The 115,343-nt window shown below is 59.4% G+C and carries 104 protein-coding genes, 1 tRNA gene and 1 riboswitch (2 of these 106 cut by a window edge); of the genes, 56 read left to right on the forward strand and 49 right to left on the reverse strand.

Going from position 1 to position 115,343, the window contains the following annotated elements; genetic code table 11:
• On the forward strand, positions 1-133 hold the end of the coding sequence (locus tag HNQ72_RS01965; protein WP_183989329.1) for an apolipoprotein A-IV repeat region-like domain-containing protein. 5,978 nt of this gene lie to the left of the window's left edge; 133 of the gene's 6,111 nt are visible here — the last part of the coding sequence; its start codon lies off the left edge, out of view; the stop codon is at positions 131-133.
• Between the two features lie 78 nt (positions 134-211).
• On the opposite strand, the gene HNQ72_RS01970 is transcribed toward HNQ72_RS01965, so the two are convergent.
• From HNQ72_RS01970 to HNQ72_RS01990, 5 genes are all read right to left on the reverse strand, one after another.
• Positions 212-736 carry a P-loop nucleotide/nucleoside kinase family protein gene (locus HNQ72_RS01970; RefSeq protein WP_183989330.1) on the reverse strand — a complete coding sequence of 175 codons (525 nt, stop codon included), beginning with the start codon at positions 734-736 and terminating at the stop codon, positions 212-214.
• A gap of 66 nt (positions 737-802) precedes the next feature.
• Complete coding sequence (locus tag HNQ72_RS01975; protein WP_183989331.1) at positions 803-1,402, reverse strand: ABC-type transport auxiliary lipoprotein family protein; 600 nt, start codon at positions 1,400-1,402, stop codon at positions 803-805.
• Between the two features lie 26 nt (positions 1,403-1,428).
• Positions 1,429-2,799 (reverse strand): MlaD family protein, encoded by a 1,371-nt coding sequence (locus HNQ72_RS01980; protein WP_183989332.1) that lies wholly within the window; start codon positions 2,797-2,799, stop codon positions 1,429-1,431.
• Positions 2,800-2,807: 8 nt separating this feature from the next.
• Positions 2,808-3,656: an ABC transporter ATP-binding protein gene (locus HNQ72_RS01985; RefSeq protein ID WP_373289349.1), complete on the reverse strand. Its 849-nt coding sequence runs from the start codon at positions 3,654-3,656 to the stop codon at positions 2,808-2,810.
• An 11-nt stretch (positions 3,657-3,667) separates the two neighbouring features.
• The gene (locus HNQ72_RS01990) at positions 3,668-4,810 is read right to left on the reverse strand and encodes an ABC transporter permease (protein WP_183989334.1); all 1,143 of its coding nucleotides are present in this window, start codon (positions 4,808-4,810) and stop codon (positions 3,668-3,670) included.
• Positions 4,811-4,922: 112 nt separating this feature from the next.
• On the opposite strand from HNQ72_RS01990, the gene dgcA reads away from it, so the two are divergent.
• A complete protein-coding gene (gene dgcA, locus HNQ72_RS01995; RefSeq protein WP_183989335.1) occupies positions 4,923-5,906 on the forward strand; it encodes an N-acetyl-D-Glu racemase DgcA in 984 nt (327 codons plus the stop codon).
• On the opposite strand, the gene HNQ72_RS02000 is transcribed toward dgcA, so the two are convergent.
• Together HNQ72_RS02000 and HNQ72_RS02005 are read right to left on the reverse strand one after the other, a co-directional pair.
• Positions 5,876-7,066, reverse strand: coding sequence for an MFS transporter (locus tag HNQ72_RS02000; RefSeq protein ID WP_244654267.1), 1,191 nt, complete (start codon positions 7,064-7,066; stop codon positions 5,876-5,878). The genes dgcA and HNQ72_RS02000 overlap by 31 nt on opposite strands.
• A 115-nt stretch (positions 7,067-7,181) precedes the next feature.
• Positions 7,182-8,003 carry a UDP-2,3-diacylglucosamine diphosphatase gene (locus HNQ72_RS02005; RefSeq protein ID WP_373289401.1) on the reverse strand — a complete coding sequence of 274 codons (822 nt, stop codon included), beginning with the start codon at positions 8,001-8,003 and terminating at the stop codon, positions 7,182-7,184.
• Between the two features lie 205 nt (positions 8,004-8,208).
• On the opposite strand from HNQ72_RS02005, the gene HNQ72_RS02010 reads away from it, so the two are divergent.
• On the forward strand, positions 8,209-10,536 hold the full coding sequence (locus tag HNQ72_RS02010; protein WP_183989336.1) for an NADP-dependent malic enzyme: 2,328 nt from the start codon (positions 8,209-8,211) through the stop codon (positions 10,534-10,536).
• An 86-nt stretch (positions 10,537-10,622) separates the two neighbouring features.
• Positions 10,623-11,354, forward strand: a complete 732-nt coding sequence (locus HNQ72_RS02015; protein WP_183989337.1) for a hypothetical protein — start codon at positions 10,623-10,625, stop codon at positions 11,352-11,354.
• On the opposite strand, the gene bluB is transcribed toward HNQ72_RS02015, so the two are convergent.
• The 3 genes from bluB to HNQ72_RS02030 form a co-directional block, all read right to left on the reverse strand.
• A complete protein-coding gene (gene bluB, locus HNQ72_RS02020; RefSeq protein ID WP_183989338.1) occupies positions 11,355-12,041 on the reverse strand; it encodes a 5,6-dimethylbenzimidazole synthase in 687 nt (228 codons plus the stop codon).
• A gap of 83 nt (positions 12,042-12,124) precedes the next feature.
• Positions 12,125-12,306: riboswitch (cobalamin riboswitch) on the reverse strand.
• A 29-nt stretch (positions 12,307-12,335) separates the two neighbouring features.
• Positions 12,336-13,172 (reverse strand): TolB family protein, encoded by an 837-nt coding sequence (locus tag HNQ72_RS02025; RefSeq protein ID WP_183989339.1) that lies wholly within the window; start codon positions 13,170-13,172, stop codon positions 12,336-12,338.
• A gap of 10 nt (positions 13,173-13,182) precedes the next feature.
• Positions 13,183-14,856 (reverse strand): NAD+ synthase, encoded by a 1,674-nt coding sequence (locus HNQ72_RS02030; RefSeq protein WP_183989340.1) that lies wholly within the window; start codon positions 14,854-14,856, stop codon positions 13,183-13,185.
• A gap of 197 nt (positions 14,857-15,053) precedes the next feature.
• On the opposite strand from HNQ72_RS02030, the gene HNQ72_RS02035 reads away from it, so the two are divergent.
• Together HNQ72_RS02035 and HNQ72_RS02040 are read left to right on the forward strand one after the other, a co-directional pair.
• Positions 15,054-15,473, forward strand: coding sequence for a TadE/TadG family type IV pilus assembly protein (locus HNQ72_RS02035; protein ID WP_183989341.1), 420 nt, complete (start codon positions 15,054-15,056; stop codon positions 15,471-15,473).
• Complete coding sequence (locus HNQ72_RS02040) at positions 15,473-17,200, forward strand: pilus assembly protein TadG-related protein (RefSeq protein ID WP_183989342.1); 1,728 nt, start codon at positions 15,473-15,475, stop codon at positions 17,198-17,200. The genes HNQ72_RS02035 and HNQ72_RS02040 overlap by 1 nt, the downstream gene beginning before the upstream one ends.
• 15 nt (positions 17,201-17,215) lie before the next feature.
• Here HNQ72_RS02040 and HNQ72_RS02045 read toward each other — a convergent pair whose 3' ends face one another.
• The gene (locus HNQ72_RS02045; protein WP_183989343.1) at positions 17,216-17,623 is read right to left on the reverse strand and encodes a winged helix-turn-helix transcriptional regulator; all 408 of its coding nucleotides are present in this window, start codon (positions 17,621-17,623) and stop codon (positions 17,216-17,218) included.
• 142 nt (positions 17,624-17,765) lie between these two features.
• Here HNQ72_RS02045 and HNQ72_RS02050 point away from each other — a divergent pair, with 142 nt between their 5' ends.
• Positions 17,766-18,656: an SDR family oxidoreductase gene (locus tag HNQ72_RS02050; protein ID WP_183989344.1), complete on the forward strand. Its 891-nt coding sequence runs from the start codon at positions 17,766-17,768 to the stop codon at positions 18,654-18,656.
• Positions 18,657-18,740: 84 nt separating this feature from the next.
• Here the strand turns inward: HNQ72_RS02050 and HNQ72_RS02055 are convergent, their stop codons facing one another.
• From HNQ72_RS02055 to HNQ72_RS02065, 3 genes are all read right to left on the reverse strand, one after another.
• Positions 18,741-19,187, reverse strand: coding sequence for a GGDEF domain-containing protein (locus tag HNQ72_RS02055; RefSeq protein ID WP_183989345.1), 447 nt, complete (start codon positions 19,185-19,187; stop codon positions 18,741-18,743).
• A gap of 178 nt (positions 19,188-19,365) precedes the next feature.
• Positions 19,366-20,214, reverse strand: coding sequence for a response regulator (locus HNQ72_RS02060; protein WP_183989346.1), 849 nt, complete (start codon positions 20,212-20,214; stop codon positions 19,366-19,368).
• Positions 20,215-20,414: 200 nt separating this feature from the next.
• Positions 20,415-22,919: a mechanosensitive ion channel domain-containing protein gene (locus HNQ72_RS02065; protein WP_244654268.1), complete on the reverse strand. Its 2,505-nt coding sequence runs from the start codon at positions 22,917-22,919 to the stop codon at positions 20,415-20,417.
• A 160-nt stretch (positions 22,920-23,079) separates the two neighbouring features.
• Here HNQ72_RS02065 and HNQ72_RS02070 point away from each other — a divergent pair, with 160 nt between their 5' ends.
• Positions 23,080-23,331: a GlsB/YeaQ/YmgE family stress response membrane protein gene (locus HNQ72_RS02070; protein ID WP_183989347.1), complete on the forward strand. Its 252-nt coding sequence runs from the start codon at positions 23,080-23,082 to the stop codon at positions 23,329-23,331.
• 49 nt (positions 23,332-23,380) lie between these two features.
• On the opposite strand, the gene HNQ72_RS02075 is transcribed toward HNQ72_RS02070, so the two are convergent.
• Both HNQ72_RS02075 and msuE read right to left on the reverse strand, forming a co-directional pair.
• Positions 23,381-23,875, reverse strand: coding sequence for a heme-degrading domain-containing protein (locus HNQ72_RS02075; protein ID WP_183989348.1), 495 nt, complete (start codon positions 23,873-23,875; stop codon positions 23,381-23,383).
• Positions 23,876-23,931: 56 nt separating this feature from the next.
• Positions 23,932-24,486 carry an FMN reductase gene (msuE, locus tag HNQ72_RS02080; protein ID WP_183989349.1) on the reverse strand — a complete coding sequence of 185 codons (555 nt, stop codon included), beginning with the start codon at positions 24,484-24,486 and terminating at the stop codon, positions 23,932-23,934.
• A gap of 725 nt (positions 24,487-25,211) precedes the next feature.
• Here msuE and HNQ72_RS02085 point away from each other — a divergent pair.
• Positions 25,212-25,847, forward strand: coding sequence for a TerC family protein (locus tag HNQ72_RS02085; RefSeq protein WP_183991227.1), 636 nt, complete (start codon positions 25,212-25,214; stop codon positions 25,845-25,847).
• A gap of 50 nt (positions 25,848-25,897) precedes the next feature.
• On the opposite strand, the gene bcp is transcribed toward HNQ72_RS02085, so the two are convergent.
• Entirely contained in the window at positions 25,898-26,365 is a 468-nt protein-coding gene (bcp, locus tag HNQ72_RS02090) for a thioredoxin-dependent thiol peroxidase (RefSeq protein WP_183989350.1), read from the reverse strand.
• A gap of 112 nt (positions 26,366-26,477) precedes the next feature.
• Here bcp and HNQ72_RS02095 point away from each other — a divergent pair, with 112 nt between their 5' ends.
• Positions 26,478-29,879, forward strand: coding sequence for a YhdP family protein (locus HNQ72_RS02095; protein WP_183989351.1), 3,402 nt, complete (start codon positions 26,478-26,480; stop codon positions 29,877-29,879).
• A 53-nt stretch (positions 29,880-29,932) separates the two neighbouring features.
• Here HNQ72_RS02095 and tyrS read toward each other — a convergent pair whose 3' ends face one another.
• Positions 29,933-31,186 (reverse strand): tyrosine--tRNA ligase, encoded by a 1,254-nt coding sequence (gene tyrS / locus HNQ72_RS02100; protein WP_183989352.1) that lies wholly within the window; start codon positions 31,184-31,186, stop codon positions 29,933-29,935.
• A 201-nt stretch (positions 31,187-31,387) separates the two neighbouring features.
• Between tyrS and HNQ72_RS02105 the strand changes: the two genes are divergently transcribed.
• The 3 genes from HNQ72_RS02105 to HNQ72_RS02115 all read left to right on the forward strand — a co-directional run bounded on the left by HNQ72_RS02105 (position 31,388) and on the right by HNQ72_RS02115 (position 34,802).
• Positions 31,388-32,689 carry a M23 family metallopeptidase gene (locus HNQ72_RS02105; RefSeq protein ID WP_244654269.1) on the forward strand — a complete coding sequence of 434 codons (1,302 nt, stop codon included), beginning with the start codon at positions 31,388-31,390 and terminating at the stop codon, positions 32,687-32,689.
• A 182-nt stretch (positions 32,690-32,871) separates the two neighbouring features.
• Positions 32,872-34,377 (forward strand): DEAD/DEAH box helicase, encoded by a 1,506-nt coding sequence (locus HNQ72_RS02110; protein WP_183989353.1) that lies wholly within the window; start codon positions 32,872-32,874, stop codon positions 34,375-34,377.
• Positions 34,377-34,802 carry an NUDIX domain-containing protein gene (locus HNQ72_RS02115; RefSeq protein ID WP_183989354.1) on the forward strand — a complete coding sequence of 142 codons (426 nt, stop codon included), beginning with the start codon at positions 34,377-34,379 and terminating at the stop codon, positions 34,800-34,802. Before HNQ72_RS02110 ends, HNQ72_RS02115 begins: the two co-directional genes overlap by 1 nt.
• A 175-nt stretch (positions 34,803-34,977) precedes the next feature.
• Here the strand turns inward: HNQ72_RS02115 and HNQ72_RS02120 are convergent, their stop codons facing one another.
• The gene (locus tag HNQ72_RS02120; protein WP_183989355.1) at positions 34,978-35,304 is read right to left on the reverse strand and encodes a TfoX/Sxy family protein; all 327 of its coding nucleotides are present in this window, start codon (positions 35,302-35,304) and stop codon (positions 34,978-34,980) included.
• Between the two features lie 196 nt (positions 35,305-35,500).
• On the opposite strand from HNQ72_RS02120, the gene HNQ72_RS02125 reads away from it, so the two are divergent.
• The 5 genes from HNQ72_RS02125 to HNQ72_RS02145 all read left to right on the forward strand — a co-directional run bounded on the left by HNQ72_RS02125 (position 35,501) and on the right by HNQ72_RS02145 (position 41,185).
• Positions 35,501-36,595 carry a branched-chain amino acid ABC transporter substrate-binding protein gene (locus HNQ72_RS02125; RefSeq protein ID WP_183989356.1) on the forward strand — a complete coding sequence of 365 codons (1,095 nt, stop codon included), beginning with the start codon at positions 35,501-35,503 and terminating at the stop codon, positions 36,593-36,595.
• A 56-nt stretch (positions 36,596-36,651) separates the two neighbouring features.
• A complete protein-coding gene (gene rpe, locus HNQ72_RS02130; protein ID WP_183989357.1) occupies positions 36,652-37,320 on the forward strand; it encodes a ribulose-phosphate 3-epimerase in 669 nt (222 codons plus the stop codon).
• Between the two features lie 96 nt (positions 37,321-37,416).
• Positions 37,417-38,724: an adenylosuccinate lyase gene (purB, locus tag HNQ72_RS02135; RefSeq protein WP_183989358.1), complete on the forward strand. Its 1,308-nt coding sequence runs from the start codon at positions 37,417-37,419 to the stop codon at positions 38,722-38,724.
• Positions 38,725-38,755: 31 nt separating this feature from the next.
• Entirely contained in the window at positions 38,756-39,310 is a 555-nt protein-coding gene (locus HNQ72_RS02140) for an RBBP9/YdeN family alpha/beta hydrolase (protein WP_183989359.1), read from the forward strand.
• 120 nt (positions 39,311-39,430) lie between these two features.
• Entirely contained in the window at positions 39,431-41,185 is a 1,755-nt protein-coding gene (locus HNQ72_RS02145; RefSeq protein ID WP_183989360.1) for a sensor domain-containing protein, read from the forward strand.
• A gap of 4 nt (positions 41,186-41,189) precedes the next feature.
• On the opposite strand, the gene HNQ72_RS02150 is transcribed toward HNQ72_RS02145, so the two are convergent.
• Positions 41,190-41,504 (reverse strand): DUF1476 domain-containing protein, encoded by a 315-nt coding sequence (locus tag HNQ72_RS02150; RefSeq protein WP_183989361.1) that lies wholly within the window; start codon positions 41,502-41,504, stop codon positions 41,190-41,192.
• Between the two features lie 342 nt (positions 41,505-41,846).
• On the opposite strand from HNQ72_RS02150, the gene purC reads away from it, so the two are divergent.
• From purC to HNQ72_RS02175, 5 genes are all read left to right on the forward strand, one after another.
• Positions 41,847-42,611, forward strand: a complete 765-nt coding sequence (gene purC, locus HNQ72_RS02155; protein WP_148144299.1) for a phosphoribosylaminoimidazolesuccinocarboxamide synthase — start codon at positions 41,847-41,849, stop codon at positions 42,609-42,611.
• Positions 42,612-42,627: 16 nt separating this feature from the next.
• A complete protein-coding gene (gene purS, locus HNQ72_RS02160) occupies positions 42,628-42,870 on the forward strand; it encodes a phosphoribosylformylglycinamidine synthase subunit PurS (protein WP_112459135.1) in 243 nt (80 codons plus the stop codon).
• Positions 42,871-42,889: 19 nt separating this feature from the next.
• On the forward strand, positions 42,890-43,147 hold the full coding sequence (locus HNQ72_RS02165) for a hypothetical protein (RefSeq protein WP_183989362.1): 258 nt from the start codon (positions 42,890-42,892) through the stop codon (positions 43,145-43,147).
• A complete protein-coding gene (purQ, locus tag HNQ72_RS02170; RefSeq protein ID WP_183989363.1) occupies positions 43,144-43,818 on the forward strand; it encodes a phosphoribosylformylglycinamidine synthase subunit PurQ in 675 nt (224 codons plus the stop codon). The genes HNQ72_RS02165 and purQ overlap by 4 nt, the downstream gene beginning before the upstream one ends.
• Before the next feature lie 68 nt (positions 43,819-43,886).
• Positions 43,887-44,273, forward strand: coding sequence for a hypothetical protein (locus HNQ72_RS02175; RefSeq protein WP_183989364.1), 387 nt, complete (start codon positions 43,887-43,889; stop codon positions 44,271-44,273).
• 136 nt (positions 44,274-44,409) lie between these two features.
• Here the strand turns inward: HNQ72_RS02175 and HNQ72_RS02180 are convergent, their stop codons facing one another.
• The gene (locus HNQ72_RS02180) at positions 44,410-44,691 is read right to left on the reverse strand and encodes a DUF1127 domain-containing protein (RefSeq protein ID WP_183989365.1); all 282 of its coding nucleotides are present in this window, start codon (positions 44,689-44,691) and stop codon (positions 44,410-44,412) included.
• An 83-nt stretch (positions 44,692-44,774) separates the two neighbouring features.
• Between HNQ72_RS02180 and HNQ72_RS02185 the strand changes: the two genes are divergently transcribed.
• The 6 genes from HNQ72_RS02185 (at position 44,775) to HNQ72_RS02210 (ending at position 50,975) form a co-directional block, all read left to right on the forward strand.
• A complete protein-coding gene (locus HNQ72_RS02185) occupies positions 44,775-46,193 on the forward strand; it encodes an aminotransferase-like domain-containing protein (protein WP_183989366.1) in 1,419 nt (472 codons plus the stop codon).
• A gap of 145 nt (positions 46,194-46,338) precedes the next feature.
• Complete coding sequence (purL, locus tag HNQ72_RS02190) at positions 46,339-48,546, forward strand: phosphoribosylformylglycinamidine synthase subunit PurL (protein WP_183989367.1); 2,208 nt, start codon at positions 46,339-46,341, stop codon at positions 48,544-48,546.
• A 170-nt stretch (positions 48,547-48,716) separates the two neighbouring features.
• Positions 48,717-48,953, forward strand: coding sequence for a BolA/IbaG family iron-sulfur metabolism protein (locus tag HNQ72_RS02195; RefSeq protein ID WP_183989368.1), 237 nt, complete (start codon positions 48,717-48,719; stop codon positions 48,951-48,953).
• Between the two features lie 4 nt (positions 48,954-48,957).
• Positions 48,958-49,197, forward strand: a complete 240-nt coding sequence (locus HNQ72_RS02200) for a hypothetical protein (RefSeq protein WP_183989369.1) — start codon at positions 48,958-48,960, stop codon at positions 49,195-49,197.
• 119 nt (positions 49,198-49,316) lie between these two features.
• Positions 49,317-49,649, forward strand: coding sequence for a Grx4 family monothiol glutaredoxin (gene grxD / locus HNQ72_RS02205; RefSeq protein ID WP_183821628.1), 333 nt, complete (start codon positions 49,317-49,319; stop codon positions 49,647-49,649).
• 144 nt (positions 49,650-49,793) lie between these two features.
• The gene (locus tag HNQ72_RS02210; RefSeq protein WP_183991231.1) at positions 49,794-50,975 is read left to right on the forward strand and encodes a multidrug effflux MFS transporter; all 1,182 of its coding nucleotides are present in this window, start codon (positions 49,794-49,796) and stop codon (positions 50,973-50,975) included.
• A 194-nt stretch (positions 50,976-51,169) separates the two neighbouring features.
• Here the strand turns inward: HNQ72_RS02210 and HNQ72_RS02215 are convergent, their stop codons facing one another.
• Positions 51,170-51,817 (reverse strand): invasion associated locus B family protein, encoded by a 648-nt coding sequence (locus tag HNQ72_RS02215; RefSeq protein ID WP_183989370.1) that lies wholly within the window; start codon positions 51,815-51,817, stop codon positions 51,170-51,172.
• Positions 51,818-52,093: 276 nt separating this feature from the next.
• On the opposite strand from HNQ72_RS02215, the gene HNQ72_RS02220 reads away from it, so the two are divergent.
• Genes HNQ72_RS02220 through HNQ72_RS02230 form a run of 3 tightly spaced genes read left to right on the forward strand, consistent with a single transcriptional unit; the run spans position 52,094 to position 55,558 of the window.
• Positions 52,094-53,899, forward strand: a complete 1,806-nt coding sequence (locus tag HNQ72_RS02220) for an extracellular solute-binding protein (protein WP_183989371.1) — start codon at positions 52,094-52,096, stop codon at positions 53,897-53,899.
• Positions 53,900-53,924: 25 nt separating this feature from the next.
• Entirely contained in the window at positions 53,925-54,596 is a 672-nt protein-coding gene (locus HNQ72_RS02225) for a DsbA family oxidoreductase (protein WP_183989372.1), read from the forward strand.
• A 20-nt stretch (positions 54,597-54,616) separates the two neighbouring features.
• Positions 54,617-55,558: a DMT family transporter gene (locus tag HNQ72_RS02230; protein WP_183989373.1), complete on the forward strand. Its 942-nt coding sequence runs from the start codon at positions 54,617-54,619 to the stop codon at positions 55,556-55,558.
• A gap of 639 nt (positions 55,559-56,197) precedes the next feature.
• On the opposite strand, the gene mfd is transcribed toward HNQ72_RS02230, so the two are convergent.
• The gene (gene mfd, locus HNQ72_RS02235; protein WP_183989374.1) at positions 56,198-59,716 is read right to left on the reverse strand and encodes a transcription-repair coupling factor; all 3,519 of its coding nucleotides are present in this window, start codon (positions 59,714-59,716) and stop codon (positions 56,198-56,200) included.
• Positions 59,713-60,036, reverse strand: a complete 324-nt coding sequence (locus HNQ72_RS02240; RefSeq protein ID WP_183989375.1) for an FAD assembly factor SdhE — start codon at positions 60,034-60,036, stop codon at positions 59,713-59,715. The genes mfd and HNQ72_RS02240 overlap by 4 nt, the downstream gene beginning before the upstream one ends.
• Before the next feature lie 90 nt (positions 60,037-60,126).
• On the opposite strand from HNQ72_RS02240, the gene recG reads away from it, so the two are divergent.
• Positions 60,127-62,232: an ATP-dependent DNA helicase RecG gene (recG, locus tag HNQ72_RS02245; RefSeq protein ID WP_183989376.1), complete on the forward strand. Its 2,106-nt coding sequence runs from the start codon at positions 60,127-60,129 to the stop codon at positions 62,230-62,232.
• On the opposite strand, the gene HNQ72_RS02250 is transcribed toward recG, so the two are convergent.
• The 8 genes from HNQ72_RS02250 to pcsA all read right to left on the reverse strand — a co-directional run bounded on the left by HNQ72_RS02250 (position 62,210) and on the right by pcsA (position 72,208).
• Positions 62,210-62,959, reverse strand: coding sequence for a DUF502 domain-containing protein (locus HNQ72_RS02250; RefSeq protein WP_183989377.1), 750 nt, complete (start codon positions 62,957-62,959; stop codon positions 62,210-62,212). The genes recG and HNQ72_RS02250 overlap by 23 nt on opposite strands.
• Before the next feature lie 114 nt (positions 62,960-63,073).
• Positions 63,074-64,900, reverse strand: coding sequence for a glutamine--fructose-6-phosphate transaminase (isomerizing) (gene glmS / locus HNQ72_RS02255; RefSeq protein ID WP_183989378.1), 1,827 nt, complete (start codon positions 64,898-64,900; stop codon positions 63,074-63,076).
• Between the two features lie 123 nt (positions 64,901-65,023).
• Positions 65,024-66,385, reverse strand: a complete 1,362-nt coding sequence (gene glmU / locus HNQ72_RS02260; RefSeq protein WP_183989379.1) for a bifunctional UDP-N-acetylglucosamine diphosphorylase/glucosamine-1-phosphate N-acetyltransferase GlmU — start codon at positions 66,383-66,385, stop codon at positions 65,024-65,026.
• Between the two features lie 207 nt (positions 66,386-66,592).
• A complete protein-coding gene (locus tag HNQ72_RS02265) occupies positions 66,593-67,666 on the reverse strand; it encodes a BMP family ABC transporter substrate-binding protein (protein WP_183989380.1) in 1,074 nt (357 codons plus the stop codon).
• A gap of 41 nt (positions 67,667-67,707) precedes the next feature.
• Positions 67,708-68,634 (reverse strand): ABC transporter permease, encoded by a 927-nt coding sequence (locus tag HNQ72_RS02270; protein WP_183989381.1) that lies wholly within the window; start codon positions 68,632-68,634, stop codon positions 67,708-67,710.
• Complete coding sequence (locus HNQ72_RS02275; protein ID WP_183989382.1) at positions 68,634-69,722, reverse strand: ABC transporter permease; 1,089 nt, start codon at positions 69,720-69,722, stop codon at positions 68,634-68,636. The genes HNQ72_RS02270 and HNQ72_RS02275 overlap by 1 nt, the downstream gene beginning before the upstream one ends.
• The gene (locus HNQ72_RS02280) at positions 69,712-71,313 is read right to left on the reverse strand and encodes an ABC transporter ATP-binding protein (RefSeq protein ID WP_183989383.1); all 1,602 of its coding nucleotides are present in this window, start codon (positions 71,311-71,313) and stop codon (positions 69,712-69,714) included. The genes HNQ72_RS02275 and HNQ72_RS02280 overlap by 11 nt, the downstream gene beginning before the upstream one ends.
• Positions 71,314-71,479: 166 nt before the next feature.
• Positions 71,480-72,208 (reverse strand): phosphatidylcholine synthase, encoded by a 729-nt coding sequence (gene pcsA / locus HNQ72_RS02285; protein ID WP_148144782.1) that lies wholly within the window; start codon positions 72,206-72,208, stop codon positions 71,480-71,482.
• A 301-nt stretch (positions 72,209-72,509) separates the two neighbouring features.
• Here pcsA and HNQ72_RS02290 point away from each other — a divergent pair, with 301 nt between their 5' ends.
• Positions 72,510-73,712 carry a UbiH/UbiF family hydroxylase gene (locus tag HNQ72_RS02290; protein WP_183989384.1) on the forward strand — a complete coding sequence of 401 codons (1,203 nt, stop codon included), beginning with the start codon at positions 72,510-72,512 and terminating at the stop codon, positions 73,710-73,712.
• Here HNQ72_RS02290 and HNQ72_RS02295 read toward each other — a convergent pair.
• Both HNQ72_RS02295 and HNQ72_RS02300 read right to left on the reverse strand, forming a co-directional pair.
• Entirely contained in the window at positions 73,689-74,651 is a 963-nt protein-coding gene (locus tag HNQ72_RS02295) for an AEC family transporter (protein WP_183989385.1), read from the reverse strand. The genes HNQ72_RS02290 and HNQ72_RS02295 overlap by 24 nt on opposite strands.
• Before the next feature lie 27 nt (positions 74,652-74,678).
• Positions 74,679-75,425, reverse strand: a complete 747-nt coding sequence (locus HNQ72_RS02300) for a cytochrome c biogenesis CcdA family protein (protein WP_183989386.1) — start codon at positions 75,423-75,425, stop codon at positions 74,679-74,681.
• Between the two features lie 188 nt (positions 75,426-75,613).
• Between HNQ72_RS02300 and HNQ72_RS02305 the strand changes: the two genes are divergently transcribed.
• From HNQ72_RS02305 to HNQ72_RS02325, 6 genes are all read left to right on the forward strand, one after another.
• A tRNA-Lys gene (locus HNQ72_RS02305) sits at positions 75,614-75,689 on the forward strand.
• 142 nt (positions 75,690-75,831) lie between these two features.
• On the forward strand, positions 75,832-75,957 hold the full coding sequence (locus tag HNQ72_RS30915; protein ID WP_280518256.1) for a hypothetical protein: 126 nt from the start codon (positions 75,832-75,834) through the stop codon (positions 75,955-75,957).
• A 158-nt stretch (positions 75,958-76,115) separates the two neighbouring features.
• Positions 76,116-76,295 (forward strand): hypothetical protein, encoded by a 180-nt coding sequence (locus tag HNQ72_RS02310; RefSeq protein ID WP_183821613.1) that lies wholly within the window; start codon positions 76,116-76,118, stop codon positions 76,293-76,295.
• Positions 76,296-76,529: 234 nt separating this feature from the next.
• On the forward strand, positions 76,530-77,819 hold the full coding sequence (locus HNQ72_RS02315) for an efflux RND transporter periplasmic adaptor subunit (RefSeq protein WP_183989387.1): 1,290 nt from the start codon (positions 76,530-76,532) through the stop codon (positions 77,817-77,819).
• Between the two features lie 13 nt (positions 77,820-77,832).
• The gene (locus tag HNQ72_RS02320) at positions 77,833-78,546 is read left to right on the forward strand and encodes an ABC transporter ATP-binding protein (RefSeq protein ID WP_183989388.1); all 714 of its coding nucleotides are present in this window, start codon (positions 77,833-77,835) and stop codon (positions 78,544-78,546) included.
• On the forward strand, positions 78,536-79,741 hold the full coding sequence (locus tag HNQ72_RS02325) for an ABC transporter permease (protein ID WP_183989389.1): 1,206 nt from the start codon (positions 78,536-78,538) through the stop codon (positions 79,739-79,741). The genes HNQ72_RS02320 and HNQ72_RS02325 overlap by 11 nt, the downstream gene beginning before the upstream one ends.
• 33 nt (positions 79,742-79,774) lie before the next feature.
• On the opposite strand, the gene HNQ72_RS02330 is transcribed toward HNQ72_RS02325, so the two are convergent.
• Complete coding sequence (locus tag HNQ72_RS02330; protein WP_183821609.1) at positions 79,775-80,029, reverse strand: DUF6074 family protein; 255 nt, start codon at positions 80,027-80,029, stop codon at positions 79,775-79,777.
• A 263-nt stretch (positions 80,030-80,292) separates the two neighbouring features.
• On the opposite strand from HNQ72_RS02330, the gene HNQ72_RS02335 reads away from it, so the two are divergent.
• The gene (locus HNQ72_RS02335; RefSeq protein WP_183989390.1) at positions 80,293-80,457 is read left to right on the forward strand and encodes a hypothetical protein; all 165 of its coding nucleotides are present in this window, start codon (positions 80,293-80,295) and stop codon (positions 80,455-80,457) included.
• A gap of 53 nt (positions 80,458-80,510) precedes the next feature.
• Here HNQ72_RS02335 and HNQ72_RS02340 read toward each other — a convergent pair whose 3' ends face one another.
• Entirely contained in the window at positions 80,511-82,445 is a 1,935-nt protein-coding gene (locus HNQ72_RS02340) for a CHASE2 domain-containing protein (RefSeq protein WP_280518257.1), read from the reverse strand.
• A 38-nt stretch (positions 82,446-82,483) separates the two neighbouring features.
• A complete protein-coding gene (locus tag HNQ72_RS02345) occupies positions 82,484-86,116 on the reverse strand; it encodes a FecR domain-containing protein (protein WP_183991232.1) in 3,633 nt (1,210 codons plus the stop codon).
• Positions 86,117-86,231: 115 nt separating this feature from the next.
• Between HNQ72_RS02345 and HNQ72_RS02350 the strand changes: the two genes are divergently transcribed.
• From HNQ72_RS02350 to HNQ72_RS02390, 9 genes are all read left to right on the forward strand, one after another.
• Positions 86,232-86,774, forward strand: coding sequence for a Pycsar system effector family protein (locus HNQ72_RS02350; protein WP_183989392.1), 543 nt, complete (start codon positions 86,232-86,234; stop codon positions 86,772-86,774).
• 58 nt (positions 86,775-86,832) lie between these two features.
• Positions 86,833-87,180 carry a DMT family protein gene (locus tag HNQ72_RS02355; RefSeq protein WP_148144793.1) on the forward strand — a complete coding sequence of 116 codons (348 nt, stop codon included), beginning with the start codon at positions 86,833-86,835 and terminating at the stop codon, positions 87,178-87,180.
• Positions 87,181-87,667: 487 nt separating this feature from the next.
• Positions 87,668-89,557: a peptidylprolyl isomerase gene (locus HNQ72_RS02360; RefSeq protein WP_183989393.1), complete on the forward strand. Its 1,890-nt coding sequence runs from the start codon at positions 87,668-87,670 to the stop codon at positions 89,555-89,557.
• A gap of 18 nt (positions 89,558-89,575) precedes the next feature.
• Entirely contained in the window at positions 89,576-90,592 is a 1,017-nt protein-coding gene (gene trpD, locus HNQ72_RS02365; protein ID WP_183989394.1) for an anthranilate phosphoribosyltransferase, read from the forward strand.
• Between the two features lie 4 nt (positions 90,593-90,596).
• Positions 90,597-91,415 carry an indole-3-glycerol phosphate synthase TrpC gene (gene trpC / locus HNQ72_RS02370; RefSeq protein ID WP_183989395.1) on the forward strand — a complete coding sequence of 273 codons (819 nt, stop codon included), beginning with the start codon at positions 90,597-90,599 and terminating at the stop codon, positions 91,413-91,415.
• Entirely contained in the window at positions 91,415-91,894 is a 480-nt protein-coding gene (gene moaC, locus HNQ72_RS02375) for a cyclic pyranopterin monophosphate synthase MoaC (RefSeq protein WP_183989396.1), read from the forward strand. Before trpC ends, moaC begins: the two co-directional genes overlap by 1 nt.
• Before the next feature lie 19 nt (positions 91,895-91,913).
• Positions 91,914-93,134 carry a molybdopterin molybdotransferase MoeA gene (locus HNQ72_RS02380; RefSeq protein ID WP_183989397.1) on the forward strand — a complete coding sequence of 407 codons (1,221 nt, stop codon included), beginning with the start codon at positions 91,914-91,916 and terminating at the stop codon, positions 93,132-93,134.
• A 56-nt stretch (positions 93,135-93,190) separates the two neighbouring features.
• Positions 93,191-94,627, forward strand: coding sequence for a cryptochrome/photolyase family protein (locus HNQ72_RS02385; protein ID WP_183989398.1), 1,437 nt, complete (start codon positions 93,191-93,193; stop codon positions 94,625-94,627).
• An 84-nt stretch (positions 94,628-94,711) separates the two neighbouring features.
• Positions 94,712-95,617 (forward strand): 2-dehydropantoate 2-reductase, encoded by a 906-nt coding sequence (locus HNQ72_RS02390; RefSeq protein WP_183989399.1) that lies wholly within the window; start codon positions 94,712-94,714, stop codon positions 95,615-95,617.
• A 52-nt stretch (positions 95,618-95,669) separates the two neighbouring features.
• On the opposite strand, the gene HNQ72_RS02395 is transcribed toward HNQ72_RS02390, so the two are convergent.
• The 4 genes from HNQ72_RS02395 to HNQ72_RS02410 all read right to left on the reverse strand — a co-directional run bounded on the left by HNQ72_RS02395 (position 95,670) and on the right by HNQ72_RS02410 (position 99,864).
• The gene (locus HNQ72_RS02395; protein ID WP_373289352.1) at positions 95,670-97,307 is read right to left on the reverse strand and encodes a CTP synthase; all 1,638 of its coding nucleotides are present in this window, start codon (positions 97,305-97,307) and stop codon (positions 95,670-95,672) included.
• 127 nt (positions 97,308-97,434) lie between these two features.
• Positions 97,435-97,878 carry a preprotein translocase subunit SecG gene (secG, locus tag HNQ72_RS02400; RefSeq protein WP_183989401.1) on the reverse strand — a complete coding sequence of 148 codons (444 nt, stop codon included), beginning with the start codon at positions 97,876-97,878 and terminating at the stop codon, positions 97,435-97,437.
• A gap of 83 nt (positions 97,879-97,961) precedes the next feature.
• Positions 97,962-98,741, reverse strand: a complete 780-nt coding sequence (tpiA, locus tag HNQ72_RS02405; RefSeq protein ID WP_183989402.1) for a triose-phosphate isomerase — start codon at positions 98,739-98,741, stop codon at positions 97,962-97,964.
• 235 nt (positions 98,742-98,976) lie between these two features.
• On the reverse strand, positions 98,977-99,864 hold the full coding sequence (locus HNQ72_RS02410) for an alpha/beta hydrolase (protein ID WP_183989403.1): 888 nt from the start codon (positions 99,862-99,864) through the stop codon (positions 98,977-98,979).
• A gap of 195 nt (positions 99,865-100,059) precedes the next feature.
• Between HNQ72_RS02410 and parE the strand changes: the two genes are divergently transcribed.
• Together parE and pdxY are read left to right on the forward strand one after the other, a co-directional pair.
• Complete coding sequence (gene parE, locus HNQ72_RS02415) at positions 100,060-102,144, forward strand: DNA topoisomerase IV subunit B (protein ID WP_183991234.1); 2,085 nt, start codon at positions 100,060-100,062, stop codon at positions 102,142-102,144.
• A gap of 90 nt (positions 102,145-102,234) precedes the next feature.
• Positions 102,235-103,083: a pyridoxal kinase PdxY gene (gene pdxY / locus HNQ72_RS02420; RefSeq protein WP_183989404.1), complete on the forward strand. Its 849-nt coding sequence runs from the start codon at positions 102,235-102,237 to the stop codon at positions 103,081-103,083.
• On the opposite strand, the gene HNQ72_RS02425 is transcribed toward pdxY, so the two are convergent.
• Positions 103,080-105,626 (reverse strand): HWE histidine kinase domain-containing protein, encoded by a 2,547-nt coding sequence (locus HNQ72_RS02425; protein WP_183989405.1) that lies wholly within the window; start codon positions 105,624-105,626, stop codon positions 103,080-103,082. The two genes, pdxY and HNQ72_RS02425, sit on opposite strands and share 4 nt — an antisense overlap.
• Positions 105,627-105,880: 254 nt before the next feature.
• Here HNQ72_RS02425 and HNQ72_RS02430 point away from each other — a divergent pair, with 254 nt between their 5' ends.
• Together HNQ72_RS02430 and HNQ72_RS02435 are read left to right on the forward strand one after the other, a co-directional pair.
• On the forward strand, positions 105,881-107,092 hold the full coding sequence (locus HNQ72_RS02430) for an AI-2E family transporter (RefSeq protein WP_210319484.1): 1,212 nt from the start codon (positions 105,881-105,883) through the stop codon (positions 107,090-107,092).
• Between the two features lie 78 nt (positions 107,093-107,170).
• The gene (locus HNQ72_RS02435; RefSeq protein ID WP_183989407.1) at positions 107,171-107,647 is read left to right on the forward strand and encodes a hypothetical protein; all 477 of its coding nucleotides are present in this window, start codon (positions 107,171-107,173) and stop codon (positions 107,645-107,647) included.
• Between the two features lie 27 nt (positions 107,648-107,674).
• Here the strand turns inward: HNQ72_RS02435 and HNQ72_RS02440 are convergent, their stop codons facing one another.
• The 3 genes from HNQ72_RS02440 to HNQ72_RS02450 all read right to left on the reverse strand — a co-directional run bounded on the left by HNQ72_RS02440 (position 107,675) and on the right by HNQ72_RS02450 (position 110,116).
• Positions 107,675-108,802, reverse strand: a complete 1,128-nt coding sequence (locus tag HNQ72_RS02440) for a DUF2336 domain-containing protein (protein ID WP_373289353.1) — start codon at positions 108,800-108,802, stop codon at positions 107,675-107,677.
• A gap of 123 nt (positions 108,803-108,925) precedes the next feature.
• Positions 108,926-109,531, reverse strand: a complete 606-nt coding sequence (locus HNQ72_RS02445) for a flavin reductase family protein (RefSeq protein ID WP_183989408.1) — start codon at positions 109,529-109,531, stop codon at positions 108,926-108,928.
• A 12-nt stretch (positions 109,532-109,543) separates the two neighbouring features.
• Positions 109,544-110,116 (reverse strand): nitroreductase family protein, encoded by a 573-nt coding sequence (locus tag HNQ72_RS02450; RefSeq protein WP_183989409.1) that lies wholly within the window; start codon positions 110,114-110,116, stop codon positions 109,544-109,546.
• A 139-nt stretch (positions 110,117-110,255) separates the two neighbouring features.
• On the opposite strand from HNQ72_RS02450, the gene HNQ72_RS02455 reads away from it, so the two are divergent.
• Both HNQ72_RS02455 and HNQ72_RS02460 read left to right on the forward strand, forming a co-directional pair.
• Positions 110,256-111,248 (forward strand): hypothetical protein, encoded by a 993-nt coding sequence (locus tag HNQ72_RS02455; protein WP_183989410.1) that lies wholly within the window; start codon positions 110,256-110,258, stop codon positions 111,246-111,248.
• A gap of 85 nt (positions 111,249-111,333) precedes the next feature.
• On the forward strand, positions 111,334-111,723 hold the full coding sequence (locus HNQ72_RS02460) for a cupin domain-containing protein (RefSeq protein WP_183989411.1): 390 nt from the start codon (positions 111,334-111,336) through the stop codon (positions 111,721-111,723).
• A gap of 4 nt (positions 111,724-111,727) precedes the next feature.
• Here the strand turns inward: HNQ72_RS02460 and HNQ72_RS02465 are convergent, their stop codons facing one another.
• The 4 genes from HNQ72_RS02465 to HNQ72_RS02480 form a co-directional block, all read right to left on the reverse strand.
• Positions 111,728-112,612 carry a lysophospholipid acyltransferase family protein gene (locus tag HNQ72_RS02465; protein ID WP_183989412.1) on the reverse strand — a complete coding sequence of 295 codons (885 nt, stop codon included), beginning with the start codon at positions 112,610-112,612 and terminating at the stop codon, positions 111,728-111,730.
• Positions 112,613-112,721: 109 nt separating this feature from the next.
• Positions 112,722-114,740, reverse strand: coding sequence for a threonine--tRNA ligase (thrS, locus tag HNQ72_RS02470; RefSeq protein WP_210319485.1), 2,019 nt, complete (start codon positions 114,738-114,740; stop codon positions 112,722-112,724).
• 119 nt (positions 114,741-114,859) lie between these two features.
• On the reverse strand, positions 114,860-115,225 hold the full coding sequence (yidD, locus tag HNQ72_RS02475) for a membrane protein insertion efficiency factor YidD (RefSeq protein WP_183989413.1): 366 nt from the start codon (positions 115,223-115,225) through the stop codon (positions 114,860-114,862).
• Between the two features lie 52 nt (positions 115,226-115,277).
• Positions 115,278-115,343 carry the 3' portion of an iron-sulfur cluster assembly scaffold protein gene (locus tag HNQ72_RS02480; protein ID WP_183989414.1) on the reverse strand. The gene runs 381 nt beyond the window's last position, so the window shows 66 of its 447 coding nt (coding positions 382-447); its start codon lies beyond the right edge, outside the window; its stop codon occupies positions 115,278-115,280.

Below are 115,343 nucleotides of genomic sequence, written 5' to 3' on the forward strand. Positions count from 1 at the left end.
CTCGGATTTCGAAAAGCTTCTTGCAGACGTCGCTCGCACCGATCGCGACCGTACCGTTACCCAGAGCTATCTGACCTCGGATACCGGCAAGGTCTACACGATGCTGGCTCATGCCGCCGGTCGTTTCGGCTGAGCCGGAGCTTAATCGACGAGACGAACAAAAAAGGCCGCCTCTTTGGGCGGCCTTTTTGTTTGATAAAGCGGGAACGGCTTACTGCTCTTCCTGAACCGCTATGAAATCCTGATCGATCTGCAATGCCGAGATCAAATCTACAACGGTCTGCTCCGGCGATCTGCCAGCTGTATCTACGACCAGCGGCTCGGTCTCCCAGTCCTCGAAAATACGCGCCTCGGTCGAGGTCCAGCTTGGCTTGATCAGACCCGGAACATCACTCACGCGTGTCTCGACACGATGGCGATGTTCGACCTTGTCCGAACACTTGACCCAGATTTCAGAGGCCGGCACGCCTTGCCGTTCCGCGACGGCCCGCCATGCCCTGCGAGTTATTGTCAGGCTGTTCACCGAATCCGCGACAACGATATGTCCGAGTGCGAGATTATCCTCTGCCACACCATAGGCCACCATATATCCAGCGGGGCCCACTTCGACCCCGGTATTGCGGATATTCTGCTCGATTGTGTCGACGCGCACATGAACGGCGCCAAGACGGCGCGCCAAAGCTTTTGCGAGGGTCGTCTTTCCGCTACCGGGCAAGCCTGCGAGAATAATCAGCATCAGCATCTTTCCCCAATTGTCGCGGACGATTCGAATCTGGGAAAGTTTACCGCGCCGGCTGCAAAATCACATCGATTTCAAAGCCCAGTCGACGATCTCGCCGCCGACCTTCGCATAGGCCCGGTCAAGCGCTTCGATAAAGTCGCTATTCTCTGTCCCGCGAACCGGCGAGCTTCCCTTGAAGACCGACTGAGCTCGGACGCTGCCATTTCTATCGTTGAGAATTTTTGCCGAAATCTCGACATTGGCAACTCGGCTGCCACCGGTCGTAACCTCGAAAGCCCGGATGTCCGTGACGACCTGATAATCAATCGCCAGCCCCTGCCCCGGTTTACCGACGCCGCCTACTCGGCCTGAGTTTTCAAAAGCCTCGACCAGCTTCGACTGAACCAGTCGCGGCAGGCGATCACCCCAACGGGAATTGGCAAGATACTGCACCTCGGACGGAGACACGCGGACCACGACCTGCTCGCTATCCAGCATTTTTACTGCAGTCGGTTCCGGTACGAGGATCTGTCGGTTCTTCACCGAAGGACCATCGGTTGCAGGTGTCAGCGACAGATCGAAGGTGTCGTTGTTCGCCTTTGTGCCGCAACCGCTGACCAGGACGGCCAGCAAGGGCAAGGTCAACAGCCAGGAACGATGCGGAAACTTGGATGCACTCATAAACGTCCTACCCTTGGCCTTTTGCCTTAGCGTCTCGTTCTGCCGTCATATTCCTTGACGGTTTCGCCGCCGAAGATAAGCCGTTGCGGATTCTGGTCGAAATTGGTGATGGTCTGGTTCAGCGAATTCACCGTGCGCCGCGTGTCATCCACCAGAGCCTTCACGTCGCCAAGACCGCTGGACGAAAAGCGCTGCAGGTTATCGGCGATCGGCCCGACACGTGCGTTGATGTTGTCAGCCACGGTACGGAAGGATTCGAGCGTCTTGCGTGCCTCGGCAAACAGGCCTTGCGAGTCGTCGCTGGACACGAGGCCATCAACCTTTGCGAGGATGCCATCGACGCGGCTGGACGCGTTGTTGAGCTTGGTCGCCAGTTCGGTGAAATCGGTGATGGCCTTGTTGATATCGTCAGAGCGATGCGAAACATCGTCGACCACGCTGCGGGCAGAAGCCAGCGTCTGGCGTGCATCTTCCGAGGCTGCCGAGATGTTCTGGATCGCCGTCCCCACCTGGCTCGGATCGACGGCCGCAAGCAGGCTGTCAGCCCGTGACAGAACCCCTTGTGCGTCGCTGCCGACCTGCGCAAAGCTCGTCGCTGCCGTCCTTACGGTCTCGACGAGCGGGCCGAAATTGTCGGACGCATTGGCGACGTTGCGCGTCACCCGCTCGGTATTACCGACGATCTGGTTGATGCGTTCGGCATCGATCGCACGAACCAGTTGGTCGGCGGCTTCGAGCGTCGAGTTGAGCGTGCCGGAAACCCGGTCGACGGTTGCCGAGAGAGTGGAGAGGCTATGCAGGAATTCGTCAATATTGCCGGAATTATTGCTGAGTGCAGCAGTAAAGGTCTCAACGTTACGGATAGTCTGGGTGAGCGGCCCGCGTGCATCAACGACAAATCCCTGGATGTCGCCGATTGCCTGATCGGCTCGCTCAAGGATCTTGTCGGCCGTCGCCAGAAGGTTTGTCACGCTCGACTGGTCTGCGATCAACACGGCGGGTCGCCCCGCCTCCATCGACTTCTGAAGGATATTTTCCTCGCCCTTGGCGCCGCCGGAAAGCTCGATATAGGCAGCACCCGTCAGGCCCTGCACTTCCAGTACGGCCTTCGTAGACTGGTAGACAGGCGCATCGGCGCGCACTTCGGTAAAGGCGATCGAATAACGCGGATCATCCGGATCGATCGTCAGGCCGCGCACAGAACCGACCGCAATACCATTGAAACGCACGGGAGAGCCGACCGAGAGACCGTTTGCGGAGCCGGGAATGCGAATCGCAAGCTCGGCCATAGGCCCGCCGCGACCGGATTGCGCCATCCAGTAGACGAAACCGAAGGCGGCCGCGATGACCAGCAGTGTGAAGAAACCCACCAGGGCGTAATTTGCTTTGGTTTCCATGGGTTGGATCACTTCCCTGCGTCTGTCGGGCCTGCGTCTGCCGGCGGCTGGTTTTCATTGGTCACGACGGTGCGAGCACGCTTGCCGCGGAAATAGGACTGGACCCACGGATCATCAAACTCGAACATATCCTGCAGCGTACCTTCCACCAATACCCGTTTCTGTCCGAGCACGGCAATACGGTCACAGACCGAAAACAAGCTGTCCAGATCGTGGGTGACCATATAGACGGTCAGGCCCAGCGTGTCGCGAAGCTTGGCGATCAGCGCGTCGAAATCAGCGGCACCAATCGGATCGAGACCAGATGTCGGCTCGTCGAGGAAGACGAGGTCGGGATCGAGCGCCAGAGCGCGTGCAAGTGCGGCACGCTTGATCATGCCGCCGGAAAGCTCCGACGGATACTTGTCCGCAGCGTCTGGCGGCAGACCAACCATTTCGAGCTTCACGTAAGCGAGCTCATCCATCAGCGACTGCGGAAGGTCGAGATATTCACGCATCGGCAGCTGGATGTTTTCCTTCACCGTGAGTGCGGAAAACAGCGCGCCATGCTGGAAAAGGACGCCAAGCCTGGTGTCGAGTGCAATGCGCTCCTCGTCCGAAGCCTTCTCGTAATTTGCGCCCAGGATTTCGATCGCCCCCGAACGGTGCGGAAGCAGGCGCAGGACAGTGCGCATCAGTACTGACTTGCCCGTACCCGATGCACCGACGAAACCGAGGATTTCGCCGCGATAGATATCTAGGTTGAGATTGTCGAGAACGATCTTGTCGCCAAACCCGACCGTCAGATCTCGCACAGAAAGCACGACCTGACGGTCGTCCTTTGCGCTTTTCTCTATGGTTTGCTGCTCATCTGCCAAATCCATGTCTCCTAGAAGTCGATCGCGGAGTAGAAGATGGCGAAAAGCGCATCGATAAGAATGACGGCGAAGATGGCTTTGACCACCGATGCCGTTACATGTTGACCAAGAGATTCGGCGCTGCCACCAACCTTCATGCCCTCGACAGCAGCAACTATGCCGATCGCGAGCGCCATGAACGGCGCCTTGATCATCCCTGAAGCGATGGACGTATGGTCGATCGCTTCATGGAGACGCGACAGATAAGTGTCGAAAGTGATGCCGGAATAGAGCAACGCGACAATCGCTGCACCATAAAGAGCCGCGAAATTGGCGATGATGGTCAGCAAGGGCAATGCAATCGTCAGAGCCACAAGCCGCGGGAAAATCAGCACACCAATCGGATTGAGGCCGATCACCGTCAACGCATCGATCTCTTCGCGCATCTTCATCGAGCCGATTTCGGCGGTGATCGCACTGCCCGATCGGCCGGCGATCATGATGGCGGTCAAAAGCACCCCGATTTCGCGAAGCTGCAGGATGCCGACCAGGTCGACGACGAAGATTTCGGCGCCGAAATAGCGCAACTGGAAGGCACCCTGCTGGGCGATGATCGCGCCGATCAGGAAGGACATGAGCACGATGATCGGCACGGCGCGCACGCCCATGCGGTCGATATGGGTGACGACGGATGCCGGAGAGACACCGGCGCCGCGACCGAATTTAAGCTGGGCGCCACGGACCGCCGAGCCGAGAATGTTCATCGCGGCGTAAAAATCGCTGCCGACTTCATAGACAAGCTTTCCGGGCGGCGTGAAAACGCGCTCGAAAAAGCTGCGCTTGTCGGCGGCGGGAGCCGGCGGCGCAGGCGTTGTCTCGGGCAGCGCGCCGATCAGTTCCTCGATCGTGCCATTGCCGCCGGAAAGCGATGCCTCTCGCCCCTCGCCGCTTTTCGCCGTCATCAGACGACGAATCAGCCATGCGCCTGCAGTGTCGATTGCGGAGATGCCGGAGAGGTCGATTTCAACCTTGCCCTGTTCGCCCGACTTCTGGAACTGGTCGAGATCCTTGAGAACCGCGGAGACGGAATGATTACGCCAATCGCCTGTAAGAACATACCGTTCACCGCCATCCGGCAAGGCTTCACTGTTGATTTTTGCCAGATTGGAACTCACGGGGTGCGGGTGCTCGCTTCAAATGGTCTCTGCCGCAATGCATTGATTGCGCTTCGGGAAAACGCAATATAGCCGCATCGGCCGGATTTGCCACAACAGGACGCTTAAAACGATGCCCCGTCACCTTGAAGCAACAATCGAGGCTTTCCCGATCGCAGGCACATTCACTATTTCGCGCGGGTCTAAGACCGAGGCGGATGTCATCGTCTGCACCATCTCGGAAGACGGAGTTTCCGGTCGCGGCGAATGTGTTCCCTATCGCCGTTATGGCGAGACGATGGACGGAGTGATGGCCGACATACTGGCGGTTTCAAAGGGAATCGAGGGTGGGCTGACGCGAAATGAACTGCAGTCGGCGATGAAACCCGGAGCTGCCCGCAACGCCGTCGACTGTGCTTTATGGGACCTCGAAGCGAAGCAATCCGGCCGCAGCGTCGCAGCATCGATCGGCGCAACAGGTCAGGATCCGATCGTCACCGCCTTCACTTTATCGCTATCGGATGCGGTGGCGATGGGCGCGGATGCCAAGAAGAATCGCGAACGACCGCTCCTGAAGATAAAACTTGGCACGCCGGACGACGAATCAAGGCTGCGGGCCGTGCGCGATTCGGCCCCGGATGCGCGGATCATCGTCGACGCCAATGAAGGCTGGACCGAGGATAACGTAGAGCGGCATCTGGCCATTGCCGCCGAGTTGAACATATCGCTGATCGAGCAGCCGCTTCCCGCCGGCAAGGACGAGATGCTTTCGCGGATAAAGCGGCTGGTGCCGATCTGCGCCGACGAGAGCGTCCACTCGACTGCCGATCTAGCCTCCCTGCGCAACCGGTATGACGCAGTAAACATCAAACTCGACAAGACCGGCGGGCTGACCGAAGCGCTAGTGATGAAGGCGGAAGCCCAACGGTTGGGGTTTCAGATCATGGTAGGCTGCATGGTTGGAACATCGCTTGCCATGGCACCCGCAGTGCTTCTGGCGCAGGATACAGACTATGCCGATCTCGACGGACCGCTGCTTCTTGCCCTCGACCGTGCGGGTGGGCTTCGTTATGAGGGCTCGCTCGTCTATCCGCCGCTGCCCGAACTCTGGGGCTGAGAACGGGTCGCAAGCGCCAGCACGACAAGTCCGATCACAGCCAGAATAGCCATGACGAAATAGCCGTAAATCTCCAGTTGCCGGTAGATGACGCCGGCAAGCAGCGTCGAGATCGCCAGGAATGCACCGTTATAGGCGACATAGACGCCCTGCGCCGATGCCTGCTGATCCTCTGCAACCATTTCCGACAGACGGTATTGCAGCCCCAGATGAACACAGGCGAAGCTGAAAGCGTGGAAAATCTGCAGGATCCCGTAATACCAGACATCCGAGCCGAACGGAAAGAACACCCAGCGCAGGATCGCCATCAGGCAACCGAAACGCAGCAACCCCAAGGGCGTGAGGCGTCTTGCAAGGCCGCCGGAGATGAAAAAAATGCCGATTTCGGCAATCACGCCAATGCACCAGAGCGCGGAGATCACGGCATTCGAAAAGCCCATGCCCTGCCACTGGATCGTGCTGAAACCGTAAAACATCCCGTGGCTCGACTGGATGAGCGATGCACCGATCAGTAGGAGATGGACGGAAGCACCGAGTGGACGGCGTAATGTCCTTGGAGACTGTTCGACCGTGCGCCTGCTGATCGTCTGGTCAAGCCGAGGCGCGATGAAGGCAACGGCAAATGAAGTCAGAAGCACCGCAACCAGCATCAGCGGGATCGCGATATTGCCGATTGCGGTCGAAAGGCTTCCGGCGACCAGCGTCGTCACGACAAAACCAACCGATCCCCAGACCCGCATCTTCCCGTAGTGAAATCCCCAGCGCTTGACGCCAGAGATCGAGATCGATTCAACGATCGGCGTATAGGGGGCAAACAACGCGGCCTGTACTGCCACGGCGGCAAGCACGACCCAGAAATCGCCGCTGACCAGCAGACCGAGAACGGAAACTATCGACGTCGCCGCTGACCAGGCGAGGATATGGCGCGGATCGCGAGCACGGACACTGAGAGAGCCCGTCCCCATGGCCACAAAAACGCGAAACACCACTTGGGCCGCGAGGATCGCGCCGATCTGCATTGCGCTGAAATTCAGGCCATGCAGCCACACGGGCAAGTAAGGCACGAGAATGCCGTTGAGCGACATCGGTGCGGCATAGGCGAGCGAGCAGCGAAGCTGGAACTGCGGCGGAGCAGCAGACGATTTTGCAGAAATGTTCACGGAATCACAAACGGCGATGAAAGTCTGCGAAGACTATCACCGCCGTTTGTAATGAAAACCGGATTACACGTTTTATGCGAAAACAAAGTGTATCTGTCGTGAAGATTTCGTCAGGTCAGGCAGCCTGCATGTTCTTCGTCTTCGCCGGTGCCGGCAGGGCATGCAGCTCGGCTGTCACCTTGATGTCGCGCCAGGTAATCAGTTCAAGCGTTCCGTCATGATGTTCGGCAATTGCCGTGCAGCTTTCCACCCAGTCGCCGGTATTGACGTAATGGATGCCGTCGATATCGGTCATCACCGCGTGGTGAATATGGCCGCAGATGACGCCATCGACCTTGCTGCGCCTTGCCTCGTCGGCGACGACCTTCTGGAACTCACCGATGAAATTGACCGCATGCTTGACCTGCAGCTTCGCCCAGGCAGAGAAAGACCAGTAAGGCATGCCCAGACGACGGCGGGCCGCCGCAAGCACGACGTTGATGGCGATTGCCACGTCATAGGCCCAGTCGCCCAGATAGGCGAGAAGGCGAGCGTTGCGCACGACCACGTCGAATTCGTCGCCGTGAAGCACGAGATATTTCTTGCCGTCAGCCATCTCATGGATCGCACGATCCGCGACTTCGATGCCGCCGAAATGGGTGCCCGGAAAATCCCGCAGGAATTCATCGTGATTGCCGGGGATATAGACGATGCGGGTGCCCTTGCGCGCCTTGCGCAACAGCTTCTGAACCACGTCGTTGCAGCCTTGCGGCCAGAACCAGCTGCGCTTCAGCCGCCAGCCGTCGACAATGTCACCGACTAGGAACACCGTATCCGCTTCATGATATTTGAGAAAATCCAGCAGGAGTTCCGTCCGCGCCGCCTTCGAGCCGAGATGCACGTCGGAGATGAACAAGGTCCTGAAATTCCTGGTCTCACCTGTCGCTGTCACGGAAATCGTCCTTTCATAGCCAGCCCCGCCGCCTGAAAACCAGAGTCTTGTTTCAGGATGATGACAGGAGGTCTTTTCGGTGCGACAGCTGCCCCTTGGGAATTCCTTACATCGATCAAATTAGCTGCTGTTACACGGCGCTGTTTGATGTAATGAGGGGCCGCATTCTCCCCATATGGACCGGGAAAAACAGACTAAAGCAGGAGCGAGCATGGACGCGCAGGATAAATCAAAGTCGGCCCCACCGAGCAGTGCGGATCTTGACGAACAGGCGCTGTTCTTCCACCGGCATCCGCGTCCGGGCAAACTGGAAATCCAGGCGACCAAGCCGCTCGGAAACCAGCGCGACCTAGCGCTCGCCTATTCTCCGGGTGTTGCAGCCCCCTGCCTCGCAATCCGCGACAATCCGGAAGCCGCTGCCGAATATACGGCGCGCGCCAATCTCGTTGCGGTCATTTCCAATGGTACGGCCGTCCTCGGGCTCGGCAATATCGGCCCGCTTGCATCCAAGCCGGTGATGGAAGGCAAGGCTGTCCTGTTCAAGAAGTTTGCCGGTATCGATGTTTTCGATATCGAGATCGATGCTGCCGGCATCGATGAGATGGTCTCGACCGTCTCTGCGCTCGAGCCGACCTTCGGCGGCATCAACCTTGAAGACATCAAGGCGCCTGAATGTTTCGAAGTCGAGCGCCGGTTGCGCGAGAAGATGAACATCCCGGTCTTCCATGACGACCAGCACGGTACCGCCATCATCGTTGCAGCCGCGATCCTGAATGGCCTGGAATTGGCCGGCAAGTCGATCACCAACGTCAAGATCGTCACGTCGGGCGCCGGTGCAGCCGCACTCGCCTGCCTCAATCTTCTCGTTTCGCTCGGCGCGAAGAAGGAGAATATCTGGGTCCACGACATCGAAGGCCTCGTCTATGAAGGCCGTACCGAGCTGATGGACGAATGGAAGTCGGTCTATGTGCAGAAGAGCGACAATCGCGTTCTCGCCGACAGCATCGACGGTGCAGACGTCTTCCTCGGCCTTTCTGCCCCGGGCGTGCTGAAGCCAGAACTGCTTGTGCGCATGGCGGAAAAGCCGCTGATCATGGCGCTTGCCAATCCGACGCCGGAAATCATGCCCGAACTCGCCCGTCAGGCGCGTCCGGATGCAATGATCTGCACCGGCCGGTCCGACTTCCCGAACCAGGTGAACAACGTTCTCTGTTTCCCGTATATCTTCCGCGGCGCGCTCGATTGCGGCGCAAGCACGATCAACGAGGAAATGAAGATGGCCGCGGTCAAGGCCATCGCAGCGCTTGCCCGTGAAGAAGTGTCGGATGTCGCGGCGAAGGCCTATTCCGGTGAAACGCCGATCTTTGGCCCGACCTATCTCATTCCGTCCCCCTTCGATCCGCGCCTCATCCTGCGCATTGCCCCGGCTGTTGCCCGTGCTGCCGCAGAAAGCGGCGTTGCCGCCCGTCCGATCCAGGATTTCGAAGCCTATCTCGACCAGTTGAACCGTTTCGTCTGGCGGTCCGGCTTTGTCATGAAGCCGATCTTCGCGACAGCCAAGGCATCGGAAAAGAAGCGCGTCATCTTTGCCGAAGGCGAAGACGAGCGCGTGCTGCGCGCTGCCCAGGTTCTGCTTGAAGAAGAGATTGCCCGCCCGATCCTGATCGGCCGTCCTTCCGTCATCGAGGCGCGCCTGCAGCGTTTCGGCATCCGCATCCGCCCGGATGTCGATTTTAGCGTCGTCAATCCGGAAGACGATCCGCGTTACCGCGAATATGTCGAGGATTACTTCGCATTGGTCGGCCGCAGCGGTATCAATCCGGAAGCCGCCCGCACGATCGTGCGCACCAACAACACCGTGATCGGTGCGCTGTCCGTCAAGCGCGGCGAAGCCGATGCACTGATCTGCGGTGTAGAAGGCCGTTACGATCGCCACCTGCGCGACGTCAACCAGATCATCGGCAAGCGTCCCGGTGCCTGCACCAATGCCGGCCTCAGCCTGTTGATCTCCCAGCGCGGCGCAATGTTCTTCACCGACACGTTCGTGAACTACAATCCGACTGCCGAGGAGATTGCCGAGATCGCCATCCTTGCAGCTCACGAAGTTCGCCGATTCGGTATCGTGCCGAAGGCCGCGCTGATCTGCCATTCGAATTTCGGCTCCCGCGATTCGGAAAGCGCCCGCAAGATGCGCGCCGCTCTGGAAATCATCCGCAAGGATGCGCCGGAACTCGAGGTGGATGGCGAAATGCAGGGTGGTTCGGCGCTCGACGAGGTACTGCGCAAGCGCGCCATGCCGAACAGCGCACTGACCGGTGAAGCCAATCTCCTGGTCTTCCCGAACCTCGACGCCGCCAGCATTTCGCTCGGTCTGGTGCGCACGATGATGGAGGGGCTGCATGTCGGCCCGATCCTGCTCGGCACAGCCAAGCCGGCACACATCCTGTCGCAGACGGTCACATCGCGCGGCGTCGTCAACATGGCGGCTCTTGCCGTCGTGGAGGCTTCTCAGGCGGAACCGCTTGCGCTGGTGAAATGACAAGAGATGCGGGAAGCTTCAAGGCAAGCTTCCCGCATGTTCGACATGCCAGGTTGATCCCCGCAGAGCCATGCGACAGGTGAGACATGACATTTTCCAAGCCGCAGATGCTGACATCACTGATGCTTGCTTCGCTGCTTGCGCCTCAGGCAGCCTTTCCGCGCGATGTCGAGGTCTGCGCCAATCTCTATCGCCGCCTCAACGGCACACCGCAGATCATCGGCACGAGCAGCAATGTGCGTCGCTACGCGCAGGATCTGAGCGCGCTCAACGCGGATATCCGGCAACTCAGGATCGATATGCGCAGGCAGGGTTGCGGCAGCGGCAGCATCGTGGCGCTGGGAGCGCCTTCCGACGGCGATGATGAATGCGGTTACATGCAGGACACGCTGCAACGGCTGGAGGATGAGCGCGCGGTAATCACCGAGCAACGCAACAATACCCGCTCGCTACTGCAGCCATCGGAAGAGCGCGTCGCGATCTTGTCGGCGATCCGCTCCAACAATTGCACGCCAACCGACCTCGATACCCAGACGGACCTTGACGATAAAGAACGCCTGCGGATCCGGGGGCTGGCACTGCCAGGGCCGGGAGAAGAGACGCAGACCGGGCCAAAGGCGGACGATCCGAATTCCAGCATTACCCATCTCGGCAGCGCGTCAACTACGCCAGCGAGAGAAGCACCCGTGCAGTTCCCGCCGGATCGTCCCTATGATCCCGGCAAAAAGATTCGCTCCGTCGGGCCGCAATTCTTCCCCGAAGAAGACATCGACCTCGCCAATCCGAAATCCAGCGGCCCCCAGCAGCTGCAGCCTTGATTATTTCTGGCCCCAGCCGTCCTTGAAGACGAGTTCCTCCAGAGGAAGGCGCTGGCGCCAGCCCTTGATCGCGAGTTCCGGTTCTCCGTAAAGCTGATCGACATAACCGAGGCACAGCCAGGCGACGATCTCGACGCGCTGCGGAATGCCGAGGAGCGCCCGAACATCCTCATCGCGAAAGATGCTGACCCAGCCGACGCCGATCCCTTCTGCGCGCGCTGCGAGCCAGAGGTTCTGAACGGCGCAGACGGTCGAATAACTGTCCATACGGCTGTTGTGGGTTCGCCCCAGAACCACCGGGCCGGCGCGGTCCGGATCGCTGGTGACGCAGATCGAAAGCGGCGCCTTTCTGATGCCCTCAAGCTTGAGGCTTCTATAGGTGCTGCGCTTCTCCTCAGGAAACATCGCCTCGGCTTCTTCATTGGCGCGCGAGAACGCCTCCCATGCGGACTGGCGAACAGTCTCGTCCCGGATCAGGATGAAATTCCAGGGCTGCATGAAACCGACCGACGGCGCGGCATGTGCAGCATCGAGCAATCTGCGCAGCACATCATCGGGAATCGGGTCGGAGAGAAACTGGTCGCGCACGTCGCGCCGCGTTTCGATGGCGCGATAAACGGCGGCACGCTCATCATCGGTAAAAGCTTCGGCGGCCACGAGGCCATTGTTCAAATTATCAGGTCGCATCGTCTTTCCCCAACAACGCCTGCGGATTGCTGCCGCCGTCACGGCTTGGCGCAATCCACCCAACCTGCCCGCCGTCCGCGCGGATCGGTCCATCTCGCCAGGCCGGTCTTCTGACTGGGCTTCATCCGCTTATCGCCGCCTTCCCGGAGTAATCCAGTGGCATGAATACGACGAGCGTCGGCCTCACAGCGTTGGGCACGTGCCGGAATTTCACCGGCTTCCCGATTCTCCCATCGAAGATGGGCACCTGACGGATGCCCTTATGCTGATTGATACCGGCTGACGCAAGGCCGTTCACGCCGCAGGGAAATACCTGACATAGGCGAATTCATCACCATCCGGTGACCAGTTGGGCGAGTTCATCGTGCCCTGCCCGCCAAACAGTTCGAATAGCGTTTCGACATTGCCGCCATCCGCATCCATCAGCCGGACGCGAACGTGCTGGTCACGCGGATGATCGAAGACCTCAGCGTCATAGGAAACGAAAACGACCTTGTCACCTTTGGGTGACAGATGCGGGAACCAGTCGCCATAGTTGCTGTCGGTGATACGCTCGGCCGCGCCGCCGGCCGACGGAACACGCCAGATCTGCATCAGCCCGGTGCGGCTGGAGTTGAAATAGATCCACTTGCCGTCCGGGGAATAATCCGGCCCGTCATTGCGGCCCTCGCCGAAGGTCAGCCGCGTCTCGTTCTTCCCGTCAATGCCGATCATATAGATATCGAAGACCTGATCACGGATGCCGCAATAGGCGAATGTCTTTCCGTCCGGCGACCAGCCATGCCAGTAGGATGGCAGGTTTTCGGTGACGAGCCTCGGCTTGCCGCCCTCGGCCGGCATAACGTAGATCGCCGATTTCCCGAACTCCACCTTGTCGGAAACGGCGATCAGCGTGCCATCCGGAGAGATGCCGTGATCGTTGTTGCAGAGCGTCGCAAAGCCCGTATCGACCCGTTGCGGGGCAGCATCACCATCCAGAGACAGGCGATAGATCAGGCCATCGGCATTGAGCATCAGATAGTCACCATTCGGCGACCAGTTCGGCGCTTCGAACAGTTCATCCGTCTGCCAGACCACCCGGCTCTGGCGGGTGTGGATATTGTAGATCTCGACAGAGCTTCGTAGCGCCACGACGACCTCCTTACCGATCGCGAAAACGGTTGGTGATCGGGTAACGGCGATCGCGGCCGAAGTTCTTCTTGGTGATCTTCACGCCGGGAGCCGACTGACGCCGCTTGTATTCGGCGAGATAGAGCAGATGCTCGATGCGATGAACGGTTGCAACGTCATGGCCGCGTGCGACGATGTCTTCCGTGCCCATTTCCATTTCAACGAGGCATTCGAGGATGTCGTCCAGAACCGGATAGGGCGGCAGCGAATCCTGGTCCTTCTGGTCGGGTCGAAGCTCGGCCGAGGGCGCTTTGGAAATGATGTTTTTCGGGATCACTTCGCCAGACGGTCCGAGCGCGCCTGCCGGAAGATGCTCATTGCGCCATTCGGCCAGCGCATAGACCTGCATCTTGTAGAGGTCCTTGATCGGATTGAAGCCGCCGTTCATGTCGCCATAAAGCGTCGCGTAGCCGACCGACATTTCCGACTTGTTGCCGGTCGTCACAACCATCGAGCCGAACTTGTTTGAAATCGCCATCAGGATCGTGCCGCGCGTACGGCTCTGAAGGTTTTCCTCGGTAATGCCCTGATCCGTGCCTTCGAACATGTCGGAAAGCGATGCGAGAAAGCCTTCGACCGGCTCCGAAATTGGCACGATGTCGTAGCGGCAACCCAGCGCCCTGGCGCAATCGGCAGCATCCTTGAATGAGTCTTCGGACGTGTAACGATAGGGCAGCATGATGGTACGCACCCTCTCCTCGCCCAGCGCGTCGACGGCGATCGCGGCGCACACAGCCGAATCGATGCCTCCCGAGAGGCCCAGCACGACCGACTTGAAGCCGTTCTTGTTCACGTAATCACGGAAGCCGAGCAGGCAGGCGTGGTAGTCAGCCTCTTCCTTTTCGGGAATACGGACCATCGGGCCTGGCTGGCAGCGCCAGCCACCCTCTTCCCGTCTCCAGTCGGTGACGACAAAGGCGGTCTCGAATTGCGAAAGCTGAAAGGCCAGCGACTTGTCGGCGTTGAAGGCGAAGCTTGCACCGTCGAAAACAAGTTCGTCCTGGCCACCGAGCTGGTTTGCAAAGATCAGCGGCAGACCGCTTTCGATAACCTGACGCAGCGCCACCTGATAACGGACATCCAGCTTGCCGCGATAATAGGGAGAACCGTTTGGCACGAGCAGGATTTCCGCACCGCTCTCGGCCAGCGTCTCGCAGACGCCCATGTCGTTCCAGATTTCCTCGCAGATCGGAACGCCGATGCGAACACCCCTGAAATTATAGGGGCCGGAAATCGATCCTTCGGTGAAGACACGCTTCTCGTCGAATTCGCCGTAGTTCGGCAGATCGATCTTGTCGCGGATGGCGATGATCTTGCCGGCATCGAGCAGTGCGACGGAGTTATGCCGCCCTGCCTCGCCCTGACGCGGAAAACCGATCAGCACACCCGGTCCGCCATCCGCAGTCTCTGCCGCCAGCGTCTCCACGGCCTTGAGGCAGGCCTTCAGGAAGGAGGGCTTGAGCACGAGGTCTTCCGGCGGATAGCCCGAAATGAAAAGCTCCGTCAGCATCAGCAGATCGGCGCCCTCACGGGCAGCGTCACGGCGAGCCTCACGGGCCAGAGCGAGATTGCCGGCGACATCGCCGACCGTCGGATTGAGCTGGGCAACAGCGATACGCAAGGTCTTGGGATCGGTCTGGGTCATGACCGAGATTTAATGCGGTGACGCAAATGCCGCAACGGTCTTTGGCGGCAATTTTCCACAACGATTGCCGGCCTGCACTCGATCGTCAAATCGTATTCTCACAACTTCAGGCAACTTCGCTATATTCAATGCATCTACTTTAGTAATGCCTTAATTGATGATGCCGATAATCCGACAAAAAAGCTCGGAGGAGACGGATGCATATCCGGCGGTTCATCACCCACAGTTCAGGCGCTGCGGCGGTCGAATTCGCCATCGTCTCACCCCTTTTCTTTATCGCCCTGCTCAGCATGATCGCCTACGGCATCTATCTGTCTGCTGCCCATTCAGTTCAGCAACTGGCGGCAGACGCTGCGCGCACCGCCGTTGCCGGCCTGAGCGATACAGAGCGCAAAACTCTTGCTACCGATTTCATCAATCGCTCAACGATAGATAGTACGCTTCTCGACAAATCCAAGCTGACACTGACCGCACAGGCCGACCCCGGCAATCCGAACCAGTTCACCGTCGCCCTTACCTATGACGCCAGCAACCTGCCGATTTTCAATCTGTTCACCTATGCGATGCCGAGCAGCCAGATAAAACGGTTCGCAACGGTTCGTGTCGGAGGCATCTGATGCAACAGATCAAACGATGGTTCCGTGACCGTCGCGGCAACGTCGCCATCACGGCCGCTTTGTCCCTGCCGATTATGATCAGCGCGCTGGCACTCGGCGTCGACTATGGCTACCTGACGCTGCAACAGCGCGAACTTCAGACGACTGCCGACCTTTCGGCAATTTCAGCCGCTGCGAACCCCAGCAGTCCTGAGACTGGTGTCGTGGACTATATGAACCTCAACAACAAGAACATCGCCGTCCTGAAGAACGGCCAGTTGTTGAACAAAGGCGCACCGGTCGCCTTCAGCCTGGAAACCGTGTTCGACAAGTTCGAGGCTTATGCCGAAGTGATCGCCGGAAAATATCAGGCAGATCCGTCCGTTGCCGTCGGCACTCGATTCCAGTCCGGTGTCGCCCCCTATGACGCCGTCCGCGTGACCGTCTATCAGAAGGGGGGCCTCTTCTTTGGCGGTTCACTGGCGAAAGCGCCTATGCTGAACGCCAGCGGTACGGCCGCGATCGACAGGATGGCGGCATTTTCTGTCGGCTCGCGGCTTGCGAGCCTCAATGGCGGCGTGGTCAACGCCTTGCTCGGCAATATCCTTGGCACCACCTTGTCGTTGTCGGTGATGGACTATCAATCGCTGGCCAATGCCAATGTCGATCTGCTCAAGGTCTTTGATCAGCTGGCGATCAAGCTGAACCTGACGGCCGGCACCTATAACGATCTGCTCAATACCGACATTTCTTACGGTACCCTTCTGAATGCCATCGGCCAGACGACCGGAGTAACGCCTGCCGTCGCAGCGATCGTCAAGTCGCTGGAGAAGACGCTCGGCACGACCAAGCTTACCATCAAGCTGAAGGACATCATGGATATCGGCCCGCTCGGATCCCGACTGATCGGCAAGAGCGATGGCCTGGCGGTTCAGACCGACATATTCAACCTGATCAGCGCCACGGCACACGCCGCAAACGGCGGCACCAACCAGATAGATCTCGATCTCGGCGCAACAATTCCCGGCCTCGGCGGCCTGACCTTGTCGGTTGCGATCGGCGAGCCGCCGGTCGGATCCAAGGCTCTGGGCATTGGCAGAACAGGGTCGATCGTACGAACTGCCCAGACCCGCGTCGCGCTGACGACGACGGTCGACGGCATTACCGGCCTGCTAGGCATCAGGATCAAAGTGCCGCTCTATCTCGAAGTTGCTCATGCGGAAGGCCGCATGGTGTCGATCAGTTGCCCCAGCGGATCGACAGGCGCGACGGTGAATGTCGAGGCTGTTCCCGGAGTGCTGGAACTGTCGCTCGGCGATGTAGACAAATCCGCCTTCGCAAATTTCGGCAAGGACCCACGGGTGACCAAGACCAGGATGGTTGCCACGCCTGCACTAAACCTGACGGCGCTTGCCTATGCCAACGCAACGAACGTCAACGCAACGCAGCTGTCTTTCTCCCCGTCTGACATATCGAGCCAGAAGGCAAAACATGCATCGACGAAAAATACCGTCTCGACGCTTGTGGATTCGTTGCTCAAGAACCTGCAGCTCGAAGTCGAAATCCTTGGACTGAGGGTCGAGGTGCCGTCCGCATTGCTCGGTGGCCTCGCAGATACGTTGAGGCTGCTGACCACGCCACTCGATCAGGTTCTTTACAGCGTGTTGTCCACCATCGGCGTGAAGGTCGGGGAAGTCGACGTGCGGGTCGGTGGCGCCTCATGCCGCAATCCGGTCCTCGTCCAGTAGGTCAGTCTCTGAACCTTATCCCAATTCGCTTGCGTCATATTTCGCACGTGCAGCCTTGACGGCAGCGTGGTTTTCTCCGGCCCAGGCAAGCACCTTCGATAAGGGGGCAAACAGCGAATGGCCGAGTTCAGTCATGCGATATTCGACGCTCGGAGGCTTGGTCGGAAAAACCTGCCGATCAATATAACCGTCGCGCTGGAGATCGCGCAAAGTCTGTGTCAGCATCCGCTGGGAAATATCCGGCACAAGCCGCCGCAACTCTCCGAACCTGTATGGCCGCTGCGCAAGTGCCTCCAGAAGAAGGGTCGACCACTTGCCGGCAATCTGGTTCATCACATCGCGCACCGGACAGTTCCCCGCATCCCACGAAGACGTCTCGCATGGCTCTCCCGCAAGCACGCTAACTCGTGGTGCATTGTCCATTGTAGTGGTTCCCTTTTGGTAACGATCTCCCGGAAATGTGCCTCCTTTACATCGGGGCGTCAATTCCTATTCTAGTGCTAGTCTCTTTTTGAGACCAACAATTATGCCGGGATAATCCGGCGGCATTGCAAGAGGAAACGACATGACCAAACTTCTCGTCACCGGCGCCGCCGGCCAGCTCGGCCGTGCAGTTCTGCATCACCTCCTGGAGACATCGAAAGTTTCGCCAGGCGACATCGTCGCAGCAAGCCGCGACACGTCAAAGCTTGCCGATCTTGCCGCAAAGGGCGTTGAAACCCGCAAGGCAGACTTCACCGATGAAGCCGGCCTCGTTGCGGCCTTCGCCGGCATCGACCGCATCCTGATCATCTCGACTGACGATCTTGCTACGCCCGGTGGCCGCCTCAGGCAGCATAAGACAGCTGTCGCGGCAGCTGCCAAGGCTGGCGTCAAGCACATCCTCTATACATCCATGCCGAACCCTGACAGGTCGCTGGTCAGCTTCGCGCCTGATCATCTCGGCACCGAAGAAGCAGTCAAGGCAACAGGCATCCCCTACACGATCCTGCGCAACGCCTGGTACGATGATAACTACCTGCTGTCGATGCCGCACAATCTTCAGACCGGGACCTGGTATACGGCTTACGGCACGGGCAAGGTTTCCAATATCAGCCGTGACGATTGCGCCCGCGCGGCCGCCGCAGCCCTTGCCAATCCGCCGGCCGGCAGCACCACCCTTACCCTCACAGGATCCGAAAGCCTGAACGCCGAAGAGATCGCAGCGCTTGTCTCCAAGGCCTCTGGCAAACCGCTCAATGTCGCGCATGTCACCGACGAACAGCTGGCTGGCGGATTGACCTCGGCCGGCCTGCCTGATTTTCTGGTCAAGATGCTGGTATCTGCCGACGCCAACATCCGGGCCGGAAATTTCGATCTGGTAACCAGCGATTTTGAAAAGCTCACGGGCAGCAAGCCGCAGGCTCTCTCCGTTTACCTTGCCAATAACAAGGATGCGCTTCTTAGCGCGCACTGAACCATAACAAGGGCATAAAAACAGCAACGCCGGCAAGCAATCTCACGCTCTGCCGGTGTTGCGGGATCTACGCCTCCGATCCGCTCAATGAGCAGCAATCGCAAACGTATGATCGGAGACCACTTGATTGCGGCCGGACATTTTTGCCATGAATAGAAACTGTTCGGCCGCATTGAGATAGTTATCGAACGTTTCAGGCCCGTAGACTTCGGCAACCCCGACCGAAACGGTGATATTTATCATCTCGCCCTTCCAGCCGATTGGCCGTAGCGACAGCTCATACCGCAGGCGATCAAACGCCTCCGTCGCCGTATCGGAGGTCAACCCGACGAGAAGAAGGCCGAACTGGTCCTGCCCGAGATGAGCCACGGATATGTCCAGATCAGAGGAAAGCTGGATAAGATTGGCGCCGAATTCCTGAAGCACGTGATCGGCACAATCCGGACCGTGCTGCTCGGAAATCCTGAACAGCCGGTCTATATCGACGATGGCGATAGAGCATGCCCGCTCTCCCTCGATGCAATCGGACACGATCGGCCCTCCCAGCCGATAGAAGTCCCTTATGGACAACATTGTACGACCTGCAGCCACGATAGGGAGATACACTCCGTCAAGCGCTTCGATGGCGCCTTGCACCGAAGAGCTATTAGTATCCGACCTTTGACGTTTCTGGCTTACAATGTAGGGCATGCGGCACCTGTCTCAGTGTTCAGGCGACATTTTTGATATCGCCGACGCTTCGAGCCGACCGCATCGAACGGATCTGTATGAGCGTGTCGAGGTTCTGGTTGACACGGCAATAGAACTCTTCGTCGATGAACGGTCGCAACATGAAATCGTTGCCGCCAGCTTTCAGGAAGCGGGCAGACAGGTGCCGGTCGGAAGACGACGATACACCAATGATCCGCAACTCGTGAGAGCCTCGAACCGACCGAATACGACGGGTAAGCTCGAAACCATCGATATCGGGCATGTTGTAATCGGTGATCACCAAGCCGATATCGCCGTTCTTCTTAAGAATCTCGAGTGCCTTGGCGCCGTTTTCTGCAGTGCTGACGCGGAAATTGTACCGTTTCAGGCGGCTGGAAAGAAGCGCCCGTGCGGTCGGGCTGTCATCGACGATCAAGACGTGATGGCGATGATTGGTAAGGAACCTGCATACCGACTCCGCCAGCATCTCGACGGCGAACACATTGTCCTTGAGGATGTAGTCGACAATGTCCTTTGTCAGCAGCTTGTCGCGTGTTTCCTGATGAAACGTACCGGTGAACACGATGGTGGGGATGGACAGATCGATGAGGTATTCGAGCGCCTCGCCGTTTTCTGCCCCGGGCAGATTGATATTGGAGATCGCGAGCATGATCGGATCGGTCGACCGATCGTATGCCAGTTGGAGATCCTCGAAATTACGACATATCTCGATGTCGATATCGAACAACTCCTTGAGCCGCATGCCGATCATCGATGTGAAGACATTGGAGTCCTCGGCCAGAAGAATGCGGGATTTACCAAGCGATTCACCGGAATACTGCATCCCGGAAATACCAAGGAATGTCATTGTTGACCCTTACAAATAAAATCATGCCCCTGAACACGGTTTTATTCGGCGTGATTTGCAGAACGGTTAACTCGCCGGCTCAATTCAAAACAAATCGAGCCGGGAGAAAGATCTCGTTATCAATTAGGTCAATGAATCATGGCGATGTATGCTTAACCGATAGAGAACTCGGTGGTTAAAGCTGTGCAAGCGAATGCTCGTTACGCTCCGCCCCGCACGTCAGGTTCTTCCGGAAAAATAGGAAGACCGCGGTGATAGACGACTTCCGATCGAGGGAACGGTATCTCCACGCCCTGCTCGCGGAAGCGTTTTAATATCTCGATGCGTATAGCGTTGCGAATACGCAGCCCTTCGGACATGTCGGCCAGATGGAAGCGCAGTTCGAAATCCAGCGACGATCCGCCGAAGGCCAGAAACTCGACATGCGGCCCCGGATTTCGAAGGATCTCCGGCACTTCCGAAACGATATCCAGCAAAATCGCGATTACCTTTTCGGGGTCGCTTTCGTAGCTGGTCGAAACCTTGATTTCGGATCTCTGTATCCGGTTCTTCAGTGTCCAGTTGCCCACGGCCGCATTGATGAGGTCGGAATTCGGAACGATGATAGCCTGTTGGCGAAACGTCTCGATTTCCGTGGCACGAACGGAAATTCGTTTCACGATACCTTCCGTTGCTCCCGTCACGACATGGTCACCGACCTTGAAAGGTCGTTCGACCAGCAGGATCAGGCCGGACACGAAGTTCGACACGATGTTCTGCAAGCCGAAACCGATACCGACGGAGAGCGCCGAAGCAACGAGAGCGAGGTTGGAAAGGTTGATACCGGCCGCCGAAACGCCGACGATCACCGCAAGCCCGACACCCAGATAACCAATACCCGTCTTTACCGAGTTCCGGACGCCTATATCGACATGGCTGCGGGCAAGAACGTTTCCGTCGATCCACTTCTGCGCCCAACGGGTGAGGATGTAGCCCAGCGCGAACAGAAGCAGGCCGCCGAATATGCCGACGATTGAAATCGAGATGCTGCCGATCCGGAATTCCGTGAAGAAGCTGACGACCCAGGACTCAATATCCGTGATCTGGAAGCCCCAGGTAATCAGGATCAGCGGAATGCCGAGCGCCAGCGCCACCGCATAGATCCCAAGTCCAACCAGAAGCCCCGCCTGGTCAAGCCCGACGTCACCGAAGCGATACCGCTCCACCAGCCGCCTTCCAAGCGCAGTATCATTGAATGCGCCGCGCTTCGATATCGCCTTGCCTGACAGGAGGCCGATATAGATGAGCGCAAGCACCGCCCCGGTTAGAACGATCTGCGTTGAGGCAAAGCGCGCAAGCCCCACATATCCCGCAATCACGCATAACAGCAGCAGCCCGCCCATGACACGCAAGGTGACCGTGAAGTAACGAGGCCAGGGACGCCCCTGCCCCGTAGCATCCTCACCCTCGGCCATGACCGGACGGATGAACGATATCGCGATCAGAATGAAACCGATAACGACCGAGGCGATCAGGCTTTTTGCGATCGTCAGCACCAGCGGCGAACCGAGCGCCACGCTGACGGCACCCAACAGGTAATCCAGTCCGTTTGTCACCGCCATGGCGATGATCGCTAGACTGAGCAGGCGCGCGCCCCTGTCCGTGATCCTGACCAGCCTCCAGCCAGTCTCGTGCGGAGCAAGCGCCGCATAGGTCAGCTTCCAGACGAAATGCACGAACCAGATAAAACCGAAGAATGTCGCGATCATGGGCGCCACATCCGGGCGCAGCACGTTGAATCCTTCAAGGAAAAGATAGGAGGTTACCAGAAATGCCGCGAAGGTGATGCTGTGCATGACCGTCGACCAGAACGTATAGGAAAGGCGCTTGATATAAGCGGGGTTATCGCTGTTGCTGCGCTGAAGAAAGCGGCCGAAGAGCCGGTATCCGCCAGCGAGGAAAAGGAATGCCGCGCCGACGGAGAGTGCAATCGCACCAAGCAGCGAAAACGCCTTGAACCTGATGACGAAACTGCCCCAGCTTCCGATCGTCGAATAAAAATCTCGCATTTCGGTGACGAACGCATTGCCCGCATCGACAAAAGCGTCGGGCGTCAACTCCGTATGCCGGAACAATGTCTGCGCAAATAGCGTTCGGCGCAGGTTGGTTATCATGTTGGCGAGTTGCGTTGCGCTGTTTGACAGGCTGCCCGCATCATCGACGATCAGGTTGAGCTGAGACCGCTCGTTCTCCAGCTTGCTTCTCTCCTCCGCGACTGCTGGCGCTTCTGCCGGCTGACCCGCGGCAGGCGGCTCCCCGAGGCTGGTCAGGCGGCCCTGGATCTGTTCGACGCGCACCTTCATCGCATCCGAAGCGACACGCATCTCCTCGACGATCGCTTCCGCCTTCACTCTTATGTCCGCGAGCTTTGCATCGTCATCCGGCGTGCTCTGCACGCTTTCGCGAAACGCATTGAGTTGCTGCCTCAAGCCATCCAGCTTGTCCTTCATCTCGATATTGATGGAGTCACTCGTGACATCGGTCGGAACGGACTGGCCGGCCTGTACCTGCTCCGATGACCGAGCCTCTGGTGAAGACTGAGCCGCGGCGTCGAGAACGAAGGTCGAAGAAACGGCAAGAAAGAGGATCAGGGCAATCGGCAGGCGCCCGTGGCGGCGATCAAAAGCTGCGCCGAAAAGGCGTCTGAGGAAAAAGGATGGGGTCACTGGTCTCTCGTCTTGCTAACCGAATCGGCTGGCAAAATAGGGGCTGTTCAAGGCGAAGAAAAGGAATGTTGCCCTTCTAATAAAGTGAACGGGAACTCTGGAACATTTTGGCGCGTTACCTGCCGCACCCCAAAGGACAGGATTAGGAAAGGGTAAGGACATGGAAGACGCAGGTATCGGCTGGATCGCAGCCATCATCATCGGCGGCATCGCCGGCTGGCTCGCCGAAAAATTCATGAAGAGCGACATGGGCATCTTCATGAACATCATACTGGGCATCGTTGGTGCAATTGTTGCGAACGCCATCCTTGGCGTCTTCGGCGTCGTCCTGGGCGGCTGGATCGGATATCTGATCGCCGGCTTTATCGGCGCCTGCATCCTGATCGCCATCGCCCGCGTCTTCAGACGCTGAGAAGCGCGATCACGATGTCGGCCGGCATTGACCGGCCGACAGAAGCCCTTCAGGCGGCAAGCGCGATTTTCAGCGCATCGTGCCCCAGCATCTCTGCGAGAACCTCGACCACGAGATTATGATCCTCCCGCTGCGGCAAGCCCGAAACAGTCACCGCGCCGATACAACCGGTACCGGCAACGGCAATCGGAAAACTCCCCCCATGGGCGGCATAATCCGCATCTGAAAGACTGAACTTGTCTTCCAGGGTCGCACCCTGAAGCTCGAGCTTGCGTCCGACAGAGTAGCTCGAACGGAGAAAATGCAACGCGACATTTCGCTTGCGGCGTATCCAGCGTGCATTGTCGGCAGTCGATCCCGCCAGAGCGCTGTAAAACAGTGGCATGGCATGCAGCGTCACGTCGATCGCAACCGGCAGAGCGCGTTCGCCGGCCACACGCCTCAACCGCTCCCCAAGCCTCCAGCCAGCATCACAATCGAACCTGTCGAACACCAGCAGTCTTTCCTGCTCAGCGATTGCCTTTATGTCGTCTTCCACTGACATTTAATTCCTCCCTGACCTACCTGATAATTAAGCTCGAACAGCGCTCCGGCGCAGAACTAATCGCCTGTCGGCCCGCTTTTGCGGGAGACGAAGGCCGCGAGTTCGTCGATAGCAAAACCGATCCGTTCCAGCAGCGCGGGGGAGACGATCTCATGACCGGAAAAATCCCGGTTAGATGCATAGATCGCCGTCGGGATCGTATGCGCCATGAAAAATCCGAACAACGGGCGCAACTGATGTTCGACCATCAGCGCGTGCCGCTCACCGCCACCCGTGGCGGCAATGAGAACGGGCTTGCCGCGCAATTGCTCGGGATCGATCAGATCTATGAAATGTTTGAACATTCCGGGATAGCTGCCCTTGTAGGTCGGCGAACCGATGACAAGCAGGTCAGATTCGACGACCGCCTTGAGAACAGCAGTGGCATTTGCGTCCAGATCATTCTGCGATTTCGCCACACCCAGCGTATCCCCGACATCCGTAAGATCGAAGACGGACCGGGCGAGGTTGTACCGATCGCACGCAAGCTCGGCGATATAATCCACAAGTGCAGATGTCTTGGACGGCCGACCGTAACTTCCCGAGAACCCAACAAGTTTCAACTGCGTCATTCAAATATCCAGTTACAAATCTCCGCCAGGACAGGACATATCACCCGACCTACCCTTTCAACAACCATCCGCAAGTGTCAGATGCCTTTGTAGCCCTGCCACCTCGTCGCCGGGATGATTGTTACCCACATCGCCCCGTGAAGGAACCGGAACAATTGACTTAACCGGAAGGATTTTGGGACAAAATTATAGTCGCGGTCGGCAGGCAGCAAAGCCACTCGAGTTGATGTCGACACTCGCTTGGCCACAGAAAAGATCGCGGTCTCGTTAGCACCTCGCGGCATCGGCACATCCAGGTCGCAAATCGAATCATCGGCCGACCGTGAATGATGACAAAAACCACAATCAAGCCCCACCCGCCTCCTCTGGCGGCGCTCCGGTGCGACAAATTATGAAATCTCCACATCGAAAATTCGAAATATCCGGGCTGATAGCGAAGGCGGTTCCATGATCAAAAAAGCAGATCAGCAACCAGCACGTTATCTGGATGGGGAAAACACGCCCCGAACCCGACAACCACAACCATAAGGAGAATTTGCCATTAGAAACCTGAGCGTAAATCACCCTAAGGTGCGACGGGTAATGCGCTTGCCATGCCCTCATTAGGCGAATAATGGCCGATATCGTTGACGAGCACTCGCTATCTGCTTGCCGAGAGCCCATCCGACACTCCTGCTGCAATCTCATGTCAAAACGATAACGGGCATAAAAGGTAACGCCTCATGATGGAACTGTTCACGGCCGCCGGATTCATGGCGCTCCTAGAGGTCATCGCGATCAATCTTGTTCTTTCCGGTGACAACGCGATCGTCATCGGGCTGGCCGCTGCCGGGCTTCCTGCACATCTGCGGCAGAAGGCTATTCTCTTCGGCATCATCGCTGCCACCGTCTTGCGGCTCATCTTCGCGGTCATCACCACATATCTGCTCGGCATTCCGGGGCTGCAGCTCGTCGGCGGCCTTCTCCTCGGTTGGGTGTGCTGGAAGATGTGGTCGGAACTTCGCGTCGCGCAGCACGACGGTTCCTCCGAAACAGCAGGAGGAGCCGCATCGCGCGCGCCGGAAAAGACATTTTTCCAGGCAGCCATGCAGATCGTGCTCGCCGACGTCTCGATGTCGCTGGATAACGTCCTCGCTGTCGCGGGCGCTGCACAGGGCCATTCCACGGTCCTGATCATCGGCCTGATCGTGTCGATCGCGCTGATGGGCGTCGCCGCGAATTTCGTCGCAAAGCTTCTGTCCCGTTTCCGCTGGATCGCCTATCTCGGCCTGATCATCATCGTCTACGTTGCCCTGAGCATGATTTACCACGGTTTCCACGAGGTTCTGCCGATGGTCTACAGCTATGTTTCTGGCGCCTGAACACGTCGCCTGAAAATTGGCCCGGCAAGTTCTTGCCGGGCCAATTTGCTTTATAATGCCTTCACTGCCGCCAGAACCTCTTCTGCGTGGCCGGCAACTTTCACCTTCGGCCAGATCCGGGCGACCCTGCCTGCGGGATCAATGAGGAAAGTTGTCCGCTCGATACCCATATACGTCTTGCCGTACATGCTCTTCTCTTTCCAAACGCCATAAGCCTGCGAGACAGCCGTGTCCTCGTCGGATCCCAACGCGATGGTCAATTCGCGTTTGCTGACAAAATTGTCATGCTTCTTCACGCTGTCGGCAGATACCCCAACGATCGCCGCGCCAGCTTTGTCGAAATCTGGCAGGAGCTGCGAAAACGAGATCGCTTCGGTCGTGCAGGCCGTTGTGTCATCCTTGGGGTAAAAATAGAGCACAAGCCGCTTGCCGCGAAAACTCGCCAGAGAAATGGTCTGGGCACCATTTCCGGGCAGCGTGAAATCCGGTGCATCATCGCCGATATTCAGATTCGCCATGGTTTTCCTTTCTTTTGCCAGCATCTTGAGTGAATGTTGCGGCCATGGGTATATACAGCCCGAAGATGCGTCCAGATCAGCTTGGATGTGAAAAGAACGAGTTCTTCACTGAATGGCGGAAATACGCGGCGAGAAGATCGATTTCAGCAGGAAGGACATTGTCCCGCTGCATGAGCTTCCGTCCGCCCAGGCTGAAGATCCGATCATCGTTCACTGCCCTCCGCACAGCACGAGAACCTGGCGTTTCTGCAAGTCCATAGTGCTTTTCGCCGTATTGATCATGGTCGCCATTGGCAGCGCTGTGTTTGCCATCGAAGGCGGCATAGTCGACGGTACGCTGACCAGCCGCGCCCAGTCCGCCCTGAACAATGCAATCGGTCCCCGCTACGTTTCCAACGTCGGCTCCGCGGCGATCCGTTTTGATTCGGATTTCCGTCTGGCGATTGAAGCACGCGACGTCGACATCGTTGAGCGCGCAACCGGCCAGCACTTGAGTCGTGCAGGCGCCCTGCGAATGGCCGTGGATCCCCTCGCACTGCTCGGAGGACGCATATCGATCAACAGCATATCGGCGCAGTCGATCCGCCTTGAGACAGCGCAACTGCCGGAGGGCGACCCTATCGCTCTCGCCAAGGTTCGGGTCGATGCGGTTCCGCAACTCCTTGAGCAAACATTCCAGAGACTCGATGAAGCACGGGGCCTGATCGAGCGAACGGGTACCGCCTCCATCCGCCTCGCAGGCATCGAGATTGTCCTTCCGGCAGCCCCCGGCCGCAAACCAACGGTCGTCAAGGTCAACGATCTCGAGCTGGCGCGGAATGCAACGGGCGAGATCGGTATTGACGGCACCGTCAGCATCAACGACCGGGAAGCGAAGCTTACGGCCGCATCGAAGACGGTCGATGGCGTAACAGCCGCCCTGTCCGCGCGCCTGTCCGGGCTGGAAGTAACCCCTTTCCTGTTGCAGCGAACAGAAGATGGTCAGCCGCGTGAAGGCCTCGAGAGCTCAGTCGATTTCGACATGTCCGCAGAGCGCTCCCGCGGTGATGCCCAGAATCCGGCGATGACGGCAACCCTGACCAATTCGCCGGGCAATTTCTACTTCGATGGCATCCAGCAGACATTCAGCGGCGCCACCATCAATGTCGCCTATGACTTCGCCAAAAACTCGATCGAAATCATGAATTCGGAGGCAAGTTTCGGTCCGACTGTCGTGCCGTTCACTGGTGCGGTTATAGATCTTAGCCGCTTGAATGAGGGCGATAAACGTTTCGGCTTCGGCCTCGATCTCCTCGTTCGCGGAGGTAGAGCGATCGGCGCTTCTCAGGGAGAGAAGCCGGCCGATTTCGACCTCAAGGCAACCGGGCGTTATCTGTCTGCCGACCGCCAGCTAGAATTCGACGAGATGACAGTGGCAAGTCCACTCGGTCATATGGCCGCCGCCCTCAAGGTCCGCTTTGGCAAACAGTCACCCGAGATCAGCTTTGGGGGCCAGATCCCCCAGATGCAGGTGACAGGAGTAAAACAGCTCTGGCCCTTCTGGATGGCGCGCAAGCCGCGCGACTGGGTTATGGCGAATATGTTTGGCGGTAACGTCACGAATGGCACGATTGCTGTCTTCATCCCCGCGGGGCGCATGAAGGGCCCGGGTATTCCCATGGAGCTCGATGCGAACGAATTGCAGATCGGCTTCGGGGTTACCGACACACGTCTCAACCTACCGGGTGAAGTCCCGCCTCTGCGCGATCTTGCGGGAAAATTCTCCCTGAAAGGCCAGGAGATGATCGTCGATGTCAGCAAGGCGGCATCCTATGCGCCTTCCGGCAGGGTCGTCACCGTGGAGAGCGGACGTTTCGCCATTCCGTCGACATATGCAAAGCCATTGATGGCAGATCTGACGCTGAAGATTTCCGGACAGGCAGACGCGATCACCGAGCTTGCTAACTTCAAGCCGATGAATGCCTTGAAGGGCACCAGCTTCAAGCCTGAAGATTTTTCGGGAAATACCAAGGCAGATATTCATGCTCGCTTTGGACTGATCACAGATCATAATCCGCCCAAACCTGCTTGGAATGCCCAAATCCGCCTTGATGGCGTTAATCTCGCGACACAGATGGAAGGGCACAAGATCGGGGCACTGACCGGGCTTTTGGCCGTCGACAACCAGTCTGCCAAACTGAGCGCGAACGGAACCGTGGACGACATTCCCGCCGAATTCGCCGTCACCGAACCTGTCGATCAGAACTCTGGCGTAAAGCGCGAGCGCGTCATCAAGGCGACGCTCAATAACGCCCAGCGCGATAAGCTCGTGCCCGGCCTCTCGGACATGGTGGACGGCCAGATCGTTGCCGAACTCACGCGCATTGATGACAAGCATCAGGCAGTTACGCTCGATCTCAGCCGCGCCGAACTGACTGTGCCATGGATAGGCTGGAGCAAGGGTAGTGGCATCGGCGCCAAGGCACAGTTCGAGGTATCCAATGATGCCGGAAAGCAGACTACCTTAAGCGGCTTTCAGCTCACCGGCGAGAGTTTTGGCGTCAGGGGCGACGTGCAACTGGCCGATGGGGCCTTGACGACGGCATCTTTCTCCCACGTGCAGCTGTCGCCGGCGGATAACTACAGCCTTAGCGTCAAGCGTTCGAAAGGCGCCTACGAGATCTCGATCGGCGGAAACGCCGTCGACATGCGGCCAATCATCACCATGATGCGCGCCAACAATGGCAGCGCAGCGGCCGGCAGCAATGAGGGCAGCAGCACAAGCCTGCGCGCACAGGTCGATCGCGTCGTCGGTTTCAATGACGAGCAGCTTTCGAATGTCGCATTGAATTTCTCCTCACGGGGATCAAACATCGTCCGTGCTGATTTGAGCGCCATAACGGGAAGCGGACAAGCACTCGTCAGCCAGATGTCCCGCGGCGATACCATCTCGGTCACGAGTGGCGATGCAGGTGCGGTAGCACGATTTGCCGATCTCTATGACAACATGAGCGCGGGATTGCTTAATCTGAAACTGAAAGCGCGAGGAACCGATTGGGTTGGCTCGCTCGACATCCGTAATTTCCAGCTGCGCAACGAAGAACGCCTGCAGTCCCTCGTATCGACACCGGTCGGCGAAGATGGCCAGAGCCTCAACTCCGCGGTGAAAAAGGATATTGACGTCAGTTCGGCACGTTTCCAGCGCGGCTTCGCCGCATTGGTCTACCGCAACGGCGCGCTATCCGTCGCCAATGGCGTTGTGCGCGGAGAACAGATCGGCGCCACCTTCCAGGGCAAATTGCGGGACGCCGACGGCAATATGGAGATGACCGGCACGTTCATGCCTGCTTACGGCTTGAACAGGCTTTTCGGCGAACTTCCGCTGATCGGCGCGATCCTAGGAAATGGCCGGGATCGCGGCCTTCTGGGCATCACCTTCAAGCTCGAAGGTGCTTTCGACAAGCCGCGACTGACGATAAACCCACTTTCGCTCATAGCCCCGGGCGTGTTCCGCCAGATCTTCGAATTCCAGTAAAAAAAAGGCCGCTGGAAAGCGGCCTTTGATCTTCTGTTTCCGAGTTGCCTATCTCAGGCCGGACGAACCAGGATATGCTTCTTCTTGCCGAGCGACAGCTTGATCACGCCATCGGCAGTCACTTCGCCGGAACCGATAATCTTGCGCTCATCGGAAATCGCCACGTCATTGATCCGCACGGCACCGCCCTGAACGTGACGACGGGCTTCACCGTTCGATGCGGCAAGACCAGCCTTGACGATCAGCGCCAGCAGGCCGATCCCGGCTTCCAACTCGCTCTTCGCAACATCAATCGACGGCAGGTTATCGGCAAGCGCGCCTTCCTCGAAAGTCTTGCGAGCCGTCTCGGCTGCCTGTTCGGCATTTTCGCGGCCATGCAGCATGGCCGTCACTTCGGTCGCGAGGATCTTCTTGACTTCGTTGATCTCCGAACCGGCCAGCGCCGAAAGTCGCGCGATCTCATCCATCGGCAACGTCGTGTAGAGCTTGAGGAAGCGCGAAACGTCGGCATCCTCGGTATTGCGCCAGTACTGCCAGAAATCGTAGGCCGACAACATGTCGGGGTTCAGCCAGACAGCCCCATTGAGTGACTTGCCCATCTTGGCGCCGGAAGCGGTTGTCAGAAGCGGCGAGGTCAGGGCGTAGAGCTGCGGCGTCCCCATACGGTGACCAAGATCGATACCGTTTACGATATTGCCCCACTGGTCCGACCCGCCCATCTGCAGACGGCAGCCGTAGCGCTTGTTCAACTCTACGAAGTCGTAGGCCTGCAGGATCATGTAGTTGAATTCGAGGAAGGACAGCGACTGCTCCCGGTCAAGGCGCGTCTTGACGCTGTCGAAGGACAGCATCCGGTTGACCGAGAAATGGCGCCCGACATCCCGCAGGAATTCGAGGTAATTGATATCGCGCAGCCAGTCGCCATTGTTGATCATCATGGCATCCTTCGCGCCCTCCCCGTAGGAAAGGTAATTGGCGAAAACGCGCTTGATCGAGGCGATGTTGCTCTCGATCGTGTCGATCGTCATCAGCTGGCGGGCATCGTCCTTGAACGACGGGTCGCCCACCATCCCGGTGCCGCCGCCCATCAGCGAAATCGGCCGGTGGCCGGTCTGCTGCATCCAGTGCAGCATCATGATCTGGATAAGTCCGCCGGCATGAAGAGAAGGCGCCGTCGGATCGAAGCCGATATAGGCCGTCACGGTTTCCTTGGCGAACAGTTCGTCGAGACCTGCCTCGTCGGAGATCTGGTGAATGAAGCCGCGCTCATCGAGCGTGCGGAGGAAATCGGACTTGAACCTGGACATCTCTCTTCTCTATGGATGTGTTTTTGTTTGCGAGACGGCGTCTAGCACCGTTCTTTGGCATAATCACTTTAAAAGTGACATCTAGCCCCCGAGGGGCGCACGCCGTCGCAGACGGATCCGGAAGGACAAGACTTCATTAACCTTAAGGATGTGTAATCAAGCCACAAGCATTGGATTGATTCAGCCCTTCAGGAGCAATACGTGACGCACCGAACCGAAAACAAGGTTTTTGGAAAACGGGCCGCGAATCATGTCCTCATTCTCGCAAGCGGCGAGAAAATCCGTCATATGACCATCCGCCCCTGGATGATCGCCTTGACCGTATGTTTTGCAAGCCTTCTGACCATAGGTTACCTCGGGGCTACATCTTATCTGGTAATCCGCGATGACCTGATCGGAGCAACGATCGCCCGCCAGGCCCGCATGCAGCATGACTATGAAGACCGGATTGCAGCCCTGCGTGCGCAGCTGGACCGCATTACCTCGCGCCAGTTGCTCGATCAGCAAGTCGTGGAAAAGAAGGTCGAAAAACTGCTTGAGCAACAGGACGCGCTGTTCTCTCGCCACACCAAGCTCGGCTCACTTCTGGATCGCGCCGAAGAAACAGGTCTTCAGCCAGGAGCCGAACCTCCTGCCGCTGAAATCCCCGCCTTCGCCCCCACGGGTGACGGACGCAGGGCTTCCTTGTCCGGAGGCTCCGCCGCAATCGCCAAGATACTGCAAGGCGGCGAAACTGAAAACAGGTTGGCAAGCCTCTCCCCTGTGGCCGGCACCAGCCTGCGTGAAGGCGCCGCCGATCATGCCGACCGGATTTTTTCCAAAGTCACTCTGTCCCTCAAGACGCTTGAAAACCAACAGCTGACGAAGATCGCAAGCCTGACGACGGGAGCGTCCGAAGCGGCAAACGCAATCACCACGATCCTGCTGCGAAGCGGCGTTGATCTGTATCCGTCAACCGTCGAACCGAATGGCATTGGCGGGCCATATGTCGAACCTCGCCTTCCCGGCAATCGCTTCGACACGTCGCTAGACGATCTTGATGCGGCGCTGACGCGGCTGGAAAGCGTGCGGGAAACAGCGCGTGACCTTCCGTTTTCCAGTCCCGCTCCCGGCCAACCGGTCACCAGCCGGTTTGGGAACAGGGTCGATCCCTTCCTTGGTCGCCTCGCATTGCATGCGGGTATAGATTTTGCCGCCCAGACCGGCGACGAAGTGAAGAGCACCGGCGCCGGCAAGGTCGTCGCAGCAGGCATTGCCGGTGGTTACGGCAACATGGTCGAGATCGACCATGGTTACGGCATTTCGACCCGCTTCGGTCACCTTTCGAAAATCCTGGTCAATGTCGGAGACGAGATAAAGACGGGTGATGTAATCGGTCGTGCCGGGTCGACCGGACGTTCGACCGGCCCCCATGTTCACTACGAAGTGCGCCGAAATGGACAGGCAGTTGATCCGATGCATTTCCTCAATGCCGGCATGAAGCTCACAACCTATCTCGAGTAGCAAGGTCAGCCATTCACGCGGCGTATCGCCGCGCGGTTGCTTTCATTCACCAAAACCACTGCCACCCTGGCGGGTTTTCTTGACTTTCCAGCATTTTGGTCATATGTCGCGCCCTGTTGTCGCCCCATTTGAGCGTAGCGACGGATCATGTTCTTCTTGAACGGAACGGAATAGTATTTCCATTGACCACTTTTGCTGATCTTGGCCTGAGCCAGAAAGTTCTTAACGCCGTCACCGACGCCGGCTACACGATACCCACGCCTATCCAAGCCGGAGCCATCCCGCATGCGCTGCAGCGCCGGGACATTTGCGGTATTGCACAGACGGGAACGGGCAAGACAGCTTCCTTCGTCCTGCCGATGCTGACGCTTCTGGAAAAGGGTCGAGCCCGGGCTCGCATGCCGCGAACCCTCATTCTCGAGCCGACCCGCGAACTCGCAGCTCAGGTTGCCGAAAACTTCGAGAAATACGGCAAGAATCACAAGCTGAATGTCGCCCTTCTGATCGGCGGCGTTTCCTTTGAAGAACAGGATCGCAAGCTTGAGCGCGGCGCCGATGTTCTGATTTGTACGCCCGGCCGCCTGCTCGACCATTGCGAGCGCGGCAAGCTGCTGATGACCGGCGTCGAAATCCTCGTCATCGACGAGGCCGATCGCATGCTCGACATGGGCTTCATCCCGGATATCGAACGGATCGCCAAGATGATCCCGTTCACCCGCCAGACGCTGTTCTTCTCGGCCACGATGCCGCCGGAAATTCAGAAACTGGCAGACCGTTTCCTGCAGAACCCGGAACGGATCGAAGTCGCCAAGCCGTCCTCCACGGCAAAGACGGTGACGCAGCGCCTGGTCGCTGCCCATAACAAGGACTACGAGAAGCGCGCCGTCCTGCGCGATCTCATCAAGGTTCAGGAAGACCTGAAGAACGCAATCATCTTCTGCAACCGCAAGAAGGATGTCGCAGATCTGTTCCGCTCGCTCGAGCGTCACGGCTTCTCGGTCGGCGCCTTGCATGGCGACATGGACCAGCGTTCGCGCATGACCATGCTGGCCAACTTCAAGGATGGCAACATCAAGCTTCTCGTCGCCTCCGACGTTGCTGCCCGCGGCCTTGATATCCCGGATGTTTCCCACGTCTTCAATTTCGACGTGCCGATCCATTCCGAAGACTATGTCCATCGCATTGGCCGCACCGGCCGCGCCGGTCGTTCCGGCAAGGCCTTCACAATCGTGACACGCGCCGATGGCAAATATGTCGATGCGATCGAAAAACTGATCGGCGAAAACGTCGAGTGGCTGAATGGCGATATCTCCGCCCTGCCCGCCCCCATGGAAAGCCACGACAACGAACGTGGTGGACGCAAGGGTGGCCGGGATCGCGGTGGCAAGGATCGCGACCGCAGCCGTGGTGGCCGCCACGAACAATCGGCAGCAGCACCACAGGAAAAACCAATCGTCACGGAAGAGGCAGGCGTGGAAGCAGTTCTGGAAAACACCAAGTCGGAACGTCGTTCTGACAAGAAAAATCAGCCTGCGAACAACCGCGGCCGCGAGCGCCGTGTCAATCCTGCCAATGACGACAACCGTGATCGCCGCCGCTATCGCGACCATGATGACGGCCCGACCCCGGTCGGCTTCGGCGACGATATCCCAGCCTTCATGCTGATCGTCGCAAACGCAGCGAAGTAATGTCCGCCTTAGCAAAACCGGGCCAGGATTTCCCTGGCCTCGGAGTCGGCCTGGTGATCCGCCGAGCCGATGGAAAAGTGCTGGTCTGTCGCCGCCTGAAGGCGCCCGAAGCGGGCCACTGGAACATCGTCGGCGGCAAGGTCGACATGATGGAACAGGCGGAAGACGCTGCGCGCCGTGAAGCCGAGGAAGAGACCGGGCTGAAGATCGGAAAGATCAGCTTTCTATGCGTCATCGAAGGCATTCTTGAAGAAGAACGTCAGCACTGGCTATCTCTGATATACGTGACTGACGATTTTTCCGGAGAGCCGGTTCTCACGGAACCTGAAAAGCATGCAGATCTGATGTGGATCGACATGAATGAGCCACCGGCGCCTCTGTCGATATTCTCCGCACAAGCCTTTGAGCTGCTGAAATCCCACTAAAAAAGCCGTCCCGGTTGTCCAGGACGGCTCTCTTGATTGAAAATTTTACAGTATCATCGGATGCTGTCGTCGGCTCGGGCTTGCCCGAACCACATCCCCCATTACTCAGCAAGAATATCCGCTGCGTCTTACAAGCCGCAATACGTTAAATCTCGCACTTGCGAAGAAAATGCGATCACGTATCGCGATTGACTCGAAGCGCTGCTTCAAAGGCCATGCGCACCCAGTCTCGCAGCTCGTCAGGATCGTCCAGCGCCGCATTCGGTATGGACCAATAAGGCATGAGAACGGGTTTCCCCTTTTTACCGTCATAGGACCATTGGACTGCACCCGCAGCCCGGAAAGCCGGAGCGCTCGTCTCATCCGCCTTTAACAGTATTTCGTCTCGCAGATCGAGGGCGATGATCAGACCCTGATGATAGATCCCCTTGCCGCCGAACATGCGTCGGATGGAGACCGGTCCGAGACCCTCGAACATTTCCTCGATCGCTGCATTGTCCATGCCCCATCCTTCCTTTTTGGCTCAGCACAGTCGAAAGACCGTGCCGGTCGGACGACGCCTATGTCTTACACGGATAGCAAGATTCCACTCACGATCATGCTAGATTTCGCGCGTGAACTGGCAAAAATGGGAAAAAGCTTGGACGCTCATGCCCTTGCGGGTTAAAGCTGCAGCGAACACGGACTTAAGGAAAAGCATGCCTTCCCTGCGTTTCGATATCGCGATCCTGCTGACTGTTGCAGCTTTCGGATATGTTGCCCCCGCAACGACGGTCTCCGCCGCCACCATCGGTGTCGTCGCGCCAAAGACGGGACCTTATGCGTTGCTCGGCATGCAGGTTTTTGAAGGGGCCAGAGCTGCCGCACAAGTCACCGGCGACAGACTTGTCGAAATCGACGAGACCTGCAACGAGACCGGCGGCGTGGATGCCGCAAAGACGCTTGCCGATGCCAAGGCCTCTATCGCGATCGGATTTCTATGCGTCGAAACGCTGGCCTCCGCCCTGCCGGCGCTGGCCGACAGCAAGATTGCAGCAATCACCATCTCCGTCCGCTCCCGCATCCTGATGGAAGACGCCTTGCGCAATGGTTGGCCGCTTTTCCGCATGGCTCCATCGGAAACTGCCGAGGCCGATCAGATCGCGGCGGTGATCGTCGATCGCTGGAAAGCCGAGCCGATTGCCCTTGTCGATGACGGCACCATCTACGGGCGCGAACTCGTCAGCGCCGTCCGCCAGAAACTCGAACCGATCGGCATCGCGCCGGTCTTCACCGATACGCTTCGGCCGGGCCAGGAGCAGCAGATAGCCCTCATCAGACGGCTGCAGAAAGCCGGCGCAACCCATATACTCGTCGGCGCGGATCGTAACGATGTCGCCGTCATTGCCCGTGATGCCGAAAGGGAAAACATTCCCCTCACCATACTCGGCGGCGATGTCATGAAGGCCGCAAACCGGCCGGTCGCGCTTCGCGACGGCACGCTGGCCGTCACTTTACCGCCTTACCGGACACTCCAGACTGCCGCCAACGCTGCAACGTCGCTCGAAAGCCGGCAGATCGAGCCCGAAGGCAACACCCTTCCCGCCTATGCCGCAACCCAACTGGCCAGCCAGACAGCAGCATCCGCAGGCAATGACTGGGAAAAACTCCTGTCCTCCCTCAAAACCGGCACCTTCCAGACCGCAATCGGACAGATCCGTTTCGATGCGGCGCACGAACTGGCGGACAATCCCTATCGTCTTCTGGAATGGCGCGGCCGCGAGTTTTTCACGCCCGTCTCTGCGACCGAGTAACGATTGCGGCAATCGCCCCGGAATGCTAGTCGGCAGACGACACAGGAGATCCGTCCATGACCTTGCCGCTTCGCATCGCCCCCTCCATTCTCGCTTCCGATTTTTCGAAACTCGGCCAGGAGGTCGCAGACGTCGTAGAGGCCGGTGCAGACTGGGTTCACCTCGATGTCATGGACGGTCATTTCGTACCCAACATCTCCTTCGGTCCCGATGTCATCAAGTCGCTGCGCCCCTATACCGACGTCTTCTTCGATTGCCATCTGATGATTGCCCCGGTCGACCCCTATCTCGAAGCCTTCGCCAAGGCTGGCTGCGATGGCATTACCGTCCATGCCGAGGCTGGCCCGCATTTGCACCGTTCGCTGCAGACGATCCGGTCGCTGGGCAAGAAGGTCGGCGTGACGCTCAATCCCGCAACGCCGGTCTCTGTGCTTGAAGAGGTACTGGATGATGTCGACCTCATCCTCGTCATGAGCGTCAACCCCGGTTTCGGTGGCCAGAAACTCATTCCCGCCGCGCTCGACAAGATCTCCCGCATCAAGTCTCTGATTGGTGACAGACCTATCGAGATTGAAGTCGATGGCGGCATCACGGCAGAAACCATCGGCGCAGCGCGCAAGGCAGGCGCCAATGTCTTCGTCGCCGGATCGGCGGTCTACAAGGGCGCAAACAAGGATGCCTATCGCGAAAACATCTCGGCGCTGGTGAAGGCCGCCGAGGCCTGAAAAGCCTTAAACACGGGGCAATGCCCCAAAAAGATTGAGCTTCGCCGTTCTTCTTGATAGAGCGGCAGCAATTCTATCCAAGCAAGCGAGCTGCCCATGATCCCCCGTTATTCCCGACCGGAAATGGTCGCCATCTGGTCGCCGGAAACAAAGTTCCGCATCTGGTTCGAAATCGAGGCCCATGCCTGCGACGCGCTCGCTGCAATCGGCGTCATTCCGAAGTCTGCGGCAGAAACGATCTGGGAAAAGGGCGGCAAGGCCGAATTCGATGTCGCCCGTATCGATGAAATCGAAGCCGTCACCAAGCATGACGTCATCGCCTTCCTCACCCATCTGGCGGAATTCGTCGGCCCGGATAGCCGCTTCATCCACCAGGGCATGACATCTTCCGACGTGCTCGACACGACGCTCAACGTCCAGCTCGTGCGCGCCACGGACATCCTGCTTGCCGATATCGACCGTGTTCTGGCAGCGCTCAAGGCCCGCGCCTTCGAACACAAGGATACGGTCCGCATCGGCCGCAGCCACGGCATCCATGCCGAGCCGACGACGATGGGCCTCACCTTCGCCCGCTTCTACGCCGAAATGGACCGCAACAAGACGCGCCTTCTCGAAGCCCGCGAGGAAATCGCCACCTGCGCCATTTCGGGCGCTGTCGGCACCTTCGCCAATATCGACCCGCGCGTCGAGGAACATGTTGCAGCAGCCCTGGGCCTGAAGCCGGAGCCGGTCTCCACCCAGGTCATCCCGCGCGACCGTCATGCAATGTATTTCGCCATCCTCGGCGTCATCGCCTCGTCGATTGAAAACGTCGCGATCGAAATCCGCCACATGCAGCGTACCGAGGTTCTGGAAGCGGAAGAGTTCTTCTCGCCGGGCCAGAAAGGCTCGTCGGCCATGCCGCACAAGCGCAACCCGGTTCTCACCGAAAACCTCACCGGCCTTTCCCGTCTCGTGCGCATGTCAGTCGTTCCGGCAATGGAAAACGTTGCCCTCTGGCACGAACGCGACATCAGCCATTCCAGCGTCGAGCGCGCCATTGGCCCGGATACGACCGTTACTCTCGATTTCGCCCTGAACCGTCTCGCCGGCGTCATCGAAAAGCTGGTCATCTACCCCGAGAACATGTTGAAGAACATGAACAAGTTCAAGGGACTGGTGATGAGCCAGCGCGTGCTCCTGGCCCTCACCCAGGCCGGCGTTTCGCGCGAAGACTCTTATCGTCTCGTTCAGCGCAATGCGATGAAGGTCTGGGAACGCGGTGCCGACTTCCTCGAAGAACTGCTTGCTGACGAAGAAGTCCGCGCAGCGCTCTCCGAGGAGGAGATCCGCGAAAAATTCGATCTCGGTTATCACACGAAGCATGTCGACACGATTTTCAATCGTGTCTTCGGCGAAGCTTGATATAGAAATCGAGAAGGCCCAGATAGGCGGCATGAAAGCATCAGAAGCCGATATCCTCATCATCCCCGGTTACACCAATTCCGGTCCCGACCATTGGCAGACCCGTTGGGAGCAAAAGCTCACGACGGCCCGCCGGGTGGAACAGGCCGAATGGTCAAAGCCGGTAAAGGAAGACTGGGTCCAGCGTCTCGTCGAGGAGGTCAATGCCTCGACGAAACCGGTTGTGCTGGTCGCTCATTCGCTCGGCGTTCCGACGGCGATCCATGCCATCCCGCATTTCAAGAAACCGGTGGCCGGCGCATTTTTCGTTGCGCCGCCGGATGTGCAGAACCCGAAGATCAGGCCGAAACACCTGATGACATTCGGTCCTTATCCGCGAGATCCACTTCCTTTTCCCGCCATTACGATTGCAAGCCAAAACGACCCCTTCGGCTCCTATGATCACGCCGGCGACATTACCAACGCCTGGGGTTCGCTCCTGATCGACGCAGGCGAATCTGGCCACATCAATTCCGAGTCGGGCCACGGCCCGTGGCCTGAAGGCACGATGGTATTTGCCCAGTTTCTGAGCCGACTAAAAGCCTGACATCTGGCGATGTGCGGCGCACAACCCGACGTCGTAATTTCGCTTTCGATAGACAATTTTAAAGTTGCCTTAATTCGAATTCACTAACATTGCGCAATTCCTGCGAATGTAGGCGAACAGATGTCATCCAAACCAGTCTTCTATGCCGGCCCGACGATATCACCTTCGAGAGGCGCCGGCTCGCTGACCGACCTCTTTGACGCCATTCCCTTTCCCTTAGCACTGCTCGATTGGCAGGCGCGGCTGCACCATGCGAACAAGGCTCTCAAGGTGAACTGGCGCCCCTTCGAGGTGGAATTTTTCACCGATCTGATCGATATCGAAGACCGTTCGGATTTCCTCGCCGGGCTTCGCCGCTGCAAGGCCGGCGCTGATGGTCAGATGGAACTGCGCCTGCCGCAGCCGGACGGTACGCTGCGATGGGCTCTTGTCCATCTTTCTCCGGCACCGACAGGGCTGGACACGCCTTTCCTCATCGCAGCCTCGTTCGTCGACATCACGGCTTTGAAGACAAGGCTTGCGGATCTCGGCATCTGGGAAAGCCGTTGGAACAAGGCGCTCGTCGGATCGTCGACAGGCGTCTGGGACCATGATTGGAAACGCGGAGAGAAATACTACTCGCCGACCTGGCGTCGGATCCGTGGCATGTCCGATGAGGATCCTCTTCCCGAAAGCACTCAGGCGTGGCTCGATCTCCTCCATCCGGATGATCGGGATCACGTGATCCACTGCATCGACCGGCAGAATGAAGGCGATCCGGACTATACGGTGTTTGAATATCGCGAGCGCCACAAGGACGGTCATTGGGTCTGGATCGAGTGCCGCGGCGATTGCGTCGAATGGGACGCCAACGGCAAGCCGACGCGCATCGTTGGAACGGATACGGATATTACGGCTCGCAAGCAGGCTGAAGAGGCCACGGCGCGCATGGCAAGACGCTTGGACATGGCCCTCGAAATATCAGGCATCGGCACTTACGAATGTGACCTCACAACCGGTGTCGTCGACTGGGATGACCGCATGTATCGAATCTATGGAGTCGGTCGGCGCGAAGACGTCAGGGTCGGCGGATTGTGGGAAACCTTTTTGCATCCGGCCGATCGCGAACGTGTCTTGAAAAACGTCGATGAACATATGCGAAACGGCGACCGCTTTTCGGATCAGTACCGCGCAGTTCTCCGCGATGGCTCCGATCGCATCATTCGCGCGCGCACCATGACCTTTCAGGATGGGAACGGCCACAAGATGACCGTTGGTGCAAACTGGGATGTCACCGATGATGTCGGGCTGCATCACGAACTGGAGCGTGCCAGAATTCTGGCTGAAGCCAGAAACATCGAACTGGAGGCCGCCAAGGACCGGATCGAACACAGCGCCATGCATGACTACCTGACCGAACTCCCTAACCGGCGTTATCTTGACGAGGTGCTGGACCGGATGGCGACGCAATACAGCGGCAGCGAGGCGGGTATAGCGATCCTTCATGTCGACCTCGATCGCTTCAAGCAGATCAATGACCGGCTCGGCCACGACGCGGGAGATGCGATGCTCGTCCATACTGCTCGCACGCTGCGCAGGACACTTAGCGAAAATGACTTCATTGCCCGTGTCGGCGGAGACGAATTCGTCGTCGTGTCGCGGCTGGGCGCCATCGAGGAGCCGGCCTCATCTGTGGCGACCCGTATGATCGACGCCCTACGCGAGCCGATGATCTATGAGGGGCATCGCTGCCGCGTTGGCGCCAGCATCGGCATTGCCTCCCACCGCGGCGACGCGATCGACGTACGCCAGTTGCTGCGAAACTCCGATATCGCGCTTTATGAAGCCAAGCGGCAGGGGCGAAACCGCTACGTCTGGTTCCCGGGCGCAGCCTGATGCGCTACTGGTTCTCCACCTGGGCAGAAGCTTCAGTCAGCAGATCGAGCATCTTCATGCGTATCTCCGCATCCGACACGGCAATCCCGGCCGCATCGAAATCGTGCCTCAGCTTGCGAAAAACGTCCTCATGTCCGGGTTCAGCGAAATCCGCAACGATCACTTCCCTTGCATAGGCATTCCGGTCCTCCCTTCCGAGCATTTCCGCTGCCCAGAGCCCGGCGAGTTTGTTACGCCGCGACAACGCCTTGAATTTCAGCTCCTCATCGTGCGCGAACTTGTTTTCGAACGCTTTTTCACGATCACTCATGCCACTCATGTTTTCCTCCCACGGCAACATTAGAATAGTTAAATAAGAGCATGCCCCCTTTTGCAATCGGCAGCCCTGGAGACCCGCAGGACGCAGGATCGGAACCAGCCGATTGCAGCCGCTATGGAAAGATGGAGTTCGACAACCTATCTGCCGTGGAAAGTCTGCTGTGCCGAAAAAAAGACGGTCAAACCGATATAGTATGTTGGCAGTGATTCTACGCATGACGAATACAGGGCAAATCGCCTGCCAGCGGACGTCTGCATTGTGAAAAGGAAACTTTTCCGATATGGGACCGCTTCAAATATGATTGCAGCCGCTCCGGCCGCCTTAGAACGAGATAAGAATACCATGAATCGTCGCCGCCGTATTTACGAGGGCAAGGCCAAGATCCTTTATGAAGGTCCCGAGCCAGGCACGCTGATCCAGTTCTTCAAGGATGACGCAACCGCCTTCAACAAGAAGAAGCATGATGTCATCGACGGCAAGGGCGTGCTCAACAACCGCATTTCCGAATACCTGTTCACCCACCTGAACAAGATCGGCATCCCGACCCATTTCATCCGCCGGATGAACATGCGCGAGCAGCTGATCAAGGAAGTCGAGATGATCCCGCTCGAGATCGTCGTGCGCAATGTCGCCGCCGGCTCGCTGTCGGAGCGCCTTGGCATCGAGGAAGGCACCGTCCTGCCACGCTCGATCATCGAGTTCTATTACAAGTCCGACCAGCTCGCTGACCCGATGGTCTCCGAAGAACATATCACCGCCTTCGGATGGGCCAATCCGGCCGAGCTTGACGACATCATGGCGCTTGCCATCCGCGTCAACGACTTCCTCTCCGGCCTCTTCCTCGGCGTTGGCATCCAGCTCGTCGATTTCAAGATCGAATGCGGTCGCCTTTACGAGGGCGATATGATGCGCATCATCCTTGCCGACGAGATTTCCCCCGATAGCTGCCGCCTCTGGGACATCGAGACGAAGGAAAAGATGGACAAGGATCGTTTCCGCCGCGATCTCGGCGGCCTTCTTGAAGCCTATTCCGAAGTCGCCCGCCGTCTGGGCATCATCAATGAAAACGAACCGATCCGCGGAACGGGTCCGGTTCTGGTCAAGTAATCAGGGGTATTTTGCAGTGATCAAGGCACGCGTAACTGTCACGCTCAAGAACGGCGTTCTCGACCCCCAGGGCAAGGCCATCGAAGGCGCCCTCGGCAGCCTCGGCTTCGAAGGCGTTCACCAGGCCCGCCAGGGTAAGGTCTTCGACCTCGAACTAGACACTGCCGACAAGGCCAAGGCGGAAGCCGACCTCAAGGCCATGTGCGAAAAGCTTCTGGCGAACACTGTGATTGAGAACTACACTATCGCAATCGACTAAAGGTTGCGGAGTACGTGTCATGGCTGAAGTCACCAGTGAACTCATGTATGAACTTATGAAGCGCATACATGTAGACCTGGGTGACCTCAAGCTAGGCCAGCGAGAGTTGAAAGCAGAGATAAATGCGATGCGGGGAACAATGGTCTCGCTGCATCAGGATATTCTCAACATCAATACAACCCTGGCGCGGCACGAGTTGCGCCTCGACCGTATCGAAAACCGCCTGGAACTGCGGGAGTTCCAGGAAGCCCAAGCAAGGTTTGAACCACAGCCATGAAGTCAGCCGTCGTCCAGCTCCCAGGTCTCAACCGCGATCGCGACATGATCGCCGCCCTCACCAAGATTTCCGGCAAGGCGCCAATCACCGTCTGGCAGACGGAAACGAGCATTCCCGATGACGTCGACCTGATCGTCATCCCGGGCGGCTTTTCCTATGGCGATTACCTGCGTTGCGGTGCAATCGCTGCCCGCATGCCGGTCATGCAGGCGATCAAGGAAAAGGCTGAAAAGGGCGTCAAGGTTCTCGGCGTCTGCAACGGCTTCCAGATCCTCGTTGAGGCAGGCCTCCTGCCCGGCGCCCTGATGATGAATTCCTCACTGAAATTCGTCTGCAAGGAAGTGAAGCTCGAGATCGTCAATGCCGAGACGGACTTCACCCGCGCCTATGAAAAGGGACAGATCATCCGCTGCCCGGTCGCCCACCATGAGGGCAATTATTTCGTCGACCAGGAAACCCTGAAGTCGATGAACGGCAATGGCCAGGTCGTCTTCCGCTACGCCGAAGGCACAAACCCCAACGGCGCGATCGAAGATATTGCCGGTGTCGTCAATGCCCGCGGCAACGTTCTCGGCATGATGCCCCATCCGGAAAACCTCATCGAAGCAGCCCACGGCGGCAGCGACGGCCGCGGCATCTTCGCATCGGCGCTGGACGTCATCGCAGCCTGATCCTAACACGGGTGTCGGCAAATAAGGCCGACGCTTGCTTTATCAGCCATTTTTGGAAACGCACGCAGATGGCCTGCCGCTTTTCGACTGCAATTTCTGTAACCGTTCTTGCCGCAGTCCTGGCCGCATGCCAGGCAAAACCCGTCGTGCAATCCAGCCCTTCGGCACTGGACATCATGGAAAAGGTTGCCGTTGCTGCAAACCGCTGCTGGTTCAAGTCCGGTGACGCAGCATTCAAGTCCTATGCCTTCGCGCCGGAACTATCGTCCTTCTCGGGACGTCCGCGTATCCTCTTGACCCGCAAGGGCTCGTCCGACATTCGCCCGCTCCTCGTCGTCCAGGCGGAAGGCAAGCCTGCGCGCCTCAGCGCCTTCGGCCCGATAATGAACGAACAGCTCGGTACCCGCGTTGGTGCCGACGTCAAGCGCTGGGCTGCCGGCAACAGCAACTGCTGACATAAAAAAAGGCCTATCCGGCGGTTGGGATGCCGGACAGGCCCTTTGCACCTGTTACAGGTGCCTGGTGCAATTGACGCGAATGAGGGGACCGGCTTCGCGTTCGCAATTGCACTGAATATTCAAGCGCGCATTCTCAGCCCAGGAACCAGGATTTCCCTGCTTCACGATTGGCTGCAATCCGCGTCACGCCGATATCCCGCAGCTGGCTCTCGTCCATATCAAGGAGAGCCGCCCGTCCGCAGCGCCGCGTCATCGCGTTCTTCAGCACATCGATCAATCCGGCAATGATACCGAACCGAACCGTCATGGTCGCTTCCGGCAGAAGATCCTTGGCGACATAGAAGGCGGTCTCGCGTTCGTAGCGATCGGGATAAATTGTATCTATTGTAACGAGATATTCGTCATACTTGCGCATTTCGCACCTGTTGGCGTTTCGTTGCATTGCCTGCATTGTGGATACATTGACTCAAAAATCACCGCAATGTAATCATTGTCACTATGACAAAATGGCTCCCAGATCTTCAGGAGGGCTCCGGCCCGCTCTATACCCGATTGGCCGACCAGATGGAGAAAGCCATCGAAACCGGCGACTTACCGTCAGGTAGCAAGCTTCCGCCGCAGCGAAATCTTGCTTACGATGTCGGGGTGACAATCGGCACGGTCAGCCGGGCTTACTCGCTTCTGCATGAGCGTGGGCTGGTCAATGGCGAGGTCGGACGCGGCACCTACGTCCTGAAGCGCGATGAGGATGTTCCTCAAAACGACCAATATCCCGTTTCCATCAGCATTGCCGGCACACGGCCGCTGCAGGCGCCGTCGGGCAAGATCCGTTTCGACAGCACAGCCGCTCCCGATCTCGGCCAGAGCGAGACAATCGCGGAGATAACATCAGAAATCATGCGCGACTGTCCGCACGACGTTGCCGGCTACACCCGCACTTCGCCCGATCATTGGCAGCAGGCCGGTGTTCGCTGGCTGAGCTATGGCGACTGGGTTCCTGCTGCCGACTCGATTGTCCCCACACTCGGCGCCCATGCCGGGATCATGTCGATCATCGCAGTCCTCACCAATCCGGGCGACAGGATCGCCTTCGAGCACCACACCTATTCGCAGGTAAGCCGCGCCGCCGGCCTCGTCGGTCGACGGATATCGCTGGTCAATTCGGATACACACGGCGTCATGCCCGACGATTTCGAGCGAGCCTGCGTGCAGGAGCATCCGAAGATCGCCTTCTTCATGTCCTCGGTGCAGAACCCGACCTTGGCAACCATGCCGCTCGAGCGGAGAGAAGCCATCGCTGCCATCGCACGCAAATACAATGTCTGGCTGATCGAGGACAATCTCTACGGCGCCATGGACAAGGGAGACATTCCGTTGATCGCGACGCTCGCGCCGGAGCGGACTTTCGTGGTCGACGGCCTGTCGAAATCCGTATCGGCCGGCATTCGCGGCGGATGGGTCGCCTGCCCACCTCACCTTGCCCAACGCGTAAGGGTCGCCCACAAGATGACGACCGGTGGCATGCCCTTCCTGCTTGCCGAACTGAGTGCCCGTCTCGTGCTCAGCGGCGCAGCAGATCTGATTTGGGAACTCTGTCGCTCGGAGATCAACGCCCGTGAAGCCATGGCCCGCGAAATCCTCGCCGGTTACGACTTCAACTCCAATTCCGACATTCCCTTCCTTTGGCTGAAGCTGCCCGACCCCTGGCTTTCCGCCACATTCAAGAACGCCGCCTATGCGGACGGCCTGCTGCTTGACGACGAGGCGGAATTCAAGGCCGGCAGGTCGGAAAAGATAATCCATCGCGTCCGTATCGGCTTTTCCTCGCCAGGATCCATGCAGGAAGTCAATGATGGACTGAGGATCGTGCGAAGCCTGCTGGACAATGGCTCCGGCGGTTATGACAGTCTCGCCTAGAGGCAACCTTCTGCGATTTTGAAACATAGCGGGTAGCAATCCCCGGCCTTCATCCGGCCGGGCCGATTTTCCTGTCGCACTCGCGCCATAGTTAGGTTAAAGAGGCGCCAAAAGCCCCCGACCGGCAGCCATTCCAGGATAAAAGATGACGATCTCCAATTCCCGCCAGATCACCCCGGAACTCATTGCCTCTCACGGCCTCAAGCCGGATGAGTACCAGCGCATCCTTGATCTGATCGGACGCGAACCGAGCTTCACCGAGCTTGGTATCTTCTCTGCCATGTGGAACGAGCACTGCTCCTACAAGTCTTCCAAGAAATGGCTGCGCACGCTGCCCACCAAGGGCCGCCGCGTCATCCAGGGACCGGGCGAAAATGCCGGTGTCGTCGATATCGATGACGGCGACGTTGTCGTCTTCAAGATGGAGAGCCACAACCACCCGTCCTATATCGAACCCTATCAGGGTGCGGCGACCGGCGTGGGCGGCATTCTGCGTGACGTCTTCACCATGGGCGCGCGTCCGATTGCAGCGATGAACGCCCTGCGCTTCGGCGCTCCTGACCACGCCAAGACCAAGCATCTCGTTTCCGGCGTCGTTGCCGGCGTTGGCGGTTACGGCAATTCCTTCGGCGTCCCGACTGTCGGCGGCGAAGTCGAATTCGATCCGCGCTATAACGGCAACATCCTCGTCAACGCCTTTGCAGCCGGCCTTGCCAAGTCCGACGGCATCTTCCTGTCAGAAGCCAAGGGCGTCGGCCTGCCGGTCGTTTATCTCGGCGCAAAGACAGGCCGCGACGGCGTCGGTGGCGCCACGATGGCCTCTGCTGAATTCGACGAGTCTATCGAAGAAAAGCGCCCGACCGTTCAGGTCGGCGACCCCTTCACCGAAAAGTGCCTGCTGGAAGCCTGCCTTGAACTGATGAAGACGGGCGCGGTCATCGCCATTCAGGACATGGGTGCTGCCGGACTCACCTGCTCGGCCGTCGAAATGGGCGCCAAGGGCGACCTCGGCATCGAGCTTTATCTCGACAAGGTGCCGGTCCGCGAAGAGCAGATGACGGCCTATGAAATGATGCTGTCGGAAAGCCAGGAGCGCATGCTCATGGTTCTCGAGCCCTCCAAGGAAGAAGTCGCCAAGGCGATCTTCGTCAAGTGGGGCCTCGACTTCGCCATCGTCGGCAAGACGACCGACGACCTGCGCTTCCGCGTGATTCATCAGGGCGAAGACGTTGCCGACCTGCCGATCAAGGATCTCGGCGACCAGGCACCGGAATATGATCGTCCGTGGATCCAGCACACCGTTCGTGACGCCCTGCCCGCTTCGCAGGTCGCAGAGCCTTCCGATTACAACGAGGCACTTCTGACGCTGGTCGGCTCGCCGAACCAGTCCAGCCGTCGCTGGGTCTGGGAACAGTACGACACGCTGATCCAGGGCAACTCGCTGCAGCTTCCGGGCGGCGACGCTGGCGTCGTGCGCGTCGAAGGCCATGCGTCGAAGGCGCTTGCATTCTCCTCCGACGTCACCCCGCGTTATGTCGAGGCCGATCCGTATGAAGGCGGCAAGCAGGCAGTCGCCGAATGCTGGCGCAATATCGTTGCCACCGGCGCGGAACCGCTGGCGGCAACCGACAACCTCAATTTCGGCAACCCGGAAAAGCCGGAAATCATGGGCCAGCTCGTCGGCGCCATCAAGGGCATCGGCGAGGCCTGCACCGCGCTCGACTTCCCGATCGTCTCCGGCAACGTCTCGCTCTATAACGAGACCAACGGCGTCGCGATCCTGCCGACCCCGACCATTGCCGGCGTTGGCCTGATGGGCGACTGGCAGAAAATGGCTCGTATCGGTTCGGCCAAGGATGGCGACGTGCTGATCATGATCGGCACCGATGGCAGCCATCTCGGCTCGTCGATCTACCTGCGCGACATTCTGGATTCGACCGATGGCCCTGCCCCGACCGTCGATCTCATCGCAGAACGCCGCAACGGTGAATTTGTCCGCGCCGTCATCCGCAATGCCCAGGTCACCGCCTGCCACGACATTTCCTCTGGCGGCCTTGGCCTCGCGCTTGCGGAAATGGCAATGGCGTCGAACACCGGCATGGCCGTCAGCCTCGCAGACCAGCAGGGACCGGCGCACGCGCTTCTTTTCGGCGAAGACCAGGCCCGTTACGTGATCGCGGTTTCGGCCGACCTTGCAAACTTCGTCCAGGCCAGCGCCGAAAGCGCCGGCGTTCCGTTCCGCACGCTCGGCAAGGTTGGCGGTGAAGCACTGGTTGTCGAAGGCGTCGTCAACGTCGCCGTCAGCGACCTGACCGCAGCCCACGAAAAGTGGTTCCCATCCTTCATGGCCTAAACGCCTTCATGGCTTAATCGCCTCGCAAGCTTCTGTGAATTGATGACAATGCCGGCGAAGAGTAATCTTCGCCGGCATTGTCGCTTTGACCGGGCCGAAAGTTTGAGGCAGTGTTCAAACGGACAAGCACCCGGCAACGATTCCGGGAGAAACAAGAAGGACATAACTGCATGCCCATGCGACCCGGCGAAATCGAAGACATGATCAAGGCGGGCATTCCCGGCGCCAAGGTCACCATCAGGGATCTTGCAGGCGACGGTGATCATTATGCCGCCGAAGTCGTGGCGGAAGTCTTCCGTGGCAAGAGCCGCGTCCAGCAGCACCAGATGGTCTACGATGCGCTGAAGGGCAATATGGGCGGTGTGCTGCACGCGCTCGCGCTTCAAACATCGGCTCCTGCGGATTGACGTCATGAACAGCCTCGTCAACCAGATCGTCACCGGCGTTGTCGAAAGCCTGGTGAAGGAACTGCTCGGCAAGTCGCACGGGAAGACGGCAAGCAGGCGCAAGAAACGCGCCGCGAAGTCCGCCTCAACAACGACGAGCGCGGCCAAACGGAAGGCGGCAACGACGCGCAACGCCAAACCCGCTCGCAAGCAGGTCAGCAAACGCCGGACGACGGCCAGCCGTAGCAGGCAACGCAGCCGCTAGGTTTGCATCTTTTGCGTCTGGTGTTTGGCATTCAGCGCTGGAATTAATAAGGCTGCCTTGCTATTTAAGGGCAACGCGCAGCGCAGCGGTCCTTGAAACCGCATGTGAAAGGATATGATATGAGCGGCATTAACGATCTCATCGACAACGAAATCAAGACCAACGACGTCGTGCTTTTCATGAAAGGCACACCGCAGTTTCCCCAGTGTGGTTTCTCCGGCCAGGTCGTCCAGATCCTCGACTACCTCGGCGTCGACTACAAGGGCATCAACGTTCTTGCAGACGCGGAAATCCGCCAGGGCATCAAGGACTATTCCAACTGGCCGACCATCCCGCAGCTTTACGTCAAGGGCGAGTTCATCGGCGGCTGCGACATCGTCCGCGAAATGTTCCAGTCGGGTGAACTCAAGAGCCATTTCGAAGGTCAGGGTGTGAACGTACGCGCCGCCTGATAGATCAGTCGATTTATTCGCGAAAAACTCGAAGGCGCCGTCCCCCACGGCGCCTTTCCCATTCTTTAGGAAATCACTGTGACAAATCCTTCACAAACGGCGGCGGCCCGTCTCCAGGGCGTCGGCAAGACGGAATTCATCGCGATGATGGCGGCGCTGATGGCGCTGAATGCACTCGCCATCGACATCATGCTTCCCGGCCTGCAGCAGATCGGCGAATCGCTCGGCGTCGCGGACCCCAATCACCGCCAATACGTGGTCTCGGCCTACCTGTTCGGTTTCGGCGTCGCACAACTGCTCTACGGGCCGCTTTCCGACCGTTTCGGCCGTCGCAAGCCGCTCCTGGCCGGTCTCGGGATCTATATCGTCTCCGCCATCGCCGTCGTTTTTATTCCAAGCTTTGCCGGCCTGCTGATCCTTCGTTTCATCCAGGGCCTCGGATCGGCCGCCACACGCGTGATTTCGGTTTCCATCGTTCGCGACGTCTATGGCGGCCGCGCCATGGCCGAAGTCATGTCGCTGATCATGATGGTCTTCATGATCGTCCCCATCATTGCCCCGGGAACCGGCCAGGTCGTCCTGTTCTTCGGCAACTGGCACCTGATCTTTGCGTTTATCGCTGTGGTCGGTATTATCGTCACCTGGTGGGTGGCAAGGCGGTTGCCCGAAACGCTGCATGAGGATGATGTGCGCCCGTTCACCGCTTCATCCGTGCTGGCCGGCTTCATCATCGTGCTGACCAACCGGGTGGCGCTCTGCTACACGCTCGCAAGCACGTTCATCCTGGGCGCCCTGTTCGGATTCATCAACTCCGCAGAGCAGGTCTACAATCAGATCTACGGTCTTGGCGTCTGGTTCCCCGTGGCATTTGCAGCCGTCGCGGTGTTCATGTCCCTGTCGGCATTCCTCAATTCTCGGCTTGTCGGGCGCTTCGGCATGCGCCGCCTGTCGCATGGCGCGCTGATCGGCTTCATCACCACCACATTGATCTGGCTTCTCATCCAGATTCTCGGCCCGCAGCCCATGCCCTTCCCTCTGTTCCTGCTGCTTTTCGCGCTCACCATGTTCCAGTTCGGCTGGATCGCATCGAACTTCAACTCGCTGGCAATGGAACCCTTGGGACATGTCGCCGGTACGGCATCGTCGGTGCTCGGCTTCATGGGAACCGTCGGCGGCGCTGCAATCGGTGCAATGATCGGCCAGTCCTTCAACGATACGGCACTGCCTATGGTCGCGGGCTTTTTCGCCGTCTCGATTATCGGTCTCGCCTTCGTGCTGATCGGCGAAAAGGGCAAGCTGTTCCACCCGCACAATCCCAAGGTCTGAACAAGCTCGGCTCGCCTTTCCGGACGAACGGAGCGACTTTAGGACACACCGACAATTGAAAAGACCGCGGCGCTGATGGCGTCGCGGTCTTTTGCTGTTCACGGCTCCCCACGAAAAGGGAGCAGCATCAGCACAAAAAGAAAGGGCGCCCCGAAGGAGCGCCCTTTCTTTTAAAATCGTCTGGCAGAAAGATCTTACTGACCCTGCTTGGCAGCAGACTGAGCTTCTTCCAGCTTCTTGCGGGCTTCTTCAGCCTTCTTCTGCATGCCTTCTTCCAGCGAACGCTGGCTTTCAGCCAGCTGCGACTGGGTGATTGCCGGGCCGTCGAAAGCGCCGGTAAAGCCACCCAGCGAAACCTTGATCGGGTTCGGAGCGCGACGGAAGTTCATCGAGGTGAAGACAACCTCGTTGCCCTTCTTCAGGCTGGCGATCATGGCGTCGGTCAGCGGAACTTCAGCCGTGCACTTGTCCGGCAGGCAGACGGTGTAGTCGAGCTTCTGGCCCTTGCCGCCATCGATCTGCATGACGACGCCAGGAGGAACGAGACGCGCAGTCGGTACAGACACCTGAAGGATCTTGCGGTTGACCTTGCCTTCAAGCGTGATCAGGCCGACAGCGGTGATCAGCTGGCCGTTCTGTGCAAGGATGACGTTCTGCACGACGCAGAGGTCGGCGTCGTCCTGCTTGGAGCAGGTCTTGAACCAACCGAGCGGAGGAGCGCCAGGCGCCGCCGGTGCTGCGGCCTGCTGGGCCGATGCCGCGAACGGCATGGCAGCCGTGCCAACGGTAAGAGCCAGAGCGGACATAGCCGTCCGCAGAACTTTGGTAGCCTTAAGATTCATAACGAGATCCGTCTCCTGAAAACCCTAGGACGCGGCAAAGCCTTCAATCCCTCGGGGCGTCGTTCTGATGTGTCACCTGAGGTTCAAATGAGGCTTTTGAATGACCCCATCTCTTGTGCCTCTGTTACATCGCGGCCGCTCCGATATCCAGCCCCCGCCGTGATTTTTGAACACGCGTAAGCGGTAAACACCGCTGTTTTATGGAATGCACGAGGTTGGTCGTAGGGCAAGACTGGTCTATTTTGCGGCGAATCGGCGATACCTATCGGGGTTCTTATGCGGCACTATCTTATATTGTTGATTGCGGTCTTTTTGCCGCTTCCGCTGGCAGCAGCCCCGGTTCACGGTATTGCCATGCACGGCGCGCCGAGCCTGCCCGCAGACTATCGCCATTTTGACTACGTCAACCCCGAGGTAAAGAAGGGCGGTTCGGTTCGTTATGGCGTGGTCGGCACCTATGACAGCCTCAATCCGTTCAACTTGAAGAGCATCCGCACCACGGCCCGCGGCATCTGGGATCCGGCTTTCGGCAACCTGATTTACGAAACGCTGATGACCCGCTCGGGCAACGAACCCTTTACGCTTTACGGCTTGCTGGCGGAATCGGTCGAATGGGACGATCAGCGCACATTCATCCAGTTCAACCTGAACCCCAAGGCCCGCTGGTCGGACGGCCAGCCGGTAACGCCGGATGATGTGATCTTCTCGCTCGAAGTGCTGCGCGACAAGGGTCGCGTCCCCTTCTCATCGCGGCTCGACCGGATTTCAAAAATGGAAAAGGTCGGAGAGCACAGCGTGCGCTTCACCTTCAACGAAAAGGCCGACCGCGAGTTTCCGCTGATCCTTGCAAGTTCCACCCCTATCCTGCCGAAACACGCGATCGACGTCGATTCGTTCGACCAGTCGACGCTGAAGCCGCCGATCGGCTCCGGCCCCTACCTGATCAGGACCGTCGCCCCCGGCGAACGCATCGTTTATGAGCGCAATCCGGATTACTGGGGAAAGGATATTCCGTCCAAGGTCGGATTCGACAATTACGACCGGATCTCGGTCGAATATTTCCTGCAGGAATCGACGATGTTCGAAGCCTTCAAGAAAGGCGCAGTCGACATCTACCTCGAAGGCAGCCCCACCCACTGGGAGCGCGCCTATGATTTCCCGGCCGCCCATAACGGTGACGTCATCAAGGACACGTTCACCCCGCAGCTGCCGACTGGCATGCTCGGCTTCGTCTTCAATACGCGGAGAGCTCTCTTTTCCGACGTTAATGTCCGCGCCGGCCTCTCTCTCGTCTTCGATTTCGAATGGGCAAACCGCAACCTGTTCGAAAATGCCTATACCCGCACCGAAAGCTTCTGGCAGGGCTCGCCGCTCTCCTCGCTCGGCAGGCCGGCCGATGAGCGCGAACTGAACATCCTCGGGCCTGCGAAAGACCGAATCGAGCCGGAAATGCTCGACGGCACCTATCACCTGCCGAAAACCGACGGCTCCGGCGCTGACCGCGTCATTCTCAAAAAGGCGGTCGATCTCCTGGCAATGGGCGGCTACACGATCAAGGACGGCAGGATGTCGGATGAGCGCGGCCGTCAGCTCTCCTTCGAAGTCATGGCGCAGACCGTTGACCAGGAAAAGCTCGCCATCACCTACCAGCGCAGTCTCAGGCTGATCGGCATCGCCATGCGCATCCGCACCGTCGATGATTCGCAATATCAGGCCCGCTCGTCGAGCTTCGACTACGACGTCATCATCAAGTCCTATCCGTCCTCCCTGTCCCCCGGTATCGAGCAGATCGGCCGCTGGGGGTCGACTGCGCGCGACGCTCAGGGCAGCTTCAATTTTGCTGGAACGGCAGACCCGGACATCGACCGCCTGATCGAGGCCATGCTGACGGCCCGCTCGAAGGAGGATTTCCAGGCATCGGTGCGGGCCTACGACCGGCTGCTGCTTTCCGGTCACTATATCGTGCCGCTCTATCACGTACCCAATCAATGGGTGGCGCGACGCAAGCATATAAGCTATCCCGAAACTCTGCCTCTCTATGGCTACCAGCTAAACACCTGGTGGGATAACCGGGCGCAATAAGTTTTCATATTTAGAGGATAGCGCCATGGAGCGTGTCACAATCGACCTCGTCTCGGATGTCGTCTGCCCCTGGTGTTATCTGGGCAAGGCAAGGCTCGAACTCGCCATCGCCGAAGTGCAAGGCGAAGTCGGCATCGACATCAACTGGCGCCCCTACCGGCTGAACCCGGACATCCCGCCGGAAGGCGTCGACCAGAAGGCCTATCTCGAAGCAAAACTCGGCGGCGCGGAAGCGGTCGCCCGCGGCCATGAGATGCTCACCAAGCTCGGCCTGGAAGTCGGCATCCGTTACGATTTCGACGCGATCAAAATCGGACCGAATACGCTCGATGCCCATCGCCTGATCCATTGGGCCTCGCTTGAAAGCCGCGAAATCCAGGACCGCGTCGTCACCGCGCTCTTCAAGGCGAATTTCGAAGACGGAAAAAATGTCGGTGACCACACGGTTCTTGCCGAAATCGCCGAAAGCTGCAGCATGAACCGCAAGCTCATCGAAAACCTTCTGGCGTCCGATGCAGACAGGGATCTCATTCTCGGCGAAATCGATGCAGCCCAGAAGATGGGCGTCAATGGCGTTCCTTTCTTTATCATGGACGGGCAATATGCCGTCAGCGGCGCCCAGACACCCGACGTGCTTGCAGACGCGTTCCGCGACATCGCAAGACTCAAGGCCGAAGCCCGCAAGGGCATGATCTGATTTTCGAGAAAGACACGTTCGTGCAGAAAGATCAGACCCTCAAGGGTGTCCTCCTCGCCTTTGCCGCCTTCGCCGCCTATGCCTTCAGCGACGCCAGCGTCAAGCTGATCGAGGGGCAACTCAGCCCCTATCAGTCGTCATTCCTAGGAGCGGCGTTCTGCCTGATAGGCCTGCCCTTCATCATGAAGAAGGGTGATCGCTGGGCCGATATCTTCAATACGACCAACCGACCGCTCTGGTTCCTGCGCTTTGTGGCACAAGCTGGCGGCACGATCGGCAGCGTCACCGCATTCACCCATCTTTCGATGGCGGAAGCCTTTGCGCTGATCTTCCTGCTTCCTTCCTTCGTCACCATCATGTCGGTGATCTTTTTGAAGGAGAAGGTTGGCGTAAAACGTTGGGCCGCCGTCGTCATCGGCTTTATCGGCGTCATGGTCGTCCTTCGTCCAGGCTTCCGTGAACTGTCGATCGGCCATCTCGGCGCCGTCTTCGGCGGATTGAGCGGTGCCATCTCGATCGTCGTTTTCCGCGCCATGGGACCGTCGGAAAAGAATATATCGCTTTATGGTGCAGGCGTGCTCGGAACGCTGGTCGTCTGCGGCGCCCTTGCCATCCCCGGCTTTATGGCTCCGACCGCGATACAATGGGTCTGGCTCGCCGGTTACGGCCTGCTCGCAGCGCTCGCCGCCATCCTTCTCATGTGTGCGGCAAATCACGCCCCTGCCACTATGATCGGACCGACCCAATACAGTCAGATGATCTGGGCGGTGATCTTCGGCTATCTCGTCTTCGGCGATCATATCGATCTAGCCATGGTCATCGGTATCGTCCTGATCGTCGGCTCTGGTCTTTTGACCCTGATGCGCGAGAAAGTCCGCGGCACGCCGCTTCCGCCCGCCGTTGCCCCCAACGCTCAGGCCGCCGCAATGATTGCGCCGGATGGCAGAGACAAGAAGTCCTGACAAGAGGCCGGGGATGATCCCGGCCCGGCTTCACGGTATTTCAGTCACTTAGTCATTTTTCCATCCCCGCTCTATCGCCCCATGCCTACAATCTCCCCGTTCCGTCACGGATACACCGGCAGGCGTGCCGGCGAGACGGGATCGGCGCTGGTGGTGAAGGGACGACGTGAACCGTCACCATCGGGGTCCGCGGAAAATGGTCTCCCTCCGGCGACACGGGGGAAGCGGCAAGGTTTTCGGACCGGCCTGCCGCTTCTGATGCCCGAACGGCGCGTCGGACGTGCCTGTGCGGCACACATGGTAGCCTCAAGGATGGTTTCGCCGGGCGTTCAAGTCCGCTCGTGAAAGCGGGAAACCCGGCGGCGGCGACATGGAGGGTTGGCGATAAGTCGTTTCGCCCGTTTTCCATCGAGCCAGACGAACATCATCCGGCAAGGCAACGGCAGAGAGACCGGAGTCGCGGATAAAAACTGCCGAACGGGGCGCTGAGAGGTGTCACCTATAAACTAACTTACGAGGCAGCTTTCAGCGCCCCGTCCGTTAAAGCCTCTTCGAGCTGACCCTCGAGAGGAAAAACGAGGATCGCCAAGGGAGTATAGTGTTCATACCGGGGCAGACCTCTTCAGCCCCGGCACAGGCTCACCCCTTCGCCAGCTCCGCAAACTGGGTCATGATCTGGGCGGCGGCGGCCAGGCGCTTCATCGGCGTCGGCAGGTCGCGGTTGAGGAAGATGCTCTGGTCCGGCCTGATCTTGGCGAGCGATCCCTGCTTGGCGATATAGCCGACGAGATTGGCCGGGTTGGGGAACTGCTTGTCGCGGAAAGCGATGACAACGCCCTTCGGACCGGCATCGACCTTCTCGACATTGGCCTTGCGGCACAGCGACTTGATGTAGACGACCTTGAGCAGGTTCTGCACCTCGGGCGGCATCGGTCCGAACCGGTCCACCATCTCCGCGCCAAAACCGTCGATTTCCGACAGTTCCTGCACCTCGCCGAGACGACGATAAAGCCCCATGCGCAGATGCAGATCCGGAACGTAATTTTCCGGGATCATCGTGGTGATGCCGACGGAAATCTGCGGCGACCAGCCGGTATCGACGATCTCGTCCTCACCCTTCACCTCGGCCACCGCTTCCTCCAGCATCTGCTGGTAAAGCTCGAAACCGACTTCCTTGATATGGCCGGACTGTTCCTCGCCCAAGAGATTGCCCGCGCCGCGAATATCGAGGTCGTGGCTCGCCAGCTGGAAACCCGCGCCAAGCGTATCGAGCGACTGCAGAACCTTGAGGCGGCGATCCGCCATCTGCGTCAGCGTCTTGTTGACCGGCAGCGTGAACAGCGCGAACGCCCTCACCTTCGAGCGGCCGACACGGCCACGCAGCTGGTAGAGCTGAGCGAGACCGAACATGTCGGCGCGATGGACGATCAGCGTATTGGCCGTCGGCACGTCGAGACCGGATTCGACGATCGTCGTCGACAGAAGCACGTCATATTTGCCGTCATAGAAGGCATTCATGATGTCTTCCAGTTCGCCCGCAGCCATCTGGCCATGGGCGACAGCCACCTTCAATTCCGGTACATCGGACTGAAGGAAGGCCTGGATATCGGCGAGATCCGCCAATCTCGGGCAGACATAAAAACTCTGGCCGCCGCGATAATGCTCGCGCATCAAAGTCTCGCGAATGACCAGCGGGTCGAACGGCGAGATGAAGGTGCGCACCGCCATGCGGTCGACAGGCGGCGTGGTGATCAGCGACAGTTCGCGAACACCGGTCATGGCAAGCTGCAACGTCCGCGGGATCGGCGTCGCCGACAGCGTCAGCACGTGGACGTCGGTCTTCAGATCCTTCAGCCGCTCCTTATGCTTCACGCCAAAGTGCTGCTCCTCATCGATAATGAGAAGTGAGAGATTGGCGAACTGGATGCCGGTGCCAAGCAGCGCATGGGTACCGACGACGATATCCACCTTGCCTTCAGCCAGATCCTTCTTAGTCTGCGCCAGCTCCTTGGTCGACACCAGACGGGAGGCCTGCGCGATCCTGATCGGCAGGCCGCGGAACCGTTCGGAGAATGTCTTGAAATGCTGGCGGGCGAGAAGCGTGGTCGGCACGACCACCGCCACCTGCGCCCCGTTCATGGCAGCGAAGAAGGCCGCACGCAAAGCCACTTCCGTCTTGCCGAAACCGACATCGCCGCAAACGAGGCGATCCATCGGACGGCCGGCAGCCAAATCCTCGCGCACCGATTCGATGGCGTTTTCCTGATCTTCCGTCTCATCATAGGGGAAACGGGCGGCGAACTCGTCATAGAGCCCTTCCGGCGTCGCCAGAACCGGCGCCTTGCGCACCATGCGGGTCGCAGCGATGCGGATCAGATCACCCGCCATGTCGAGCAGGCGCTTCTTCAGCTTCGCCTTGCGGGCCTGCCAAGCGCCACCGCCGAGACGGTCGAGATTGGCTTCCGCCGCATCCGAACCGTAACGCGACAGAAGATCGATGTTTTCGACCGGCAGGAACAGTTTTGCCTGGTCGGCATAATGCAGTTCGAGGCAGGCACGCGGCGCACCGGCCGCCTCGATGGTGATCAGTCCGACGAACTTGCCGATACCATGCTCGGCATGCACGACGAGCGAACCTTCGTCGAGGCCCGCCACTTCGGTGAGGAAATCCGCTCCGCGCTTGCGCCGCTTGCCGCGGCGAACCATACGGTCGCCGAGAATGTCCTGCTCGCCGATGACGGCAATATTGCCCGTCTCGAAACCGGCCTCAAGGCTCATCACGGCAGACGCCGCCTCGCCCTTGTCCAGTTTGTCCAGATCGGCCAGCTTGTCGATCTGCTTGATCCGCTTCAACCCGCGCTCGTCGAGCACCTGCAGCAGACGGTCGAGCGAACCGGCAGACCAGCCGGTGACGAGAACCTTGGTGCCTTCGGCCCGCTTGTCTGCGATATGCTTGACGACGAGATCAAACACATTGACGCGCTCATCCCGATCCTGCGTTTCCGAGCTCGCTTCCGCCTGGCTTTTCGCCCAGCGCGGACCGGTATGCGCATCGAGTGTCACCACCGGGCGACCCGAGGCATCCATCTCGTTGAACGGCGTCAGCCGCAGCGCAGCCGTCTCGTCCAGTGCCGAGGCAAACGCCTTGCCGTCGAGATAAAGCTGACCGGGCGAAACCGGCTTGTAGGGCGTGGAATGTGCCGCAGCACCCTTGCCCTGAGATCCCTGATCGCGCCGCGCCTCGAAATAATCGATGACCAGCTTGGAACGTTCCGCCGCCGCCTCACGCGCCGTATGGTCGGTAACGATGCGGAACCCTGCAAGGTAGTCGAAAGCCGTCTCCAGCTTCTCGTAAAACAGCGGCAGCCAGTGCTCCATGCCCGCATAACGGCGTCCTTCGGAGACGGCCTGATAAAGCGCGTCGTCGCGTGTGGCGGCGCCGAACAGCGACAGATAATTCGTGCGGAAACGACTGATCGTGTCCGGCGTCAGCGTCACTTCGCTCATCGGGTTGAGATCGAGCGACCGCGCCTGCCCCGTCGTGCGCTGGCTGGCCGGATCGAAGCTCCGGATGCTTTCCAGCGTATCGCCGAAGAAATCCAGCCGTACCGGCTCTTCGGTACCCGGCACGAAGACATCGAGAATACCGCCGCGCACAGCGAATTCGCCGACTTCACGCACGGTAGAAACACGATCGAAACCGTTGCGCTCCAGACGGGCGGCGATGTCGTCCATGCGGATCTGGTTGCCGGGCTTGGCCGAAAAGGCGAGGCTTTCGATGATTTCCGCCGGCGCGATCTTCTGCAGCATCGCATTGACGGTGACGAGCACGATCGAAGGATGCGGCTTCTTGGCATGCGCGATCAGCCCCGAAAGCGCTGACAGTCTCCGCGCAGAGACATCCGCACTCGGAGAAACGCGGTCATAGGGAAGGCAATCCCAGGCAGGCAGGGTCAGGACGGGAATTTCCGGTGCGACGAAGGAGAGCATCTGCTCCAGATCGGGCATGCGCTGGCCGTCGGAAAGCACATAAGCCACCGACTGGCCGGAGCGGGCCAATTCGGCAAGAACCATCGGCTCCATGCCGGGCGGCACATTGCCGACCGTCAGTGGCGTCGAGGCCGCTGCAATCTTCTTCGCGTCGAATCCGGAAATCATTGGCCGAGTTTCTCTTTCAGCGAGGCTTCGGTAACGGGAGAAAAGTCCGGCTTGTATGCGGCCACCCGGGCAAACAGCGGCGTGTCGCGGTCCGCAGGCAGCGGCTGCGCACCGGTAATCCAGGCATGGAGATCATGATCATCCTCACCCATGATGGCTTCGAACTCGTCGAGTTCCTCATCCGAAAGTTTTGCGATCTCCGCCTCGGCAAACGAGCCGAAGACGAGATCCATCTCGCGAATGCCGCGATGCCAGCAGCGATAGAGAATACGCCTGCGGCGCGGGTCGAGGTCGGCGCTCGTGCGTGCCAATCCGGTCATGTGCAAATCCCTGTTTTGCCGTTCATATAGGATCAAAATGCGCGCTCGTCACCTTGCCAAATGGCCAAAACTTGCCCCATTTAACCGACCATGCGCCCAGCCATACTCGATCCCCTCTTCGCTTCCGCCTCGTCGCTGCCCGGTGTCGGCCCCAAGATCGCCGACCTGATCGCGAAAGTGACCGGCCGCGAGGACGCCGAAGACTGCCGTGTCGTCGATCTTCTTTTCCACGCGCCCTTCTCGCTGATCGACCGGCGCAACCGCCCCGGCATCGCGCTGGCGCCTCAAGGGTCGATCGTCACCATCGAGGGACGTGTCGACCGCCACCAGCCGCCGGCGCGCGGCACCAACCAGCCCTACCGGGTATTCCTGCACGATGACACGGGCGAACTGGCGCTCACCTTTTTCCGTGCCAAGGGCGACTGGCTGTCGAAGTCACTGCCCATAGACGAACAGGTCATGGTCAGCGGCAAGGTCGACTGGTTCAACGGCCGCGCCTCCATGGTCCACCCGGATTTCATGGTGAAGGTCTCCGAAGCGCAGAACCTGGCCCTTGTCGAACCCGTCTATCCGCTGACCGCAGGCCTGTCGCCGAAGACATTGCGCAAGGTCATCGAGGGTGCAGTAGAACGCCTGCCGGAATTTCCCGAATGGGCCGATGCGCCACTGACACAGAAGCAGAACTTTCCATCGGTCAGCGAAGCCTTCCGCAATCTGCACCACCCGGAAGACGAAAAGGATATCGACCCGAACGCCTCTTCGAGGCGCAGGCTCGCCTATGACGAGTTTTTGGCCGGTCAGGTCTCGCTGGCGCTGGTGCGCCAGAAGATCCGCAAGGTGCCAGGTCAACCGATCCGGGTTAAGGGCGATCTCGCCGCAAGCATCGTCTCGGCCCTGCCCTTCTCGTTGACACCCAGCCAGAAGGCCGCAATTGAGGACATAACCAAAGACATGGCCGGCGAAGACCGGATGCTGCGCCTGCTACAGGGCGATGTCGGTGCCGGCAAGACGCTGGTGGCGCTACTCTCCATGGCGGCCGCCATCGAGGCCGGCGGCCAGGCAGTTCTGATGGCCCCGACTGAAATCCTCGCCCGACAGCATTTTTCGACCATCTCGAAACTCGCAGGCGCCGCCGGCGTCAGTGTCGAACTCCTGACCGGCCGCACAAAGGGCCGCGAACGCGACGCGATCGTTGATCGCATCGCGTCGGGCGAAGCCCAGATCGTCATCGGCACCCATGCGCTGTTTCAGGATACGGTGAGCTACGCCAACCTGATGATGGCGGTGGTCGATGAACAGCATCGTTTCGGCGTCCACCAGCGCCTGCGCCTCACCGCCAAGGGCATTTCTCCGCATATGCTGGTGATGACCGCAACGCCAATCCCGCGCACGCTGGTGCTTGCCGCCTTTGGCGATATGGACGTTTCCAAACTCACCGAAAAGCCCGCCGGCCGCAAACCGATCCAGACCGTCACCGTTCCAACCGAGCGCATCGGCGACATCGTTAGCCGACTAAAAGGCGCCATAGCCGAGGGCAAGAAGGCCTACTGGATCTGCCCGCTGGTCGAAGAATCCGACGTCTCCGAACTGATGTCGGCGGAAGAACGTCACGCAGTCCTTGCCCGAGAACTCGGCGCGAAAAATGTCGGCCTCGTGCATGGGCGAATGGCGGGTCCGGAAAAGGACGCGGTGATGGCCGCCTTCAAGAATGGCGAAATCCGCATGCTGGTCGCCACCACAGTCGTGGAAGTCGGCGTCGACGTGCCGGATGCGACGATCATGGTGATCGAACATGCAGAACGTTTCGGCCTTGCCCAGTTGCATCAGCTGCGCGGCCGGGTCGGCCGTGGCGACGAGGCGTCGACCTGCATTCTGCTCTACAAGGGACCGTTAAGCGAAACCGGCCATGCGCGGCTATCGATCCTCCGCGACAGCGAGGACGGCTTCCTGATTGCGGAAGAAGATCTGAAACTGCGTGGCGAAGGTGAGCTTCTCGGCACCCGCCAATCCGGCACGCCGGGTTTCCGCATTGCCAGCCTGGCGGCCCATGCCGATCTTCTGGAAATCGCCCGCAAGGACGCGACCTATCTGCTCGATCGCGACCCGGACCTGACCAGCGAACGCGGTGAGGCTGTGCGGGTGCTGCTGTATCTGCACCGTCGCGACGAGGCGATCAGGTTTCTGCGGGCGGGATAACGGTGGTTTCTTCGCCACCCTTGCGGCGCGCCTTTGCTGCCTTCTTGCGCGGCGCAGGCAATGCCGGAACCACAGCTCCGCCCGGACTATAATCCGGCGCGATCAGGCCGCCGGAAATCAGCAACTTGGCGCCCTCTTCCGGCGTCATGTCGAGCATGATGATCTTGCTTTTCGGCACGAACATGAGGAAGCCTGCGGTCGGAACCGGTGTTGGCGGCATGAACACCGCGACCATCTCTTCGCCACTCTCGTTCAGCTTCGCCGCGATTTCACCTTGTGCGTCGCCCGCGATGAACACCAGCGCCCACATGCCGGGGCTTGGAAACTCGATCAGTCCGCATTTCTTGAACGAGGTGGACTGTTCGCGCAGGACGGTCTCGAAGATCTGCTTGATGCTCTTGTAGACACTGCGGATCAGCGGCATGCGATGCAGGATCGACTCACCGAAATTGACGATCGATCGGCCGATCAGGTTCTTGCCGAGAAAACCGACGATGGTGATGAACAGGACGGCGATGAGCAGTCCGGTGCCGGGGATCGTCACGTCGAAATAATATTGCGGGTTGTAGCGCTGCGGCAGATAGGGCGTCACCCAGCTGTCGGCCCAATCGATGAAGGTGAAGGTCAACCAGACGGTAATCGCCAGCGGCGCGCAGATGATCAGACCGGTAAGGAAATTATTCCTGAGCCGACCCGCCATCGAAATGCGCTCGGGGCTTTCACTCATCTGATCTTCCTAGGAAATTTCGGCCCGAATCATGATTGGGCATTGCCGCATCGATATGACGCGACAATGCAGGATGGTTTGCTGCGATGCAAGGAAACCCTTAAATCACCGACATCACTCAACTGTGACGGACTTGGCAAGGTTCCGCGGCTGGTCCACATCGGTGCCCATGAACACGGCCGTGTGATAGGCGAGTAACTGGATCGGCAGCGAGAATATCATCGGCGCGATAATCTCGTCGACATTCGGCAGCGTGATCGTCGCCATGGTTTCGAGCTTGGAGGCAGCCGCCCCCTTCTCGTCGGTGATGAAGATGATCTTGCCGCCGCGGGCCGCCACTTCCTGCATGTTCGATACCGTCTTTTCGAAGAACCGGTCATGCGGGGCAATGACGATGACAGGCATATGCTCGTCGATCAGCGCGATCGGCCCATGCTTCAACTCACCGGCCGCATACCCTTCGGCATGGATATAGGAAATTTCCTTGAGCTTCAGAGCGCCTTCCATGGCAAGCGGAAAACTGGTTCCGCGGCCAAGATAAAGCACGTCCTTGAAACGCGACAGATCGCGCGACAAAGTTTCGATCACCGGCTGGATCTCGTTCAGCACCTTGCTCATGATCCGTGGCATCTCGGCGAGATGTTTGACCATCGCCTTTTCTTCGGCCTCGGAGACGGTGCCCCGTGCACGACCGGCGGCAATTGAAAGGCTGGCGAGCACGGCCAGCTGGCAGGTGAATGCCTTGGTCGAGGCAACACCGATTTCGGGGCCTGCGAGGATCGGGAAGATCGCATCGGATTCCCGCGCAATCGTCGATTCGCGCACATTGACGATCGCGCCGATCTTCAGCCCCTCATCTTTGCAATAGCGCAGCGAGGCAAGCGTGTCGGCCGTTTCGCCCGATTGCGAGATGAACAGTGCGGCCTGCGTCGGCGACAGCGGCAGTTCGCGATAGCGGAACTCTGATGCCACGTCGATCTCGACCGGCAGTCGGGCATAACGCTCGAACCAGTATTTGCCGACGAGGCCGGCGAGATAGGCCGTGCCGCAGGCGGAAATCGCAAGGCCCGACAGTTTTGAGAAGTCGATCGCCTTATCCGTGGACTTCACCGTGTGGTTGGCGAAATCGATGTAATGGCCGAGCGCATGGGAAATGATCTCCGGCTGCTCGTAGATTTCCTTCTCCATGAAATGCCGATGATTGCCCTTGTCGACCATGAAGGCAGTCGCCTGGGAAATCTGGCTTTTGCGGCTGACCGGACGGCCCTGGTAATCCATCACCTCGAGACGGTCATGGGTGATGATGGCGCAGTCGCCATCGACCAGATAGGTGATCTCGTTGGTGAACGGCGACAGCGCGATCGCATCCGAGCCGAGGAACATTTCGCCCTTGCCGTGACCGATCGCCAGCGGCGGTCCGAAACGGGCCGACAGGATCGTGCCCGGATCGTCCTGAAACATCACGACGAGAGCATAGGCGCCGGAGACGCGGTTGAGCATGGCGAGCATCGCCTCGCGATGCCCCATGCCTTCGCGCGTGTATTTGGCGAGCAGGTGAGCAACGACTTCCGTATCCGTCTGGCTGGTGAAGATCGCGCCGTCCGCGATCAACTCGTCCTTCAGCTCGGAAAAATTCTCGATAATTCCGTTATGGACGACCGCCACACCGTCGACGAAATGCGGGTGGGCATTCACCTCGTTCGGCACGCCATGGGTCGCCCAGCGCGTATGTGCGATACCGATCGTCCCCGGCAGCGGTTCGCCATCGAGCTTCTTTTCCAGATTGAACAGCTTGCCTTCCGCGCGACGACGGTCGAGCCTGCCCTCATGGATCGTCGCAACACCGGCGGAATCATAACCGCGATATTCAAGCCTGCGCAGCGCATCCACCAGACGCGCAGCCACCGGCTCTCGACCAACGATCCCAACAATTCCGCACATGCAAAAAACCTTTCGATAAATCAGCTGGACGCAAGTCCTAGACGATTGCTGCACTTGCGCAATCGCCGCATTCGTCACTTTCGGTATCGGCGCGTAATGCGCCGCAACTCTTCGTTCCTGGCCCTATTTCCCGGCCTTCTTGGCGGCCTTGATCGCCAGCGCCCGTTCGCGGATGACCTTTGCCCGCTCGGGCTTTACTTCCTGTCTCGCCCGCCCCAGCGCCAGGGCGTCTGCCGGAACGTCTTCGGTAATCACGCTACCCGACGCAACATAAGCGCCGTCACCAATCGAGACGGGTGCCACGAGTGATGAATTGGAACCGACAAAACTGTTTGCGCCGATTACCGTCTGGTGCTTGTTCACGCCGTCATAGTTGCAGGTGATCGTACCGGCGCCGATATTGGCATGGGCGCCGACTATGGCATCGCCGATATAGGTGAGATGGTTGACCTTGGCACCCTCACCCACCTTGCCGTTCTTTACCTCGCAGAAATTGCCGACCTTGGAACCTTCGGCCAGATCAGCGCCCGGACGAAGCCGCGCGAACGGGCCGACGGTTGCGCCGGCGCTCACATGGGCGCCCTCGATATGCGAGAAGGCGTGGATCACCGCACCGCCATCGATCGTCACCCCGGGACCGAAGATGACATTCGGCTCGATCAGCGCGTCCTGGCCGATCTGCGTATCGAAGGAGAGGAACACGGTTTCCGGTGCAATCATCGAAACGCCGGAGACCATCAGCTCGTGACGGCGGCGCTCCTGCCAGAGTTTTTCGATGACCGCCAGTTCGGCGCGGTTGTTGCAGCCGGTGAGTTCCGTTTCCGGCGCATCGACCGCGACCACCTTGCCACCTTCGGCACGGGCGATCTCGACGAGGTCGGTGAGGTAATATTCGCCCTTGGCATTGTTGTTGCCGATCTTGTCGAGCAGCGAAAGCGCCTTCTGCCCCTTGATTGCCATCAGACCGCTATTGCACCAGGTGACCTTGCGCTCCTCGTCCGTCGCATCCTTTTCTTCGCGGATGGCGACGAGTTCGCCGTTCTCGACCAGCAACCGGCCGTAGCCGAACGGCTTGTCGGTATGAAAACCGATGACGACGACATCGGCGCCCTCCGCCAGTTTTTCACGCGCGGCAACAAAGGGGGCGGCTGTGATCAGCGGCACGTCTCCATAGGCGACGAGAACATCGTCGAAACCTTCAGCAATCGCCTCACGGGCGGCAAGCACCGCATGGCCGGTTCCGAGCCGCTCGGTCTGCAGAAAGCTCTTCACCGAAACCCCGTCGAGCGAGCCGGCCTTGGCGACCTTTTCGGCATCGCGGCCGACGACCAGCGCCGCATTCGTCATTCCCGCCGAAGCGATAGCCGCCATCACATGCGCGATCATCGGGCGGTTTGCGACCGGATGCAGCACTTTCGACATCGATGACTTCATCCGCGTGCTGTCGCCCGCAGCGAGAATGACGGCAAGGCAGGAACGGCTCATTTAGGGAATCTCCTTCGGCATTTGCTCGCTGTTTAGCAGCAACAATCTTGCAGGGCGATAAACGGCTTGTGTCTCAACGACATAAAAAGAAAGGGCGCCCGAAGACGCCCTCATTTTTTGCTCGCAAGCCCCTCGCTTTGGCTCGGGGCGTTCGTCGCTGCAATCGATTCACTGGATCGATTGCTCCTGCTTATGCAGGACCGCGCCTCACTTCGGCAGCTTGTCGTCCACGCCTTCGATGTAGAAGTTCATGCCGAGCAGAACGCCGTCTTCAGCCTTTTCGCCGGCCTTCAGCCATTCGGAACCGTCCTGCTTGTTGATCGGGCCGGTGAACGGATGCAGTTCGCCCGACTTGATCTTGGCTTCGGTCTCTTCCGCCATCGCCTTCACGTCGTCCGGCATGTTGGTGTAGGGAGCCATGGTCAGGATGCCGTCCTTCAGGCCGTCCCAGATCTGCTCAGACTTCCACGAACCGTCGAGAACGGCCTTGGTGCGCTTGATGTAATAGGCGCCCCAGGTGTCGACGATTGCCGTCAGCTGCGTCTTCGGGCCGGCCGCGATCATGTCGGAAGCCTGTCCGAAGGCGACAATGCCGCGCTCTGCAGCAACCTGCATCGGAGCGGTCGTGTCGGTGTGTTGGGTGAGGATATCGACGCCCTGGTCGATCAGCGCCTTGGCGGCGTCGGCTTCCTTGCCCGGGTCGAACCAGGTATTGGCCCAGACGACCTTGAGCTTGAATTCCGGATTGACCGACTTCGCGCCCAGTTCGAAGGCGTTGATGCCCATGACGACTTCAGGAATCGGGAAGGAGGCGATGTAGCCGGCTACGCCCTTCTTCGACATCTTGGCGGCAATCTGGCCCTGGATGTAGCGGCCTTCGTAGAAACGGGAGTTGTAGGTGGCGAGGTTTTCAGCTGCCTTGAAACCGGTCGCGTGCTCGAACTTCACATTCGGGAATTTCGCGGCAACCTTGACCGTCGCGTCCATGAAGCCGAACGAGGTCGTGTAGATCAGGGCGCAGCCGGAGCGAGCCATGCGCTCGATGGCGCGCTCCGCATCCGGGCCTTCCGGCACGCTTTCGAGGAACGGCGTCTCGATCTTGTCGTCGAGAGCCTTCTGCAGCGCCTGGCGACCGATGTCGTGCGCCTGCGTCCAGCCACCGTCGGTCTTGGAACCGACATAGATGAAGCAAATCTTCTTCTTTTCCTGAGCAGACGCGCTACCGGCAAAACCGCCGAGCACGGCGGCTGTGGCAGCCAGCGCAATGATTAGTTTTTTCATTTTCCAACCTCTGATGGAGTATGACATGAACGTTAACGTGGTCACCGATCGGGGACAAATGGTTTTCCGAGAGATGCCGGCGTATTGATGAGCGTCGTGCGGCGATTATGCGAAATGATGATCAGCACGACAATAGTTGCGACATAAGGCAATGCGGAGAGAAGCTGCGACGGAATGGCGATCCCGCCACTCTGCGCCAAAAGCTGCGCATGCAATTGTCCGATGCCCACGGCACCGAAAAGATAACCGCCGGCGAGAACCCTGAGCGGCCGCCAGGATGCGAAGACGACGAGCGCCAGCGCGATCCAGCCACGACCGGCCGTCATGTTCTCCACCCATTGCGGCGTGTAGACCAGAGAGAGCTGTGCGCCTGCAAGACCGGCACAGGCTCCGCCGAACAGGACGGCGAGATAACGTGTGCGAACCACGTTGATCCCGAGCGCGTGCGCCGAGCCGTGACTGTCGCCGATCGCCCGCATTTTCAGGCCTGCGCGGCTCTTGAACAGGAACCAGCTGATACCGAAGACCAGCGCCACCGACATGTAGAAGATCAAGTCCTGCGAAAACAGCACGCGTCCGAAGAACGGAATATCGGAGAGCAGCGGAATGACGATCGGCTGCAGGCGAACACCCGGCATGCCGACAAAGGCCTCACCGATCTGGCCCGAAAGACCAAGGCCGAGGATCGTCAGCGCCAGACCGGTCGCCACCTGATTGGCAACGAGCGTCAGCGTCAGGAACCCGAAGAGCAGCGAGAAAATGCCGCCGCCGACGATGCCACCGAGAATGCCGAGATAGGCGGAACCGGTCAGTTGCGCTGTCGCGAACGCGGCAACCGCACCCATGATCATCATGCCTTCGACGCCGAGATTGAGCACACCCGATCGCTCAGTCACCAGTTCGCCGAGAGCGGCAATGACCAGCGGTGTCGATGCGGTGATGACTGTCAGAAGGATAGCTTCGAACATCAGCTTTTTCCTTCCTGAGCGGCGGATGGATTGAGGATCAGGCGGATCCGGTAATGGATCAGCGTATCGCAGGACAATACGAAGAACAGGATCAAGCCCTGGAAGACACGACTGACCTTGTCGGAAATGCCAAGCGAAAGCTGCGCCGCCTCACCGCCCAGATAGGTGAGCGCCAGCACGAAACCCGAGGCGATGATACCGAGCGGATTGAGCCTTCCGAGAAACGCGACAATGATCGCGGTAAACCCGTAGCCCGGCGAGATCACCGGCTGCACATGGCCGATCGAACCGGAGACTTCCGAAATCCCGGCAAGCCCGGCGAGTGCGCCTGAAAGCAGCATCGAGAACCACACCATCTTGCGCGCCGAAAAACCGGCGAACCGCCCTGCCCGCTCCGACTGGCCGAGAACCGAAACCTGAAAGCCCTTCAGCATGAAGCGCATCATGAACCACAGCGCCAAGGCTGCGATGAGCGCAAAGACGATGCCCAGATGCGCGCGACCCGAATCGAGGATTTCCGGCAGAACCGCTTCCGGCTGGAAACTCTTGGTCTGCGGGAAATTATAACCCTGCGGATCACGCCAGGGGCCGCGCACCAGCCAGTCGAGGAACAACTGCGCGATATAGACCAGCATCAGGCTGGTCAGAATCTCGTTTGTGTTGAACCGCGTCTTCAGAAGCGCCGGAATGCCCGCATAAAGCGCCCCACCGATCATTCCCATGATCAACATCAGCGGCAGGATCAGCGGCGAATGCCATTCGGGGTTCAACACCGGCAGGATCGAACCGGTGATCGCACCGATGGTGAACTGCCCTTCCGCGCCGATATTCCAGTTGTTCGACCTGAAACAGACCGACAGACCGACCGCGATCAAAATCAGCGGTGCCGCCTTGATCGCCAGTTCATGAAGCGACCAGACGTCGAGCAGCGGCTCGACGAAATAGATGTAGAGCGAGTTGAGCGGGCTTTTGCCCAGAAGACCGAACATGATTGCGCCGGCAATCAGCGTCAGCGCCAGCGCCAGAAGCGGCGACAGGACCGAAAAGAGCACAGATGTGTTGCCGCGTTTCTGAAGCTCAATGCGCATGCGCAGCCTCCATTCCGGCCCGGTCTTCTCCAGAAGACTTTTCCCCGGAATGACTGTCATGAATGCCGCCCATCAGCAGGCCGATCTGTTCAAGTGTAAGCTCTCCCGCAGGATAGGGTTCTGAAAGCCTGCCATCCGAAATCACGGCAATCGTTGCGGCAATCTCGAAAATCTCGTCGAGATCCTGGCTGATGACAATGACGGCGGATCCCGCTTTTGCCAGATCGACTAGCGCCTGACGAATGCGGCTCGCAGCGCCCGCATCGACACCCCAGGTCGGCTGGTTGACGACCAACACGGAAGGCTGGCGATCAAGCTCACGGCCGACGATGAATTTCTGCAGGTTCCCGCCCGAAAGTGATCCGGCCGTCGGATCGTCACCGCTCTTGCGCACATCCATCATCGAACAGATGCGCCGTGCGGCAGACAGGATCGCATCCCGTTTGACGATGGCGAGAGGCCCGCCGGCCAGAAATGCCTTTTTATCGGATCGGCTTCGCGCCAGAAGCAGATTGTCGGACAGCGAAAGCGCCGAGACCGCCGCGTGGCCATGCCGCTCTTCCGGCACGAACCCCGCTCCGAGCAGACGGCGCCCGTTGATCCTAAGACGACCCACGGGTTTTCCGCGCAGGACGATGCCATCATTGTCAGAAATCGGATATTCGCCGGAAATGGCATCAAACAGTTCCGACTGGCCATTGCCAGCAATGCCCGCAATGGCAAGCACCTCGCCCGCCCGGACCTTCAGCGAGATATCTTTGAGCGCAACCGCAAACGGCGTACGCGAGGCGACCGAAACCTTGTTCACCTGCAGCAGAACATCGCCAAGCGCGTTGGCGCTATCGCGTTTCACCTCGGCCACTTCGGTCCCGACCATCATCCGTGCGAGCGAGGCAGGCGTTTCCTGCCTGGGGTCGCAAGCACCGGTCACCTTGCCGTGGCGCAGAACGGTGGCCCGGTCGCAGATGCGCTGCACCTCTTCCAGCCGGTGACTGATATAAAGAACCGAACGCCCTTCGGCCTTCAGCCGCATGAGCGTCTCGAACAGGCGCTCGGCCTCCTGAGGCGTCAGAACCGATGTCGGCTCATCGAGAATGATCAGCTTGGGGTTCTGCAACAGCGCCCGCACGATCTCGATGCGCTGGCGTTCACCGACGGAAAGATCGGCGACATGGGCAGACGGATCAAGCGGCAGGCCATAAGCTCTGGAGACGCTCGCCGTCTCTTCCGCGATCTTCGCCAGAGGCGTCCTTGGGTCAAGCGACAGGGCGATGTTCTCCGCCACCGTCAGCGCCTCGAACAGAGAGAAGTGCTGGAAGACCATGCCTATGCCGAGACGTCGTGCCTCGCCGGGCGATGGGATCACCACTGGCTTTCCTTCCAGTGAAACGGTCCCTGAACTCGGCTGCAACACGCCGAAGAGCATCTTCACCAGCGTCGATTTGCCAGCGCCGTTTTCACCCAGCAGCGCATGGATTTCCCCATGCCCAATATCGAGATCGATTGTATCGCAGGCCGCGAAACTGCCGAAGAGCTTGGTCAGCCCTCGAACAGACAGAAGCGGGCTTGCTTCAACGCCCTCAAACGTCACGGAACCCCCTTTTTATATGCAGTGCCGTCCGTTGCAGCGCTGCATTTTCTTTCGTTTTGTCAAATGAATTGGCAGCCCTTCGCACGACCGAAGACCGTCATGTGATATTGATACCGTTTTTGCAGACATCCACAATATGAAAGAGCGTGTTCCATGCTGCAGCGCGTTATTTTCCAAGGTTCGGAAAAAGCTGCAATATTCCACCGATGCAATAGAGGTAAATGCCGCTGATCACCACACCCCAGACAACCCAGTCTGGAGACTGGAAATGCAGGAGCAGCGAATAGCCGCCAAGCGCGCACCAGATGGCCCCAACAGTCAGATTGAGCGGCCGCAACCGCTTGACGCGTACAGGATGCAGAAAGTTGATCGGCAGGAAGGTCAAGACCACCGAAACCGTCACCACGATCATCGCGGTCGTTGCACTTGCATCGATGACGAAGAGTGTGAATACAACCATGTTCCAGACGACCGGAAAACCTGAGAAGAAGTATTCATCCGTCTTCATGCCCATGTCGGCATAATAGATCGCGCTCGAAACCACGATCATGCCCGCCGCCACGAACGACCACGGTTCGCCGATCATGCCGCTCTGGTAAAGCGCAAAGGCTGGCAGGAGAACATAGGTCACGTAGTCGATCACATTGTCCAGCATGTCGCCGGACCAGTTCGGCAGCACTTCCTTGACGTTGAGTTTGCGGGCGATCGGCCCGTCGACACCATCGACCAGCAGCGCCAGACCGAGCCACCAGAACATGTCGATGAAACGATGTTCGGCCGCAGCGACTACGCCGAGAAAGGCCAGAAAGGAACCGGAAGCCGTAAAGATGTGGACGCAGAAGGCGCGGATTTCCGCATAGGGCACTGCACGATAATTGAAGATCCGTCTGAACACGTGCGCCCCGTTTTCTTACTTCCCGCCTCTAGCTTGATCTTCGGGTATGCTGCCAATTCCGGCGCATTGCAACCGCCAGCCGCCCTTATCATGGGTTTTACACCACTTAGCGCCGATGGAAGCCCAATCACAGATACCCCATGGATTGAACCCTCAAGACGCTCTACATAGAGCGCGACTAAAGCGTTTCGCGATCCTTCGGATTCGCTCACGCGCTTTAGATTCTTGATTTGTCGCATGTCTTCAGCGCAAAACCGCCTCACAGTTTTGCCCGACATGCTTGAGGAATTGGAAGCGGACAATGCAGCATTACGAGATCGCGATCGTCGGTGGCGGCCTGGCAGGCCAGGTGGCAGCTCTTGCACTCGGGCGCGCAGGCCGAAAAGTTTGCCTCATTGCCGCATCGCCGAAACACGATGATGGACGCACAACCGCGTTGATGGACCAGTCCGTGCGCTATCTCGAGCGTCTCGGCGTGTGGGATCGGATCGCACCATCCTCCGCAGCACTTTCCGTCATGCAGATCCTCGACGGCACCAACCGGCTGCTGCGCGCCCCGCCCGCGCAATTCCGCGCCAGCGATATCGGGCTTCACGCCTTCGGCTACAACATCCCGAACAAGGCGCTGGCCGAAGTTCTCGATAGCGCACTTGCCACCGAACCCAACCTCTCCCGCATCGAGACCAATGTCGAAAGCATCGCTCTTACTGCGGACAAGGTGACAATTGCGATCGATGGCGGCGAGGTCATCGAGGCCGACTTCGTCATCGGTGCCGACGGCCGCAAGTCGATCACCCGCGAGGCAGCGGGCATCGATGTTCGCAAATGGTCTTACCAGCAGTCAGCCCTGGTGCTGAATTTCGCCCACACCCTGCCCCATGGCAATGTATCGACCGAATTCCACACCGAAAGCGGCCCGTTCACTCAGGTTCCGCTACCCGGCTCACGCTCCAGCCTGGTCTGGGTCGTCCGTCCGGAAGAGGCTTCGCGCCTGACAAGCCTTCCGACGGAAGAACTGTCGAAGATCGTCGAAGCGCGCATGCAGTCGATCCTCGGAAAGGTCACCGTCGAAGGCAAGGCACAGGCCTGGCCGCTGTCGAGCATGATGGCCGAGCGTTTTGGCGCCGGGCGCGTCGCACTTATCGGCGAAGCCGCCCACGCCTTCCCGCCCATCGGCGCGCAGGGCCTGAACCTGTCGCTGCGCGACAGCATGACGCTCGCCGACCTCCTCTCTGGCCAGCACGATCGTCCGATCCCGGCCGATGCCGGTGACCGCTACAATCGCCGCCGCAAGCCGGACGTGATGAGCCGCACATTCAGCGTCGATCTTCTCAATCGCTCGCTTTTGACCGATCTCATCCCGGTGCAGATGGTGCGAGCAGCCGGCATGCACGTGCTCAACGCTGTCTCTCCCCTGCGCAACGCACTGATGCAGGAAGGTGTCGAGCCGGGTCGCAGCCTGAAGAATTTCGTTCGCGAATTAGGGAAACAGATCCGGCGGTAAGATCCCGCTGGAGATGATATAAAGCCATATCGGCAACGTCACGATCGATGCGACAGTGATGAGCAGGATGCTTGCCGAAGCTCTCTCTTGCCACACGCCATATTGCTGGCTGATGACGAAGACATTGGCAGCAGTCGGAAGTGCCGCCAGTAGCATTGCGGCATGCATCCACACCGGATCGAAGTCACCGACCAGCGACAGCACCACATAGACGCTGAGTGGCAAAAACACGAGCTTCAACACGGCGAGATAACCGAGCTCGGCCGGAATGCGCTTTACCGGCCGCAAGGCCAGCGTCACGCCCATGGCAAACAGCGCGCAAGGCGCAGCGGCCTGCGCCAGGTAATCGACGAGTTTCAATGCCGGTTCGGGCAATTGATGGCCGGAAGCTGCCGCAGCAAAGCCGAGCGCCGTGGACAGGATGAACGGATGCAGCGCGACCTTCTTTGCGATCGAGCCGACGATCAGGTGTAGCTGCCGCTTGTCGTCTCCCGCCAACGCCATCATGGCCGGCGCCATGATGAAATGGGCAGCGTTTTCCAGGCAGACGATCAGCGCCACCGGCACCGCGGCTTTGTCCCCGAAGGCAAGCAGCGCCAGACCCGGCCCCATATAGCCGATATTGCCATAGGCGGCGGTAAAACCCTGGATCGTGCAATCCTCGAACGAATTGCGCCGAACCACATACCCGACCAGAAAGGCGCCCGTAAAAACGAGGTAGACGGCCGCGATCTCCCCCAGGATAAAGTCGATGCGCGTCAGTTCCTCGATCGGCGTGCGCGACACGAGCTTGAAGAAAAGCGCCGGCAGCGCCGCATAGATGATGAATGTATTGAGCCAGCCGAGCGCTTCGAGTGGCTGTCCCGTTGCTCTCGCCGCCACATAGCCGATCAGGATCAGGCCGAAGAAGGGCAGAAGCAGCGCTACGACATCGACCATGATTGATCCGCTATTTCAGCAGATCGATCAGCCGATCTGCATCAGGATTGGAAACGTTTCCTGGAACCAGATCGCCGCCGAGCTGACGAAGCCGAAGATGAAGGCAAGGCCAGTGACGATCAGGAACACGCCCATCGCTTTCTCGACCAATCCGAGATGGCGACGAAAACGGGTCATAAAACGCATGAAAACGCCTGAAAAGGCCGCCGCGATCCAGAACGGTACGGCAAGCCCGAGCGAATAGATGCCGAGCAGGGCCGCGCCCTCACCCACCGTGTCGCGCGATGCCGCCACGCCGAGGATGGCGCCGAGAACCGGACCGATACAGGGCGTCCAGCCGAAGGCGAAGGCAAGGCCCATCAGATAGGCGCCCGAAAGCGTCGCAGGCTGACCTGATGCCTGGAACCGCGCCTCACGCGACAGAAACCCTATCCGCAGCACACCGAGAAAATTCAGACCCATGATGATGATGATCAGCCCGCCGATCTTCGACAGGAGATCGAGATGCTGACGCAAAAGCACACCGACGGTGGACGCACCGGCTCCAAGCATGACGAAGACGGTGGCAAAACCGAGCGTGAAGAAGAAAGCCGACCTGAGAACCGCCTTGCGTGCCGGCGATGCGGCCTGAGAATCCTGGTCACGGAACTGATCGACGGAAATGCCGGCCATGTAACAGAGATAGGGCGGAACCAGCGGCAGGACACAGGGCGAAAGGAACGACAGTGTCCCGGCCAGAAGCGCGGTAAAGATGGATATTTCGGCAATGGACACTGGATTGCTCCGCTTATCAGATAGGACAGAGGCGCTACCGCCGATTGCCACTTAATGCCAATCACCTTTTATGCATCGACAGAAAAAGCATCGAATAGCGTTTTTTTTGATGGTTTAGCGGGTTGACCGCAAGATGTGACCTGCATATGTATCGCGCACTTTCGAAAGGCGCCCCGGCGCAATGGTGAGAGAGCATAGCTCAGCCGGTAGAGCAACTGACTTTTAATCAGTAGGTCCAGGGTTCGAATCCCTGTGCTCTCACCACTCGAAAGATTTCCATTGCCCGGTCTTCGGTAACATTCCCGCCGTTCGCGATACAATTCTTCAATACGATATACCACCTTCCAGACATACTCGACGGAACAAGTGTTTCGTTGCGGTGTTATTGCCGCCGAAGGAGACTTCCATGCGGATTATTTTCGTCGTTCTTATTGCCTCTGTTCTGAGCATCCTCGGTTTCAAGTATATGGATCGCTCGATCGGCGAGCAGCAGATCATGGCAACGCCGGCCGAAATGTCGGCAAGCAGCTAGTATTCAGATCGAAAGCCGCCAGAAACAGGACTGACAGCACGTAATCATCCGCAAGGCATCCTCTTCCTTCCGATCCCGGACGCAGCCGCCAATCTGCTTTGTGGTGAGGGAGCTATATTTCGATGCCTCGTTTTCCTTTTGACCAAGGAGAAATCCAGATGAGACGCAGCACCGAGTTGATTGTCCTGGCGACCCTTATTGCCGGCAGCCTGGCAATCTTCTCTGCGTTGATACCGCCCCGACCCGGAAATCCGGTAAAAACCGACCGGCTGAGCGGAGAACAGACGCAGACGGCATTCCTGCCCGAACGTTTTGGCGTAGCGAGCAGCAGGCAATAGACATGCACAAAGAAAGACTATGGCCGGCGCTCCGCAAGAGCCCGGCCATAGTGATTCTGGACCAGCCTGATCCAGGTCATTTGAGCGGCACTAACCGACAACTTACGGTTATTTAATTTCTCCCGAAGCGCGTTTCATGGCATGGAGCGCGTAAGATTCTACGCCTGCAGGTAGGTCACACGGCTCGCCCGCAGCAGATGAAACAGACTGACCGATGAAAAACGAGGCCCACGAGTGAACGCCCCTACCGATCCCCTCACTTCCGGCAAGCCGGACGCTCCGGATCTCGCCGCGATCCTCGCAACCTCTGGCCAGAAACAGAAGCGCGGGCGCGGCAAGTGGCTGCTTGTGCTCTGTCTCTTGCTGATAGCCGGCGGCCTCGGCTTCTATTTTTATGGCTCCGGCGACGGCCAGCAGTTCGACTACACCACGCAAGCCGCAAAGACCGGTGACCTGCAGGTCATCGTCACTGCCACAGGCTCGATCCAACCGACCGATCAGGTCGACATATCGAGCGAACTGTCGGGCACGGTGCGCAAGGTCAATGTCAGCTATAACAGCCCGGTCAGGGCCGGCGACATTCTGCTGGAACTCGACACCAACAGGCAGGAAGCCGATGTCCAGAGCGCCCGAGCCCAGCTTGCCTCCGCCAGGGCCAATGTTCTGAAGGCTCAGGCGGAAGCCGCTTCTGCAAAGATCAGCTTCGACCGCCTGACCTCGCTGGTCAACAATCGCATTTCCAGCCAGCAGGATCTCGACGCCGCCAAATATGCTTATGATTCGGCGGTTGCGACGACGGAGATCAATGAGGCAGCCGTGCTTTCCGCGGAAGCAAGCCTGCGCCTGGCGGAAGTCAATCTCTCCAAGCTCAAGATTGTCTCGCCCATCGACGGCGTCGTTCTCACCCGCGACGTCGATCCCGGCGCGACCGTTGCCTCTTCGCTCAATGCGCCGGTGCTTTTCACCATAGCGGGCGACCTGAAACACATGGAGTTGCAGGTCGCTGTCGATGAAGCCGATGTCGGTCAGGTCCGCGAAGAGCAGGAAGCGCGTTTCTCGGTCGATGCCTATCCCAACCGGCATTTCCCGGCAAAGATCGAATCCGTCCGCTTCGCCTCCGAAACCGTCAACAATGTCGTGACCTACAAGGCGATCCTGACGGTCGACAACGAGGACCTGCTCCTGCGCCCCGGCATGACGGCAACCTCGGATATCACCGTGCAATCGGTGACCGGCGCGCTGCTCGTACCCAATGCGGCGCTGCGCTATTCGCCACCATCAACCATGCAGCCGCGCGGCAGCTTTCTGTCGCGCCTGTTTTCCCCGCCCCGCCCACGTGGAAATCGCGGTTCCCGCGGTGACGCAACTGCCGCAAGCCGATCGGTCTGGGTTCTGCGCAATGGCACAGCTGAGCGCATCTCCGTCGAAATGGGCGCAACCGATGGCCAGTTTACCGTCGTCAAATCGCCGGACCTCAAGGATGGCGACCTGTTGATCACCGAAGCAACAGTGCGTGGCCGCTGACGGGAGATCGACCATGACAGCCCCCCTCATCGCATTCAGGCAGGTTTCGAAAGTCTATGGTCGCGGCGAAGCGACCATTCGCGCACTCGACAAGATAGACCTGACCATCGCGCAGGGCGAGTTCGTCTCGATCATGGGGCCGTCCGGCTCCGGCAAGTCGACGGCGATGAACATCATCGGCGGTCTCGATCTGCCGTCTTCCGGCGACTACATCTTCCAAGGCATCCCGACGAGCGGCTTCAGCCGCGCGCAGCTAACCCTGCTACGTCGGCACATGCTCGGTTTCGTCTTCCAGGGTTTCAATCTTCTCGCCCGTACCTCGGCAGTCGAAAATGTTGAGCTTCCGCTCGTCTATCGCGGCATGGACCATGCGGAGCGAAGGCGTCGGGCGATGGCTGCACTGGAACAGGTCGGGCTTCGCGGACGCGAGGGCCACACGACCCAGGAGCTTTCGGGCGGCCAGCAGCAGCGTGTCGCGATCGCCAGAGCCATCGTTACCGACCCGGCTGTGCTGCTGGCAGACGAGCCGACAGGCAACCTCGACACCAAGACCAGCGTCGAGATCATGGATCTCATCACCAGTCTCAATCGCGAAAACGGCATCACCGTCATCATGGTCACCCATGAAGAGGATATCGCCGCCTATGCGAGACGACTCCTGCGTTTCGTCGACGGTCATCTCGTCAGCGATGAAATCCAGGCCAGGGAGGCTGCCCATGTGGTTTGAGACGGCAAAACTTGCCTGGCGCGCCATCAGCCGCAATATGCTGCGCTCCTTCCTGACGGTACTCGGCGTCGTCATCGGCGTTGCTGCCGTCATCGCCATGGTCACCATCGGCAACGGCACGACCGCCAAGGTGCGCGACGAACTCTCGAGGCTTGGCACCAACACGCTTTTCGTCCGTCCAGGCCAGTGGGGACCGGGCCGGGCAAGCACCGAGGCCAAGCGCTTCACCGATGGCGATATTGCGGCAATCCGTGATCAGGTGGGCGGCCTGCGCGCCGTGGCACCCGTCAACCGCGGCACGGCAACCGTGATCGCCGGTGGGGCAAATCGCTCCACCAGTGTCATCGGCACCACCGCCGATTATCTGATCGCACAGGATTGGGAACTCGCGCTTGGCCGGGATTTCTCAGTCACCGAAGATCGTGGCAGTCAGGCCGCCTGCATCATCGGCGAGACGACACGCAGGGAATTGTTCGGCGCAGCAGATCCCGTCGGCCAAAGCATCCGTGTCAGCAATGTCGCCTGCCCGGTCGTCGGTGTTCTCGCCGTCAAGGGCCAGTCGGGTATGGGCGACGATCAGGACGACACGGTGATCATGCCGCTCAAGCTGCACCAGCGCCGGATCGGCGGCACGACGACGATATCGAGCATCGTCCTTTCCGCCCAGGACGGCGTGTCGACGGCAAAGGTTCAGGCGGATGTCGAAAGCCTGCTGAGGGAACGCCGCCGCATCGCCATCGGCCGCGACGACGATTTTACCGTCAACGACATGTCCCAGATCGCCGCCGCCATGACCGGCACGACGATGCTTCTGACCGGCCTTCTCGGCGCAGTCGCCGCCGTCAGCCTGCTTGTCGGCGGCATCGGGATCATGAATATCATGCTGGTCTCAGTCACCGAGCGTACGCGCGAAATCGGTATCAGGCTTGCGATCGGCGCACTGGAAAACCAGGTGCTCACGCAGTTTCTCGTCGAGGCGGTGATGTTGTCGATCTTCGGCGGCGTCACCGGCATCGTCACCGGTCTGGCGCTGGCCTATGGCGTCGTGGGTTTTCTGGAAGTTCCGTTTGTCGCGAGCCCGACAATCATCATGCTCGCATTCCTGTTTTCAGCGGCGATCGGCATGATCTTCGGATATTTTCCTGCAAGGCGCGCAGCACAGCTCAATCCGATCGACGCACTTCGCCACGAATGACGGCATCAAGTGCCGGCAAAAACCGGCAATTCCTCAGTATGCGGAAGCGTCGCGCTCGTCTTCGGCAAAGGCCATCTGCAATTCCATCTGCACGGCATGCATGAAGATCGCGGCCTGATGGCGGATTTCTTCTTCCTCGACACCCTGAGCCCGAAACCCCTTGGCGAACTGTGCCATTTCGGTGCGCCAGAAACGGTTTGCTTCTTCACCGTGAAGACGCTGAAGAGCGTCGGCGCATCGTCTCACGTCGGCGGTCCGCCGGTCGGCGGGGAACTGCAGCAGTGTCATGCCATCTCCATACTCGATGGGCCGAATCGCCCGTACATGAAGGCACTTTCGCCGCCAGACCTTCACAAAAAGTGAACCGATCAAAAACCTTTTGGTTCCGATTCAAGGCCTTGCCGTCTCATTCTCGGACAATATGTTAGGATCGAGTTAGGCTTAACGCACTGTTTCGAGGGACGCTCAGGCGATTGATAACCAGCCCGGCGCAAGCCGAAGCACTGAAAGATGTCCCACACACGTCATGAGGACAGATGAAAGGGACATGAATGTCTAAGGAACTTGATCACGTGAACCAGCCGTCGGACCAGTCTATTGCGCTCTTCCTGCAGGAAAACGACATGGACGGCCTGACCGACATTCTCGTCGAGGCATTGTTCCAGGCGCTCAGCATCATGGACAGCGAAAAACCCGTCATGGAAACCCTGCATTAAAAGCAGTTCCGGCGAACAGGACACGGTTCTGCATCCGGAATTGTTTCAAAGCTCTAGCCTGATACCGGCGGCTGATTATCTTCGGGCATCATCCGCTGGTAATACACCGCCAGTTCGGGAACCTCCTGCACCAGCGTCGCTATAAGATCGACCGGCGGAATCCTGCCGTCGTAATGAAGAGACAGAACGTCTTTGTGCCGCTCTGTCAGTAAAGTGTCCCGGTTGCGGGTGACTGCAAAGACGCGCGTTTCCTCCTGTTTGCCCTTGACGGCAATCCTGTCGAGTTCAAAGACGCCAAAGATCCCGCCGATTTCATCCGCCACCTTCTCGCCGATCAGCAGTGAAACGCCATAGGCTTTCGATGCCGATTCCAGCCTTGCCGCCAGGTTGACCGCATCGCCGAGCGCCGAATAGTCGAAGCGCTGTTCCGACCCCATATTGCCGACAACGCATTCGCCGGTATTCACCCCGATGCCGATCCTCAACGGAAAGAACCGTCGCCCGTCAGCCTCCGCCTCATGCTGCAGTTCGTCATTCAGCGTCTGCATCGAGGCGAGCATGTCGAGCGCCGCAGACACGGCGTGGACGGCATGGTCCGGGTCGTCGAGCGGCGCATTCCAGAACGCCATCAGGCAATCGCCGATATATTTGTCGATCGTCCCGCCATGGGACAACACGATCTGAGAAAGCGGCGTCAGAAGCCGGTTGATCAGTGCAGTCAACTGCTCCGGATCGTCCTTCAGCTGCTCCGATATGGTTGTGAACCCGCGCACGTCGCAGAACAGGATGGACAGGAACCGTTTCTCGCCACCGAGTTTCAGCTTGCTCGGATCCTTGGCCAGTTGCGCCACCAGCGCCGGCGCCAGATATTGGGAAAATGCCCGCGTGATCTGTCGGCGACTTTTGCGCTCCTGCGCATAATCAAGTGTCGCCTGAGCTGCCGCCACGCCGGCAAAGGCGAAGGATGGCGCAAGCGGCGACACGAAGAGCCCGCCCCAGTGAAGTGCAACATAACTTCCGCCGGCAAGAAGCAGAACCGCGGCAACAACGCCGAGTATGGTCTTCCAGCCGGTACGCCGACGCACCAGCAGATAGGCACAAAGCGCCGACAGCAAGACTGTCGCCTGCGTCAGCGCTCCGCGTGGTTCGGTAACGGACCGGCCGAAACGAAGATTGTCGAGGATCGTCGCCTGTATTTCGGCACCGGCCGTCAGGCGTCCGTCATGAACCGTATGCGAGGTGGCGAAGGCATCGGCCCCGCCGCTGGCGATGGAAGGCGCATTCTGCAGGCTCAGGCCGACGATAACCGTCCTGTCCTTGAAAAAACCCGGCGGCAGAAAATTGGCGGGATCGAGCGCCTGATAGTAGGAAACCGTCCTGTATGTTCTCGCTCCCCCGAACACCTGCACCAGCCTTCCCTCGTCCGGGACCTCGACAGCATTACCGCTCGCAACGGCCATAGTGGCCGCAAACCCGTCGACAATCGCCGGCACACGTCGAAATGCACCGTCGCGATCGAGCGTTATCGAGGCTATTCCGGCAGCGGCTCCCCTTGATGTAAAAATCTCGAGCGGCATCACCCGGATATATTGGTCGGCCTGCTCCGCGGTAACAATGGTCTCGTCGGCAGCCAGAACCACGTCCGGCGCCATGACATCGGCCAGCGCCTGATCATTCGCGGATGACGAAGGTTCGGAAAAGATGATGTCCAGCCCGATAACCTTTGCACCCGCAGCTCGGATATTCGTGACGAGCTGGGCATGAAGACTTCGCGGCCACGGCCATTGCATATTGATTTCGGCAAGCGACGGTTCATCGATGGCGACGATCACGATATCGTCCGAAGGCACAGCCGGCCCGCGGATCGTCGAGAGGTAATCGAAAGCCCGATAGTCCATCAGCGCCCAGCCCGGCAGGCGAGAAAGCAAAGCGACCGCGCCGAAGACGAATACCGACAGAAGCAGCACCTGCAGCGAGCGCGAAGCCATCAATCTGCGCGCAAATCGCCATCGTGAGCCAGATTGCATCAGAACCGGACCCTGAACGTGCCTTTGAACGAACGCCCCCAGCCGGGTATGTCGTTGTTCAATTCGATATCCTCGTCCAGCAGGTTGTAGGCGGCCAGTTCAAATTCGAAGCGCTTGTCGAACGGTTCCCAGACAAGATTCGCATCGAGCGTCCAGTAGTCATCGAGCGACGCGCCAGCCTCGTTGACGCGATCGCCGACATAATTGGCGGCAAGCGTTGTCTTGATATGCGCCTGGTTGACCCAGGTCAGCGCCACCTGCCCCGCCCATTCCGGCACGAACGGTAGCGGCCCGCCCGATGTCGGTGTGCCTGAACTCTGATCCTCGGAATCCGTATAGGCCAGGGTCGAGGACAGGCCAAAGCCCGCCCCGAGCACCGCATTGGCCGTCAGGCTCGCCCGGTCGAGCCGCCCTTCGCTCGTCGTAAACGGTGTCGAGACCAGGGGGATCGGAATGCGCGGATTATCCATCTCCTGGTGCTGGTATTGCAGCGCCGTGAAGAAATCCGGCGTCCATTCGGCATCCCATCGCAGGGCATAGGTATCCACATACCCTTCCGTCTCGACCGAGATCGCATTCGGCTGGATGCCGACGATACCGATTGGCGACAAGGTCGGTGTCGTCAGGTCGATGCTGCTTCGCATGAACCCTGCCCGCAGCCACTGACCATCCGTCGGTGACCATGCAAGCCCGATCCGCGGCTCGATCCGCGCCACATCCGACGTCTCGCCATCGATATAGCTGCCGAACAGGGCATATTCCGCCTTCAGACTGTCGCTGATTTCATGCAGCAGATCGACATAGATGCGACCGACGGTGCTTTCATCGTAATCGGTAGTGCCAGGCGCGCCGGTAATACCGCGATAGACACGCCCATCGATCCGGCCTCCCTCCACACCATATCGCCAGGTAAAATCGTCCGCGCCAACCATGTGATTGATCGCGGCTATATAGGATCGCTGCCGGAATTCTTCCCTGGCGGAAACAGTGACAAGCGGGCCTCCGGGTGGCGTAATATCGAGCGACTGCGTGTCATCGCTGCTTATGCCGCCATAAAGCAGAGCAGCATTGACCACATTTTGGTAGGCAACCGTATGGCTCCAGCCCAGACCGGCATTGGTCACGCGCGCCGAGACATCCTGATAAGTCCTCAATCTGGTACTGCCGACATCCCCGGTCAAATCGCGAAAAACATCGCTTTTCGCGTCATTGAAATAAAACACCAGCCGATCATAGGCCGTCGGGCTTGCCGTGAGGTAGGCATTGCCCCCGATCAGCTTGTTTTCGGTTTCGAGATCCGTCAGCGCCCCGGTATCGCGTGCATCCGGCACCTTCTGCCATTGCAAATTTGCATAGAGGCTTACCGGGAAAGGCAGGTTTCGATAGGCCTGCACCTCGCCTTCCGCCGTATACCCCGTCTCGCCGCCGGCAGTGGTGAAACCGCCGCCCAGCTCCACTTCGAAAAACGGCTGTTTCAAGAGATTCGCCTCACGCGAACGGCCCGAGATGATATGCGGATCAAGCAGCAGGCCCTGCAACAGAGAGGAAAACGCCTGGCTGTTGCCCTCGTTGGTGATAACATTGTCGCCATAGAAATAATTATCGACGAAGGGATCGCTGCTGCCACGCAGGCTCTGGTCAACATACGCCGTCGCCTGGAACGGATCAAAGGCCGCATCGCCATAATATTCGCCCCAGGCATCCAGTCCCTGCAAACGAAACGCGTCGTTGAGCGTAGACCCCGCCTCGTGATTGGCGCCGACGGAGGTGAACTCGCCACCCCGCGCCTTCGACCGTCGCAGATATTCCTGCGCATGCCGGATCGCCCCGACCGAATCGTAATCGTCGATCGCCAGCGCGGTCCTCACCGCCGCGATGACGGGATCGTTGTCATCGAGCCGGTCGGCATTGTCGAGTGCCTGGTTTGCAGCGACGCGATCGCCCTTCTCGTAATGCGCGGCGGCCAGCATCAGCTGTCCTTGAGAATAGGCGGGATTGGCGACCGTGCCGGCCAGCAGGTCTTCGACAGCCTTGTCCACCTCGCCCGTCTGCAGGTAGTAGCGCCCGCGGGCGACAAGCGCGAGATCGAAGGCCGGGTCAACGGCCATGGCCTTGTCGATCTCCGCCTTGGCCTTTTCGATTCGGCCCGTATCGAGATAGAAGATCGCCAGATTGGCATGCGGAATCGGATCCTGAGGATCAAGCTCGATCGCCTTTAGGAAGGCTGCTTCGGCTTCGCGGTTGGCATCGCGGGAGGATTGCACATTGCCGATCACGTTCCACGTCGAGCTGCTGCCGGGTGTCACCCGAGCGGCGGCTTCGAGATCCTCCATGGCGCCGCTATTGTCGCCCTGAAATCCCGCCCTGTAGAGCGCCCGCGCCTCAAGCGCCGTCGGCTCGTTCGGATCGAGCGACAGTGAGCGATCGACCGCCTGCTGATATTCCTGCCTGTCGTTGAGAAGAAGCGCCAGCATTGCCCCATAGGCCGGAAGCTGCGGATCGTCAGGATATTGCCGCTCGGCATCCTTCAGCACACCCATTGCCGCTCGCAGGTCCTGCAGGAAGCCGACCGCATAAGCCCGCAGGAACGCCGCATCCGGCCCTTGGACGCTCCGCGGCATCTTTTCCACCCGGGTCGGATCGGCAAGACTGCGGGCATAATACCCGCCATAAAGCGCCACACCCCGTCGTCTTGCATCGAGCCCGCGCTGGGCCTTGTCGAACAGCTTTGCCGCCTCGGCATAATGCTTGTCTTCGGCCAGCATGATCGCCTCGATCAGCGAGAGCCGGGCCTTCTGGTTCACCGTCAGCGTGCGCCCCTCGAGCGCGCCAAGCGTCCGTTGCGCTGCGGGGCGTCCTTCGAGCGTCAGCTGGGTTTCCGCCAGTGTCACCCATTCCTCTGTCGTGCGCTCACCAGCCGGCTTGGCAACGATCCGGTCGGCCTGCCTACGCATCTGCGCCACCGGCTGGTTCGATGCCGGCATCCGCCTGAAAGCCTCCCGCGCCGGCAGGTAAAACAGCATCTGCTCGCGATCATCGCTATCGACGATCACCACCTTCTGCGGGGCCTGGCCGATCGAGGCGACGGCACCTTCGCCCTGGCGAACGTCGACGCTGCCCTGCGGATTGCTGAGCCGGACCTCGCCTTCGAGCACACTGAGCGAGGTCCTTGAGCCCTCGACCGTCATCGTCCAATCGGTTCCGCGAATGGCGGCGGCCGCTGCCGGTGTCTGCACCTCGACGCCCGGCCCGCCACGCTCCGCGCGCGCCCAGATCGTGCCGGCCTGCAGTTCCAGCACCGTATCCGCACCCGAACCTGACGTAACCTGCTTCACCACCAGCGTCGCATTGCGGCCCATGCGGATCTGCGTCCGGTCGGAAAACAGGATGGCAAGCTGCCCGGTTGCATTCGTCCGCAGCACATCTCCGCCGACGAGATCCTGCCTCAGATCCACGAATTGCCAGTTCGAAACGTCTATAAAACGGACTTCCTCACCCGTCTTGCGCGCAATCACCGCGCCGGCAACTGAGCCATCACGCGGCACGGGCTCACTGCGCGCGGGAAGACCAACCCCGGCACCAAGCAGCGTCAAAGAAACCGCAAATAAAAGTCGATTGAGCACCCCGAGCATGCCGCAACCTGTGGACACAAACATACAAACTGTCAAGTTTACGAGCAGACGTCACCTTGCTTTAAGAGGAAGGTGTATTAACACGGAGACACTTGAACGGGGGATCTCAAGAGTAATGAGCGATTTCGACAGCGCACCGACAGAAATGCTGGAAATGCCGATGGCGACAGGCGTCGTCACGGAAGAATACATCAATCATATCCGCAAGGTGAACGACGTCTTTTACGATCAGATCAAGATATCCGACCAGAAGGCCGCCTATATCTTCACCTTCATGCTTGCCTTCCTGATCTCGTCGGCAGAAGGACGTGGCGTCTTCACCTTTGCCCGCTACACAGAGGGCAGCTGGCTGGTCGTCGTTGTCTCCGGCGCGCTGGCGATCACCTCCGTATCGTCAATCATCTCGGCCATCATGGTCGTATTGCCGCGTCACATCGACAAATCCACCTCGCTTTTTTGGGGAACTTGGCCCCAGCACCGGCCGATTTTCGAACAGGCCGCCCAGCACAGCGATGTCAGCTATCTGTTCAACCAGTATCTCGACAATGCCGATGTCCTGTCGCTGATCGCCCGGCAGAAATACCGCTTTGTGGCCTATGCATTCCGCGGCCTTGTTTTCACCGTTTTGGCCTATGTAATTCTGCTTCTTGCAACCTGACGCGAATCCCTCTCTTTCCCGGCCTCCCCTTCTGGCCCCGCCCATGGACCCCCCGCCAATGAATGCTGCCCTGACACCCTTCCTGACCATCGGCCTGCTCATTCTCTCCAACGTTTTCATGACATTTGCCTGGTACGGTCACCTGAAGTTCGAAAACAAGCCGCTCTATCTTGTCATTCTCGCCAGCTGGGCGATCGCCTTTTTCGAATATTGCGCCCAGGTCCCGGCAAACCGCATCGGCTATGGTTATTTCAATGCCGCCCAGTTGAAGACGATCCAGGAGATCATCACGCTCTCTGTCTTCGTCATCTTCTCGGTCTTCTATCTGGGCGAATCGTTCCACTGGAAACAGGCGATCGGTTTCGGCTTCATCGCGCTCGGCGCCTTCTTCATCTTCACCAAATAACGGGGATGTTGCCGGCCTTGTTGGAAAATAATCCGCTGGCGTCGCGGCAACTTAGATTTTGCCGCAGTGCCGTTTCATCCCCGCAACCACCATATACGCAACAATCAGCCTGTCATCGGATGGGAAACCGGGTTCGCGAACCGGCCTCCTCAACGGATTTCGGATCGGTTTTCCGGTGATGGTCGAAAGATCGGGGCAAACGGGAACTAACACGTCTCGAAAGCCCGGATGTTTGGCCGGGGCAGGCAGATCGATTATCTACCAACCCACCAAATGCCACTGCCTGCCCCATTCCCGTTTCCACCATGCCGGCTTTGCCTTGCGTGGTTCTTCTCGCTGCACGGGATTTTACAAGAGAACGCAGCGGCCGTGCCGACGCTCGCGGCCTTTTCATCGGCAGTGCCTTCTATTCCGCCGAAGTTTGTTCTAGAGACAGTGCTTCATCCGCCACAACTGGGCGGCAGACTGTCTTTAGGTATGTTGATCGATGCTTGATTCTCTCAGAAACGCCGCTCGCTCCTGGGTCGCGAAGTCTCTGCTTCTGCTCTTGGTTGCCTCATTCGCCATCTGGGGCGGCAGCCAGTCGCTGATCGCTTCGAATGCGAACACAGTGATGACGGTTGGCGACCAGGAAATCTCCACCGAGCAGTTCCGGCTCGCCTATCAGCGTCAGATCGCCAACCTCAGCCGCCAGTTCGGCACCCAGCTGACCGCCCAGCAGGCCCGCTCCTTCGGCATAGACCGCGAGGTTCTGACCCAGCTTTCGGCGGGCGCCGCCCTAGACCAGCTTTCCGATGACATGAATCTCGGTCTTTCCGACGAGCGCCTGGCAAACCTGATCGCCGAAGACCCGGCCTTCAAGGGTACCAACGGCCAGTTCGATCGTGACCTGTTCTCCTCGCGCCTGCGCAATGCAGGCCTGCGCGAAAACGACTATATTGCCGAACGCAGCAAGGTGACCGTCCGCAGCCAGGTCGTGGAAGCCGTTTCCGACGGTTTCAAGGCGCCGCAAGTCATGCTCGATGCGTTGAAACAGTATCGCGACGAGGCACGCACCATCGATTATCTGCTTCTGTCGAATGCCAATATCGATCCGATCAAGGCACCGGCGGATGACGTTCTGACCACCTGGTTCGACACCAACAAGGCCAAGTACCGCGCACCGGAATACCGCAGTTTCGCCTATGTAAAGCTGGAGCCGAGCGACATCGCCGACGCCTCCTCGATTACCGATGACGAATTGCGCGCCGAATACGACAAGCGCAAGGACGGCTACAAGACCCCCGAAACCCGCACGATCGAACAGCTGACCTTCCCCAACAAGGAAATGGCCGATGCCGCAGCCACCCAGCTGCGCGACGGCACGACCACGTTCGATCAGGTCATCAAAGATCAGGGCAAGACCCCGGCAGATGTCCATCTCGGCGATTTCACCAAGGAAAGCATTCCTGACCCGGCCTGGGCCGAACCGGCCTTCAAGGTTTCGGCTAACGGCGGCACAACCCCTGTCATCAAGGGCACGTTTGGCTCGGTCATCCTGCGTGTATCCAACATCCGCCCGGAAAGCACCCGCAGCTTCGACGAAGTGAAGGACGAACTGCGTCAGCAGATGGCGGTTGCAGCCGCCTCGCGTGAAATCGCCAGCGCCCATGACCGTTTCGAGGACCTGCGCGGCGGTGGCGCGACGCTGGACGATGCAGCCAAGGAACTGAACCTCAAGCTCGTCAGCGTGACGGCAGATGCCTCCGGCCAGGACGAAAAGGAACAGCCGATCGCAAATCTTCCGGCGGCCAGCAACCTGATCGCCGAAGTGTTCCGCACCGAACCTGGCCAGGATACGATCCCGGTCAGCCTCGGCAATGTCGGTTACATCTGGTTCGAAGTTCGCAACGTCACGCCGGAACGCGAGCGTTCGCTAGACGAAGTACGCGAAAAGGTCGTGGTCGACTGGACTGCCGAACAGCAGAAGGAATCACTGACTGCCAAGGCAAACGAGCTGAAGGCCCGTCTCGACAAGGGAGAAACTCTGGCCGCAATTGCCGAGGACCTCGGCATCGCCGTCGAAACGAAGACCGGCCTGCGCCGCAACGCCGAAGATGCGATCTTCGGCGCGGAAGCGATCACGACCGCCTTCTCCGGTCCCGTCGACACGACAGGCACCGCCCTTGCAGCAGATCGCGAAAGCCGCATGCTGATGAAGGTGACCGCTGTCGAGCAGGCTCCGTCTGACGAACTGGCCAATGACCCGCAGCTTCAGCGCCTGGCGGAATCGGCCGGTGACGACATGCTCGACCAGATGGTCAACAGCCTGAAAGACAAGTACGGCGTGACGATCAACCAGACTGTCCTCGAACAATCCGCATCCACAGTTCAATAATCGAGGCGAATGCCGAAAATGCCTGACTTGAAGCCATTCCTCGCCAAGGTCGCCACTGGCGAATCGTTGACCCGCGAAGAGGCGCATGACGCCTTCGGAATTATCATGTCCGGCGAAGCGACCCCGTCGCAGATCGGCGGCTTCCTGATGGCACTGAGGGTCCGCGGTGAAACGGTCGCCGAAATGACGGGCGCCGTTTCGACCATGCGCGCCAAGATGCTGCGGGTGGAAGCACCCGCAGACGCCGTCGATATCGTCGGCACTGGCGGCGATGGCGCCGGAACCTACAACATCTCCACGCTCGCCTCGATCATCGCGGCGGGCGCAGGCCTATCGGTCGCCAAGCATGGCAACCGCGCGCTCAGCTCGAAATCCGGCACGGCCGATGCGCTGTCGGCTCTCGGCGTCAACCTGGAGATCGGCCCGAACCAGATCGCACGCTGTATCCGCGAGGCCGGCATCGGTTTCATGTTCGCCTCCATGCATCATGCCGCCATGCGCCATGTCGGCCCGAGCCGCGTTGAACTCGGTACGCGGACGATCTTCAACCTGCTTGGCCCGCTCTCCAATCCGGCCGGTGCAAAACGCCAGCTGCTCGGTGTCTATTCGCCGCAATGGCTGATGCCGATTGCCGAAACCCTGCGGGAAATGGGATCCGAAACTGTCTGGGTCGTTCACGGTCAGGGTCTCGACGAGATCACCACGACAGGCACAACGCAGGTTGTGGCACTCGAAGACGGCAAGATCCGCGAATTCGAACTGTCCCCGACCGATTTCGGTGTCGCCCCGGCAACGCTTGCGGATCTGAAGGGCGGTGACGGCATCGCCAATGCCGCAGCCCTTCGTGCCGTCCTCGGTGGCGCGAAAAATGCCTATCGCGATATCTCGCTCTGCAATGCAGCCGCAGCTTTGGTCGTTGCGGGCAAGGCGGAAACCCTGAAGGATGCCATGCTGCTTGCCACCGCCTCGCTTGAGAGCGGTCAGGCTTCGGCAGCGCTCGACCGGCTCGTGGCGGTCTCCAACGAGAAGGAATAGGATCATGGCCGATATCCTGCAAAAGATCGAAGCCTATAAGCGCGTCGAGATAGAAGCCGCCAAGGCGGCCGTACCGCTTGCGGAGATAAAGGCGCGTGCTGCCGACCAGTCCGCGCCTCGCGGCTTCCTGAAAGCATTGCAGGCGAAGAAGCAGGCCGGTCAGTTCGGCCTGATCGCCGAGATCAAGAAGGCAAGCCCCTCCAAGGGCCTCATTCGCCCGGATTTCGATCCGCCGGCGCTGGCAGCGGCCTATGAGGCAGGCGGCGCTGCCTGTCTTTCCGTTCTGACCGATACCCCGAGCTTCCAGGGCGCACCGGAATTCCTCGTTGCCGCCCGCAACGCCTGCGCACTGCCGGCTTTGCGCAAGGATTTCATGTTCGAGCCCTATCAGGTCTATGAAGCGCGCGCCTGGGGTGCCGACTGCATCCTCATCATCATGGCATCGCTTTCCGACGACGAGGCCCTGGCGCTCTACGAGACCGCGACCGAACTCGGCATGGATAGCCTCATCGAAGTGCATGACGAAGCCGAAATGGAACGGGCGCTAAAACTTCCCTCGCCGCTCCTGGGCGTCAACAACCGCAACCTGAGAACCTTCGAGGTCAGCCTCACCACCAGCGAACGTCTGTCGGCAATGGTAACCGGCGAGGATCGTCTGCTTGTCGGCGAAAGCGGCATCTTCACCCATGAGGATTGCCTGCGCCTGCAAAAGGTCGATATCAGCACCTTCCTCGTCGGCGAGAGCCTGATGCGCAAGGATGATGTCGCAGCGGCCACGCGGCTGCTTCTGACCGGCGAAGCAGGCACGCTGGCGGCCGAGTGATGGCCGACAGCAAGCTCACCCACATAGATCAGGCCGGCGAGGCCCATATGGTCGATGTCGGCGACAAGGCCGAGACCGGTCGTTCGGCAACCGCAGAAGGTTTTGTCCGCATGTTGCCGGAGACGCTGGCGCTGATCCGTGAAGGCAATGCCAAAAAGGGCGATGTCATCGGCACCGCCCGCCTTGCCGGCATCATGGCCGCCAAGAAGACATCAGATCTTATTCCACTCTGCCACCCGCTGATGCTGACAAAAGTTTCGGTCGATATCTCGGAAGACGCCAGCCTGCCCGGCCTACGCGTCACCGCGACCGCAAAGCTCACCGGCAAGACCGGCGTGGAGATGGAAGCGCTGACCGCCGTCTCCGTCACCTGCCTGACCATCTACGACATGGCCAAGGCTGCCGACAAGGCGATGGAAATCGGTGGCATAAGGCTGCTCGAAAAGACTGGCGGCAAGTCCGGCCATTATAAAGCGTAAAGCCCGAGGAGATTTCGCCATGGCGCTTTTGCCCGTTCCAGACGCCAAGGCCCGTCTGCTTGCCAATGCCCGCCCGGTCGACGGCATCGAGACGCTCCCCTTGGGCGATACAGCGGCTCGCGTGCTTGCTTCTGACATTCAGGCCAAGCTGACCCAGCCCCCATTCAATTCCTCTGCCATGGATGGCTACGCGCTGAGAGCCGTCGATGCGCCGCAGGTCGGCTCAGAACTCACCGTCATCGGCAGTGCCGCCGCGGGGCACGCTTTTGAAGGCACTCTCGGCCCCGGCGAAACCGTTCGCATCTTCACGGGCGCTCCGGTGCCGGAAGGCGCCGATACGATCCTCATTCAGGAGGATGCGGAGAAGCTCGATGCCGACCGGATCCGCACGACATTCAAGGTCACAGGCGGGCGGCACATACGTCCCCGTGGTCAGGATTTTGCCGAAGGCGAAACAGTGCTGAAGGCCGGCACGCTTATCGATTTCTCGCATCTGACCGCCGCAGCGGCGATGAACCATCCGAGGCTTCCCGTCTTCCGCAAGCCAAAAGTGGCGATCCTCGCCACGGGCGACGAGCTGATAGAGCCGGGCGGCAATCCCGCTCCCGCGCAGATTATCGCATCCAACACATTCGGCATTGCAGCTCTCGTACGAGACAATGGCGGCGAGGTTATCGATCTCGGCATTGCCCAAGATCGACACGAAGCGATCTCCGCCGCCATAAAGCGCGCTCGTGATGCCGGTGCCGATATTCTCGTCACCCTCGGAGGCGCTTCCGTCGGCGACCACGATCTGGTGCAGGCGACGCTGAAGGCTTCCGGCATGGAGCTTGATTTCTGGCGGATCGCCATGCGCCCCGGCAAGCCGCTGATGGTCGGTTCTCTCGACGGCATGCATGTTCTGGGCCTGCCCGGCAATCCGGTTGCCAGCATGGTCACCGGCATGCTGTTTCTCGAACCGCTGCTGCGCCGCCTTGCTCATCTGCCGGAGCGCAAGCGCGAGGTCGATGGCATCACTGCAAGGCCGCTTGGCCCCAATGACCAGCGGCAGGATTATCTGCGTGCAAGGATCACCCGTGACGAACAGGGCAATCTGGTCGCCGAGGCCAATCCGAAGCAGGATTCTTCGATGATGAAGATCTTTGCCCATGCCGACGGTCTCATCGTCCGTCCGCCGCATGCGCCGGAACTGGCCGCAGGCGCCCCCTGCCCCATTCTGCTCATTCGCCCCTTCGAGTGATCCGGACAGGCTTGAAATCCGTAAGCTTGGGCATCAATGCCCAAACGGAGTAGATCGTGTCCGACAAGAGCCCACCTGCCGCCATTCTCTGGTTCCGCAAGGATCTGCGTCTCGATGACAACGCAGCTCTGCATGCCGCGATTGATGCAGGCGGCCCGGTTATTCCCGTCTATATCCGCGAACCGGCACAGCCCGATATCGGTCCGCTTGGGGCCGCACAGGCATGGTGGCTTCATCATTCCTTGGCGGCGCTCAAGGAGAGCCTGAAGTCACTGGGCAGCGACCTGACGCTTGCGACGGGCAAGGCCGATGACATCATCATCGATATTGCCCGCAAGACCGGCGCAAAGACGGTCTACGTCAACCGCGCCTACGAACGAACCACGGTGGACCGCGAGATCGCCATTGCGCTCAAGGATGCAGGCATCGCCATCCGCGCCTTTCACGGCCAGTTGCTGCATGATCCGAAAAACATCCGCACCGGCTCCGGCAATGCCTTCAAGGTCTATACGCCGTTCTGGAACGCCATGCAGAAGCTTCACGAACCGCATGGCCCCATTGAGCCGCCAGAGACCGTCCCTTCGCCCACAAGCCATCCTCGCTCGGAAGCGCTTGACAGCTGGAACCTGCTGCCGACCAAGCCCAACTGGGCGGCCGGTTTTTCGGACCACTGGACGCCTGGCGAGGCCGGGGCGCAGGAAAGGCTGGAAGACCTGATCGATGCCGACCTGCATGATTACAAGCGCGGTCGCGATTTCCCGGCAATCGAGGCGACATCGAGGCTTTCACCGCATCTGGCGCTCGGCGAAATATCCCCTGCCCGCATCTGGCACGCCACCAACGGGCTGGCTGACAAACATCGCGACGATCTGGTCCATTACCGCAAGGAACTCGCCTGGCGCGATTTCTGCTACAATCTGCTGGTCGAGTTTCCCGATCTGCGCACGAAAAACTGGGACGACAAGTTCGATGCCTTCGAATGGGAATTCGATGCCGCCGATTTTCGCGCCTGGACCAAGGGACAGACCGGTTATCCGATCGTCGATGCCGGCATGCGCGAGCTCTGGCAGACCGGTTACATGCACAATCGCGTCCGCATGATCACGGCATCCTTCCTGATCAAGGACCTGCTAATCGACTGGCGGCGCGGCGAGGAATGGTTCCGCGATACGCTGCTCGATGCCGATCCGGCCAGCAATACCGCCAACTGGCAATGGGTGGCCGGCTCAGGCGCCGACGCCTCCCCCTTCTTCCGCATCTTCAACCCGATCCTGCAGGGCGAGAAATTCGATCCCGACGGCGATTACGTCCGTCACTTCGTGCCGGAACTGAAGGACCTGCCAAAGAAATACATCCACAAGCCCTTCGAAGCGCCGGACCATGTTCTGGCCGATGCGGGCGTGGAACTCGGAAAGACCTATCCGCGGCCGATCGTCAATCACGGCATGGCTCGTGATCGGGCACTCGAAGCCTATAAGGGCCTGAAAGGCTGAGGCCGTACCGCATGTCGCAGGATTGACGTTTCACCAATCTCCGTCAGCGACTAATCTCCTTAATTCGCGAGAGGAGATGTCGACATGGCGGGACGGAAAATTGCAGTCGTCGGACTTGGCGGTATCGGTGGCGTCGCTGCGGCCTGCCTGAGCCTGTCTCCGGAAAATGACGTGACTGTCTGCGCCCGCAGGCAGATCGACAAGCTCACCTTCGACCACCACGAAGACAGCATATCGATCCCGCTGAAGACACTTTCCGACCCGGGCCTTGCCGAGCCGGTCGATTGGGTCGTGCTCTGCACCAAGGCGCAGGATGTCGCCTCGGCCGCGCCGTGGCTCGAAAACCTCTGTACGCCACAGACGACCGTGGCCGTGCTGCAGAACGGCATCGCCCATGAGGAGCGCGTCGCGCCGCATGCAAACGGCGCCACCGTGCTCCCGGCAATCGTCTATTACAACGGCGAGCGGCTTGCACCCGACCATGTGAGGCTGCGCCATATCCGCGGCCACGATCTTCTGGTCCCGGCCGGACCACAAGCCGAAGCCTTCGCAGCTCTCTTCGAAGGCACGCCGATCGATGTCGGCCGGAGTGAGGACTTCCTCACCTATCAATGGCGCAAACTGCTGGTCAACGTGATCGCCAATCCGATCACCGCCCTGACACGCCAGAGGCTCGGCGTCTTCCAGAGATCGGACATACAGGACCTGTCCCTGAGCATCCTGCGCGAAGCCGTCGCGGTCGGCCGCGCCGATGGTGCGCAACTGCGTGACAACGAAGCCGAAGCGATCCTTGAGACCTTTCTGGCCTATCCGCCGGAAGCCGGCACCTCGATGTATTTCGACTGCCTTGCCGGCCGCCCGCTGGAAATCGAAGCACTGAACGGCGCCGTTGTTACAGCAGGAAGGCGCCATGGCCTTCCGACGCCGCTGAACAGCGCCATGCTGACCCTTCTGAAAACGGTCAGCGATGCCAACGCCAAAACTCCATAACAAAAAACCCGGCCAAGGCCGGGTCTTTCGAATTCCATAGGTGCCGACAGGCTTAGACGAGGCGGCTCTGTTCCAGTGCCGCTTCGATGAAGCTTGCAAACAGCGGATGCGGATCGAGCGGGCGGCTCTTCAGTTCCGGGTGGTACTGGACGCCGATGAACCACGGATGATCCGGATATTCGATCGTCTCCGGCAGGACGCCGTCTGGCGACATGCCCGAGAACACCAGGCCACAGCTCTCAAGCCGCTCCTTGTAGTCGACATTGACTTCGTAGCGGTGGCGATGACGTTCCGAAATCTCGGTCGAGCCATAGATCTCGGCGATCTTCGTTTCCTTCTTCAGCGCCGCATTGTAGGCGCCGAGACGCATCGTGCCGCCGAGGTCGCCGGCTGCTGCACGCTTCTCCAGCGCATTGCCCTTGACCCATTCGGTCATCAGGCCAACGACCGGTTCCGAGGTCGAACCGAATTCAGTCGACGAAGCCTTTTCGATGCCTGCCAGATGACGGGCTGCTTCCACCACCGCCATCTGCATGCCGAAGCAGATGCCGAAATACGGAACCTTGCGCTCGCGGGCGAACTGCGCCGCGAGAATCTTGCCTTCCGAACCGCGCTCGCCAAAACCGCCGGGAACCAGGATGCCATGGACCTTTTCGAGGTAAGGCGTCGGGTCTTCCTTTTCGAAGACTTCCGACTCGATCCACTCGAGCTTGACCTTGACGTGGTTGGCGATACCGCCGTGATGCAGCGCCTCGATCAGCGACTTATAGGCATCCTTGAGACCGGTATACTTGCCGACGATCGCGATCGTGACTTCGCCTTCCGGCGTCCTGATGCGGCTGCAGACGTCTTCCCACGGGTCGAGACGCGGCTTTGGAGCCGGCTCAATGCCGAAGGCGGCCAGAACCTCGTTGTCGAGGCCTTCCTTGTGATAGGCGATCGGAACGTCATAGATATTGGCAACGTCGAGCGCCTGGATGACGGCGCTTTCGCGCACGTTGCAGAACAGCGAAAGCTTGCGGCGTTCCGCCTCCGGGATTTCCCGGTCGGCACGCACCAGCAGGATGTCGGGATGGATACCGAGCGCCTGCAGTTCCTTTACCGAATGCTGCGTCGGCTTGGTCTTCAATTCACCGGCTGCCGAAATATACGGCATCAGCGTCAGGTGGACGTAGATCACGGTGCCGCGCGGCAGGTCGTTATTGACCTGGCGGATGGCTTCCATGAACGGCATTGCTTCGATATCGCCCACCGTGCCGCCGACTTCGCACAGGACGAAATCATAGTCGTCATTGCCCTCGGTGACGAAATCCTTGATCTCGTTCGTCACATGCGGAATGACCTGAACGGTTGCGCCGAGGTAATCGCCGCGACGTTCCTTGTCGATGATGTTCTTGTAGATCCGGCCGGTGGTGATGTTGTCGGTCTTGGTCGCCGAACGCCCGGTAAAGCGCTCGTAGTGACCGAGATCAAGATCCGTCTCAGCGCCGTCGTCGGTCACAAAGACCTCGCCGTGCTGGGTCGGGCTCATCGTGCCCGGATCAACGTTGAGATAAGGATCGAGCTTCTTCAGCCGAACCCGGTAACCCCTCGCCTGGAGCAATGCTCCGAGGGCCGCGGCCGCAATACCCTTCCCAAGGGAAGAGACCACGCCGCCAGTGATGAATACATATCGCGCCATGGGAGTCACCGGTTACCTTCTCACACACGATTCCGCCAGCACAAATTTCGCCGATCGCTAAAACGGCTGTGGAATCTTCACAAAATAAAACCGGCAGGCTTTTGGCCTGCCGGAGCTTGAAGTCTTGACCGGAGCCTTACTGGCCGGTCGGAACGCTGTTCGACGGCGCAGCAGGTGCTGCCGGAGCCGCAGGCGCCTGGCCTGCCGCCGGAGCAGCAGCGCCGGTTTCGGACGGTACGCCGTTGCCAGCAGGAGCCTGTGCCGGCGGTGCAGTCGGTGCCGGGCCGAGCTGGTCGAGAATGCCGTTGCCCGTGCCCTGCTGGCTCTGCGGGATACGGTTCAGGATATCGGTCGGCTGCGAGTCGTAACGGGCAAGAATACCGAGTGCCAGCGAGGTCACGAAGAACAGCGCCGCGAGGATCGCCGTCGTGCGGGTCAGCGCATTGGCCGTGCCGCGCGCCGACATGAAGCCGGAGCCGCCGCCGATGCCAAGGCCACCGCCTTCGGAGCGCTGGATCAGCACTACGCCGACAAGCGCAAGCACGATCATGAGATGAATGACGATCAAAACGGTCTGCATGTATCGGGTCCCTGCCCTACGCGGGCAACAATCTAGAGTTTGGCGGCTCTTTACATGAGCCTATCGCTCTTTCCAAGCCTTGATTACAAGGTTTCGGCGATCAGCCCCTCATAGACGGAATAGATGGCGAGGAAGTCGGCCGCTTTCAAGCTCGCTCCGCCGATCAATGCACCGTCGACATTGGCGATGCCCATCAGCACCTCGGCATTGCCCGGCTTGACCGAACCACCATAAAGAATCCGCATCTTCTTGCCTTCCTCGCCGAAGCGCTTGGTGAGTTCGGAGCGCATAAAGGCATGTGCAACGGCAATGTCCTCGTTCGTCGGGGTCAGTCCCGATCCGATCGCCCACACTGGCTCATAGGCGATGACGGTATTTTCAGCCGTCGCGCCATCCGGGATGGAGCCGTCCAGCTGCCGCTTCAGCACGTCGAGCGTCTGGTAGCTGTCGCGCTCGCCGGCGGTCTCGCCGATGCAGATGATCGCCGTAAGGTCCGCCTGATAGGCAGCAACGGCCTTGTCGCGAACGAGATGGTCCGTTTCAGCGTGATCCGTGCGGCGCTCGGAATGGCCGAGAATGACATGAGTTCCGAAGCAATCGGCAATCATCTCGGCGGAGATATCGCCGGTATGCGCGCCCGAAACCTTCTGATGGCAATCCTGTGCGCCGATCATCAGGGGGCTATCCGTGCAAAGCGCCGTCGCGACATAAAGAAGCGTCACCGGCGGGCAGATCAGCGCGTCAACACGATCAGCCAGCGGGCCAACTACACCCTCGGCCATGGCCTTGATTTCCCCGAGCGCGTCCCGCGTGCCGTTCATCTTCCAGTTTCCAGCCACGAGCGGGCGAACGTCTGGGGTCATCGGCGGTATCCTCCTCTAATTGTCGACGACCTCGAAACAAGATCGCAATCATCGCATGCAAAATCCGGCCACCCGGAAATTCGGCCTCTTTCGTACGCTGAAAAATGACCGTGATTCAAGCGCTTGCTTCAAAAGCCGCCGCCTTCCAGTCACGCGAAGTGACAAAACAAGGAAGCCCTTGATGAAATTCAATCGGTTGAGCGCCGTTACAGATCGATTTAACTGCGCATTCCACCTAATTTCGAGCAGTCAGCACGAAATTGAGCACCTTGCGCCAGTCCACCATCCGGATCGGCGTTCCATGTCCTCCGGTCTGAAAAAGGCTGAATCGCGCGGGATAGTTTGACGCGCGCAATCCGCGAAAAATCTTCTCCTGGTCTTCCGCCTTGTAGACGCTGTCGGCGCTGCCATGGCCGAAATAAATCGGCAGCTTGAGCTTTGCGTAAGGCGTTCCGGCAAGCCCCGCATCCGGCGGGCCGCCGAGCAGAACCATGCCGCCGAGATAACGGACGGTTTCCCTGTCGCGCACGATGTTCTGGCAGATGATCCCGCCCATCGAGGCGCAGGCGAGAATGACCGGACGCCCTCCCGATTGTTCGAAAGCGTAGCGCACCAATGCACCGACATCGGCTGCCCCTTTTTCGTCGAAGGACTTCACGCTGACCGAATAATAGGTGCCGCCATTGCGAGCGCTGAGGTTCTTCAGCCGGTTGAAATTGCCGCCGAACGAATAGTCGTTGACGCCGAGGCGGCGATCTCCGCCACGCCCATGGATGAAGATCACGGCAAAGCGTTCGCCGGAAGACGGTCCAACCCGCGTCACGTCCACATTGCGGCTGCCAAGCGTCAGCGTCTCGTTTTCTTGGCTCCGGCGAACGGAAAGATCGACATAGGCGCCGCGCACCCGCCGTTCCGGTTCCTGGTCGCGTTCGTTGATGTCGCGAAGCTCGTTATAGTCCATCACCTCGTAAGCGCCGCCATCGTCGCTCTTCAGCACCTTGTAGCTGGAAAACAGGTCGTCCTTGAAAGGCGGGATCGGTCCTTCCTGTGCCATAACGACGTCACCGGTCGATGATATCAAGATCGCAAGAAGCGTGGCAAAAATGAAATGAACTGTGGACATGCGGGGTTTCATTGAGGTCCTTCGGTCTTGAAAGCTTGCCATGGCAGGGTCTAGCTAGCATTGCTGGCAGCAAAGGCCGCGCGCGCGGCATCGCGAAAAAGCCGGTTTTCTGGCAGAATCGCAAGTGATTCGAAACAATATGAGACGGGTATGGCTTCCTCCTCGGCACCTCGGCAGGCAGCAGTGAAAGACCAGATGGACGACAATAACAACGATCTTTTCGGTGATCCCTCGGCGAATGCCCAACCGGTGACGACCCAGCCGGCGACCGCAAAACCGGTCGCGGCTGCGCCGGCACCCGCCATTGCCGCCGAACCGTCCACGCCCCGCCCAGCCCCGCTCAAGAGCGGCGGCGAAGATTACGGCGCCTCGTCGATCCGTGTTCTCGAAGGTCTCGAACCGGTGCGCATGCGCCCGGGCATGTATATCGGCGGCACCGACGAAAAGGCGCTGCACCATCTGTTTGCCGAAGTCATCGACAACTCGATGGACGAAGCGGTAGCCGGTCACGCCAATTTCATCGAAGTTCATCTCGATGCCGAAGGCTTCCTCACCGTTTCCGATAACGGTCGCGGCATTCCGGTGGAAAACCATCCGCAGGTTCCCGGCAAGTCGACGCTCGAAGTCATCATGACCAAGCTGCATGCCGGCGGCAAGTTCGATGGCGACGCCTATGAGACCTCCGGCGGTCTGCACGGCGTCGGCGTCTCGGTCGTCAATGCGCTGTCGGATGTGCTCGAAGTCGAAGTCGCCCGCAATCGCAAGCTCTATCGCCAGACCTTTTCCCGCGGCGTGCCGCAGGGCGGCCTGCAGGAACTCGGCGATGTGCATAACCGCCGCGGCACCCGCGTGCGTTTCCATCCCGACCCGCAGATTTTTGGCGAGCGCGCCAGGTTCGAGGCCGGCCGCATTTTCCGTATGGCCCGCTCAAAGGCCTATCTCTTCGGCGGCGTGGAAATCCGCTGGAGCTGCGATCCGGGCGTCGTGCCGGAAGGCGGCGAGATCCCGGACAAGGCCGTCTTCCACTTTCCGGGTGGTTTGAAGGATTATCTGGCCGCAACGCTCGGCAAGGATTTCACCGTCACCCGCGAGATCTTCTCCGGTCGCACGGAAAAGACCGGCGGTCATGGCGCCATGGAATGGGCGATCACCTGGTATGGCGGCGATCCGCAGCTTCATTCCTATTGCAACACCATTCCGACCCAGGAAGGCGGCACGCATGAGGCCGGCCTGCGCATTGCGCTGACCAAGGGCCTGAAGAACTACGCCGAACTGACCCAGAACAAGCGCGCCAAGGAAATCACCACCGACGACGTGATGATTTCGGCTGTCGGCATGCTCTCGGTCTTCATCCGCGAACCGGAATTCGTCGGCCAGACCAAGGACAAGCTCGCCACTGTCGAGGCGCAACGTCTTGTCGAAAACACGCTGCGCGATCCTTTCGACCATTATCTCGCCGGCAACCCTGCCGAAGCTGCAAAGCTGCTCGACTGGGTGATCGAACGCGCCGAAGAGCGCCTGCGTCGCCGCAAGGAAAAGGAAGTCAACCGCAAGACCGCGGTACGCAAGCTGCGTCTGCCCGGCAAGCTGGCCGACTGCTCGCAGAATACCGCCGAGGGCGCGGAACTGTTCATCGTCGAGGGTGACTCGGCAGGTGGCTCGGCCAAACAGGGGCGCAACCGAACCAATCAGGCGATTCTTCCCCTGCGCGGCAAGATCTTGAACGTCGGTTCCGCCAGCCGTGAAAAGCTCTCTGCCAACCAGCAGATCGCCGATCTGGTGCAGGCGCTCGGCTGCGGCACGCGTTCGAAATACCGAGAGGAAGACCTTCGTTACGAGCGCGTCATCATCATGACCGATGCCGACGTCGACGGTGCCCACATTGCTTCGCTGCTGATCACCTTCTTCTATCAGGAAATGCCGGAACTGATCCGCGGCAACCATCTCTACCTGGCGGTACCGCCGCTCTATGTCATCCGTCAGGGTGGCAAGACGGTCTATGCCCGCGACGACGCCCACCGTGCCGAACTGATGGAAACCGTCTTCAAGAACAAGAAGGTCGAGATCGGACGCTTCAAAGGTCTTGGCGAGATGATGGCCGCGCAGCTGAAGGAAACCACCATGGATCCGGCCAAGCGCACGCTGCTGCGCGTCGATATCGATGAGGTCGATTTCGAAGGCACCCGCGAGGCGGTCGACAATCTGATGGGCACGAGGGCCGAAGCACGCTTCCGCTTCATCCAGGAACGCGCGGCTTTTGCCGAAAATCTCGATATCTGACGCTATCGGGAAAGGAGAGGATTGCGCGACAGGGCGCGGCATGCTTCACCGGAAAGATCGTTTTCGATCATCTGAATGAAGCACCCCGCCATGAAGCAGATCCTCTCAATCCAGTCCCATGTCGCCTATGGTTATGTGGGAAATCGCGCTGCCACGCTCCCCCTGCAGCGCCTCGGGCATGAAGTCACCGTCATCAACACGGTGCAGTTCTCCAACCACACCGGTTATCTGAAATGGACTGGCGAGGTGTTTTCCGCCGCCCATATCGAGAGCATTATTGAGGGGCTGGAAAGCCTTGGAGCGCTGCAGAAGATGGATGCGCTTCTGACCGGTTATCTCGGCGACCCGGCGATCGGCGAAATCATCCTCTCGGTTCTCGACCGACTGCCTGAAGGAACGCGCTGGCTCTGTGATCCGGTCATGGGTGATGTCGGCCGCGGCTTTTTCGTCCGCCCCGGCATTCCCGACTATTTCCGCCAGAAGGCGCTCGCCCGCGCCTCGATCATCACCCCGAACCAGTTCGAGCTGGAATATCTCGCTGGCCGCCAGATCCTGACACTCGACGACGCCCGCAAGGCCTGTCGGATGATCCATGAGATGGGCCCTGAAACGGTGCTTCTCACCTCACTGATCCATGACGGCACGCGCGACGACGAAATCCAGATGCTGGCATCGTCGAAATCGGGCGAGCAGTTCCTCGCCACCACGCCGCGCCTTAAATTCGATCCGGCACCGAACGGCGCAGGTGACTGCACCTCGGCGCTTTTCCTCGGCCACATCCTGTCCGGCGCACCGCTAGATCAGGCGCTGTCGAAAACCGCCTCCAGCATTTTCGCGCTGTTCGAAAAGACGCTTGCCGCCGGAAGACGCGAACTCAACATGATTGCCGCACAGGACGACTTCGCCCGTCCTGCGCCTTTGGCGGTGATGACGCTTTAACGGGTCTCAAGCAGCTTGGTGACGGCGGAGATCAAGGCCTCCGCCTCATAAGGCTTGCGGACGATCGGCGCGGTCAGATTGGCCGGAATGATCGAACGGTCGGTATATCCGGTGGCAAAGATGAAGGGCACACCGCGCCGCACCAGTTCCTCGGCGATCGGAAGCGACGTGCCTGACCCAAGATTGACATCGAGGATCGCGACGTCGGGGGTAAATCCCTTAAGCCTGCGCAACGCTTCTGAAACCGAAGGCGCCGTCGTCACCTTGTTGATCCCGTGTTCCGCCAGCATGGATTCGACATCAGCCGCAATCAGCATCTGGTCCTCGACCAGCAGGAATTCCTTCTCCGCCAGATGAGGCGTCTCGAGCCTTCCCGTTTCGGCAGCCTCTACATCGCCAATGTGAATAGTCGTGACATCGTCATCGCCATGCAGATGTTTCGACGGCACGACGAAACGTGCCTCTATGCCTGTCTCGGGATAACTCACCTCTGCCGCGCCTTCGAGCTCGTAAGGAATACTGCGGCCGATCAGAACACTGCCGAAGCCACTTCGGCTCGGTGGCTTTACCGCAGGCCCGCCACTTTCGATCCAGCTCAGCTCGCAAGCCCCCGTTTCGAGCCTTTTCCACCGAACATCGAGCCTGCCGCCCGGCACCGAGAGCGATCCGTATTTGGCGGCATTGGTCGACATTTCATGCAGGACCAGCGCCATGACCGAGAATGCCCGGCTGTCCAGCCAGACGCGCGGGCCTTCCAGCGCCACGGACCGAGTGCCCTCCATATAGGGGCGCAGTTCCGCCTCCAGGAGATCCAGCAGCGAACCGCCATCACCGCCGCGCACCACCTGGTCATGCGCGAAAGCCAGCGCCTGAATGCGTCCCTTCAGCGAACCGACATAATCGGAAAGGCTGCGCCCGCTTTCGACAGGATGGCCGACAAGAGCCTTGATGATCGAAAGGATGTTCTTGACCCGGTGATTGAGTTCCTCGTTGAGCATCCGCTGGCGCACGTCCGCCTTGCCGCGTTCCTCGGCCAGCATTTCGTTGTGATGCAACACGATCTCGACGAGAACCGCGCGAATAGCTTCACCGATCTCCCGGTCGCTGTCGGTCCAGGGCTGGGCCTGCAGCCTGACGGTTTCCTTCCAGATGGCGAAGCTCTTGCGCGGTGTCAGCCGGTCGCCCATCGGGCCGGTCACATAGGACTTGTCCGGATTGCCCGCCCAGTCCAGCGTCTGCACCACTTCCTTGCGGAAGAAGAAGAGATAGTCCTTCGGCCGCTGCGAAAGCGGTATGGCGAGCACCCCGCAGGCATCGTCGGGTGAAATGCCGGATTGCGGAATGGCATGCGAAAGCTGAAAGGTCGACCAGACCTTGCCGCCAGTCAGCCCGCCGATCTCGTCCGCCAATTCTCCGATCATCTCGAGTGGCGGTGTGCTCCCCTGGCTTGACCAGACGCCATCCAGCCACAGGCCGACCCCGTCGCACGGCAGCATGGTCGAGAAAGCCTCAAGCGACCCCCGCAGCAGCAGGCTGATGTCGCGATGATGCGAAGCTTCCTGCAGGAACCGGTCGAGCGACCGACGTGCAACGCTTGCAGTCTCGTGCAGTTCCTTCTGCCTGAGCGCCGAAAGATGCAGCGAGAAGAACTCGCCGAACGTTTCCGCCGCTACCCGCTGCGGCATGGACAGGATTTTCGGCGAATAGTGATGGCATGCGATCAGGCCCCAGAGTTCGCCATCGACCACGATCGAGATCGACATCGAAGCGCCGACGCCCATGTTGCGCAGATATTCGCAATGGATCGGCGAAACGCTGCGCAAATGTGCGAAGGAAAGATCGAGCGGCTGGTTGTCCTCATCCAGTTCAGGCACGATCGGCACACGCTGATAATTGGCGTCACAGATCACCCTGATCGTGTTCTTGATGTAGAGCGCCCTCGCCTGTACCGGGATATCGCCGGCCGGAAAATACTGGCCACGAAAACTCTCCAGATCGCGTCTCTTGTATTCGCTGATGACCTTGCCGGAGCCATCCTGCTCGAAACGGTAGACCATGACCCGGTCATAACCGAGCATCGCATACATCAGCCTTGTAGCGCTCTGCACCAGCCGGTCGAGACTGGAAACGTTGCGGATCCGGCTGATCAGCATGCGGGCCACTTCGAGTGGCTGGTCAGTATCATTGGATGCCGGCTCGAATTCGAGGATCACTTTTTCGCCATTGCGGTGAAGCGCAATATCCATGACAGGACCCGAAGCAAGGCGCAAAGCATGCCGCAGGGCGGGCCGGGCAGGATCGTCGGATGTCGCGAGCGCGTTGCGCAGCGTATGTGCAACATCGCCACCCAAGACCGTTTCAAGCCTTTCGCCGATCACGGGAGATGTGAGCCCCAACATCTCTGCCAGATTGGCGGAATGCTGCAGGATGACGGAACCGACGCCGTCACAGACCATCATGCAACCATGCGGCTGAATGGAGCCGGGAATATGAATGGGTTCACGGTCGCAGTTGGTTAGGTTGACCGCTTCAGTCTGACGCATCAATTTTCCCTTGAAGCTCCCGTCCTGCCAATGGCACACATGGCTCCTATTTTCCGGCGCGCCTATCTAAAGACCCGCAAGCTGTTTAAAACATACCCGTGTTAAATGGAGCGGCATCGCCAATTGGCAATTTCATATTTCTATCGCATCTAAGCGTTACCGCAAGTAAGGAAGTAGCGTTTTAATGAATCGGTGCGAAGCTTGTTTTCACGACCTTCTCTGGCCATATAGGAGCCAGATTTAGACAGGAATTGATGGTGAACCGCAGCAGCAATCGAAAAGGCAGCGCCGAGCCTCGTTGGCTTGGCCCCGTTAGCCCGAACAGGGTTGCCCTGATCTCACCGATTTCGGCTGCGCGCTGGCTACTGATCATTGTAGCTGCCGCCGCCATTTATTTCTTTCACGGCTTCATGGTTCCGGTACTTGCTGCCCTGGTGATCGGCTTTGCCAGCTGGCCACTCTACCGGCGCCTGCTGACCCATGTCGGCGGCAACACCACGATCGGTGCAACGCTGGCGATTATCTTCATCGTTCTCTTCATCGTCATCCCGATCAGCATCGGTGCATCCTACGCCGCCAGGGAAATCGCTGACTGGTTCCGCTGGGCCGTCGAGGTCAACCGCAACGGCGCGCCTCCACCGGGCTGGATTATCGGCCTGCCCTTTGCCGGAGAATGGCTCGGCACTCAATGGACCCGCCATATCGGCGCTCCCGGTGCTGTCGGGGAACTTGCGCAGCTAATCAGCGGCGCCAATATCGGTGCAATCTATCATGGCGTGCTTGTGGCCGGAAACAGCGCCTTCCACATCATGCTGACGTTACTGTTCATGCTGATCGCGCTGTTTTTCGTTTATCGCGACGGCGCTTCCTTCAGCGGCCAGATCGACCTTCTGGGCGAGCGGATTTTTCCGACACGCTGGGAACGGATCTCTCGCGTCGTGCCTGCCACGATAAGCTCCACCGTTACCGGCATGACGCTGATCGCCATCGGTGAAGGCATCGTGCTCGGTATCGCCTACTGGATCGCCGGCGTTCCCTCGCCCGTCACATTCGGCGTGCTTACCGGCATCATGGCTCTCATTCCGGGTGGCGCGCCGCTATCCTTCACGCTGGTATCGGCTTACCTCGTCGCCAATGGCTCCTATGTTGCAGGCGCCGGCCTGTTCATCTGGGGCAGTGTCGAACTTTTCATCGTCGACAAGACATTGCGCCCCCGCCTTGTCGGAGGCCCGATCAAGCTGCCCTTCCTGCCGACATTTTTCGGCCTTGTCGGCGGCGTCAAGACCATGGGTTTTCTCGGCCTGTTCATCGGACCGGTACTCATGGCCCTCGTCGTATCGATCTGGCGCGAGTGGATTCGCGAGGTCAAGATCGCCGATGTAACAGAGGCGGAACAGCCCTCTGATCCCGAGGTAGTGCTTGCTGAGGAAGACTTACCGGCGGTACGCAAGGCTTCCGGCCCCTGAGGCGCTAGCCAATCTCATCCAGCCTTTATCGAGCCATGATCTTCACCATAAGCTCGGTGGAACGTGTTGGAGATATGGATGAACGCTGCCCTCATTGTCATGACCATTCTCGGCTGTAACGACAGCGGGACTGACTGTAAGTATATCGCGACCGCCCAGGAGCGCTGGCCGACAGTGGCAATGTGCGATTCGGTTTCGGAAGATCACCTTCCGACCTATGCGAACCAGCCTTATCCGGTCCTGATCGCCGTCTGCCAGGACCCGGAAATCGCCGGCATACCGAATGTCGGCCCTATCCCGGTAACGCGCCCTTCCGCCTCACCGGAACGTCAACCGGCCGATAAGAACACGTCTGAAACGTCGGTGGACGCAAATGCGCAGAAGGTCGAAGTCGCCGAAGTGACGCCGGAAGAGGCGGAAACACTGGCCGGACGGGCCATACAGCGTGTGAAGACCGTGCTACCGACAACAGAAGGCGTGAAAACGCTGATGACGAAGCCGGTGCGTCTCGTGGAAGGCGGCTATTCCTGGGTCGCACGCAAGTTCGATCACTGACGCCATAATCTGCGACTTTACAGCCGATCAGGCGACGAGTGAAACATCTGCAGCGTAGGAGCGTGCGCTGCGACGCAGCTCGCCGCGATGGAGCAGATCTACCATATCCAGCAATTGCCCGACCGCACCACCATCTCCGCGTAACCCCTCGAACTGCTCGAGCAGCCCGAAATAACAGGTATCAAGACCACCGCCAGCGGCTGCGCGCCGCCACAAGAATACCGCCTCGACAAACACGGCGACGATATCACGCCCTATCCCGGCCGCTTCGAACAAGGCTCGCACCGCATGAACCCTGCCGGTCGCGAGGATCGCACGCACGCGGCGCTCTTCCAGATGAACGAGCGAAACGATGGCCGATGCAAAAAAATCCACCTTGCCGCTGCAAAGCGCGTGAATGAGAAGCGCCGGGGTGAGCCGCCCGCTCGTCTTCAGATGCTCGACCAGCAACGGTATTTCATCCTGAAAGATCGATCCGGCAATCGCGACGATCGCCTCGTCACCGGCTTCGCGTGTCATGACGTCGATACGCTTGGCACCTATCGTTCTGGTGACAAGGTCCGAACCTGCAAGTGCAGCCGCCACATGGGCCACCAGCATGTGTCGCGCATCGGCAGGAAGGTTGCCGCGCTCGAGCAGCAGATGCCGCACATCGGCCAGATGACCGAAGCGCTGCGCCATGCGGCGCAGGGTAATGCGGCTGATAGAGGCGGTATCGTTTTCCAAAAGAAGGACTATCTCGGCGCCGTCACCCACCTCGGCAACCGCGGCAGCAGCACTGCAGCCGAGCCCCGGCCGTGTTGCGACCAAAGATCGCGTGAACGAATCGCCACGTCCTGCAAGTTCGACAAGATCGGCATCCCGCAGGACGGGAGAGCAGGCAATCACCGTGCAGGCGATCTCCGGCTGGTCTTCGGCGAGGGACATGATGATTGGACGCGGAGCAACGTCAGAGGACGCAAGAGCTTCTGCCAGCGACAGCCGCACCTTCGGCGACGGATCGTCCAGCAGATAGGTCATTGCCATTATTGCGGCGCGATGCTCGTCCGGGCCAAGCGACGAACCTACGAACGCCTTGGCAAGCGCGCTTGCAGCTCTTGCCCGATCGCCGGTCCTTGCCGTTTCAGCCCAACGTAGAAATACCTGTACGATCACAATGCGCCCCGGAATCTGGCCGACGCCTCAACGGGCCGACTTGCCGAACGCTAGATCCAAAAGGTTAATATTGGTTCACCACGTTTGTTAACCTAGACATCCAGGCAGGTTTATCAGGCGGCGTTATCGGGTCGGTCGGGCGATCTGGAACACATCCGTGCCGCCATCCGCATAATCCATATATCCCATGCGGGCGATCGGACGAGCGAGATCCATGGCGATTCGCCCGTCGCGAATGATTTCCTCGCTGATATGGATGCCGACGACCTGACCGAAGACCATGAAGGATTGCGACGTCTCGCCGTTGAGCCCCTTCGGCTGGATGATCTCGGTCAGACGGCATTCCAGCGCCGTATAGGCCTCGGCCACATAAGGAGCATCGACCACCCGCCCCATCGCCGCAGTCAGACCGGCCAGCTCGAACTCGTCGACACCGTACTCTACCGGTGCCGAGGATGCGTTGACGTGATCCGCGAGGTGCCGGCTCGCCAGGCTCGCGGTAAACACGCCCGTCTCCTCGGCATTCCTGAGACTGTGCTTGCGGCCCGACGACGAAAACATCACCAGTTTCGGCGTATCGGAGACGATGTTGAAGAAGGAGTAGGGCGAGAGGTTGAACGACCCGTCCCTGCCCTTTGTGCCGATCCAGCCGATCGGGCGTGGCGCCACGATCGCCTTGAAGGGATCGTGCGCCATGCCATGGTCATTCTTGTCGGTCCGGTAAAACATGCAGGTTCAGCCTCAGGCGTAGGTGACGATATCGGCAAGCTGAGGACGCGGCCGGTCCGGCATCGGGAAATCGCTGGAACCGATATGGATGAAGCCGGCAACCTTTTCGCCTTCCTTCACACCAAGCGCGGTTAGGGCTTTCGCATCATAAGCAACCCATTCGGTGCGCCAGTTGGCGACATAACCGCGTGCCTCGCAGGCCATCAGCATGTTGAGGCACACGGCCCCGGCAGACAGGACCTGCTCCCATTCGGGGATTTTCGCATGCGGCGCAGCGGTGCTGATCACACCGACGACCAGCGGCGCGCGGGTGAAGCGCATCCGCTCGGCTTCTTTTGCCGCGTCGGTCATTTCGCCGTTCTGCGCAGAAGCGATCTCCAGGAACGTTTCGCCGAGCGAGACGCAGACATCACCGCGATAGACGACAAGCCGCCATGGGGCGATCTTTCCATGGTCAGGCACGCGCACGGCTGACGTGAGAATGTCATCGAGTTCCGCCGCATCCGGAGCCGGCCCCTTGATCTGCGCGACCGGCGTCGAGTGGCGTTCACGCAGATAGTCAATCAGCCTTACGTCATTAGTCATGTCCGAAACTTCCATTTGGTGCGGTTTGCCAGAGGTGCGGTAGTCCATTTGATGGGATGTGGTAGAATGAGGCCTTGAATTTGCCTTTCCCATGGTCTTCAAGTGGCCAGTCAGAAAACAAGAGTCAACCGGTCATCGAATGTCAGGCATCTCCATTGTTCGCCGTATCTTCCTTGCAGAAGCATTGCTGCTTCTCCTCGTGACAGGCGTTCAAGCGCAGGAAGGTGATGCATTCAAGAGCTTCAAGCAGCTCGACAGCTCCGCCAAGATGCCGAAGCTGAACGCGTTTTCCCCATCATCCATCCTGCCTCAAAGCGCCGTCGCCAGGGATGTGCGCTTCAGCGCCAAACTGACCAGTAACGGCGACGTGATGAAGGATGGCCTCGCCTGGCGGGTATTCAGCCCGATTGCCGGCGAAGACGGCAAGCTGCCGCTGGTGGCGAGCTCGAATGGCGGCTCCGCTGATTTTCAGCTGGCGCCCGGCGATTACTTCGTCAACTGCGCCTTCGGGCGCGCCGGTATCACCAAAAAGCTGACCGTTCCGGCGGAGGGCAATGTCGCCGAACAAACGCTCGTGCTGGATGCAGGCGGCTTTGTGTTGAATGCCGTTGCAGGAACCGACCAGCGCATCCCCCCGGGCCAGCTCAGCTTTTCCATCTATTCTTCCGAGGTTCGCGAAAACGGCGACCGCGCTCTGGTCATGTCTGACGTCAAGCCGAACACCATCGTTCGGTTGAATGCCGGGACCTACCACGTCGTCTCCGAATATGGCGATATCAACGCGGTCGTGCGCGCCGATATCCAGGTGGAAGCCGGAAAGCTGACCCAGGCGGTGTTGCAGCACAAGGCGGCCCAGATCACTCTCAAACTGGTTTCCCAGCCCGGCGGCGAAGCGATCGCCGATACCGCATGGTCGGTGCTGACCGAGGCTGGCGACGTCGTCAACGAAAGCGTCAGCGCCTTTTCGACCATGGTCCTGTCGGAAGGCAATTATCTCGCGGTCGCCCGCAACAAGGACAAGACCTATCAGCGCGAGTTCAGCGTCAAGGCCGGCCGCAACACGGATGTCGAGGTCCTGATGCGCAATCCGCGCAACAGCGGCGAAACGGCAGCGGTCGAACCGCAGGACTAAGCATCATTTTCGCAATGCCTGCCTTCGCGCCAAATCCGAGGCAGGCTAAGCGCCGTCATTGCTCATCACGTCAGGGAGGGACGTCATGACACGCAGAGATTTTGATCCCAGGACAGTGGTACCCGACGGAAGACCCGCAGCAAAAGGCGTTGTCTTCGATCCTCAAACGGAAGGCCCATGGCGCGGTTCGCTCTACGGCGAGGTGCTCAACGGGCCGGTCACCGTTCTCGCCTACGGTAACGACACGCCGGGATACGGCCCCAGGCTGCATGTCCACCCCTATGACGAAACCTTCATCGTTATCGCCGGCAGAGCGAGGTTCTTTGTCGGTGACGACGTGATCGAGGCTGGTGCGGGAGAAGCAGTGCTCGGCCCGGCGGGCATTCCGCACAGGTTCGAAAATCTCGGCCCCGGGCGCCTGCAGACGATCGACATTCATCATTCGCCCAGATGGATCCAGACGGACCTGGATTGAAAAATCAGGCCGCTTCCTTGCGAAGCGCTTCTTGCGCAGCCTGCCTTTTTTCCTGAAACCTCGCCAGACGCGAGCGCTTGACCGGACGCATCGAAAACACCGCGTCATGCAGCACCGTCAGCAGGTCCTTGCGATCCTTGATGCCGGACAGTTCTTCCCAGGTCATCATAGCCCCTGCCCGCGCGCGGATCGCGCTGCCGGACAGTCGCTTGAACTCGCGGATCAAAAGCGACAGCCTGAGCGTCAGCGACAGCTTGCTGGCAATGTGGAAAAGCGGGCCGTTCTGGCCTTCGAAATAGATCGGCACGACATCGGCCTTGGCGGTCTGCACCAGCTTTGCCGCAAATATCTTCCAGGGAAGATCCTGCGCCATGCCGAACCCCTTTTTCGCCGTAGCGACACCGCCGGCCGGGAAGATGACGATCGTGACCCCTTCCTTCAGGAGCTTCAGCGCTTCGTGGCGGGTCTGCATGTTGATCGCCAGCGCTTCCTTCGTCTCCTCGAAGGAGACAGGCAGCGAATAGGGTGCGATTTCCGGTACCTTCAGCAGTTCGTCATTGATCAGCACGCGGAACGGCCGGCCGAGCTGTTCGGCCATGGCGAGAATTGCGATCCCGTCGCCGATACCGAAAGGATGATTTGCGACGATGACAAGCGGACGTTCCGGCCCTACGACCGGGATCCACTCCCCCTGCACATCGAGTTCGACATCGATAAGGTCGAGCATCTTGCCGAACACGCGATCGGTCTTGCCGACGATGTCCTTGCGCCAGATGTCATAAAGGCGGGCATAACGGTCGCGGCCGGAAAGGCCTTCGATCGAGCGGATGAACCAGCGTTTCAGCTTGGGATCCCGCTCGTTGGCGTAGGAGAGTTCCTTGAAGCGCATGTCGTCTCCGCGGGATCTCCGCCATTGATGAGAGGAACAGAATATTTCAGATCAATGACAAAATTCTGACAGCGCCCGTGCATCACGGGCGCTGTGGATATTCGAAAGATCAGGCAGCCTTGATCTTGGCAGCCTTTCGGCGCTTGACGTCCGGCGGCGTTGCTTCATCCACCAGCGATGCCAGCGCTTCGTCCAGCGACATCGACGTCTGGGCCTGCGAGCCGAGGCGACGGATGTTGACCGAACGCTGCTCTGCTTCCTGACGGCCGCAGACGATGATGACCGGGACCTTGGCAACCGAATGCTCGCGGACCTTGTAGTTGATCTTCTCGTTGCGGAAGTCGGTTTCGACCTGCAGGCCTGCCTCGCGCAGCTGCTCGGCAACTTCGCGACCGTAGTCGTCGGCATCGGAGGTGATCGTTGCAACGACGACCTGCGTCGGCGCGAACCACAGCGGCATATGGCCGGCGAAGTTCTCGATCAGGATGCCGAGGAAACGTTCCATCGAACCGCAGATGGCGCGGTGGATCATAACCGGCTGGGTCTTTTCCGAGTTCTGGTCGATATAGAAGGCACCAAAGCGTTCCGGCAGGTTGAAGTCGACCTGCGTCGTGCCGCACTGCCATTCACGGCCGATTGCGTCCTTCAACGTATATTCGAACTTCGGACCGTAGAACGCGCCCTCACCCGGCAGGATGCCGGTCTTGATGCGGCCGCCCGACTGTTCCTCGATCGTCTTCAGCACATCGGTCATGACGCTTTCGGCGCGATCCCAAAGATCGTCCGTGCCCACGCGCTTTTCCGGGCGGGTCGACAGCTTGACCACGACTTCCTCGAAGCCGAAATCCTCATAGACCGACAGGATCAGCGCGTTGATGCGCAGGCATTCCGCCGCCAGCTGTTCGTCGGTGCAGAAGACGTGCGCATCGTCCTGCGTGAAGCCGCGCACGCGCATCAGGCCATGCAAGGCGCCCGAAGCTTCGTAGCGATGCACGAGACCAAATTCCGCAAGGCGGATTGGCAGTTCGCGATAAGACTTCAGACCATGCTTGAAAATCTGCACGTGACCCGGGCAGTTCATCGGCTTCAGCGCGAAGACGCGGTTATCCGCTTCCTCGTCCTTCGGATGGGTGAAGGCGTAGGCGGATTTCACCGCGAACATGTTTTCCTGGTACCAGCCCCAGTGACCGGACGTTTCCCACAGCGAGGCATCGAGTACCTGCGGTGCGTTGACCTCCTCATAGGTACCGGCCAGACGACGGCGCATATAGGCCGTCAGCGTCTGGAACATGCGCCAGCCCTTGCCGTGCCAGAACACCACGCCCGGACCTTCTTCCTGGAAATGGAAGAGATCCATCTCGCGGCCGAGCTTGCGGTGATCGCGTTTTTCGGCTTCGGCGAGAACATGAAGATACTGGTCCAGCTCTTCCTGGGTCGACCATGCCGTGCCGTAGATGCGCGTCAGCATCGGCTTGGTGGAATCGCCGCGCCAGTAGGCGCCGGCAACCTTCATCAGCTTGAAGGCCGTGCCGATCTGGCCGGTCGAGGCCATGTGCGGACCACGGCAGAGGTCGAACCAGCCGCCCTGATTGTAGATCTTCAGTTCCTGGCCTTCAGGGATCATGTCGACCAGCTCGACCTTGTAGGCCTCGCCCTTGTCGGCAAACACGTCCTTGGCCTTTTCTCTGGACCAGATTTCCTTGGTGAAGGCGGCATTCTTCTGAATGATCTCCTTCATCTTCTTTTCGATCTTTGGCAGATCTTCAGGCGTGAAGGGCCAGTCTTCGCGGCTATCGGGATGGACGCGTTTGAAGTCGTAATAGAAGCCGTTCTCGATGACCGGGCCGATCGTCACCTGGGTGCCGGGCCACAGGTCCTGTACGGCTTCTGCCATGACATGGGCTGCATCGTGACGGATCAGTTCGAGCGCGCGCGGATCGGTGCGGGTGACGATCTCGATCTTTCCATCGGTGACGGGATCGGAGAGATCGCGCAGCTCGCCATCGAGTGCGATCGCCACGGCCTTCTTGGCCAGCGACTTGGAAATGGATTCGGCGACGGCAAGGCCGGTCGTGCCGGCGTCGAACGCGCGGACGGAGCCATCGGGAAATGTAAGGGAAACGGACATCTGAATTCTCCTGTCCAGTCCCGCCAACGAATGCGGGTGGTCAAAAAAGGACCGCAGCGGCTTTGCCGGCGCGGCATGGAACGCGTGCGTGATAGTCAAAAATCGCTGCGGAGTAAAGGTTAGCGGGCCTTTCGTCCGGCACGCCAGAGCCGCCACGGCATCCATTGCCGATATCCGGCTTCCAGTTCGTCCGGCACCGGATCGAGCCCGGAAGTTCCGCCCGGGCCGCACCGGCCGACTCGAAACAGCGTCAGCCAGAAACCCGACCAGAAACCATGCCGGGCGAAGGCCTCGTAGCCATATTCAGAACAGGTGGGAATATGGCGGCAGGAATTGCCGATGAAGCCGGACAGTGTGAGTTGGTAGAAGCGGATGAACCCCATGCCGATGAGGCGGCCGGGCGTCTTTCGAAAAGGGCCCTGCCAGTTGCGGGACCGACCTCTCGGCGCCGATTTTTCGTGATTGCAGTCGGGGGAGCCGCACATCAGGCGTCGCCACCGCCGGCAGGCCAGAGGGGGGAAGCCACAACAGCCGACATCACACCTCCAGCTTGTTAGCCTGTTTCGCCTCGATCTGGTCGAGAGAATCCACCACCGCATCGAA

Origin of the sequence: Aliirhizobium wenxiniae (assembly GCF_014201355.1) — a bacterium.
Classification (GTDB): Bacteria; Pseudomonadota; Alphaproteobacteria; order Rhizobiales; family Rhizobiaceae; genus Neorhizobium; species Neorhizobium wenxiniae.

Coding starts and splice junctions, on each gene's coding strand:
- dgcA (WP_183989335.1), top strand. CDS start 4,923: ATGCCCCGTCACCTTGAAGCAACAATCGAGGCTTTCCCGATCGCAGGC.
- HNQ72_RS02225 (WP_183989372.1), top strand. CDS start 53,925: ATGGAGCGTGTCACAATCGACCTCGTCTCGGATGTCGTCTGCCCCTGG.
- HNQ72_RS02425 (WP_183989405.1), bottom strand. CDS start 105,626: ATGCGTCAGACTGAAGCGGTCAACCTAACCAACTGCGACCGTGAACCC.
- trpC (WP_183989395.1), top strand. CDS start 90,597: ATGGCCGATATCCTGCAAAAGATCGAAGCCTATAAGCGCGTCGAGATA.
- HNQ72_RS01975 (WP_183989331.1), bottom strand. CDS start 1,402: ATGAGTGCATCCAAGTTTCCGCATCGTTCCTGGCTGTTGACCTTGCCC.
- tyrS (WP_183989352.1), bottom strand. CDS start 31,186: ATGTCCAGGTTCAAGTCCGATTTCCTCCGCACGCTCGATGAGCGCGGC.
- HNQ72_RS02250 (WP_183989377.1), bottom strand. CDS start 62,959: ATGAGTGAAAGCCCCGAGCGCATTTCGATGGCGGGTCGGCTCAGGAAT.
- HNQ72_RS02455 (WP_183989410.1), top strand. CDS start 110,256: ATGTCAGGCATCTCCATTGTTCGCCGTATCTTCCTTGCAGAAGCATTG.
- HNQ72_RS02120 (WP_183989355.1), bottom strand. CDS start 35,304: ATGGACAATGCAGCGATCGAGGAAATGTTCGAGGGTCTCGGACCGGTC.
- purQ (WP_183989363.1), top strand. CDS start 43,144: ATGAAGTCAGCCGTCGTCCAGCTCCCAGGTCTCAACCGCGATCGCGAC.
- grxD (WP_183821628.1), top strand. CDS start 49,317: ATGAGCGGCATTAACGATCTCATCGACAACGAAATCAAGACCAACGAC.
- HNQ72_RS02010 (WP_183989336.1), top strand. CDS start 8,209: ATGGACGCGCAGGATAAATCAAAGTCGGCCCCACCGAGCAGTGCGGAT.
- HNQ72_RS02040 (WP_183989342.1), top strand. CDS start 15,473: ATGCAACAGATCAAACGATGGTTCCGTGACCGTCGCGGCAACGTCGCC.
- HNQ72_RS02325 (WP_183989389.1), top strand. CDS start 78,536: ATGTGGTTTGAGACGGCAAAACTTGCCTGGCGCGCCATCAGCCGCAAT.
- HNQ72_RS02195 (WP_183989368.1), top strand. CDS start 48,717: ATGCCCATGCGACCCGGCGAAATCGAAGACATGATCAAGGCGGGCATT.
- HNQ72_RS02070 (WP_183989347.1), top strand. CDS start 23,080: ATGGAAGACGCAGGTATCGGCTGGATCGCAGCCATCATCATCGGCGGC.
- HNQ72_RS02165 (WP_183989362.1), top strand. CDS start 42,890: ATGGCTGAAGTCACCAGTGAACTCATGTATGAACTTATGAAGCGCATA.
- HNQ72_RS02340 (WP_280518257.1), bottom strand. CDS start 82,445: ATGGCTTCGCGCTCGCTGCAGGTGCTGCTTCTGTCGGTATTCGTCTTC.
- HNQ72_RS02435 (WP_183989407.1), top strand. CDS start 107,171: ATGAACGCTGCCCTCATTGTCATGACCATTCTCGGCTGTAACGACAGC.
- HNQ72_RS02450 (WP_183989409.1), bottom strand. CDS start 110,116: ATGACTAATGACGTAAGGCTGATTGACTATCTGCGTGAACGCCACTCG.
- HNQ72_RS30915 (WP_280518256.1), top strand. CDS start 75,832: ATGCGGATTATTTTCGTCGTTCTTATTGCCTCTGTTCTGAGCATCCTC.
- mfd (WP_183989374.1), bottom strand. CDS start 59,716: ATGATTTCCGGATTCGACGCGAAGAAGATTGCAGCGGCCTCGACGCCA.
- HNQ72_RS02035 (WP_183989341.1), top strand. CDS start 15,054: ATGCATATCCGGCGGTTCATCACCCACAGTTCAGGCGCTGCGGCGGTC.
- secG (WP_183989401.1), bottom strand. CDS start 97,878: ATGCAGACCGTTTTGATCGTCATTCATCTCATGATCGTGCTTGCGCTT.
- glmU (WP_183989379.1), bottom strand. CDS start 66,385: ATGAGCCGTTCCTGCCTTGCCGTCATTCTCGCTGCGGGCGACAGCACG.
- tpiA (WP_183989402.1), bottom strand. CDS start 98,741: ATGACCCCAGACGTTCGCCCGCTCGTGGCTGGAAACTGGAAGATGAAC.
- msuE (WP_183989349.1), bottom strand. CDS start 24,486: ATGACGCAGTTGAAACTTGTTGGGTTCTCGGGAAGTTACGGTCGGCCG.
- HNQ72_RS02030 (WP_183989340.1), bottom strand. CDS start 14,856: ATGACCCAGACCGATCCCAAGACCTTGCGTATCGCTGTTGCCCAGCTC.
- recG (WP_183989376.1), top strand. CDS start 60,127: ATGCGCCCAGCCATACTCGATCCCCTCTTCGCTTCCGCCTCGTCGCTG.
- HNQ72_RS02330 (WP_183821609.1), bottom strand. CDS start 80,029: ATGACACTGCTGCAGTTCCCCGCCGACCGGCGGACCGCCGACGTGAGA.
- HNQ72_RS02290 (WP_183989384.1), top strand. CDS start 72,510: ATGCAGCATTACGAGATCGCGATCGTCGGTGGCGGCCTGGCAGGCCAG.
- HNQ72_RS02410 (WP_183989403.1), bottom strand. CDS start 99,864: ATGTCCACAGTTCATTTCATTTTTGCCACGCTTCTTGCGATCTTGATA.
- HNQ72_RS01980 (WP_183989332.1), bottom strand. CDS start 2,799: ATGGAAACCAAAGCAAATTACGCCCTGGTGGGTTTCTTCACACTGCTG.
- HNQ72_RS02075 (WP_183989348.1), bottom strand. CDS start 23,875: ATGTCAGTGGAAGACGACATAAAGGCAATCGCTGAGCAGGAAAGACTG.
- HNQ72_RS02310 (WP_183821613.1), top strand. CDS start 76,116: ATGAGACGCAGCACCGAGTTGATTGTCCTGGCGACCCTTATTGCCGGC.
- bluB (WP_183989338.1), bottom strand. CDS start 12,041: ATGCGACCTGATAATTTGAACAATGGCCTCGTGGCCGCCGAAGCTTTT.
- yidD (WP_183989413.1), bottom strand. CDS start 115,225: ATGTGCGGCTCCCCCGACTGCAATCACGAAAAATCGGCGCCGAGAGGT.
- HNQ72_RS02445 (WP_183989408.1), bottom strand. CDS start 109,531: ATGTTTTACCGGACCGACAAGAATGACCATGGCATGGCGCACGATCCC.
- HNQ72_RS02460 (WP_183989411.1), top strand. CDS start 111,334: ATGACACGCAGAGATTTTGATCCCAGGACAGTGGTACCCGACGGAAGA.
- HNQ72_RS02060 (WP_183989346.1), bottom strand. CDS start 20,214: ATGACATTCCTTGGTATTTCCGGGATGCAGTATTCCGGTGAATCGCTT.
- purL (WP_183989367.1), top strand. CDS start 46,339: ATGACGATCTCCAATTCCCGCCAGATCACCCCGGAACTCATTGCCTCT.
- HNQ72_RS02295 (WP_183989385.1), bottom strand. CDS start 74,651: ATGGTCGATGTCGTAGCGCTGCTTCTGCCCTTCTTCGGCCTGATCCTG.
- HNQ72_RS02145 (WP_183989360.1), top strand. CDS start 39,431: ATGTCATCCAAACCAGTCTTCTATGCCGGCCCGACGATATCACCTTCG.
- parE (WP_183991234.1), top strand. CDS start 100,060: ATGGACGACAATAACAACGATCTTTTCGGTGATCCCTCGGCGAATGCC.
- moaC (WP_183989396.1), top strand. CDS start 91,415: ATGGCCGACAGCAAGCTCACCCACATAGATCAGGCCGGCGAGGCCCAT.
- HNQ72_RS02115 (WP_183989354.1), top strand. CDS start 34,377: ATGTCCGCCTTAGCAAAACCGGGCCAGGATTTCCCTGGCCTCGGAGTC.
- HNQ72_RS02175 (WP_183989364.1), top strand. CDS start 43,887: ATGGCCTGCCGCTTTTCGACTGCAATTTCTGTAACCGTTCTTGCCGCA.
- HNQ72_RS02085 (WP_183991227.1), top strand. CDS start 25,212: ATGGAACTGTTCACGGCCGCCGGATTCATGGCGCTCCTAGAGGTCATC.
- HNQ72_RS02050 (WP_183989344.1), top strand. CDS start 17,766: ATGACCAAACTTCTCGTCACCGGCGCCGCCGGCCAGCTCGGCCGTGCA.
- HNQ72_RS02125 (WP_183989356.1), top strand. CDS start 35,501: ATGCCTTCCCTGCGTTTCGATATCGCGATCCTGCTGACTGTTGCAGCT.
- HNQ72_RS02465 (WP_183989412.1), bottom strand. CDS start 112,612: ATGCGCTTCAAGGAACTCTCCTACGCCAACGAGCGGGATCCCAAGCTG.
- HNQ72_RS02140 (WP_183989359.1), top strand. CDS start 38,756: ATGAAAGCATCAGAAGCCGATATCCTCATCATCCCCGGTTACACCAAT.
- HNQ72_RS02150 (WP_183989361.1), bottom strand. CDS start 41,504: ATGAGTGGCATGAGTGATCGTGAAAAAGCGTTCGAAAACAAGTTCGCG.
- HNQ72_RS02380 (WP_183989397.1), top strand. CDS start 91,914: ATGGCGCTTTTGCCCGTTCCAGACGCCAAGGCCCGTCTGCTTGCCAAT.
- HNQ72_RS02345 (WP_183991232.1), bottom strand. CDS start 86,116: ATGCTCGGGGTGCTCAATCGACTTTTATTTGCGGTTTCTTTGACGCTG.
- HNQ72_RS02240 (WP_183989375.1), bottom strand. CDS start 60,036: ATGACCGGATTGGCACGCACGAGCGCCGACCTCGACCCGCGCCGCAGG.
- glmS (WP_183989378.1), bottom strand. CDS start 64,900: ATGTGCGGAATTGTTGGGATCGTTGGTCGAGAGCCGGTGGCTGCGCGT.
- trpD (WP_183989394.1), top strand. CDS start 89,576: ATGCCTGACTTGAAGCCATTCCTCGCCAAGGTCGCCACTGGCGAATCG.
- HNQ72_RS02215 (WP_183989370.1), bottom strand. CDS start 51,817: ATGAATCTTAAGGCTACCAAAGTTCTGCGGACGGCTATGTCCGCTCTG.
- HNQ72_RS02355 (WP_148144793.1), top strand. CDS start 86,833: ATGAATGCTGCCCTGACACCCTTCCTGACCATCGGCCTGCTCATTCTC.
- HNQ72_RS02390 (WP_183989399.1), top strand. CDS start 94,712: ATGGCGGGACGGAAAATTGCAGTCGTCGGACTTGGCGGTATCGGTGGC.
- purC (WP_148144299.1), top strand. CDS start 41,847: ATGAATCGTCGCCGCCGTATTTACGAGGGCAAGGCCAAGATCCTTTAT.
- HNQ72_RS02360 (WP_183989393.1), top strand. CDS start 87,668: ATGCTTGATTCTCTCAGAAACGCCGCTCGCTCCTGGGTCGCGAAGTCT.
- HNQ72_RS02210 (WP_183991231.1), top strand. CDS start 49,794: ATGATGGCGGCGCTGATGGCGCTGAATGCACTCGCCATCGACATCATG.
- HNQ72_RS01970 (WP_183989330.1), bottom strand. CDS start 736: ATGCTGATTATTCTCGCAGGCTTGCCCGGTAGCGGAAAGACGACCCTC.
- HNQ72_RS02270 (WP_183989381.1), bottom strand. CDS start 68,634: ATGTTCGAAGCTATCCTTCTGACAGTCATCACCGCATCGACACCGCTG.
- purB (WP_183989358.1), top strand. CDS start 37,417: ATGATCCCCCGTTATTCCCGACCGGAAATGGTCGCCATCTGGTCGCCG.
- HNQ72_RS02220 (WP_183989371.1), top strand. CDS start 52,094: ATGCGGCACTATCTTATATTGTTGATTGCGGTCTTTTTGCCGCTTCCG.
- HNQ72_RS02095 (WP_183989351.1), top strand. CDS start 26,478: ATGGCGGAAATACGCGGCGAGAAGATCGATTTCAGCAGGAAGGACATT.
- HNQ72_RS02335 (WP_183989390.1), top strand. CDS start 80,293: ATGTCTAAGGAACTTGATCACGTGAACCAGCCGTCGGACCAGTCTATT.
- HNQ72_RS02320 (WP_183989388.1), top strand. CDS start 77,833: ATGACAGCCCCCCTCATCGCATTCAGGCAGGTTTCGAAAGTCTATGGT.
- HNQ72_RS02045 (WP_183989343.1), bottom strand. CDS start 17,623: ATGGACAATGCACCACGAGTTAGCGTGCTTGCGGGAGAGCCATGCGAG.
- HNQ72_RS02015 (WP_183989337.1), top strand. CDS start 10,623: ATGACATTTTCCAAGCCGCAGATGCTGACATCACTGATGCTTGCTTCG.
- HNQ72_RS02275 (WP_183989382.1), bottom strand. CDS start 69,722: ATGCGCATTGAGCTTCAGAAACGCGGCAACACATCTGTGCTCTTTTCG.
- rpe (WP_183989357.1), top strand. CDS start 36,652: ATGACCTTGCCGCTTCGCATCGCCCCCTCCATTCTCGCTTCCGATTTT.
- HNQ72_RS02430 (WP_210319484.1), top strand. CDS start 105,881: ATGGTGAACCGCAGCAGCAATCGAAAAGGCAGCGCCGAGCCTCGTTGG.
- HNQ72_RS02265 (WP_183989380.1), bottom strand. CDS start 67,666: ATGAAAAAACTAATCATTGCGCTGGCTGCCACAGCCGCCGTGCTCGGC.
- HNQ72_RS02350 (WP_183989392.1), top strand. CDS start 86,232: ATGAGCGATTTCGACAGCGCACCGACAGAAATGCTGGAAATGCCGATG.
- HNQ72_RS02180 (WP_183989365.1), bottom strand. CDS start 44,691: ATGCGCAAGTATGACGAATATCTCGTTACAATAGATACAATTTATCCC.
- HNQ72_RS02200 (WP_183989369.1), top strand. CDS start 48,958: ATGAACAGCCTCGTCAACCAGATCGTCACCGGCGTTGTCGAAAGCCTG.
- thrS (WP_210319485.1), bottom strand. CDS start 114,740: ATGTCCGTTTCCCTTACATTTCCCGATGGCTCCGTCCGCGCGTTCGAC.
- pdxY (WP_183989404.1), top strand. CDS start 102,235: ATGAAGCAGATCCTCTCAATCCAGTCCCATGTCGCCTATGGTTATGTG.
- HNQ72_RS02185 (WP_183989366.1), top strand. CDS start 44,775: ATGACAAAATGGCTCCCAGATCTTCAGGAGGGCTCCGGCCCGCTCTAT.
- bcp (WP_183989350.1), bottom strand. CDS start 26,365: ATGGCGAATCTGAATATCGGCGATGATGCACCGGATTTCACGCTGCCC.